Below are 113,225 nucleotides of genomic sequence, written 5' to 3'. Positions count from 1 at the left end.
AATGGCCACCTCGACCACCTTGCGGATCCGGCCGGGGCGGGGGCTCAGCACGATCACCCGGTCGGCGAGCAGCACCGCCTCGTCGATCGAGTGGGTGACGAAGACGATGCTGGGCTTGTTCTCCATGTGCACGCGCTGGAGTTCGCCGGAGAGCTCCTCGCGGGTGAGCGCGTCGAGCGCGGAGAACGGCTCGTCCATCAGCATCACCCGGGGTTCGCCGATCAGCGACCGGCACAGCGACACCCGTTGCTGCATGCCGCCGGAGAGTTCGTGCGGCAGCCGCTTCTCGAATCCGGCCAGGCCGGCCACGTCGAGCAGTTCCCGGGCCCGTTCGCGGTACTTGGCGCGACTCCAGCCGAAGATCTCCACGGGCAGCAGGACGTTGTCCAGCACGCTGCGCCAGGGCAGCAGCGCCGGCTTCTGGAACAGCATGGCGATGTCGCGGCGGGGTCGGGTGATGGGCGTACCGGCAACGGTGATCTCGCCGGAGGTCAGCGGGAGCAGCCCGGCGATCAGCCGCAGCAGGGTGGACTTGCCGCAGCCCGAGCGCCCGAGGATGGCGACGAACTCGCCCTCGGCGACGTCGAGGTCGATGCCGCGTAGGGCTTCGACCTGGCCGGACCGGCCCTCGAAGGTACGCGACACCCCGGACAGTCGGATCATCTGCGGCGGACCTCCGCTGAGTGGACGGTCAGGAATCCGACAAAGGCTAGCCGTCCTGTTGACATGTCGCACCGTCCGGGGTCGTCGTCAGGTTGTTTCCGATCCGCAACCCGATACGCCTGGCGTCGCAACTGTGGGTTTCTCGTACGCTGTGCCCGCGAAGAGTCCCCTCACGATGGCGGTGCCCGGCTTGCCCCTCCCGCCGGTGCCGCCGCGACAACCCCCTCCGGTGGCCTCCGGCCCCGGTCGGAAAGGACATGGTGCTACTGATGAGAAGGCTGACCCGTACGGTCGCTACGGCCGCGCTGGCCACCGCCCTCGCCCTCGTCTCCGCCTGCAGCAGCGGGTCGGACTCGTCCGACGACGCCAAGGGCGGCAAAGACGGTGCGCTGGAGAAGGTGACCTACCTCACCTCCTTCGGCAACTTCGGCCGTGACTCCTACGCCTGGGTGGCGAAGGACAAGGGCTTCTTCAAGGAGGCCGGCTTCGACGTCGAGATCAAGGCCGGCCAGGGCACCGGCGGCGTGATCCAGACGGTCGTCGGCGGTCAGGCGGACTTCGGGCCGATCGACCTCACCGGTGGTCTGCTCCAGCTCGGCAACGGCCAGGCGAAGGACTTCACCGCCGTGGCCGCGATCCAGCAGCGCACGATGGCCGGCATCGCCACCGTCGAGGGCAAGAACATCAACTCGCCCAAGGACCTCGAGGGCAAGAAGCTCGCCGACACCCCCGGCTCCGTGGTGCGCAACCTGTTCCCGACGTACGCCCGGCTCGCCGGTGTGGACGCCAGCAAGGTGACCTGGGTCAACGGTGAGGCGCAGGCGCTGATCGGCACGCTCGCCTCCGGCTCGGTGGACGGCATCGGCCAGTTCGTCGTCGGCCAGCCGACGATCGAGGCGGTGTCCAAGAAGAAGGCCGTCATGCTGCCGTACAGCAACGTGATGCAGGACCTCTACGGCAACGTGCTGATCACCTCCAGCAAGATCGCCAAGGAGAAGCCCGAGATGGTGAAGAAGTTCACCGCGGCGCTGCTCAAGGGCCTTGAGTACAGCCTGGCGAACTCCAAGGAGGCCGGCGAGATCCTGAAGAAGAACGTCGACGCCGCCAACCCGGTGGCCGCCGCCGCCGAGCTGGACCTGATGGCCGCGTACGTGCGCTCCGGCAACTCCGGCACCGCGATCGGCACGCTGGACAGCGGCCGGGTGGCGAAGAGCATCGCGATCCTGCAGGGCGCGGGCGCGCTCAAGCAGAACATCACCCCCGAGCAGATCATCGACTTCAGCCTCGCGCCGAAGGCCTGATCGTCCGGTCGTCACCAGGGGGTACGTTCCACCGGTCTCCGGTGGGGCGTACCCCCGTCGCTTGTCGGTCCTTCGGGGCCGGCGAATCTTGTCGGCCCGCAAAGGCCGGCGAATCTTGTCGGCTCGCAAAGGCCGGCGAATCTTGTCGGCTCGAACGGGCCGGCGGACAACGAGGAGGACAAGATGACCGACGTCCGCTCAGCCGAGCCGGCGGTGACGGTGCCCCCACCCCCGGGCGTCGGCCGCCAGGCGCGTCGGGCGGGTCGGGGCGCCGGCCTGCGCGCGGGCACCGGGGCGACGCTGCTGCCCGCGGCCGGTCTCGTGGTCGCCCTGGCCGTGTGGTGGCTGGTGGCCCGGCTGGAGTTGATCCCGCCGGCCGCCCTGCCCCCGCCCGGAGGTGTGTTCAGCGCGTTCGTCGACAAGCCCGCCCAGATGTTGGAGCACACCTGGGCGACCCTGCTGGAGATCCTCATCGGCTTCGCCCTGTCGGCCGCCGCCGGGGTCCTGATCGGACTCTCCCTGGCCAGCTCCCGAGCGGTGGAGCGGATGTTTACCCCCCTGCTCGTCGCGGTGAACGCCGTGCCGAAGATCACCCTGGGTCCACTGCTTGTGGTGGCGTTGGGCTGGGGTCAGAAGCCAATCCTGACCATGGTGTTCCTGCTCTGCTTCTTTCCCATCGTGCTGTCCACCGCGACGGGGTTGACCACCACGCCGGCCGACCTGGCCGAGCTGGTCCGTTCGTGGAACGCCTCGCGTTGGCAGGCGTTCCGCAAGGTGCGGTTCCCGGCGGCGCTGCCGCAGATCTTCGTGGGACTCAAGGTGGCCATGCCGCTGGCGGCGATCGGCGCCGTGATCGGCGAGTTCCAGGCCGGTGAGAAGGGTCTGGGTTACGTCATCCTCCAGTACGCCGGCGTCGGCGACTACGCGACCGCCTGGGCAGCGATCCTGCTGGTGGCGCTGGTCAGCATCCTGCTCTACTCCGCGCTGGTGCTCGTCGAGCGGATCGCGCTGCCCTGGGTACGGGAAACCACCAGCAGCCGCTGACGGCGGCGATTGCCTACGAAGTCTTCCCGGCGGTCAGTGCGGTGGTTCGCGCGGTGGTCTGTCCGGTGCGCGCGCCGTAAGCCGGGCCAGCGGCTTGCGGCTTGCGAGATCTTGGACAGTTACCGTCGCCAGGTGACGGTAACTGTCCAAGATTGCCAGCGATGGCCGGTGAATCGGCCGTCTCGCGTCCCGCCGCTGTCCTGGCCTGCGGTAGGCCAGCACCCCCAACCCGAGCTACCCCGCCAACCGCCAACGGCCGTTGCGGGCGACCAGCGTGGTGAGCGCCTGCGGCATGAGGCCGGAGTGGTTGTCGGGCGTCATGCGGATCGGGCCGGAGAGGCCGTCGATCTGGGACGTCTCCAACACGTCGCGGATACCGTCCCGGTCGACCTTCCCCGCCGGGCCGCCGGCCCGCAGTTCGGCGTCGGCGATCAGCTGGATCGCGTCGGCGGCGAAGGAGGACGAGCCGTTGTAGCCCCCGAAGCGGGCCGTGTAGTCCTGGAACCACTGCCGCCGGGCCGCCTTCGCCGGCGTGGTGGCGATCACGTCGTCGATGACCATGGTCTGGGTGAAGACCATGGTGGCCTTCTCGGTGGCCCGGGCCGCCGCGCCGAGGAAGAGGTCGCCGGCCGCGCCCGCGTCGAAGAAGAGCGACCCGCGGAACGCGGCCTGCTGGGCGCTGGTCGCGGCGAGCGTGGCCTGCTCCGGCGGGGTCCAGACGACCAGCGCGTCGGGCTTGAGCTTGACCAGCTTGCCGACCTGCTGGCCGACCTCGGTGTCGGTGGTCTTCACCGACTCCTCGCCAGCCACCTTGATGGTGGTCTTGCCAAGTTCCCGGCGCAGCGCGAGGACGCCCTCGCGGCCGTAGTCGTCGTTGCTGGCGAGCAGGGCGACCTTGCGGACGTTCTTGCGACGCAGTTCGGTGGTGAGCGCGGAGGCGCTGTCGGCCGCGTTCGGGCCCAGCTTGAACACGTAGCGCCGGTCGGCGACCGGGCTCGAGATCGCCCCGGAAGCGGCCAGCGCAATGGTGGGAATCCGCTTCTCGTTGATGACGCCGACCGCGCCGACCGCGCATTCGCTACAACCGCCCATGACGATCGCGCTGACCCGGGAATCGCTGCTGAAGTCCGCGATGTTGCGCAGTGACTCGGCAGCGTCGGAACGGTTGTCCTTGATCCTAAGGTCGATCTTCCGGCCGTTCAGTGCTCCGGAGGAGTTCAACTGGTCTCGCTTGAGTTCCAGCGCGCGCTGGTATGCCCGGCCCATTGGTGCGGCGGCACCGGACAGCTCAAGGTCGGCGGCGATCACGATCGGACTCGTGTCCTGCTCCGCTTCGCCGAACTGGCAGCCGGTGAGCGTGGTGGCCACGAGGGCCGATGCGAGCGCCGCGATGGTCGCGGAGCGGATGGGGCTCAACTCAGTCCTCCAGGTGCGGGCGCGGGCGCTGCCCGGTCACCGCCGCTAATCCGTCCTCAGTGGAGGACGGGATCTCCTCTGCCGTACGGTGTGTGCGCGAAGCCTGCAAAACCTTGCCAATGGCCGGCGCTGTGGTCAAGCGCGGACCCCGGTTGCATTTTCGGGACGGCCATCCCACATGCTGGGGTAACGCAATGTTTGCAAAACCTCACTTTGCATACACGCGTGACCACTCTGGAGTTACATGCCCTGATCAGGGGCTTGCGGAAATGAAGGTATCAGTTGACCGGATCAAGGGTTCCGCGCCGTCCGACCGTTTCCTACCTCACTGCGGCTTCCCAAACACGATCTTCTCTGATGAAATCGCGGCCGTGCCGCGCGTGGTCCCCTCCGCTCCCGGCATGGCTAGGCGGGTCAGGCGGGGAAGAAACGACGGAGGCGATGTCGTGAGCACCGGACCGACGACCCTGCCCGCGATCGGCGGCGACACCGGACGTACGCGCCGGCGCCTGCCGAGGCTGCGGGACGCCCGGATCCGGTCCAAACTGGCGCTGATCCTGGTCGTTCCGGTGGCCGCCGTGATCGCGCTCGCCACCGTCCGACTCATCTCGATCGGCGAGGGCGCCTACGACGCGACCCGGGCCCGGTCGCTCACCGCGCTCGCCATCGACGTCAGCGCGCTGACCCAGGATCTGCAGGCCGAGCGGATGGCGGCGGCCGCCTACCTGGCCACCCCACAGCAGCCGGCCGACGCGTACAACCTGCGGGTACGCCAGACGCAGCAGCGGGTGGACGAGTATCGCGCCGAGCGTGACCGGATCGGCGAGGTGCCGGCGGCGGTGCGGGACCGGCTGACGGCGATCGACGACCACCTGGCCACCCTGGACGGCACCCGCCAGGAGGTGCTGGACCGCCGACAGATGGCGGTCGCCGAGGCGGTGCTGCGCTACGGCGTCATCCTCACCGACCTGATCAGCTACGGCGACGGGCTGGCCCAGCTGCCCGGCGACGAGAGCCTGGCGGACAGCCGCCGTGCGGTCGCCGCCTTCGCCCGCGCCAAGGCGTCCGTCGCCGAGGAGGAGGCGGTCGCCTTCACCGCGCTGACCGCCGGCCAGCTCGACCCGGAACAGTTCTCCTCCTTCGTGGCCACGCTGACCAGCCAGCAGGAGGCGCTGGTCTCCTTCTCGCTCGCCGCCGACCCCGTGCAGCGGGCCCTGGTCGACAGCACCGTCTCCGGTGACGCCGTCGGCCTCTCTGACCGGGTCGCCACCGACATCAGCCGGTCCGTCGGGCAGCGCCCGCTGGTGAGCGCGCAGGACGCCACCGCGGCCATCGGCGCGGTCAACGACCTGATGCGGTGGGCCGAGATCCAACTGCAGGACCGGCTGCTCGCCCAGGCCGACGACGCGCGTTCGGATGTCATCCGGCAGGCCGTGGTCGAGTCGATCCTGGTGCTGCTCACCCTGATCATCGCCGTGTCGCTGGCCGTGGTGCTGGCCCGGTCGCTGAACGACTCGCTGCGTCGCCTGCGCGAGGGTGCCCTCGCGGTGGCCAACCACGACCTGCCCGACGCCGTGCAGCGGCTCCAGAACATGGGCAGCGTCGGTGACGGCGGCGTGGACGAGATCGTCCGCCAGGTGCGGGACCCGATCCAGCTCAACAACCGCGACGAGGTCGGCCAGGTGGCGTCGGCCTTCAACGTCGTCCACCGGGAGGCGGTACGGGTCGCGGCCGAACAGGCCGCGCTGCGCACCAGCGTCTCGGCGATGTTCCTCAACCTGGCCCGCCGTAGTCAGACCCTGGTCGACCGGATGATCGGCGAGCTGGACGCGATCGAGCGTGGCGAGGAGGACCCGAAGCGGCTGGCTCAGCTCTTCGAGTTGGACCACCTGGCCACCCGAATGCGCCGCAACGACGAGAACCTGCTGGTCCTGGCCGGCGCCGACTCGGCCGTACCGCGCCGCGAAGACGCGCTCGTCGTCGACGTGCTGCGCGCCGCCCAGTCCGAGGTCGAGCTGTACAACCGCATCGAGTTCGGCACCGTCGACACCGACATCTCGGTGGCCGCGCACGCGGTCAACGACGTCGTACGCCTCGTCGCCGAACTGCTCGACAACGCCACCCGGTTCTCGCCGCCGAACACGACGGTCGTCGCCGACGGTCGCCGCATCCGCGACTACGTGCTGATTCAGATCGAGGACCGCGGCCTCGGCCTCACCGACGAGCAACTCGACTCGCTCAACCGTCGACTGGCCGCCCCGCCGAGCGTGGACGTCGCCGCGTTCCGGCTGATGGGTCTGGCCGTGGTGAGCCGGCTCGCGTCCCGCTACGGCATCCGGGTGGAGCTGCGCCGCAACGTCGAGGGCGGCACGGTCGCCCAGGTGACGCTGCCCGCCGCCACCGTGATCCTGCCCAGCAGCCGGGGACGCGAGCAGGCGCTCACCCGTTCGCGTCAGCCGATGGCCGTCGAGCAGACGCCGCTCACCCCGGTCAACCACGCCGAGTCGTACGCCGGCGCGACCACTGCGGCGGCGACGCTGCCGGACCAGTGGCGGAGCAACGCCCCGGCGCCGGCGCAGTGGCAGTCCCCACTGGACGCGCGGGACACCACTGCGGCCGTGCAGGCCGGTGGCTACCCCGGGGCACGTCCGACGGCGCCCCCCGCCGCCGCACCGGCAGCGCCGGCCACTCCGGCGCCGCCCGCGCAACCGTCGTACGGCAACGGCAACGGCAACGGCACCTCGGCGGGCAGCCCCACCGTGGCGTACCCGACCATCGACGCGCTGCCCCGGCGGGGCGCGGCGGCCGACACCACGGCCGCCCGGAGCGCGCCGCTGCTGCCGGTCGGGCCGGTCGCCGGGCCGGGAGCGGTCGCCCCGCCGGCGCCGCCCGCGACGCCGCTCCCGCCCGTGCAGCCCCCCGCGCCGGTCGCGTCGCCGACGCCGCCCGCACCGGTCAGCACCCGGCCGGAGTTCCCCGCCGAAGCGCCGATCTTCCGGGAGATGGAGGCGGTCTGGTTCCGGTCGCACGGCGACGACGCCACCGCCATCTTCACCCGGCCGCAGTTCGACGGGCCGCCCCCAGCTGCCGACGCCGGCACGCGGGTGACCAACGGTGCTCCGTCGAGCGCCGCGACCACGCCGGCCCGACCGCCGCTGCCCACCCGGACCCCGGGCAGTTCCGAGGGCACCGGAGCACAGAGCGTGGGAAGCATGGATGGATTCGGCACCGCGAAGACCGGCGGTCGTACCGCTTCGGCACCGACGCCGCCACCGTCCTACGCCCCACCGCAGGCTCCCGCGCCGGCCGCGCCGGCGCCTCCCACTCCGGCGGCTCCCGCGCCGGCCGCCGCGCCGCCGGCCCCGGACCCGGACGCCTGGCGGACGGCGGCCGACGAGGGGTGGACGCTGGCCAGTCGGGCCGCCGAGCCGGCCCCCGCCGGCACCACCCGCTCGGGTCTGCCGAAGCGGGTGCCACAGGCGCAGCTCGTGCCGGGTGGTATCGAACCGAAGGCTGGCCGGGACCGCAGCCGGCGGACGCCCGACGAAGTACGCGGCCTGTTGTCGGCCTACCACCGTGGCGTGCAACGCGGTAGGTCGGCTGGTACGGACCTGAACAGCACCTCGACCAAGGAGAGCCGATGAACAGGCCAGCTGCCATGCAGGACATGGGTTGGCTGCTCACCAACTTCGCCGACAGCGTGGCCGGTATCGCCCACGTGGTGGCGGTGTCCGCCGACGGGCTGCTGCTCGCGTCCTCCCGGGACCTGCCGGCGGACCGGGCAGATCAGCTCGCCGCGATCACCTCCGGCGTGGTGAGCCTGACCGAGGGCGCGGCCCGGATGTTCAGCGCCGGCGGTGTGTTGCAGACCGTCATCGAGATGGACAGCGGTTACCTGTTCCTCATGTCGATCAGCGACGGCTCGTCGATGGCCGTGCTGGCCGCGCGGAGCTGCGACGTGGGCCAGGTGGGCTACGAGATGGCGCTGCTGGTGGAACGGGTGGGCGCCGCGCTGGTGCCGCTGCCCCGGGACGCGGTGCGCTCCTAGTGCCACAGTCCGGCACGCGGACCGCGCGCCGGAGCAGGGAGGGGGAGGCGGCGTGTACCGGCTCCACGGGAGACGAGGAGGTGATCGGGGATGGACCAACGACGTGTTGACCCGCGGGGCGCGTTGGTGCGTCCGTACGCGGTCACCCGTGGTCGTACCGAACCCCGGCAGGACATCGCTCTCGAGGCGGTCCTCACCTCCTCTCCCACCCAGGTTGCCGAGTCCCGTTTCGCGGGGCACGACAAGCACCGAATCGCCACGGTCTGCGAAGGCCGTGCACAGTCGCTGGCGGAGATCGCCGCGTACACCCGGATGCCGCTGGGCGTCGCCCGGGTGCTGGTCGCCGACATGGTGGCCGAGAGCCTGCTGACGTTACACACTGCTGCTCCCGCCGAGGGGTTCGAGGAGCGGATGGAACTGCTTGGAAGGGTGCTAAGTGGACTTCGCAGGCTATGACCCCGCTGGGGGGCGGCAGCCGAGCCGGGGAATCGTCTCCGCGAAGATCGTTGTCGCGGGCGGTTTCGGCGTCGGCAAGACGACCCTGGTCGGCTCGATCTCCGAGATCACGCCGTTGACGACCGAGGCGGTGATGACCGCTGCCGGCGTCGGCATCGACGACCCGTCCAAGGTGCCCGGCAAGGAGACCACCACGGTCGCCATGGACTTCGGCCGTATCACCATGGCCCAGGACCTGATCCTGTACCTGTTCGGTACGCCGGGTCAGACCCGCTTCTGGTTCATGTGGGACGAGATCATCCGAGGGGCGGTGGGCGCCGCCGTGCTGGTGGACACCCGCCGGATCACGGACGCGTTCGCCCCGCTGGACTACTTCGAGAACCGGAACCTGCCGTACGTGGTGGCGCTGAACAACTTCGACGGCGCTCCCCAGTACGAGGTGGAGGAAATCCGCGAGGCGCTGGCCATCTCGCCGCAGGTGCCGCTGGTGATGACCGACGCCCGGCAGCGGGATTCGGTCAAGCAGGTGCTGGTGACGGTCGTCGAGCACGCCATGCTCCGCCTCCAGGCCGAGCACGGCCGGGGCTTCCCCACGCCGGTCGGCTGAACCGTACGGGTCACGGCCGGCTGGCGACAGCCGGCCGTGGCGCGTTTCAGTCGACCCGGAGCCGGTAGCCGCGCTTCACCACGGTCTGCACCACCCGGGGCGCGTGCAGACCGGCACGCAGCCGGGCCACCGCCATCTCCACGGCGTGCTCGTCGGCGCCCCGCGGCAGGGTCCGCAGCAGGGCGGTACGCGACAGCACCCGGCCCGGGGACTGCGCTAGCGCCCGCAGTACCGCCATCGGCGCGGGGGCGAGGGGCCGCAACTCGCCGTCGATCACCGCGGCGTGCCCGCGCAACGTGAGCAGGTGGCCGCCGGCCTTGAACGTCACGGTCCGCCGGGGCAGCTCGTCGACGATGGTGCGGACCAGGGCGCCCAGCCGGGCGCGGCCGGGCGCGCTCACCGGCACCCCGAGCCGGAGCAGCGGCTCGGCGGTCACCGCGCCGACGCAGCTGGCCAGCACGTCGGTGCGGAACGCGGACACCACCGCGTCGGTACGGTCGCCGGCGGCCCGCAGCAGCGCCTCGACCGCCGGCGCGGAGGTGAACGTCACCGCGTCCACCAGCCGGCCGGCGATCAGGTCGATCAGCCGGTGCAGCGGCGCCGGGTCCGTCGGTGGCGCCCAGCGGTAGACCGGCACCTCGATCACCGTGGCGCCGGCCGCCTCCAGCGCGAGGGTGCACTCGGGCTGGCGCTCACCGTGCAGCTGCATGGCGATCACCTGCCCGGCCACCCCCCGTCGACGCAGGTGGTCGACCACCTCGTCGCAGCTCTCCGACGCCGGTGACCACTGGTCGTGCAGGCCGGCCGCCCGGATCGCGCCGCGCGCCTTCGGACCCCGGGCGACGACGTACGAGCTGGCGAGCACCGAACGCAGCGGCTCGGCCAGCCCCCAGCCCTCGGCCGCCTCCAGCCACCCGCGCATCCCGATGCCGGTGTTGGCCATCAGGATGTCGGGTGGCTGGTCGAGGCAGGCGCGGGTCGCTTCGCGCAGTTCGCTGTCGTCGGACAGCGGCACGATCCGCAGCGCCGGGGCGAGCACCACACGTGCGCCCCGGCGTTCGAGCAGCGCGGCCAACTCGTCGCGCCGCCGGTCGGCGGTCACCCCGATGGTGAAGCCGGCCAGTTCTTCCCGCATCAGCCCTCCCGTCGCAACCGCACTTCGACGACCCCGTCATGGCAGCGCGTGTCGTGCCGGGCCACCGTCACCCCGGGCAGGTCGAGGCACTCGCCGGTGCGCAGGTCGTACACCTGCTTGTGCAGCGGCGACGCGACCGTCGGCACGCCGCCACGGCTGCCCACGATGCCCCGGGACAGCACGTACGCGCCGGTCACCGGGTCACGGTTGTCGATCGCGAACAGCCCGTCCACGGTGTGGAAGAGAGCCACCTGCACACCGTCGACCAGGGCGGCGACACCCCGCTCCGGTTCCAGCCGGTCGAGGGGGCAGACCGCCGTCCAGCCGAGGGTGGTCATGGTGGTCATCGTGATGCTCATCGCCGTACCTCCGGAAGGCCGAGCGTGACGGGACGACGGCCGTGGCCGCCGGATGGGGTGTCGCCGCGCGCCGGCACCGGCTGGCCGCGCTCCACGGCGAAGGTGATCGACGGGTCGGGCACGTCGGGGGCGTTGACGAAGGAGGTGTAGCGGCGCAACCGCTCCGGGTCGTCCAGCACGTCGCGCCACTCGTCCGAGTACGACGCCACGTGCCGAGCCATGGCCGCGTCGAGGTCGGCGCAGATGCCCAGCGAGTCGTCCACGATCACGGCCCGCAGGTGGTCCAGCCCGCCGTCCATGGCCTCGATCCAGCCGGCCGTGCGTTGCAGCCGGTCGGCGGTGCGGATGTAGTAGATGAGGAAGCGGTCGATGAGGGTGACCAGTTCGTCGGTGGACAAATCAGTGGCGAACAGGTCGGCGTGCCGGGGCCGGAAGCCGCCGTTGCCGCCGACGTAGAGGTTCCAACCCGTCTCGGTGGCGATGATGCCGAAGTCCTTGCTGCGGGCCTCGGCGCACTCGCGGGCGCAGCCGGAGACCGCCGACTTGAGCTTGTGCGGTGCGCGCAGCCCGCGGTAGCGCAGCTCCAGCGCCACGGCCAACCCCACCGAGTCCTGTACGCCGTAGCGGCACCAGGTCTCGCCGACGCAGGACTTCACCGTGCGCAGCGCCTTGCCGTACGCGTGCCCGGATTCGAAGCCGGCATCGACCAGGCGCCGCCAGATCTGCGGTAGCTGCTCCACCCGCGCCCCGAACAGGTCGATCCGCTGCCCGCCGGTGATCTTCGTGTAGAGCTGGAAGTCCCGGGCCACCTCGCCGATCACGATCAGCTTCTCCGGGGTGATCTCACCGCCGGGGATGCGGGGCACCACCGAGTAGCTGCCGTCACGTTGCAGGTTGGCCAGGAAGTGGTCGTTGGTGTCCTGCAACGACGCCTGCTCGCCGTCCAGCACGTGCCCGTTGCCCAGCGAGGCGAGGATCGAGGCCACCACGGGCTTGCAGATGTCGCAGCCGCGTCCCCGGCCGTGCTCGGCGACCAGCCGGGAGAAGGTGCGGATGCCGCGTACGCGCACGATCTCGAACAGCTCGCGGCGGCTCACGTCGAAGTGTTCGCACAGCGCCGTGGACTGGGCCACCCCGGCCGCGTCCAGGAGCTGCTTGAGCATCGGCACGCAGGAGCCGCAGCTCGTGCCGGCCCTGGTGCACGCCTTCAACGACGGCACGTCCGAGCAGCCACCGGCGATGGCGGCGTCCACGTCGCCACGGGTCACCGCGTTGCAGGAGCAGACCTGCGCGCTTTCGGGCAGCGTCCCGGCGTCCGCGCCGCCACCATCCGGAGCGAGCAGAGCCAGCGGTGCGGCCGGCAGCGGACCACCCACGCTGGCCCGCAGCGTCGGGTACGCGCTGGCGTCGCCCACCAGCACCCCACCGAGCAGGGTGCGCGCGTCGTCGGAGAGGACCAGCTTGGCATACACCCGGGTGGCCGGGTCGGTGAACGTGACGTCCAGGCAGCCCTCGGTGGTGCCGTGCGCGTCGCCGAACGACGCCACGTCCACCCCGAGCAGCTTCAGCTTCGTGGCGGTGTCCGCGCCCGGGAACGTCGCCGCGCCGCCGACCAGCCGGTCGGCGACCACCTCGGCCGTCGCGTAGCCCGGGGCCACCAGACCGTGGCAGATGCCGTCGACCGCCGCGCACTCGCCGACGGCCCACACCCGCTCGTCGGCGGTGCGGCAGGTCTCGTCGACCAGCACCCCACCGCGCGGACCCATCGGCAGGCCGGCGGCCCGCGCCAGCTCGTCGCGAGGCCGGATACCGGCGGCCACCACGACCAGTTCGGCGTCGACCACCCGGCCGTCGGACAGCTCCAACGCGGTCACCGCGCCGTCGGCCCCCGCGCGGATCGCCGTGGTGGCGACCCCAAGATGGGTACGCACCCCAAGGTCCTGGACGTAGCGGCGCAGCATCGCGCCACCGGCCTGGTCCACCTGCACCGGCATCAGCCGAGGCGCGAACTCGATCACGTCGGTGCTCAGGCCGAGCAGGCGCAGGGCGTTCGCCGCCTCCAGCCCGAGCAGCCCGCCGCCGATCACCGCGCCGACCCGCCGGCCGGCGGCGTACGCCCGGATCGCCGCCAGGTCGTCGAGCGTCCGGTAGACGAAGACGCCGGGCAGGTCGGCCCCGGGCACCGGCGGCACGAACGGGTACGAACCGGTGGCCAGCACCAGCGCGTCGTAGTGGTACTCGCCCTCGGCGGTGCGCACCACCCGCCGGTTTCGGTCGATGGCGGTGGCCGGCTCACCGAGGCGCAGCCGCACCCCGTCGTCCGGGGTGTGCACGTTCAGTTCCTCTTCGCTCACCCCGTCGAAGTACGCCGAGAGACGCACCCGGTCGTACGCCGGACGCCTCTCCTCGGCCAGGACCGTCACCCGCCAGTGACCCTGCGGGTCGCGGGCGCGCAGCGCGTCGACGAAGCGCTGCCCCACCATGCCGTTGCCGACGACGACCAGGTCTGCGCCGCTCATCGCGTCACCTCCACCGATTCCGCTTCGGACAGCCAGTCGACGATGCCGCCGACCGCGTCGCGGCATCCGCCGCATCCCGTGCCGGCCCGGGTGCCCGCCACCACCGCGTCGACCGTCCGCGCGCCGGAGCGCCAGCAGCGCACCAGCGCGCCCTTGGTCACGGTGTTGCACTGGCAGACGACGGCCGCATCCGGCATCAGCGCCGGTGACGCGCTCGGCGTCGAGACGGCCCCGCCGAGCGCCCGGCCGAGGAGCAGGGCCCGCCGGTCGGCCGGTACCGGGTGGCCCCGGTCGAACAGTTGGATCACCGTGCCGATCGCCGGGTTGTCGCCGAGCAGGATCGCGCCGATCAACCGCTCGTCCCGGATGCGCAGCCGGGCGTACGTGCCCCGGGTCGGGTCGGTGAACGTCAGCTCCTCGCCCGGCGCGCCGCCGACCGCCTCGCCCATCGCGGCCAGGTCGATCCCGGACGCCTTGAGCCGGGTCACCACCGGGCGGGGCCGGTACCGGGCCAGCGGGTCGGTGCCGGTCAACACGTCGGCGAGCACCCGGGCCTGGGCCCATGCGGGCGCGACCAGTCCGGTGAGCGTCCCGTCGTGCTCGGCGCAGTCGCCGAGCGCCGAGATGGACCGGTCGCTGGTGCGCAGCCGGTCGTCCACCACCACGCCACGGCGCACGTTCAGCCCGGCGGCCTGCGCGAGGGCGACGTCCGGGCGTACCCCGCAGGAGAGCACCAGCAGGTCGGCGTGCAGCGACCGGCCGTCGGCCAGGTCGAGTCGGACGCCGCTGTCGTCCGCCGCCACTGCGGTGGCGGGCACCCCGAGCTGGATCGCGACGCCGAGCCCGGCGAGCGTGCCGGCCAGCACCGTGCCGGCCGCCGGATCGAGCTGCCGTTCCATGAGGTGGTTGGTCGGGTGCACCACGGTGGTGGCCAGTCCGCGCGTGGCCAGGCCCCGGGCGGCCTCCAACCCGAGCAGCCCGCCGCCGAGCACGATCGCGCTGCGTGCGTCGCGCGCCACGGCCAGGATGCGGCGGCAGTCGTCCAGGGTGCGGAAGGGGACGACCCGCCGGGGCAGGTCGGCCGGGTCGAGGCCGGGCAGGGGCGGCACCACCGCCCGCGCGCCGGTGGCCAGCACCAGGTGGTCGTAGCCGATCCGCTCACCGTCGGCGGTACGGACCTCACGGGCCGCGGCGTCCACCGCGGCGACCGTGACGCCGGAGCGCAGGTCGATGCCGTGCCCGGCGGCCTCGGTCAGCTCCACGTCCGGTTCGTCGATGCGGCCCGCCAGCAGGGTGGACAGCATGATCCGGTTGTACGCGCGGTGCGGTTCCGCCCCGAGGACGGTGACCTTGCGCTCGTCCCCGCGGGCGTGCAGCTCGGCCGCGAGCCGGGCACCGGCCATGCCGTTACCGACGATCACCACCCGGGCGGTCATGCCTTCTCCACCCGGACCGCGCAGATCTTGAATTCGGGCATCCCGGAGATCGGGTCCACCGCGTCGTTGGTCACCGAGTTGGCCCGCCCGGCGCCCGGCCAGTGAAACGGCGCGAAGACCGTGTCCGGCCGGATACCCGCGCTGAGCCGGGCCGGGGCACGTAGCTCACCACGGCGGGACGTGACCCGCACCGGGTCGCCGTCGTCGATGCCCAGGCGGGCGGCCAGGTCGGGGTGCAGCTCGACGAACGCCTCGGCCGCGGCGCGACGCAGCGCCGGCACGCGGCGGGTCTGCGTGCCGGACTGGTACTGGGCCAGCACCCGCCCGGTGGTGAAGTGCAGCGGGTACGTGGCGCACACCTCCTCGGCGGCGGGCCGGTGATCGACGGCGTGGAACCGGGCCCGGCCGTCCGGCGTGGCGAACCGGTCGGCGAAGAGCCGTGGTGTGTCCGGACCTTCCTCCGTCGGGCAGGGCCAGTAGACGCCGTCGTGGGCGTCGATCCGTTGCCAACTGATGCCGGCGTAGTCGGCGGCCCCACCGGCGGAGGCGCGGCGCAGCTCGGCGAAGACGGTGCCCGGGTCGGCCGGAAACCGGGCCGCCGCAACGGCTTCCGGTCGCGCGGCGGCCGGTGCGGTGCCGGCCGGTGCGGTGCCGGCCGGTGCGGTGCTTGTTGGTGCGGTGCCGGCCGGTTCTGCGCCGGGTGCTTCGGCGGCTGCCAGCCTCGCGGCCAGGTCGGCGAGGATGGCCAGGTCGGTGCGGACGTCCGGCGGCGGTGGGCGCAGCGCGCGCCGACGCAGCACCCGCCCCTCCAGGTTGGTCATCGTGCCGTCCTCCTCGGCCCACTGCGCGGTGGGCAGCACCACGTCGGCCAGCGCTGCCGTCTCGGAGAGCAACAGGTCGGCGACGACCAGCAGGTCGAGGTCGCGCAGCCGGCCCTCGATCCGCGCGGCCCGGGGAGCGGAGACCACCGGGTTCGAGCCGAACACCAGCAGCGCCCGGGGACCGTCGGCGGTGCCGAGCGAGTCGAGTAGCTGGTACGCCGGCACGCCGGGGCCGGGCAGCTCGTCGGCCCGTACGCCCCAGACGCCCGCGACGTGCTCCCGGGCCGCCGGATCGTCGATCTTGCGATAGCCGGGCAGCTGGTCGGCCTTCTGTCCGTGCTCCCGCCCGCCCTGACCGTTGCCCTGGCCGGTGAGGCAGCCGTACCCGGAGCCGGGGCGGCCCGGCAGGCCCAGGGCGAGGGCCAGGTTGACGTACGCGGTGACGGTGTCGACGCCCTTGGCGTGCTGCTCGGCTCCCCGCGCGGTCAGGATGATCACCCGGCCACCGGTGCCCAGCGCGCGGGCGGTCGCCTCGAGATCGGCCACCGGCACCCCGGAGAGCTGTTCCGCGCGGGCCGGCCACCAGGCGGCGACGCTGCGGCGGACCGCGTCGAAGCCGGTGGTGCGCTCGGCCACGTACGCCTGATCGACCCAGCCCTCGGTGAGCGCGATGTGCAGCAGCGCGTTCGCCACCGCGAGGTCGGTGCCGGGCAGCGGTTGCAGGTGCAGGTCGGCCTGGCGGGCGGTGGCGGTGACGCGGGGGTCGACGACGATGAGCTTCCCGCCGCCCTGGCGTTGCTCGGTGAGCCAACGCACCAGCGGCGGCATGGTCTCCGCCGGGTTGGCGCCGACCAGCAGCAGCGTGTCGGCCCGGCCCAGGTCGGCCAGGGGGAACGGAAGCCCCCGGTCGATGCCGAAGGCGCGCATCCCGGCGGCGGCCGCCGAGGACATGCAGAACCGTCCGTTGTAGTCGATGTTGCGGGTACGCAGCGCGATGCGGGCGAACTTCCCCAGCGCGTACGCCTTCTCGTTGGTCAGCCCGCCGCCGCCGAAGACGGCGACCGCGTCCCGACCGGAGCTGTCCTGGATGGCGCGTACGCCGGTGGCGACCCGGTCCAGCGCGGCGTCCCACGTCGCCGGGCGCAGCTCGCCGCTGGCCGGGTCACGTACGAGCGGGGTGGTCAGCCGGTCCGGGTGGTCGAGCAGTTCGGCGGAGGTCCAACCCTTCTGGCACAGCCCACCCCGGTTGGTGGGGAACTGGCGGGGAAGCACGCTCACCCCGGCGTCGTCCTCGCGCAGGGTCATGCCGCACTGGAGGGCGCAGTACGGGCAGTGCGTCGCCACCTCCCGGAGCGTCCGCCCCGGTCGAGTTGCCGGCCGTGCACCGTCTGTCATGTCGGCAAAGCGTGCCGCCGGGCAGTTTCCAGTCCGGGTCCCTTCTGTTTCGGTCCTGTCAAGTGGGCCTCACACCGCACCAAAGCAACGGGCGTGACGGGTAGGTGCCGGCGGTGACCGACAATCACCCGTCCAGGTCGGCGCGGTTCGGTCGGCGGGACAGCGACAGCCAGCCCGGAAACCGGGCGTGAAGTGCCCCCAGGTCAGGACGGAGGCCCAGGGCGTACAGGTCGTCAAGCGCGTCGTGCAGGTTCGCTGCCAGGTAGAACGCCAGGGCGATCGAATGGTGCGGGCGAGGTCGGAGGGTCATCGAACACGCACCGGACCGCGCCTGACGGGAGTGCGGGCGGTCGAGTGCCGGGCCGCCGGAGCGGACGTGTCCACCCAGATCAGGCCCCCGGGCATCACGAACAGGGACCGACGCGCGACCGCGTCGCCATTCCGGGCCAGCTGGTAAGCGTCGATCCACAGCCACCCGTGGTACGTCGGCCAGTCGCGCACGCGTATCACGCTGACGAAGATCGGGCGCAGGAACTGCACACTCGCGGCACGCGTCAGGTGCAGGACGTCGCCCGCGTGCGGCTTCCGCGGTGTGGGTCTCTGATCCGGCGGCCTGTCCGGCACGGTGCTCTCCCCCTGATCATCACGGTGGAAAGGGGCCGCCCCGCAATGCCTACCCGTTCAGATCTTGGACAGTTATCGTCCCCTGAGGACGGTAACTGTCCAAGATCTGAACAGGCCAGGGCGACTCCCGATGCGAACGCGCCCGCCGGGTTCGGGTCCCTACCGGCCGCGCCGCCTGGTCTCACCTTGCGGGCGGTGATGGGACAAGAACAGCCCGTAGCGATATGGTCACGAGACATTCCGCGCATCCGGTGAGGGAAGTCGTGAACGATGCGCTACGCGCCGCGCTAGCAGAGACGGGGCATTCCATTGAGTCCCTGGCAGGGCTGGTCGGGGTCGATCGGAAGACGGTCGCGCGCTGGCTGAACCACGACCACATTCCTCATCCCCGACACCGGACAGCGGCGGCGAGTGCGCTCCGACGGCCCATAGGGGACATCTGGCCGGACACTTCAAGACGCCGCGAGCCAATTTGGTTCCGACCATGGCAAGAGATTGAGCGCGAGGCGATCTCGCTGCGGTCGTTTCAGTCGACAGTTCTCCCCGGCCTGCTCCAGACCGAGGCATATGCCCGCGCCGTGCTCGCCGGAGCCGACGTCATCGCCCGCAGTGACGTCGAGCGACACCTGGCCTCACGGCTCGCCCGGCAGAGCATCCTGACCCGTGAAGACCCGCCACACTTCACCGCCGTTGTCGACGAAGCCGTGTTGCGGCGGCCAGTCGGTGGACGCGCCACCATGCGTGAGCAGGTACGGGCCCTCGTCACCGCGTGCGAGGCCCCGCACGTCCGTGTGCACATCGTCCCCTCTACCGTCGGCGCGTACGCTGGCCTGAACGGTCCCTTCGTGATCGCTGTGGGGCCCGAGCATCGGATTGCCGGCTACCTCGACAATCAGCTTCAGGGGCAGGTCGTTACCGGTGCCGAAGACATCGCGGCGATGCTGGCCGCGTGGGAGAACGTGCGCGGTGAGGCGTTGTCCCACTGGCAATCCGTCGACCTACTCACGGAGATGGCGAAGACATGGAACTGACCGGTGCGCAGTGGCGCAAGAGCACCCGCAGCAGCGGCAATGGCGGCGACTGCGTCGAGGTTGCGGACAACCTGCCCGGCATCGTCGGTGTGCGGGACTCCAAGGACCCGGCGGGGCCGGTGTTGGTCTTCGGACCCGCGGCTTGGCGGGCGTTCGTCGGAATGGCGAAGGCACACGACCCGGCCTGAACGGCTACAGCACGACGGCCCCCGGCTCGCCGGGGGCTGTCGCGTGTCCGGGGTCGGCGGCGTCGACCCATCGGCGCTTATAATGTGGGAAAATCGTCTCACTAAATGGGAGTGCGCGATGAGTGTGGTGGACGTTTTCGACGCGGTGGCCGGCACCTACGACGAGGCGCGACGGCGGCTGGTGCCCTGCTTCGACAGCTTCTACGGCACCGCCGTCGAGGTGGCCACGCCACCGCTGCGCGCCGCGCTGGCGGCTGGTCGTACCCCCGAGGTGTTGGATCTGGGCGCGGGCACCGGGCTGCTCTCGCTCCTGCTGGCCGCGGCGGTGCCCGGGGTCCGGCTGACCCTTGTGGACGCCGCGCCGGCGATGCTGGCCCGCGCCACCGACGAGCTGTCGGCGCGGTCGGTGCCGCACCGGACCGTCCGGGCGGACCTGTCCGACGAGCTGCCCCCCGGTCGGTACGACGCGGTGGTCAGCGCGCTCGCCATCCACCACCTGGACGACGACGGCAAGCGGGCGCTCTACCGGCGGGCCGCAGCCGCCCTGACGCCCGGTGGGGTGTTCGTCAACGCCGAGCAGGTCGCGGGTCCGACCCCGGCGCTGGACCGGCGCTACGACGAGGTGTGGACGGCGCGTATCACCGAGCTGGGGTCGTCGCCGCAGGAGATCGCCGCCTCCCGGGAGCGGATGCGCTACGACCGTCCGGCGACCGTCGCCGACCAGTGCCGATGGCTCGACGAGGCCGGTCTGGTCGACGTCGACTGCTACTTCAAGGAGTGGCGTTTCGCGGTGTTCGGTGGACGGGCCGCTGACGATATGCACGTTTGAACACCGGGGAGCGAGCCGGCCCACGCGTGGATGACTGGCGGTCATACCGATGGGTAGTCTCACCGGCATGACTGCCAAGGTGACGCTGTCGTTCACGGACGAGACGATCGAGGAGGCCCGACGCTTCGCCAAGCGCGAAGGGCTGTCCCTCTCGGCGTGGATGGACCAGGCCGCCCGGGAGAAGGCGCTGCGCGAGGTCTTCACCGCGCACGCCGCCGCCGTGGGGCGCGCCGGCCTCGACCTGGAGTCCGCCGCCCTCGCCGACGCCCGCGAGGTGGGCATGGTCAACGACCTCTTCTCGGGTGAACCGCCGCGTGCTGCGTAGGGGTGAGGTCTGGCGCATCGAGGGCGCCCGGGAACGCCTCGGCCTGGTGATCAGCTCGGACGTCTACAACTCCACCGACGTACCCATCGTGATCGTCGTCGAGGTGGTCGAGGAGTCGCTGCTGCGCGACTCGCCCCTGGCCGTGCCGATGGGCGCGTACGTGGTGATGCCCGACCGGATCTCCTCGCCCATGAAGAAGTGGTTCACCGAGTGCGTGGACGTCGCCGACACCGACACGATGCTCCGGGTCGGTCGCGCGCTGCGCATCCTCCAACAGCTCTGAATCGAGGGACCTCACCAACGCCCCCGGCCCGTGGTGCGGCAGGCGTTTCCGGCCCGACCCACGACAGGCACTGCCAGGTAACTCCGCCTTCCTAGCGTTTTTCCTCGTCAGATCGACGAGGAGGAGCCGCCGTGAGCACGCTCACCAGCACCGCAGTCACCGCCGACCCACCTGCCGTCCTCGGGCGTCGACGCCCGTTGGACGACTGGCGGCCCGAGGACCCCGACTTCTGGCGTACGACGGGCGCTCCGATCGCCCGCCGCAACCTCTGGGTGTCCATCTTCGCCGAGCACGTCGGCTTCTCGGTGTGGAGTCTCTGGTCGGTGACCGTGCTCTTCCTCGGCCCCGCGTACGGCATCGACCCGGCCGGAAAGTTCCTGCTCACCGCCGTGCCGGCCGCTCTGGGCGCGGTGCTGCGGCTGCCGTACACCCTGGCGGTGGCCCGCTTCGGCGGGCGACGCTGGACGATGATCAGCGCGCTCCTGCTGCTGCTCCCGACGGTGCCGATGACGATCCTGCTGGAACCCGGGGTGTCCTACTCCACCCTCATGGTGCTCGCGTGCCTCACCGGCGTCGGCGGCGGCAACTTCGCCTCCTCGATGGCGAACATCAACCTCTTCTACCCCCAGCACCTCAAGGGCCGCGCCCTCGGGCTCAACGCGGGTGGTGGCAACCTGGGCGTACCGGCCGTGCAACTGGTCGGGCTGGCGGTGCTCGCCACCGCCGGCGCCGCGTACCCCCGGCTCGTCCCCGCGGTCTACCTGCCGCTGATCGTGCTCGCCGCGCTGGCGGCGGCCCGCTGGCTGGACACCGTGCCCGGGGCGCGCAACGAGCCGGGAGCGCTGCGCGAGGCGGCCCGCGATCCGCACACCTGGTTCATGTCGCTGCTCTACATCGGCACCTTCGGCTCGTTCATCGGGTTCGGTTTCGCCTTCGGCCAGGTGCTCCAGCTCCAGTTCGCCGACCGGTTCCCCACCCCCGTCGACGCTGCCTGGCTGACCTTCCTCGGACCGCTGATCGGCTCGCTGATCCGCCCGGTGGGCGGGCACTTCGCCGACCGGCTCGGCGGGGCCCGAGTGACCTTCTGGAACTTCGTGGCGATGGCGATCGGCGCCGCGACGGTGCTGTACGCGGCGCGCGAGCGCTCGTTCGGGCTCTACCTGACCGGGTTCCTGGCGCTCTTCGTCTTCTCCGGGATCGGCAACGGCTCCACGTACAAGATGATCCCGGCGATCTTCCGGGCCCGGGCGGCGGAGGCCGTCGCCAACGGCACGCGCGACCCGGAGGCCGCCGCACGGTGGGCGCGACGCATGACCGGCGCGTTGATCGGGATCGCCGGCGCGATCGGCGCGTCCGGCGGAGTGTTGGTCAACATCGCCTTCCGCCAGTCGTTCCTCAGCTCCGGCAACGCGGACGCCGCCTACCTGGCGTTCATTGGTTGGTACGCGCTGTGCTTCGCGGTGACCTGGGTCGTCTACCGTCGTCCGGGGTCGTTCCAGCGCCTCGCTGGGGTGTGAGCCGGGTCACGGTCGCCGCGCCCTTACGCGGCGGACCACCCCCGTTTTGACCTGCCGATGGGGCGCCGGGTATCGTTGCCTGCTGTTGTACGACATCCAGAGGCGTGCCCTATCAGGTACGCTTGGTCGTTCGTGCGCGCTGGTCCGGCCTGCTAGCTCTGGTCACCTCGGCGCGCGACCCCAGACCGACGACGAGACAAGGTAGACCTGTGCGTACGTACAGCCCGAAGCCGGGTGAGATCGAGCGTCAGTGGCACGTCATCGACGCCTCTGATGTCGTGCTGGGCCGCCTGGCCACCCACGCCGCCACGTTGCTGCGTGGTAAGCACAAGCCGACTTTCGCGCCGCACGTCGACACGGGCGACTTCGTCGTCATCGTGAACGCGGGCAAGGTCGCGCTGACCGGCAACAAGCGCCAGACCAAGGTCGCTTACCGCCACTCGGGTTACCCGGGTGGTCTGAAGCAGGTTGGCTACGACGAGCTGCTGACCAAGCGCCCCGAGCGGGCCATCGAGCTGGCTGTGAAGGGGATGCTCCCGCACAACAAGCTCGGCCGTCAGCTGATCAAGAAGCTGAAGGTCTACGCCGGTGCCGAGCACCCGCACCTGGCCCAGCAGCCGGTGCCGTTCGAGATCAAGCAGATCGCGCAGTGAGCGCGGGCGAAGGAAGCAGCATGACCGACATCACCGAGACCGAGGTTGCCCCCGAGGCCACCGAGGCGCCGGCGCCCGTCGCCCGCGCGCCGCGTGGTGACCGCCCGATCCAGACCGTGGGTCGGCGCAAGGAGGCCATCGTCCGGGTCCGTATCGTTCCGGGCACCGGCAAGATCACCTGCAACGGCCGCGACCTCGAGGCCTACTTCCCGAGCAAGGTGCACCAGCAGCTCATCAAGGACCCGCTGGTCACCGCCGAGAAGCCCGAGGCGTTCGACGTCATCGCCAACCTGCGTGGCGGCGGCACCACCGGCCAGGCCGGTGCGCTGCGGCTGGCCATCGCCCGCGCGCTGATCGTCAGCGAGCCGGACGACCGCCCGGCCCTCAAGAAGGCCGGCTTCCTCACCCGGGACGCCCGGGTCAAGGAGAGCAAGAAGTACGGCCTCAAGAAGGCCCGTAAGGCTCCCCAGTACTCGAAGCGCTGATCTTTCCCAGCGCGTTGTACTTCTGACGGACGGCCGGTCCGCCTCCCCCGACCGGGGAGGTGGGCCGGCCGTTCCGCTTTCTCCTCATCGGCAGTTGCTCATCGGAGGTTGGCGGGTATGGGTCGGTTGTTCGGCACGGACGGCGTACGCGGGCGCGCGAACGCGGATCTCACGCCCGAGTTGGCGCTCGCGCTGGCCGTGGCCGCCGCGCACACACTCGCCGAGACGGACCGCAGTCACCCGCCGCTCGCCGTGGTCGGCCGGGACACCCGGGCCAGCGGCGAGATGCTGGAGGCCGCCGTCGTGGCCGGGCTGACCAGTGCCGGGGCCAACGTCGTCCGCGTCGGCGTGCTGCCCACCCCGGCCGTGGCCTTCCTCACCGCCGAGGCCAAGGCCGACCTCGGCGTGATGCTCTCCGCGTCACACAACCCCATGCCGGACAACGGCATCAAGCTCTTCGCCGCCGGTGGCCACAAGCTGCCCGACGAGATCGAGATGCGCATCGAGGCGGCCGTCGAGACGAACGCCACCACCGCCTGGGACCGGCCGATCGGTGCCGGTGTCGGCCGGGTGCACGACCTGCTCGACGGCGCGGACCACTACGTCCAGCACCTCGTCGGCACCGTCCCGCACCGGCTCGACGGGATCAAGGTCGTGGTCGACTGCGCGAACGGCGCCGCCGCCGAGGTCGCCCCCGTCGCCTACCGGGAGGCCGGGGCCGAGGTCATCGCGATCCACGCCGAGCCCGACGGGCTGAACATCAACGACGACTGCGGCTCCAACCACATCGAGGCGCTCCGCGCGGCCGTCGTCGAGCACGGCGCCCACCTCGGCATCGCCCACGACGGCGACGCCGACCGATGCCTGGCGGTCACCGCCGACGGCGACGAGGTCGACGGCGACCAGGTCATGGCGATCCTCGCGCTGGCCATGCGGGAGGCCGGGACCCTCACCCAGGACACCCTGGTGGCGACCGTGATGAGCAACCTCGGTCTGCGGTTGGCGATGTCCGCGCAGGGCATCCGGCTGGTCGAGACCAAGGTCGGCGACCGGTACGTGCTGGAGGAGTTGCGCGCGTCCGGCCTCGCGCTCGGCGGCGAGCAGAGCGGCCACATCGTCATGCCGGCCCACGCCACCACCGGCGACGGGGTGCTCACCGGTCTGCACCTGATGGCCCGGATGGCCGCCACCGGCCAGTCCCTCGCCGAGCTGGCCTCGGTGGTCACCAAGCTGCCGCAGGTGCTGATCAACGTGCCGGTCGGCGACCGGACCGTCGGGGCCAACGCGCCGGCTGTCCGCGCCGAGGTCGAGCGAGCCGAGGCGGAGCTGGGGGAGACCGGTCGGGTGCTGCTGCGCCCGTCGGGCACGGAGCCGCTGGTCCGGGTGATGGTCGAGGCCGCCACCGAGGCGATCGCCCGCGAGGTCGCCGAGCGGATCGCCGCCCTGGTGCGTACGGCCAGCCCGGCCGCCTCGTAACCGGCCGCCGCCGGGCCGCCGGGCTCGACCCGGCGTCCCGGCTCAGCGGGTCAGCGCGCGCAGCCGGGTGACCGCCTCGGCCAGCACCTCCGGACGTTTGCAGAACGCGAACCGGACCAGCCGCCGGCCGGCCTCGACGTCGTCGTAGAAGACCTGGGTGGGCACCGCCACCACGCCGCAGCGCCCCGGCAGCGACCGGCAGAACTCCATCCCGTCGGTGCCGCCGAGGGCGGTGACATCGGCGGTCACGAAGTACGTGCCCTCCGGGGTCAGCACGTCGAACCCGGCGTCGGTGAGGCCGCCGATGAGCTGGTCGCGGCGCTGCTGGAGCCCGTCGCGGAAGCCCGTGTAGTAGTCGTCGGGCAGGGCCAGCGCCACGGCGACCGCCGGTTGCAGCGGCGCGGCGTTGACATAGGTGAGGAACTGCTTCACCCGCAGCACCGCCGAGACCAGTGCCGCCGGGCCGCTCACCCAGCCGATCTTCCAGCCCGTGCAGGAGAACGTCTTGCCGGCCGACGAGATCCGCAGCGTCCGCTCCCACATCCCGGGCAGCGTGGCCAGCGGCACGTGCGCGCTGGACGCGTCCGTGAACACCAGGTGCTCGTACACCTCGTCGGTGACCGCGTACACGTCGAACTCCTGGCACAACTGGGCCACCAGCGCCAGCTCGGCCGGCGTGAACACCTTGCCGGTCGGGTTGTGCGGCGAGTTGAGCAGCACCAGCCGCGTGCGCGGCCCGAACGCCGCCCGCAGCGCCTCCGGGTCGAAGGCGTACCGGCCGTCCGCGCCCGGACGCAACGTGACCGGGCGCCGGACCGCGCCGGCCAGCGCGATCGAAGCGGCGTACGAGTCGTAGTACGGCTCGAAGCACACCACCTCGTCACCCGGTTCGCAGAGCGCGAGGATGCTGGCCGCCACCGCCTCGGTCGCGCCCGCCGTGATCACGATCTCGCCGTCCGGGTCGTACGCCAGGTCGTAGAACCGGCGCTGGTGCGCCGCGACCGCCGCGCGCAGGGCGGGGATTCCCGGACCGGGCGGGTACTGGTTCTGCCCGCCGCCCAGCGCCTCGGCGGCGGCGGCCAGCATCTCCGGCGGACCGTCCGTGTCCGGGAAGCCCTGGCCGAGGTTGACCGCCCCGGTCCGTACGGCGAGGGCGGACATCTCGGCGAAGATCGTCGTGCCGAAGGGCCGCATCCGGGCCACCAGCGGGTCGACATCGGTGCTCGTCGTCACCTGCGCCAGCCTACGGTCACGCGCCGACCCGACTCCAGCCTCACTCGGGCTCGCAGCTGGTTGCCCAGGTCCCCTGGGCCTTGTACGTCGCGGGCTTTCCGAAGCCGGTGACCGTGACGGAGCAGTCGAGCGGTCTCTCACCGTCGTCGGACCACCGGGCCTCCACCATGACCCGACTCTGGCCGTTGGTGCGGATGGTCATGCGCCAGGGCAGTTTCGCGCCGTCGGCGTGGATGAGGTCGCTCTCGGCGTCGAAGTACGCGATGTCCGCCCGGCCCACCCCGGTGACCTCGTAGACCACCGTCACCGGAGCCGGGCCCGACGTCGGACGCGTGATCGGCTTCTTGGTGGGCGCTGCGGTGGGGGTGTCCGGAACCACGGGAGGGCTCGGCTCCGCAGGCCAGCTCGGCGGCCAGGTGTCGTCGCCGAAGGGGTCGCTGTCGTACGGATCCTCGGCGACCGAGTCCGGGACCAGCTGGCCGAGCAGTGACCCGGACACGCAGAAGCACCCGCACCCGAGGACGGCGAGTACCGCGACGACCGCGGCGACGATCCCGACCACCCGGCCGGCACCGCCGCCGGGGCGGCCGGGCGGCGGATAGCCGGGATGGAGGTACGGCGGCGGGTAGCCGGGCGGTGGATAGCCCGGTGCCGGGTAACCCGGCGGGTAGCCGGCCGAGGGCTGCCCCGGCGGCGCGGGTGGTGGCCAGGCGCCCGGCGGCGCAGGTGGTGGCCAGGCGCCCGGCGGCGCAGGTGGTGACCAGGTGCCTGGTCCGGCGGGATCGGGCGTACCCGGAACGGCGGTGGGATCGGGCGGCCACGGGGTGCCGGTGCCCTCGGGTGTCCACGCGGACGTGGGCGGGGGTGCCCAGGGCGCCGGGGGTGCCCAGGGCTGGCCCGGCGTCAGCGGACCCGGCGTCGGGAAGGCGTGCGGCGCGGCCCAGCCGGGTGTCGGCTCCACGGGCGTCTGCCCAGGTGGCGGCTCCGGCGACGATTGCCCGGCCGTCGGGTCCGGCGGCGTCGGGGTGGGGTCCGGAGGTGGCGTCGGGGACGACTCGGGCGGCGGCGCGTCGGACATGGCTGCTCCGGGCGGGAGTGGGTAAGGGGTCAAGGCGCCAGCGGAGCGCACGCCGAGCCCGCCGGAAGACTGTCGTACGCGCCGGCCGTCCCGCAACCCCGTCCGCTATCGGAAACCGGCGGCCCGGCTCGTGACGCTCGTCCCATTGCGGCCCACAACCGCAGATCGCTCAAATTCGGTGCTTGTTTAGCCGTCTTTCGAGCACCCATGATGAGCGAAACTGGGTTAGGCTGCGGGCCATGTGTGGAATCGTGGGATACGCCGGCTCGCGCCCGGCGCTGAGCATCGTGCTCGACGGGCTGCGGCGGCTGGAATACCGGGGCTACGACTCGGCGGGCGTCGCGATCGTCTGCGACGGCCAGTTGCTGACCGAGAAGAAGGCCGGCAAGCTCGCCAACCTCGAGAAGGTGCTCTCCGAGCGGGCCGCCGACGACCCAACCTCCTGCGCGGCCAGCCCGATCGGCATCGGTGACGGCACCACCGGCATCGGGCACACCCGGTGGGCCACCCACGGCGGGCCGACCGACCGTAACGCCCACCCCCACCTCGCCCCCGACGGCCGCGTCGCGGTCATCCACAACGGCATCATCGAGAACTTCGCCAAGCTCCGCGCCGAGCTGGAGGCCGACGGCGTCCAGTTCAGCAGCGACACCGACACCGAGTGCGCCGCGCACCTGCTCTCCGCCGCGCTGGCCGACCTGCGCGCCGCCGGCCAGCCGGACGGCCCGCAACTGCTCGCCGCCGGCATGCGCGTCGTCTGCCAGCGACTGGAGGGCGCGTTCACGCTGCTCGCGGTCGACGCTGCGGTGCCCGGCGCGGTGGTCGGCGCCCGGCGCAACTCGCCGCTTGTCGTCGGCCGGGGCGACGGCGAGAACTACCTGGCCAGCGACGTGGCTGCGTTCATCGAGCACACCCGCGAGGCGGTGGAGCTGGGTCAGGACCAGATCGTCCTGATCACCGCCGACAGCATCGAGATCACCGACTTCGACGGTCAGCCGGCCAGCGGCAAGGACTTCCACATCGACTGGGACTCGTCGGCCGCCGAGAAGGGCGGTTACGACTGGTTCATGCTCAAGGAGATCGAGGAGCAGCCGCAGGCCATCGCCGACACCCTGCTCGGCCGGCTCACCGAGAGCGGCGAGATCGCCCTGGACGAGGTCCGCCTCAGCGACCAGGATCTGCGCGACGTCGACAAGATCTTCATCGTGGCCTGCGGTACGGCGTACCACGCCGGCCTGGTCGCCAAGTACGCCATCGAGCACTGGACCCGGATCCCGTGCGAGGTGGAGCTGGCCAGCGAGTTCCGCTACCGCGACCCGGTGCTCGACCGGTCCACGCTCATCGTGGTGATCTCGCAGTCCGGCGAGACGATGGACACCCTGATGGCCCTGCGGCATGCCAAGGAGCAGAAGGCCCGGGTGCTGGCCATCTGCAACACCAACGGCTCGACCATCCCCCGCGAGTCCGACGCCGTGCTCTACACCCACGGCGGGCCGGAGATCGCCGTCGCCTCCACCAAGGCGTTCCTCACCCAGGTCGTCGCCTGCTACCTGATCGGCCTGCACCTGGCCCAGGTTCGCGGCATCAAGTTCGCCGACGAGGTCGGCGCGGTCGTGGCCCAGCTCCAGGACATGCCGGGCAAGCTGCGCGAGCTGCTGGACCGCATCGAACCGGTCCGCGAGCTGGCCCGCGAGCTGAAGTCCGAGCCGACCGTGCTGTTCATCGGCCGGCACGTCGGCTACCCGGTGGCCCTGGAAGGCGCGCTCAAGCTCAAGGAGCTGGCGTACATGCACGCCGAGGGCTTCGCGGCCGGCGAGCTGAAGCACGGCCCCATCGCCCTGATCGACAAGGGCACCCCGGTGATCTGCGTGGTGCCCTCCCCGGTGGGGCGCGGCATGCTGCACGACAAGGTCGTCTCCAACATCCAGGAGGTACGGGCGCGTGGCGCACGGACCATCGTGATCGCGGAGGAGGGCGACGAGGCCGTCGTCCGGTACGCCGACCACCTGATCTACGTGCCGCGTACGCCCACCCTGCTCGCCCCGCTCGTCACCACGGTGCCGCTGCAGGTGTTCGCCGCCGAGATCGCCAACGCCCGGGGACACGACGTGGACCAGCCCCGCAACCTGGCCAAGTCGGTCACCGTCGAGTAGTCGACAGCCACGCCCCCGGGAGCCCCGGCCGCGCCGCACCCGCGGTGGCCGGGGCTCCGTCGTCGACGCCGCGTCGGGTGCCCCGGATCCCGTCGCCCGCAGTCCGGTCCGTCGCCGCCCAGGCGACGCTGCCGACAACGGCCCGGGCGGCCCCTTTCCGTCACCGGCCCAGTACGACGCGGGCCATCGCGTCCAGCGCCGGGTTGTCCGGCTCCCAGTAGCCGGCGTGCCCACCGCGGCCGCTGCGGAACACCCGGCCGCCGAACCCGGCGTCCGCCGGATCGTGACCGAACCACAGCTCGTGGCCGGTGTGACCCGGCCACCCCACCACCGCGGCGAGTGGAGCGGCGCCCAGCAGGGCCGGGCGGCCCAGCTCGTCCACCGGCCGGGCCAGGCGGATCACGTCGTCGGGTGCCCTGCTGGCCCACACCTGCCCGGCCGGGACGCCCAGTTCGTCGGCGTGTGCCACGCCCACCCCGGGCGAGCCGACGAACATCAGCGCGTCGGCGGCCAGCCCGTGCTCCCGGGCGGCCACCCCCACCACCAGCGACCCGTAGCTGTGCCCGAGCACCGTCTGCCGGGCCGGCGACCCCTCGTGGGTGGCACGCAGCCCTTCCTGGAAACGGTGCAGCGCCGGCCCGGCGTCCCGGGCCTGACCGGACGACGCCGCCTCGGTCAGGAAGTCCGGCGCGTCGTAATCCAGCCACAGCACCGCCGCGCTGCGCTCACCCGGCGCGAGCGCCGCGCAGCGCTCCAGCACCCGGGCGGCCCGACCCAGCTCGCCGGGAGCGTCGTCCAGCCCGGCGGTCATCCCCGGCACGTATGTCAGCACCCGATCGGCGTGGTCCGGGTCGTCGAGCGCCACCATGACCCGCCCCTCACCGGTTGGGTCCAACCCCAGCAGGTACGCCCGCGGCGCCCCGCCGGCCAGCCGCTCGGTGAGCGCGTCCAGGCCGGCCAACCGCGCCCCCTGCGCGCGCAGTCGCACCGACGCCAGCGGCCCCGGCGGAACCCGGGCCAGCAACCGCCGCCGCTCGGCCAGCAACTCCGCACGCCGCGCGCCGAGCAGCAGGCGGTTGGCCTGGTCGCGGGCCGCCACCGGCACCCCGTCCAGGGCGCCGACCAGTGCCGGTTCGTGCCCGACCAGCCAGCGCCGCTGGGCCGGGGTCAGCCCGGACCACCAGGCGCGTACCACCGGTGGCGAGGCCCCGACCGCCGGCCGGCCGGGCGGCGCCGGGGACGCCCAGCCGGTGCCGGCGGCACTGGCCAGTTCGGTCAACCGGTCGGCGGCCACCCGATCCGCCGTGTCGGCCCGCTCGATCGCCGCGCGCACCGCCGCCGCCGCGCCCGCCACGGCGATCGCGGCTGCCGACGCGGGTTGCGTCGGATCGGCCCGCACACCACCGGCCCGCACAGCGCCGGTCCGGTCCACCGTCAGGCCGGCCGCCTCGGCCCGGCTGACCGCATCGGCGAGTCGGGCCTTCGCCACGGCGAGCTGCCCGGCCAACTCGGCAAGCGTCTGTTCGGCCTCGATCAGCGCTGGCGCCACCGACGTCAGCTCGTCGCGGAGACCGGCGAGCCGGGCGTCGGCCGCCGTGGCCGCCGCACCGGACCAGCCACCGCGCAGCCGTCCCGCCGTGCCGGCCAGCTCGTCGGCGTGCCGGTCGACCGGGCCGGTCAACGCGGCCCAGGCCGACCCGGCCGCCCGCCAGCCGGCTGGATCGGCCGCCCACAGCTGCCGGTAGCCGACCCCGCTCACCGGGGTACGGTGACGAACCGGTCGGCGGCCCGGTCGTCCACCGTCTCGTACGCCTCGGCCGCCACACGGACGCCATCGGCGGTCACCGCCACGGCCGCGCCCAGCCGGCAGAACCAGGCGTGCCCGGCCGCCTCCAACCTGGCCAGCGCCGCGGCCGTCCGCCAGCCCGGCGCCGGCACCAGCAGCCCGGACACCCGCGCCAGACCCCACGCCAACTGGTACGCCTCGTCGTCGAGCGCGCCGGCCTCCGTGCGTAGCTCCCGCGGCCGGACGGCGAACGGCTCCTCGGTCATAGATCCCACCCCCGTGCTGGATCGGCATCGACGCGGTGAACGCTAGGCAGCGCCGGACCGTGTCGGAGTGCCCTGTGGACAGCGGGCTGCGGTCGTACCCCCGGGTGTCCACAGGCGTTGCCCACGGCGGGCCCGACGGCTAATCTGCCGCCTCCGCCGCCGGTAGGGTGGTCTGGTGATCGTCGCTGTCGGCCTCGACGTCGTCCTGGTGGACCGGTTCACCCGGTCCCTGGCGCGGACGCCGCTGCTCGCCGACCGGCTCTTCACCGCGCCGGAGCGGGTCACCCGTTCCGGCGGTCCCCGCTCGCCGGAGTCGTTGGCCGCCCGCTTCGCCGCGAAGGAGGCCGTCGCCAAGGCCCTCGGCGCTCCCGCCGGCCTGCGGTGGCACGACTGCGAGATCGTGCCCGACACCGATGGCCGGCCGTGGCTGAACGTCTCGGGGACCGTCGCGGCGGTGGCCGCCGAACGTGGGATCAACCACTGGCACCTGTCGCTCTCGCACGACGGTGGGATCGCCTCGGCGATGGTGGTCGCGGAACGGTGACGTCGGCCGGGTGGGCCGTGCCGGCCAGCCCGCGGAACGGATGGGACACGGTGACATGAGACCGGTGTGGCGGGTGGCCGACGTACGGGCCGCCGAGGCGGGGCTGATGGGCACGCTGCCGGAGGGCACGCTGATGCAGCGCGCCGCCGCCGGGCTGGCCCGCCGGGCCGCCCTGGTGCTCGCCGAGCGCGGCGGCGTGTACGGCGGCCGGGTGCTGCTGCTCGTGGGCTCCGGCGACAACGGCGGTGACGCGCTCTTCGCCGGTGAGCGGCTGGCCCGGCGGGGCGTCGAGGTCTCCGCCCTGCTGCTCACTCCGGGCCGGGCGCACGTCGCCGGGTTGGCCGCGCTGCGGGCCGCCGGTGGCCGGTTGGTCGACCGCCCCACCGGCCCCGTCGATCTGGTCCTCGACGGCATCGTCGGGATCGGCGGCACGGGCGGGTTGCGGGCGAACGCGGACGAGGTCGTCCAGCGGCTGGGCGATCTGTGCGGGCGCGACGGTCAGCGGGCCACCGTGCTGGCCGTGGACGTGCCGAGCGGGGTCGCGGTGGACACCGGGCACGTGCCGCTGTCCGCGTCCGGTCGGCCCACCGCCGTCCGCGCCGACGTGACCGTCGCCTTCGGCGCGCTCAAGCCCGCCCTGGTGGTCGGGCCGGCCGCTGCCCTGGCCGGGCAGGTGGAACTGGTCGACATCGGGCTGCGGCCCTGGCTGCGGGGCACCCCCGCGCTGACCGTCACCGAGTGGTCCGACCTTCAGCGATGGTGGCCGGAGCTGGGCGCGGCGTCGGAGAAGTACACCCGGGGTGTGGTGGGGGTGGCGACCGGCTCGGCGACGTACCCCGGCGCGGCGGTGCTCTCCGTCGGCGGTGCGCTCGCCGGGCCGACCGGCCTGGTCCGGTACGCCGGTGGGGCCCGCGCCGAGGTGCTGCACCAGCACCCCTCGGTGATCGCCACGCCCCGGGTGGCCGACGCCGGCCGCGTGCAGGCGTGGGTGTGCGGCTCGGGGCTGGGCACCAGCGACGACGCGGCGGCCGAGCTGCGGGCCGTCCTGGCGACGTCGGTGCCGGTGGTGCTCGACGCGGACGCCTTGACGCTGCTGGTCGACGGCTCGCTCGCCGACCGGCTGCGCGGCCGGGACGCCCCGATCGTGGTCACCCCGCACGACCGGGAGTTCACCCGGCTGTGCGGGGAGGAGCCGGGCGCCGACCGCGTCGGGTCCGCGCTGCGCCTGGCCGCCTGGATGAACGCGGTGGTGCTGCTCAAGGGGGACCGCACCGTGATCGGCACGCCGGACGGCCGGGCGTACGTGAATCCGACCGGCACCCCGGCGCTGGCCACCGGCGGCACGGGCGACGTGCTGGCCGGGCTGCTCGGCTCGCTGCTGGCGGCCGGGGTGCCGGCGGACCGGGCGGCCGCCGGGGCCGCGTACCTGCACGGGCTGGCCGGTCGGGAAGCGGCCCGGAGTGGCCCGGTGACCGCGCCCGACGTGGTGACCGCGTTGCGTCCGGTCGTCGCCCGGCTGGGCTGATCGTCCCGTACCGACCGGATCGGCGCGGTGGGCCGTGCGTCGCCGCCCACGGTGATCAGGCTGGAAAGTAGGCTGGGCGCATGTGGCAGGCCGAGGTACGCGTCGATCTTGACGCGATCCGTGAGAACGTGAGCCGGCTCCGCTCCGGCACCACCGCCGAGCTGATGGCGGTGGTGAAGGCCGACGGGTACGGCCACGGCATGCTCCCGGCCGCCCGCGCGGCGCTGGACGCCGGGGCCGACTGGCTCGGCGTCTGCACCCTCGACGAGGCGCTCACGCTGCGCCGGAACGGGATCACCGCGCCCGTGCTGGCGTGGCTGCTCGCGCCCGGGCTGCCGCTGCACGAGGGCGTCAGCGCCGGGGTCGACCTCGGCGCCGCCAGCCTGCCGCAGCTCGACGAGATGATCGAGGCGAGCCGGCGGGCCGAGCGCCCCGCCCGCCTGCACCTGAAGATCGACACCGGGTTGTCGCGGGGCGGCGCCACCGTCGCCGACTGGCCGGCCCTGCTCGACGCCGCCGCGAAGGCCCAGGCCGACGGCCTGGTCGAGGTGGTCGGGGTGTGGAGCCACTTCGTCTACGCCGACATGCCCGGCCATCCGACCACCGACCGGCAGCTCGCCGTCTTCCACGAGGGACTGGCCATGGTCGAGCGGGCCGGGCTGCGCCCCCGGTGGCGGCACCTGGCCAACTCGGCGGCCACCCTGACCCGCCCCGACACGCACTTCGACCTGGTCCGTCCCGGGCTGGCCATCTACGGGCTGTCCCCGGTGGCCGGCGAGACGTACGGGCTGCGTCCGGCGATGTCCGCCCGGGCCCGGGTGATGCTGACCAAGCGGGTGCCCGCCGGGACCGGCGTCTCCTACGGGCACACCTACACCACCGAGTCGGACGCGAACCTGGCCGTGGTGCCGCTCGGCTACGCCGACGGGGTGCCCCGGCACGCGTCCAACACCGGGCCGGTGCAGCTCGCCGGCGCACGGCGGACGATTTCCGGGCGCGTCTGCATGGACCAGTTCGTACTCGACTGCGGTGACGACCCGGTGGCCGACGGTGACGTGGCCACCCTGTTCGGCAGCGGCGCCGACGGCGAGCCAACGGCCGACGACTGGGCCGAGGCGGTCGGCACGATCAACTACGAGATCGTCACCCGCTTCGGCAGCACCCGGGTACCGCGCGTCTACGACGGCGAGCGCCCCTGATGGCGTACCGCATCCCGCGTCCGCGGACCGCGGCCGGCCGCGTGGCCGGCCTGGTCGGTGCCGCGGTCGGGGTGGCGGCGGCCGGCCTGGCGGCCGGCGTCGCGACCGAACGCACCCTGGTCCGCCGGCTCAAGGCCGATCCGACCGACCGCTACGCCGAGGAGACGTTCGGCGAGCAGCGGTACGACGAGGCGTTCCGGCTGGAGCTGCCGGACGGCACCGACATCCACGTCGAGGTGGTCGAGCCGACCCGCCCGGTGCCGGGCCACCCGACGGTGGTGTTGGTGCACGGGTTCTGCCTGGACATGGGCACCTTCCACTTCCAGCGCCAGATGCTCGCCGCGCGCGGCGACTACCGGATCGTGGCGTACGACCAGCCCGGTCACGGCCGTTCCGGCCGGCTGGAGACCGGCGAGTACGACCTGGCCGTGCTCGGCCGGACACTGCGCCGGGTGATCGACCGGGTCGCCCCGGAAGGGCCGCTGGTGCTGGTCGGGCACTCGATGGGCGGCATGACCATCATGGCGTTCGCCGAGCTGTTCCCGGAGCTGTTCGGTGACCGGGTGGTGGGCACGGTGCTGATGGCCACGTCGGGCGGTCTGGTGGCGGAGACCAAGCTGGTCGCCCCGGCGCTGCTGGGCCGGGTCGGTGGTCCGGTGCTCTACATGGTCAGCAACGCCACCCGGTACGGCGGCCCCGTGATCGACAGAGCCCGCAAGTCGACCTCGAACGTGGCCTGGTTGCTGACCCGCAAGTACGGCTTCGGCACCCGCAAGCCCAGCCCTCGGCTGGTGTCCTACGTGGAGACCATGAACTCCCGGACCTCGGCCGACACGGTGACCCGCTACCTGCGGACCCTCGCCACGCACTCGCGCTTCCCGGCGCTGGCGGCGTTGGCGAACGCGCCGGTGCTGGTGGTCGTCGGCGACAAGGACATGATCACGCCGGTGACCCACTCCGAGGAGATCGTCCGGCGGCTGCCGCACGCCGAGTTCATCAAGATCAAAGACAGTGGTCACGTGGTGATGCTGGAGCACGCCGACGAGGTCAACGCCGCGCTGGCGCGGTTCCTCGAAGCACTGGAGAACATGGAGGACCGGTGAGTTTCGTCGTCAAACTGCCGACCGTGGAGGACACTCGGGAGTTCGGCCGCCGACTGGCCGGGGTGCTGCGGGCCGGTGACCTGGTGCTGTTGACCGGCCCGCTGGGCGCCGGCAAGACCGCGCTCACCCAGGGCATCGGCACCGGGCTCAACGTCCTCGGGGACGTGACCTCGCCGACGTTCGTGATCGCCCGGGTGCACCGGCCCGATCCGGCCCGGGGCGGTCGGGTGGCCCTCGTACACGCCGACGCGTACCGGCTGGGCGCCGCCAACGACCCGCGCGCCGAGATCGACGACCTGGACCTCGACGCCTCGGTGGACGCGTCGGTGACGGTCGTGGAGTGGGGCGAGGGCCTGGTGGAGCAGTTGGTCGACGCGCACCTGCGGGTCCGTATCGACCGCCGCGACGACGACACCCGGGTCGTCGAGCTGGATCCGGTCGGTGGTGACTGGGCCCGGCGGTTGGCCGAGCTGGGTTAGGGCGCGACGCTGTCGGACCGGGTGCCTAGAGTGCGGGGGACCGACCCGCGCTGGAAGAGGTTCCCGATGTCCGACGATGCCCCCGCCCTGGATCTGCTGGCGCTGCTGCCGGAGCAGTGGCGTGCCGTGCTCACCCCGCACCTCGATCCGGCCCGCACGGCCGCGCTGGGCGAGTTCGTCGCCCGGGAGTACGCGACGCAGACCGTCTTCCCGCCGGTGGAGGATCTCTTCTCGGCGTACCGGCTCTGCCCGCCGGAGGCGACCCGGGTACTGATCCTCGGGCAGGACCCCTACCACCGGGCCGGGCAGGCGCACGGGCTGAGCTTCAGCGTCCGCGAGGGCGTGTCGGTGCCGCCGTCACTGCGCAACGTCTTCAAGGAGCTGAGCGAGGACGTGGGCGTGCCCAAGCCGCGCAGCGGCAACCTCGACGGCTGGGCGGCGCAGGGCGTGCTGCTGCTCAACGCGGTGCTGACCGTCCGTCAGGCCACCCCCGGCTCGCATGCGAACGCTGGCTGGGAGGAGTTCACCGACGCCACCATCCGGGCGCTGGACGCGCTGCCGGACCGGGTGGTCTTCCTGCTCTGGGGCGGCTACGCCCGCAAGAAGGCGGGCCTGGTCACCAACTCCCGGCACGTCGTGCTGGAGGCCGGTCACCCCAGCCCGATGAACCCGCGCGGCTTCCTGGGCAGCCGCCCGTTCAGCGCGGCCAACAAGGCCCTCGCCGACGCCGGCCGTCCCACCATCGACTGGGAGCGCACCGCCGGCTGACCTCAGCCGTGTGGCTGGCTGGCCTCGCCCGCGTCGACAGTGGGCGTCGCCGGCTGGCCTGGCCTTGGCCCTGGCCCTGGCCCTGGCCCTGGCCCTGGCCTTGGCCCTGGTCCGGGGTCGCTCAGCTTTCCGGAGCGCTGCGCCGCGCCCGGTAGCGGCGCAGCAGGTCGGCGGCCCGCGGCTCGGTCAGCTCCAACTCGACCAGCGGCACCACCCGGTAGTCGCGGCCACCGTGACGCACCTCGATCGTCTCCGGCAGCTCGTCGCACATGGTCGCCCTGATCTCGCCGTACCGGGTCGACCAGCGATGCTCGCCCGGCTCCTCCGGCTCCAACCACACCCCGCCGAACTCCTCCCAGCGGGCGTTCCACCGCTGCCCGTAGTTTGCCTCCAGCCAGGCGGTGAACCGCTTCGAGTCCTCCCAGCGCAGGGCGATCTCCACGGCGTCGACCGGCACCGGCGCGCCCTGCAACAGCGCCGCCGTGCCGCCGGTGAGCACCTGCGGTAGATCGGGGAGTCGGTCGAGCACCTCATCCAAGCCCAGCTCGTCGATGCGCTCGCCGATCGGCCGGGCGGCCAGTTCGTCGATGCGGGCGTCGAGGTGCGCGTCCAGCGGCTCGACCGCGACCACCAACTGCACGTCCATCGCCGCGAACAGCCGCTCCAGCGCCGGGATGCCCGGCGACCGCTCGCCGCGCTCGATCCGGGCCACCGCCGCCTGGCTGACCTCGGCGAGCCCGGCGAGCTGACGCTGGCTCAGCTCGCGTCGTTGACGTTGTTGCCGTAGCGCGGTGCCGAGGAGGTTGCCGAGGCGAGTCGATGACATCCCGGCATGCTGGCCCGGATCGAGGCGGTCCCGACAGCCCTGCGGCGGATTGACGACTCCGTGCGGTTGCCCACCGGGATCGGCGTGGGTTCCGGCCGCTGGCTGAAATGGCGGCGGTCACCCCGGTGAGCGCGATGCCTCTCCGTCATCTAGATGACTCACCGGCATCACGCTCACCGGGGTTGTCGCCGTCGTCGTCGCCGTCGCCGTCGTCGTCGTCGTCGTCGTCGTCGTCGCCGTCGCCGTCGTCGTCGTCGTCGTCGTCGTCGCCTCGCCGTCGTCGTCGCCTCGCCGTCGTCGTCGTCGCCTCGCCGCCTCGCTGCCTGGTCGCCTCGCCGCCTGGTCGCTTCGTCGCTGGTCGCCCGGGTGTGCCGAGGCGTGTGGCACGAGGGGTCCGGATCGCCCGTCGCCCGTCGCTCCTCGCGGTGCCGGTCAAGGGTGCTCAGCGGCGGTCCGCCGGCACGCCGTGCGGTCACGGGGCGGGGCGTGCCCGGGGGCGGCGGCGGGGCCGCTAGGCTGGCTAACCGTGCTCGTACTCGTGGTGGACAGCTCGACCCCCGCGGTGACCGCAGCGTTGGTGGAGATCTCGGCGGACGGTGTCACGTCCCGGGCGCACCGGTGCACGGTCGATGCCCGCGCGCACGGTGAACTGCTCGCGCCGCAGGTCGACGCGGTCCTCGCCGACGCCGGCGCGCGCCCGCGTGACCTGGGCGCGATCGTCGCCGGGCTCGGCCCCGGACCGTTCACCGGGCTGCGGGTCGGCCTGGTCACCGCCGCCACGATGGGGCAGGTGCTCGGCGTTCCGACGTACGGCGTCTGCTCCCTGGACGCCATCGGCCACCCGGCGGCCGTCGGCGAGCCGGTGCTGGCCGCCAGCGACGCCCGCCGCAAGGAGCTGTACTGGGCCGTCTACGACGGCGCCGGTCAGCGGATCGTCGGCCCCGAGGTGTCCGCGCCGGCGGTGGCCGCCGCCCGCGCCCGTGAGCTGGGCGCGACGGTCGCGGTCGGCGATGGAGCACACCGGTACGCCGACGCTCTGGACCTGCCGGTCCGGGTCGAGCCGCGCTACCCGGAGGCCACCGTGCTGGCGTTGCTCGCCGCCGAGCGGATCCGGGCCGGCGCGCCCGGCGAGCGACTCACCCCGCTCTACCTGCGCCGTCCGGACGCCGTGGCGGCCACCGGTCGCAAACCGGTCCTCCCGTGACGTCGGTACGGCTGGAACCGTTCCGCTGGTGGCACGTCGAGCAGGCGATGCCGCTCGAGGCGGACCTGTTCGGCGCCGGCCAGTGGTCGCCGGCCATGTTCTGGAACGAGCTGGCCAACGCGCACCACTACCGGGTCGCCGTCGACGACGACGGGGCGGTGCTCGGCTACGCCGGGCTCGCCGGCGCCCCACCGGACGAGGTGTGGGTGCAGGTCATCGCCGTCCGGCGGGACGTCCAGCGGCGTGGCATCGGTCGCGTCCTGCTGGAGGAACTGCTCGCCGAGGCGAACCGTCGGGGCGCCCGCAGCACCCTGCTGGAGGTGGCCGTGGACAACGCCGCCGCCCAGCGCCTCTACGCGACGTACGGGTTCGAGCCGATCGGAGTGCGTCGCGGCTACTACCAACCGAGCAACACCGACGCGCTGGTCATGCGGCGCGACGCCGAGCCGACCGGGGACGGACCACACGACCATGGCTGACGAACCGCTGATCCTGGGCATCGAGACCTCGTGCGACGAGACCGGCGTCGGCATCGTACGCGGGCACACCCTGCTGGCCGACGCGCTCGCGTCCAGCGTCGAGGAGCACGCCCGTTTCGGGGGCGTGGTGCCGGAGGTGGCCAGCCGGGCCCACCTGGAGGCCATCGTGCCGACCATGCAGCGGGCGCTGACCGACGCCGGCGTCACCCTGGCCGACATCGACGCCATCGCGGTCACCTCCGGGCCCGGTCTGGCCGGCGCGCTGCTCGTCGGCGTCGCCGCCGCCAAGGGATACGCCCTGGCCGCCGAGAAGCCGGTGTACGGCGTCAACCACCTCGCCGCGCACGTGGCGGTGGACACCCTGGAACACGGCCCGCTCCCCGAGCCCGCCATCGCGCTGCTGGTCTCCGGCGGGCACTCGTCCCTGCTGCTGGTCGACGACCTGGCCCGGGGCGTCACCCCGCTGGGCGCGACCATCGACGATGCCGCCGGTGAGGCGTTCGACAAGGTCGCCCGGCTGCTCGGGCTGCCGTTCCCGGGCGGTCCGCCCATCGACCGCGAGGCCCGCGCGGGTGACGCCGCCTCCATCGCCTTCCCGCGAGGGCTGACCGCCGCGAAGGACCTGGCGGCCCACCGGTACGACTTCTCGTTCTCCGGGCTGAAGACGGCGGTGGCCCGCTGGGTGGAGGCGCGGCAGCGCGCCGGCGAGCCGGTGCCGGTCGCCGACGTGGCCGCGTCGTTCCAGGAGGCGGTCTGTGACGTGCTGACCAACAAGGCCATCGCAGCCTGCCGGGCACAGGGCATCGAGACGCTGGTGATCGGCGGGGGAGTGGCCGCGAACTCCCGGCTGCGGGCGTTGGCCGAGGAGCGGGCCGAGAAGTACGGCATCCGGGTCCGGGTGCCGAGGCCGAAGCTGTGCACCGACAACGGGGCGATGGTGGCCGCGCTCGGATCGCACCTGGTCGCCGCCGGGGTCGCGCCGAGCCGACTGGACCTGCCGGCCGACTCGGCGCTGCCGTTGACCACGGTCAGCGTGTGACGGGGACGCCGGAGATGATCGTGCGGATGTGGGAGGCGCGCGCCGAGGCGTACGGCGTCGCCGACCTGATCACCTGGGTCTGCGACACCGCCCTGCCCGAGCTGGAGCACGATCCGCTGCACGTGTCCAGCGAGGTCTTCTCGTCCACCGACCACCGGGTCGTGGTCATCTCCAAGTGGCGCAGCAACCCTCGCCCGCTGCCCGATCCGCCCGCCCTGCTGGTGGCCCGTGCCCCGCACTCCTGGGACTTCACCCAGGTCGACCGCTGACTGCGGGCCACCTCGACGATCGGTCAGCTACGGCGCAGCATCCGGTAGGTGGCGATCCCGCCGGTACCGAGCGCGGCGAGGAAAACCAGCCAGACGACGGTGCTGCTCACCCCGACCTGCGGCCCCGCGTTCGCACCGGCGGCGGCGAGCAGGCCATCCTTGCCGGGGGCGGGAAGCGCGGCCGGCGGCAGTTCGGGCCAGCGGACCAGTCCGGTGGACTCCAGCATCTGCATGTGGTGCTGCACGAAGGCGTTGGCGTCCTCGCAGAGCTTGCGGACGGTGGCGTCGCGGGTGCTGGCCCGTACCGCGCCGATCACCGGGAAGATCTTGCCGTGAGCGACCCGGAGGCGGGTCACGAAGATCTGGTCGAACCGGGCCCCGGAGGCGTTCTGCATCTCCGACAGCCAGCCCTTCTGTTCCGCCGTCGGCTCGCTCGGGATGGTCGCGCCCAGCTTGTTGGCCGCGTCGACGACGAGCTGGTCGAGCTTCTGGTGCTCACCGGCGATGCCGGCGCCGATCTCGCGTACCTTGGCCGACTGTCCCTTCTCGGCGGCCATCTGACCGGCCGGCATCTCCCACAGGCCGGCCAGGCGCACCCCGTTGAGCAGCGTCATGTCGGCGGCGTTGAGCTGCTGCCCACCGGCGGGGGCGGCGATGGCCACGCCGGGCAGGACACCGACCCCCGCGATGATCGCGATGAGCAACATCGCCGCGCGGTGCATCCGGTTCCCCGGCCGACGACGGACGGTCTTGAGCGGTGCCATGTCTGCGGTGCCTCCTCGGTCCGGACCGAAACGCGTCTGGACCGGGCAGTCGCACTCCGCCGACCGCCCGTCCGCCCACTGGTACGGACTGAGCGTCCGATCAGTTCATCCGCGCGTGCCGCAAAATGCGGTGCCCGTCGAACGTGCCATCGGGCACGCCACGCGGATCAGCGGGTGACGGCGAGGAAGCCACCGAGCAGCAGCAGGGTGAGAGCGGCGACGGCGAAGAGCACCAGCAGCTCCCGGCGGCCGTGCCCGATCCCGCCGTCGCCCTTCGCCGCGGCCGTGGGATCGGGCAGGGCCGGCAGGTCCCGGGTCAGTGCGGCGAGGTCGCCGAGGGTGCGGGAGGTCCACACCGCGCCGACCCGCTCGGAGAACTCGTCCAGGGTGAGGCGGCCCACGGTGGTGTGCCGGTGCAGCTCGGCGACCACCCGGTGACGGTCGTCGTCGGAGGCGCGCAGCTCGACGTCCACGCCGGACAGCGTACGCGGATCAGCCCACGTCGAGGGGGTCGGCGAGCAGTCGTTCGAAGGCCAGCTCGGCGGCCCCGATCAGGGGTGCGTCCTCGCCCAGCGTCGGCGTACGCAGCCGGACGTGCTCCAGACACGCGCCGAGTGCGTTGGAGTTGAGCCGGCTGCGGATCTGGGCGGCCGCCGCGAGGTAGAGGTCGCGCATGGTGCCGCCGAAGATGACCATCTCGGGGTTGAAGACGTTCACCAGGTTGGCGACCCCGAAGCCGAGCCAGTCACCCGCCTGCCGTACCGCCGTCTGGGCGCGGGCGTCCCCCCGGTCGGCGGCGTCGAAGACGGCCAGCAGGGCGTCGCGTCCCCGCGCGTCGGAGCGTCCGGCCGCGCGCAGCAGGCCGTGTTCGCCGATCTCGGTCTCCCAGCAGCCCCGGGCGCCGCACTCGCAGGGCATGCCGTCGCGGACCACCTTCATGTGCCCGACCTCGCCGCTGTACCCGCCGTGTCCGGTGAGTCGACGCCCGCCCGCGATGATGCCCGCGCCGACGCCGACGTCGCCGTACAGGTAGATGACGTTGTCGCAGCCGGCCGCGACGCCCCTGGTGTGCTCGGCGAAGGCCGCCACGTCGGCCACGTTGCCGACCGTGACCGGCACGTCCAGGCCCATCTCGGCCCCGAGTGCCGCGCCGATCGGCTCGTCCACCCAGCCGGTGGTGGGGCCGAGCCGCACCAGGCCGTCCTCCCGGCGGACCATGCCGCAGACCGCGACGCCGGTGCCGACGCAGATCGCGCCGCCCGGGACCGCCTGCTGCATCTCCTTGACCGCGCCGGCCAGCAACGGCGCGGCCTCCGCGGCGAGCAGGCCGCGTGGGCGGTCCAGCTCCCGGCGGTCCAGCACCGCGCCGCCCAGACCGACCCGCGCGGCCCGCAGTCGGTCCACCTCGACGGAGTACGCGTACGCGTACACCCGGGCCGACTCGGGCCGGACGACGATCGACGGTCGTCCGGCCCGGCCGGTCTCCTTCGGCGTTCCCTCGCTGACCAGCCCGACTCCGGCCAGGTCGGCGGTGAGCGCGCCGATCGTGCTCCGGTTCAACCCCAGGGCCGTGGTGAGTTCGGCGCGGGTGGTCGCCCCGTGGACGTGCACGTACCGCAGCAGGGCCCCGAGGTTCTGCCGGCGGACCTCTTCCTGGCTGGGCGCCGGGCGCATGCTGGTGCTACCTCCCGCGCGGTCAGCGGGTGCCGGTGGCTGCCGCGCGACGGCGGGAGAGCGCGTCGACGCTGGCGGCGAGCAGGAGCACGATGCCGGTGACCACGTACTTGACTCCCGCGGTGTATCCCATCAGGCCCATCCCGTTCTCGATGACCGCGACCACGGCGCCGCCGAGTACGGCGTCCAGGACGCGACCCTTGCCACCGAAGAGGCTGGTGCCACCGATGACGGCCGCGCCCACGGCGTAGAGCAGTACGTTACTGCCACCCGTGTTCGGGTCGACCGAGTTGGCCCGGCTGGCTGCCACGATGCCGCCGACGGCGGCCATCGACGAGCAGATCATGAACACCGAGATCCGGATGCGGTCGACGCCGATGCCGGCCCGGCGGGCCGCTTCCCGGTTGCCGCCCACGGCGTAGATGTGCCGGCCGTAGCTGGTGCGTTGCAGGACGAACGTCCACACGACCAGCAGCACCGCGATGATCGGCACCACGATCGGCACACCCTTGAGCGAGACGATCAGGACGTTGCGGCTGCGCTCCAGGTTGAGCACGTACACGGCGGTGCCGAGGATGACGGCTAGCCCGCCGATCCGCAGCGCCACCACCGCGATCGGGTCGGTGATCAGACCACGGGCCGCCCGGTTGCGGTGGCGTAGCAGTTGCACCGCCGCGTAGCCGACGACGGCGACGGCGGTCAGCGCCCAGCCCAGCGCGGGGGCGAGGTTGCGGTTGGCGATGGCGACCAGCACCTCGTCGCGGACAGAGATGTTGGTGCCCTCCTGCACGAGCAGCAACACGACACCCTGGAAGGCGAGGAAGCCGGCGAGAGTGACCACGAAGGACGGAATGCCGATCTTCGCGACGAGCATGCCGAGCGTGGTGCCGATGATGACACCGGTGGCGACCGCGGCGAGGACGGCGACCCACCAGGGGTAGCCGAGCACCGTGACCACGTTGGCCAGTACGGCCGCGCAGACACCGCTGGCGAAGCCGGCGGAGAGGTCGATCTCGCCGAGCAGCAGCACGAAGACCAGGCCCATCGCGATCAGCGTGACCGCCGCGCCCTGGGTGAAGAGGTTCGCGAAGTTGCCGGCCGACAGGAACGAGGACGGCCGCATGACCGCGAAGACGGTGCAGAGCACGATCAGGCCGAGCACGGCCGGCAGCGCGCCGACGTCGCCACCGCGTACCCGGCTTACGTAGTTGCGGACGTGGCTCCCGACGGTCGGTGGCGGTGTAACGGCCGCCGGGCCGTCCTTCCGCACGGCGGTGGTGGTCATCGGACGCCTCCTGAGATCGAGTCGGCCGGCTGCGGGCCGTCGCCGTTGCCGCCCGGGTCGGTGGCGAGGCCGAGGCCGCCCGAGCGCCCGGCGGTGATCAGCTCAACCACCTGGGCGTGAGTGATGTCGGTGGTCTTCACCTGGGCGACCATCTGGCCGAGGTACAGCGCGGCGATCCGGTCGGAGACGGCGAAGACGTCGTTCATGTTGTGCGAGATGAGCACCACGGCCAGGCCGTTGTCGGCGAGGCGACGGACCAGTTCGAGCACCTGGGCGGTCTGTGCCACGCCGAGCGCCGCGGTCGGCTCGTCCAGGATGACCAGCTTGCTGTTCCAGAGCACCGCCTTGGCGATGGCTACGGTCTGGCGTTGACCGCCGGAGAGGCTGGACACGTGCTGGCGCAGCGAGGTGACGGTGCGGATGGAGAGGCCGGCCAGGGTTTCGGCGGCGAGCTGTTCCATGGTCGGCTCGTCGAGGACGATGCCGCTGCGCTTCTCCCGGCCGAGGAACATGTTCTGCACGATGTCCAGGTTGTCGCAGAGCGCGAGGTCCTGGTAGACGACCTCGATGCCGAGCGCGGCCGCGTCACGGGGGCTGCCGATGTGCACCGGTTCACCGTTGAACAGGAACTCGCCGGAGTCGGTGGGGTGGATGCCGCTGATGCACTTCACCAGGGTCGACTTGCCGGCGCCGTTGTCGCCGACAAGTGCGGTCACTTCGCCTGGGTGGACGCTCAGGGCGACGTCGCGGAGCACCTGGACGGGACCGAAGCTCTTGTCGATCCCGCGGAGCTCCAGCAGGGGGGTCGCGGACACGGGGTCTCCTTCTTAAGGGAGGGTCGGGGCCCGTCCGGCGGGCGCCGCCCGGCACGGGAGGGTGCTCCCGTGCCGGGCGGCGATGGTCGTCCCGGCGGGTACTGCGGCGTCGGTCAGCTGATGCCGGCGTCGGCGCAGAACTTGGCGTACGCCGCGGTGCAGATCTGCTCCTTGGTCACGTAGCCGTCGGCGACGACGTCCTTGACGTTGTCCTTGTAGATGGCCTTCGGGGTGAGCAGCACGGAGGGGACGTCCCGGTTGCCCTCCGGGTCCTTCACCGTCTGGCCGGTGTCCTTCTTCTCCCCCTTGGCCACTGCGATTGCCAGGTCGGACGCGGCCTTCGCCTCTTCCCGGACGGCCTTGTAGACGGTCATGCACTGGTCACCGGCGAGGATGTTCTGCAGGCCCTCCACGCTGGCGTCCTGGCCGGTCACCGGCACCTTGCCGTTGATTTTGTTCTTCTTCAGGATCGAGATGGCGGCGTTGCCGAGAGTGTCGTTGGCGGCCAGCACGCCGTCGATCTTGCCCTTGGTTGCGGTGAGCTGCTGCTCGAAGATGGTCGCGGCGGTGGGGCCGTCCCAGCCCGGCACGGCGTCGTCCGGGCCCTTGGTGTATTCCTTGGAGTCGAACTTCGGCTTGAGTACCGAGTCGTAGCCGGCCTTGAACAGGGTGGCGTTGTTGTCGGTGGGCGAGCCGTTCAGGTACGACACGACGGGGTTCTTGGCGCCCTTCTCGGTCAGGCACTTCGCCAGACCCTCGCCCTGGAGCTTGCCGACGACCTCGTTGTCGAAGCTGACGTAGTACTGGGCCGAGCCGCCGAGGGTGAGCCGGTCGTAGTCGATGGTGGCGACGCCCTGCGACTTGGCCTTGTCGAGCACGGCCTTGCCGGTGCCGGAGTCCAAGTTGACGATCATCAGAACGGTGACGCCGCCGGTGATCATCTGGTCGGCGATGGTCTGGAAGGCGGCCTTGTCGTTCTGGGCGTTCTGGATGTCGGACTGGACGCCGGCGGCCTTGAAGGCCTCCTCCAAGAAGCGACGGTCTGCCGTCTCCCAGCGGGGGGAGGACTTGCTGTCCGGAAGGATCACGCCGATCTTGGGAGTTTTCTTGGAGTCGGCCGAGCCGGTGCCGGAGTCGTCGCTGCACGCGGTCAAACCGCCGGTCGCGAGCAGGCCCACGGCGGCGATGGTGAGGATCCCCTTACGCATGTGCAGGGTCCTTTCGGAGGTGGGGGAGGTGTTTTGTTGTGCCCGGCAACGTATTCCGCGTTGCAGCGGCACCACAAGACCGCGCAGGCCCCAAGTTTGTTGGAAGCGATAACAATTCAGCAACGCAACTGTTACTCGCCGAACATCCCACGAAAGGGCGATGTAACGACAGGTCAGCGGGCCTGCAACGGCGCGGTACGGGCCTCGGTGAGCGCCACCAGATCCGCCGCCGCCAGTTCGAGTTGCAGCCCGCGCCGACCGGCGGAGACGTAGATCGTGGGCAGGTCCAGCGCGGAGTCGTCGAGCACGGTGGGCAGCCGTCGACGCTGCCCGAGCGGGCTGATCCCGCCCCGCACGTAGCCGGTGGCCCGCTCGGCGACCGTCCGCTCGGCGAGCGCCGCCCGCTTGCCGCCGACCGCCGCCGCGAGCGCCTTGAGGTCCAGCTCACCGGTCACCGGTACGACCGCCACGGTGAGGGCACCGTCCACCTCGGTCACCAGCGACTTGAAGACCCGCTCCGGTGCCACACCGAGGGCCGCCGCCACCAGGGCGCCGTAGTTCGGCGCGTCCGGTGCCACCCGGTACGGGTGGGTGCGATGCGCGATCCCGCGCTTGACCAGTAGTGCCGTTGCCGGAGTGCCCTGTCCCGCCACGCCACCGAACCTAATCGACAGGCTGGCCGATCAGCACGGTCGGCGCTCCGGCCACCCGGGTCAGCACCAGGCTCGCCGCCTGGTCGCCGGCCAGGCGCAGGTCCCGCCGCAGCTGCTCCGGCGTCAGCGCCGAACCCCGCTTGAGGATCTCCACCCGGCCCACCCGGCGCTCCCGCAGCAACGCCCGCAGGCGCTTGAGCGAGAACGGCAGCACGTCGGTGACCTCCAGACAGCGCGCGTACGGGGTGCGGGTCGGGTGGTCGGCGTAGAGGTAGGCGATTTTCTCATCGGCCAGGGTGGCGTCGAGCTCCGTGGCCAGCTCGGCGACGAGGTGCGCGCGGACCACCGCGGGGTCCGGGTCGTACAGGTAGCGGCGCGGGGGCCCGACCGGCGCCTCGGTGTCGCCCGAGCCGGTGAGCTGGTGGATCTCCTGCCGGTACACGCTGGCGCGGCGGGGCACCTCGGCCAGTTCGCCGCACCAGAGCGCGGCCTCGACCAGGTCGCCGTCCACGCCGACCCACTCCGCCTCGGCGCCGGCCGGGATGAGCGCGTGATCCAGGCCCGGGGCCACCTTCACCACCGTGCGCGGCACCCGCTCGGCCAGGCCGGTCACGAAGTCCCAGGGCGGCGAGTAGGCACGCGGGTCGAAGATCCGTCGTCCGGTGCCGGTGGCCCGTCGGGCCGGGTCGCAGAAGACGCCGTCCACCCGCGAGACGTCGAACGCGGTCGCGTCGCCGCACTCGACCGTGAACAGGTCCGCCAGCCCGGCCGCGGCGGCGTTGGCGGCGGCCATCGCCGCGGTCACCGGGTCGGCCTCCACCCCGTACACCCGGATGCCGGCACGGGCGGCGGCCAGCGCGTCCGCGCCGAGGCCGCACCCGAGATCGGCCAGGGTGCGCACGCCGGCCGCGTGCAGCCGGGCGGCCCGCCGGTCGGCGACCACCCGGCGGGTGGCCTGCTCCAGGCCCGGGCGGGTGAGGAACATCCCGGCGGCGGCCGGCCCGAACTTGCCCGTCGCCCGGTGGCGCAGCTCGGCCTGGGTGAGCGCCGCCGCCGCCAGCGTGGGGGGCACCCCGGCCGCGCGGAGCGCCGACGCCGCGCTCAGTGGATCGCCGCCGGCCAGCTCGGCCGCCGCCGCGAGGGCGGCCGACCCCTCGGGGGTACGCAGTGCCGCCAACTGATCGAGATCCACCTGCCCATTCTCCCGGCCGAGCGGAAAATCCCGCTGGCGGGGCGCGACGCGCTGGCACTCTCCTTGACGGAGTGCTAGCCACGGAATAACCTGCGATTAGCACTCTCACCCTGAGGGTGCCAGCTTCCGGGTCTCGCGACCCGGGTGCGCACGCCAGGCGGACCGGCACCCGCGACGACGGTCCCGCCCGGTGGCATGAGGCAGATTGACGCTGGTCAGCCCCGCTGGCCGGCAACGAAACCAGTACCCCAGGAGGGTATGCCCGTGACTACCGCGACCAAGGTTGCGATCAAGCCGCTCGAGGACCGCATCGTGGTCCAGGCGAACGAGGCTGAGACCACCACGGCGTCGGGCATCGTGATCCCCGACACCGCCAAGGAGAAGCCGCAGGAGGGCACCGTCCTCGCTGTCGGTCCGGGGCGCGTCGACGACAACGGCAACCGGGTCCCGGTTGACGTGCAGGTCGGCGACACCGTCCTCTACTCGAAGTACGGCGGCACCGAGGTCAAGTACGCCGGCGAGGAGTACCTGGTGCTCTCCGCCCGCGACGTCCTCGCGGTCATCGAGAAGTAAGCAACCGATCAGTGTCGCTGCCCCGGTCCGGCTCGCCGGGCCGGGGCAGCGGCGCTTCGAAGGGACATTCATGGCGAAGATCCTCAGCTTCTCGGACGACGCCCGACACCTGCTGGAGCACGGTGTCAACGCCCTCGCTGACGCGGTCAAGGTCACCCTCGGCCCGCGCGGGCGCAACGTCGTCCTGGACAAGAAGTTCGGTGCGCCGACGATCACCAACGATGGCGTGACCATCGCGAAGGAGATCGAGCTCACCAACCCCTACGAGAACCTCGGCGCGCAGCTGGTCAAGGAGGTGGCGACCAAGACCAACGACGTCGCCGGCGACGGGACCACCACCGCGACCGTGCTGGCGCAGGCGATGGTCCGTGAGGGCCTGCGCAACGTGACCGCCGGGAGCAACCCGGCCGGCCTCAAGCGGGGCATCGACGCGGCGGCCGCCAAGGTCTCCGAGGCGCTGCTCGGCAAGGCCGTCGAGGTCGCCGGCAAGGAGTCGATCGCGAACGTGGCGACGATCTCCGCGCAGGACGCCACCATCGGCGAGCTGATCGCCGAGGCGATGGAGCGGGTCGGCCGCGACGGTGTCATCACCGTCGAGGAGGGCTCGATGCTCACCACCGAGCTGGACGTGACCGAGGGTCTCCAGTTCGACAAGGGCTTCATCTCGCCGAACTTCGTCACCGACCTGGAGGGTCAGGAGTCCGTCCTGGAGGACGCGTACATCCTGGTCACCACCCAGAAGATCTCGGCGATCGAGGAGCTGCTGCCGCTGCTGGAGAAGGTCCTGCAGAACAGCAAGCCCCTGCTGATCATCGCCGAGGACGTGGACGGTCAGGCGCTCTCCACCCTGGTCGTCAACTCGCTGCGCAAGACCCTCAAGGTCTGCGCGGTCAAGGCCCCGGGCTTCGGCGACCGGCGCAAGGCCATGCTCCAGGACATCGCGATCTCCACGGGCGCCGAGCTGGTCGCCCCGGAGCTGGGCTACAAGCTCGACCAGGTCGGCCTGGAGGTGCTCGGCACCGCCCGGCGCGTCGTGGTCGACAAGGAGAACACCACGATCGTCGACGGCGGCGGCCAGAAGACCGAGGTCGACGACCGGGTGGCCCAGATCCGCAAGGAGATCGAGGCCTCCGACTCCGACTGGGACCGGGAGAAGCTGGCCGAGCGGCTGGCGAAGCTCTCCGGCGGTGTCGCCGTGATCAAGGTGGGCGCGGCGACCGAGGTCGAGATGAAGGAGCGCAAGCACCGCATCGAGGACGCCATCGCGGCGACCAAGGCCGCGGTCGAGGAGGGCACCGTGCCCGGCGGCGGGGCCGCCCTGGTGCAGATCCTCCCCGTGCTCGACGACGACCTGGGCTTCACCGGCGAGGAGAAGGTCGGCGTCTCGATCGTGCGCAAGGCGCTGGTCGAGCCGCTGCGCTGGATCGCGCAGAACGCCGGCCACGACGGCTACGTCGTGACCCAGAAGGTCGCCGGCATGTCGTGGGGCAGCGGCCTCGACGCGGCCACCGGCGAGTACGGCGACCTGGTCAAGTCCGGCATCATCGACCCGGTCAAGGTGACCCGCAACGCCGTCACCAACGCTGCGTCGATCGCCGGCCTGCTGCTCACCACGGAGAGCCTCGTGGTGGACAAGCCGGAGCAGCCCGAGCCGGCCGCCGCCGGTGGCGGGCACGGCCACGGCCACGGCCACCAGCACGGCCCGGGTTTCTAGGGTCTGTTTTATAAGGGCGGTCGAGCCGAGGCGGAGTCCGGGCGGCGATCGGGCAAGGCGCGGTTGAGTCCGGATACCGGTGTTGTATCCGGACTCAACCGCAACGCCGCCGGTCGTCGTCCGGGCCCGCCGCAGGGCGGCCAGTTCTTATGAAACAGACCCTTTATCCGGTAGCGACACCCTTTGCGGGGCACACCGCCGTACGGCGGTGTGCCCCGGTTTCGTCGGCGGGATCATTACCAACCGCTGACGTCGTTGGCGACCGGCCGAGATGATCGCGCACACTGGGCCGATGAGCACGACGTCACGGCGGTACGCCGCGCTGGCCGGAGTCACCGCCGCAGCCGTCGCGATCGGCACCGCGGAGCCGGTGGCGGTGCTGACCGGCCCCCGATCGGCGCCCCTGGTCGCGGTCGGCGGGGTGGTCGTCGACGCCGTTCCCGAGCCGCTCAAGCAGTTCGCCATCGACGTCTTCGGCACCGCCGACAAGATCGCCCTGCTGACCGGAACGGCCCTGCTGCTGGCTGGGTTCGCGGCCCTGCTCGGCATGCTGGCGATCCGCTGGCTGGCCCTGGGCCTGGGCGGTATCGCGGCGTTCGGCGTCGTCGGTGTGGCCGCCGCGCTGACCCGGCCCGGCGCGGACGTCTTCGACGCGCTGCCGTCACTTGTCGGCGGCGGGCTCGGCGCCCTGGTGCTCTGGCTGTTCATCGCCGGCCCGTTCGAGCTGGAGCCCTGGCCGTGGGCCTCACCCGCGCCGGTGTCGCCGGCCGGGCCGCCGGTGCCGGTGACACCGGCCGCGCCGGTCGAGGGCGTCGACCCGGAGTCGCGCCGACGGTTCCTGACCGGCACCGGGGTGCTGCTCGGTACGGCGGCCGTGGCCGGTCTCGGCGGGCGTTGGCTGGCCGGACGGCGGGGCGTCTCAGCCGCCCGGGACGCGATCCGGCTGCCGGCCCCGGCCGTACCCGCACCGGCCGTGCCGGCGGGCGCGGACCTGTCACTGGCTCAGCTCGCGCCGTACGTCACCCCGAACTCGGGGTTCTACCGGATCGACACCGCCCTGGTGGTGCCGCAGGTGAACCCGGACACCTGGCGGCTGCGCATCCACGGCCGGGTGGGTACCGAGCGCACCTACACCTACGCGGATCTGCTGGCCCGGCCATTGGTCGAGCGGTACGTCACGCTCGCCTGCGTCTCCAACGAGGTCGGTGGGGACCTGATCGGCAACGCGCGCTGGCTCGGCGTACCGCTGCGGGAACTGCTCGACGAGGCCCAGCCGGACGCGGACGCCGACCAGGTCGTCGGCCGGTCGGTCGACGGCTGGACCTGCGGGACCCCCACCGCGGCCCTGCGCGACGGGCGGGACGCGCTGCTGGCGATCGGCATGAACGGCGAGCCGCTGCCGGTGGAGCACGGCTTCCCGGTGCGGATGGTGGTGCCCGGCCTCTACGGTTACGTGTCGGCCTGCAAGTGGGTGACCGAGCTGGAGTTGACGCGCTTCGCGGACTTCGACGCGTACTGGGTGCCGCGCGGGTGGTCCGCCCAGGGGCCGATCAAGACCCAGTCGCGGATCGATGCGCCCCGACGGCGCAACCGGCTGACCGCGGGCCCGGTGACGGTGGCCGGTGTGGCCTGGGCGCAGCACCGGGGCATCAGCCGGGTCGAGGTACGCGTCGACGACGGCCCCTGGCAGGAGGCGGAGCTGGCCCCGACGGTGTCGGTGGACACCTGGGTCCAATGGTCCTGGCGCTGGGACGCCACGCCGGGCGAGCACCGCCTCCAGGTCCGGGCAACGGACTCGACCGGCGAGACGCAGACCGAGCGCACCCAGAGCGTCGCCCCCAACGGCGCCACCGGCTGGCACACCGTCCCGGTCAACGTCCGCTAATCCCACCCCACCCCACCCACCCCACACCCCCCGCTCAGCCCCGATGATCATGAAGTTATTGCCTGCGACACGCCGCGCGCGCGGCAATAACTTCATGATCACCGAGGTGGGGCCGGCGGGGTTGGGGGTCGGCGGATGGGGGGCGGGCGGGTGGGGGCGGCGGGGTTGGTGGTGGGTACGGCCAAACCGCGCTCCCGCTGGGCGGGAGCGCGGTTCGTGAGGTCGGGGTGATGGGTCGGGTCAGGCGACGTTGCGCTGGGCCGGAACCGTCGACTTGTGCGGGCGGCCCAGGCGGGCCTCCAGGCGGGCCACGTCGACCCGGAGTTGCCGGCGGTCCGCCAGGTCCTCCCAGCCGACGGCGAGCAGGCGCAGCCGCTCCGACTCGCTGAAGCCGCCCCACACGCCGTACGGCTCGCGGACCGACAGCGCGTGCGCGGCGCACTCGGCGCGGACCGGGCAGGCGCGGCAGACCGACTTGGCCTGGGACTCCCGCCGCAGCCGCGACGACCCGCGCTCTCCGTCCGGGTGGAAGAACTGCGCGCTGTCCCGGCCTCGGCAGGCGCCGAGCCGCTGCCAGTCCCAGAGGTCGACGATGGGTCCGGGCAGTCTACGTACGTTCGACATCAGCACCCCTCCTCCCGCGCGGCACCGCGAGAATGCTTGTGGCCGGCTTCCGGGCGGCGGGCCGCGCAGGCGCACCGTTCCCGGCCTGGACCCCCCGGTACCCGGGTCGTCGTCGGCTCACACGTCTGTGATCCAAAACGCTTGGCAACTTGCGGCTTTTGCCCCATCTGTCGGAAAAGTTCAGATGATTGCCGGGAACCTCCTCCCCAGCCGACGCCGTCATGGTCTGCTCGTGTGCGGAGAGGAGACCATCACAGTGCGTACCGTTCTTGTGTGCGTTCGGACACCGCTCGCGGCTCAGCACCTCACTTCTGCTGCCGCGCGGCTGGGTTTGTCCGCGATCGTTCGTACCGCCGTCTCCGATCCCGAGGTGATGCTGCGACTGGCCGAACGACCGGCCGACGTGGTCCTGGCCGACACGGCCCTCACCCGGCCGGACAGCGCGGGCTTCGTCCGCCGGGTGCTGGCCCGCGCACCGCAGGCCGCGGTCGTGCTGCTCGGCACCGAGGAATCCGAGGCGGCGGCCGCCACCATCAGCGCCGGTGCCCGTGGGTTGATCCAGAACGCCGACCACGACCTCACCAGCGCGGTGGCGAAGGCCCTGCTCCTGCTGACCGCGCCCGGCCGGGCCTCCCGGCAGCGGGTCACCGACCCGGCGCGGGACGCGGCGGCGGTCGGCGGCTCGACCCGCTCGACCCCGTCGGTACGCGGCGCCGCCGAGCCCGGCTGGACCGCCGCGACCGGCGACGGGCCGGCGGGCGTGGCCTCGGTACCCGTGCAGCGGGGTGACGACGAGGTCGAGCCGGCCACCGACGGGACCGCCACCGGGCAGTCCGACGCCATCCGGCCCGGTCCGGGCGCGCGCGGCAGCCGATCCTCGATCGGGCTCACCGAACGGGAACTCCAGGTGCTGCTGGGCATGGCCGAGGGCAAGAGCAACGCGGAGATCGGCCGGGAACTGTTCGTGTCGGAGGACACCGTCAAGACACACGCGCGCCGGCTGTTCCGCAAGCTCGGCGCCCGGGACCGCGCCCACGCGGTCGCCGCCGGCTTCCGAGCCGGCCTGGTCTCCTGACCGGCCGCGCCGCGCCACGGCGAGCCGCGCCCCGCCCTTGATCGTGCTCGAACCTGGCAGTAGTGGTCTCTCCGCGCGGCGAGGCCACTACTTCCCGGTTCCAGCACGATCTTGAGCGCCCCGGGCAGCGGGACGTCAGTCGGCGGTGGTGGCGGTGCCCGGTTCGTCCTCGGTGCCCTCGGTCAGGGTGTCGTGCACCCCGTCGGCGTAACCACGGGCGTAGTCCCAGGTCACGTAGTGGTCCGGGTCCGGGTCGTACGCCGGCTCGTGCACGCGGGGCCGCCCGGAGTTGAGCAGGTGCCGCAGGTTGCCCCGCAGCAGGTCCCAGTCGAAGTAGTGCGGCTCCCGGCAGTCCTCGCATTCGATGACCAGCCCGCGCACCCCGATGGGCGCCAGCAGGGCCTGGTAGATCTCCAGGTCGGCGAGATCCTCTAGCACGTCCTGCCGCTCGACGTCGGTCAGCGGATCCGGCGTCGTGTCGTCGCCCGGATCGTCCAGCCCGGCGGTCGGGTCGGCCGGGTCGCCGTTGAACGGGTCGATGGGCTCGTCGTGCACCCCCTCACCGTAGACCCAACGCGGCGGCAACGTCCGCCCCCGGGCACCGCGCCGAGGCAACCGCCGCCGATCCAGGTCGCGCAGCTCACTGGGTACGATGAGACGACGTGCCGGCACCGTGGCGTGTTCCGGTGCCCGCCCGCGCCACCTCGCTGAAGCCCATCCGAGCAGCTCAGGGGAGCAATCGTGGAAAATTCGCCCAGTACCGATCTTCCGGCCGGCGTCGAGCACGCCGACCTGGGCGGCCACCTGCCCGAGCTGCCCGCCGGCTCGGCCCGGGTCGTTCCGCTCGGGCTCACCTTCGACGACGTGCTGCTCCAGCCGGGCGAGTCGGACGTGGTGCCCAGCCGGGTCAACACCCGGACGAAGCTCACCCGCAACGTCGAACTGACCGTACCGCTGCTGTCCAGCGCCATGGACACGGTCACCGAGGCGCGGATGGCGATCGCCATGGCCCGCCAGGGTGGCATCGGTGTGCTGCACCGCAACCTGTCCCTGGAGGACCAGGCGCTCCAGGTCGACCTGGTGAAGCGCTCCGAGTCCGGCATGATCACCAACCCGGTGACCGCCAGCCCGGACGACACGCTGCGCGAGGTCGACGAGCTGTGTGGGCGGTACCGCATCTCCGGCGTGCCGGTGGTGGACGGCAACGGCCAGTTGGTCGGCATCGTCACCAACCGCGACATGCGCTTCGTTTCCGAGCCGGACACTCCGGTCCGCGAGATCATGACCCGGACGCCGCTGGTCACCGCCCCGGTCGGGGTGAGCAAGGACGACGCGCTGGCGCTGCTGCGCCAGCACAAGGTCGAGAAGCTGCCGATCGTGGACGACTCCGGCCGGCTGCGCGGGCTGATCACCGTGAAGGACTTCACCAAGAGCGAGCAGTACCCGAACGCCACCAAGGACGACGCCGGCCGGCTGCGGGTGGCCGCCGCCGTGGGTGTGGGCGAGGACGCGTACAAGCGGGCCCGCACGCTGGTCGACGCGGGCGTCGACGTGCTGATCGTGGACACGGCGCACGGGCACCAGCGGGCCGTGCTGGACATGGTCCGCCGGCTCAAGAAGGACGTCACGATCGACATCGTGGGCGGCAACGTGGCCACGTACGCCGGCGCGAAGGCGCTGGTCGAGGCCGGCGCCGACGGCATCAAGGTGGGTGTGGGCCCGGGCGCGATCTGCACGACCCGGATCGTCGCCGGCGTCGGTGTCCCGCAGATCACCGCGATCATGGAGGCGGCCCGGGCCGCCCGCCCGGCCGGCGTGCCGGTGATCGGTGACGGTGGCATCCAGTACTCGGGCGACATCGCCAAGGCCCTGGTCGCCGGTGCGGACACCGTGATGCTCGGCAGCCTGCTGGCCGGCTGCGAGGAGAGCCCCGGCGAGCTGATCTTCATCAACGGCAAGCAGTACAAGGCGTACCGCGGAATGGGCTCGCTCGGCGCGATGCAGTCCCGGGGGCAGGCCAAGTCGTACTCCAAGGACCGGTACTTCCAGCAGGATGTGCTCGCCGAGGACAAGCTGGTCCCCGAGGGCGTCGAGGGTCAGGTGCCCTACCGGGGCCCGCTGTCCGCGGTCGCCCACCAGCTCATCGGCGGGTTGCGGGCCGCCATGGGGTACGTCGGCGCGGAGAGCATCCCCGAGCTGCACCGGCGTGGCCAGCTGATCCGGATCACCGCGGCCGGGCTCAAGGAGAGCCACCCGCACGACATCCAGATGACCGTCGAGGCGCCGAACTACCACTCCCGCTGACCATCCCCCAACAATCTGGAGTCCCCCATGCGTGACGTGGTCGAGATCGGGCTGGGCAAGACCGCGCAGCGCGGTTACCACCTGGACGACATCGCCATCGTGCCGAGCCGCCGGACCCGGGACGTCGACGACGTCTCGACCGCGTGGCAGCTCGACGCGTACCCGTTCGGCATCCCCTGCGTCGGGCACCCCTCGGACGCCACCATGAGCCCGTCGTCGGCGGTCCGGCTGGGCCAGCTCGGCGGTCTCGGCGTGCTCAACGTCGAGGGGCTCTGGACCCGCTACGAGAACCCGACCAAGGTGCTGGACGAGCTGGCCGGCCTCGACGAGGATGCCCGTGCCACCAAGCGACTCCAGGAGGTCTACGCGGAGCCGATCCGTCCCGACCTGATCGCCGAGCGGGTGCGCGAGCTGCGCGCCGGCGGCGGCACGGTGGCGGTGCGGGTCTCCCCGCAGCACACCCTCGCGCTGGCGCCGGTGATCCTGGACGCCGGGGTGGACATCCTGGTCATCCAGGGCACCATCGTCTCGGCCGAGCACGTGTCGACGACCGACGAGCCGCTGAACCTCAAGGAGTTCATCGCCGACCTCGACCTGCCGGTGATCGTCGGCGGCTGCACCGACTACAAGACCGCGCTGCACCTGATGCGGACCGGCGCGGCCGGTGTGATCGTGGGCATCGGTGGCGACGAGTGGTCGACGACCGAGTCGGTGCTGGGCATCCGGGTGCCGATGGCCACCGCCATCGCGGACGCCGCGGCGGCCCGCCGGGACTACCTCGACGAGACGGGTGGCCGGTACGTGCACCTGATCGCCGACGGTGACATCCAGACCTCCGGTGACATCGCCAAGGCCCTCGGCTGCGGCGCGGACGCGGTGATGCTCGGCGAGCCGCTGTCGCTCTGCGACGAGGCGCCGGCCGGTGGTGCCTGGTGGCACTCGGCGGCCAGCCACCCGTCGCTGCCCCGGGGCGCCTTCGAGGTGTCCGGTGAGCCGCTGGGCTCGATGGAGCAGCTGCTCTTCGGTCCGGCGGACGAGGCCGACGGCCAGCTCAACCTGTTCGGTGGGCTGCGTCGGGCCATGGCCAAGTGCGGCTACCGCGACCTCAAGGAGTTCCAGAAGGTCGGCCTGGTCCTCGACCGCTGACGCGCTCCTCGTACCAACGAAGGCCGGCCCCGCGACGCTGCGGGGCCGGCCTTCGCGTTACTTCTTGAGGTAGATGGTCAGGTCGGACATGTTGCGGTAGCTGAGCGCCGCGAAGTCCAGCGACTGCCCCCGGTTCGTGGTGCCGCCGGGCGCGGTGTCCATCTCCCAGTTGGCGTGGTGGAAGTCCCGCTCACCGATGGTCTGGAAGAACTGCTGGAAGTTGATGTCGCCCTCGCCGAGCGGGACCATCTGGTGGCCGTTCGGCACGCTGGTGTCCCGGTCGCCGTCCTTGGCGTGAAAGAGCGGGAACCGGGTGGTCCGGTCGGCCACGTTGAGGATCGGGTCGAACAGGTCGGTCTGCTCCCGACCGGCCGGGTCGACGTACTTCTGGTGCTTGTACCGGGCCACGTAGCCCCAGTAGATGTCGAACTCGAAGAAGACGTACCGGGGATCGGTCCGGCCGAAGAAGTACTCCAGCCGCCGGATGCCCGACGAGCGGGTGGGGCGGCCCTGCGCGTCCAGCGGCCCGGAGTCGAGCAGGAAGCTGTACGCCACGTCGTGGTTGTGCGTGTAGAGCCGCATGCCCCGGGCGTGGGCCTGGCGACCCAGCTCGTTCCAGGTGTCGGCGGCGGCGTCCCAGTCGGCCTGGTACGCGCTGTTGGTCGGGTCGCTTCCGGTGCCGATGTTCTTCATGCCGAGTTCCTCGGCGATGTCCAGCTGCTGCTGGAAGGTGGCCGCCTGGATCGAGGCGTGCGTGCCGTTGGCGACGAGGCCGTTGTCGTCCAGGATCTTGCGGATCTCGCGGGGGGTGATCTGCCGGCCGAGGATCTCCGTGCTCTGGGTGTAGCCGGCGAACTCGATCTCCTTGTAGCCGATCTCGGCGAGGCGGGCGAGGACCCGTTCGAAGCCGTACGGCACGCCGCTGTCGTCCGGCCCGGCGGTGATCCGGTCCCGGACGCTGTAGAGGATGATGCCGCGGTTCTGCGCCGGGATCAGCGGTTCGACCCGCAGCTTGCTCTTGCCCTTGTCCTTCGGGTGGGCGAGCGCGGGGGTGCCGGTGGCGAGGACCGGCAGGCCGGCGGCACCGAGCGCGGCGGCCGCGCCGGCCGAGGCGGCGAGCAGGGAGCGGCGGCTGAGCCGACCGGTTAAGGGGGTGTTGGGGGCGGTGTGGTCTGGCATCGTTCCACCTTTCGCGACGGCGATTGCCATCGGTGACGATCAGCAGAGGCGCGACGAGGGTCGGGTCGCGGAGGCGCCGCCGAGCGCCTGTTCGGCGTTCCCGGCGAGGCCAGGGACGGTGATGTTCCGAACGCGTTACATCTTGGGGACCGACACTAACGTCGGTCGAAGCCAAAAGAAAGCATCGATTCTCGCGAACTTTTGCTTGTATCAACGAAAGTAACTGATGATCGTCGATACCGGCCTCCGGCCCGACGCCGCTGGCTACGCTCGTCCTGACCGGGAGTCGGCACCGAGGGAGTCGTGCATGGTCCGGAGCGGACGGAGACCGTACGGCCGTCGGCTGACCGTCGTGGTGGCGGCGCTGGGCTGCGTCCTCGCGCTGACCCCGGCCGGCTGCACGGGCGACGACGACGGCTTCCGGCCCGGTGCGGCGGACGCCGGTGACCCGTACGTGCCGGGCCGCGGCAACGGCGGCTACGACGTCACGCACTACGGGCTGGACGTCCGCTACGACCCGAGGACCGACCGGCTCACCGGGCGGGCCACCATCACGGCGACCGCGACCCAGCAGCTGTCCCGGTTCAACCTGGACCTGGTCGGCCTGAGCGTCGACGAGGTGACCGTGGCCGGCAAGCGCGCCCAGCACCGCCGCGACGACGGCGAGCTGGTGGTGACCCCGCGCGACGGGCTCGCCCGCGGCCGGTCGTTCACGGTGACCGTCGACTACGCGGGAGTGCCCACTCCCGTCGACGACGGCGCGCTGGGCAGCGGCGGTTTCCTGCACACCGCCGACGGGGCCATCGCCCTCGGCCAGCCCGAATCGGCGGCCACCTGGTTCCCGGTCAACGACCACCCGTCGGACAAGGCCAGCTACGACATCGCGGTGACCGTCCCGGACGGACTGTCCGCGTTGAGCAACGGGGTGCCCGGTCCCCGCAGCAGCGCCGACGGGTGGACGACCTGGCGCTGGTCGGAGCGCACCCCGATGGCGAGCTACCTGAGCACCCTCGTGATCGGGAACTACCGGGTGGTCACCGGCACCCACGCCGGAAGGCCGATGGTCACCGCGGTCGCCGCGAGCCTGCCGGCGAACGGTGGCGCGGCCGGCTCGGTGGCCCGCACCGGGGAGATCGTCGACTTCCTGGCCAGCCGCTTCGGTCCGTACCCCTTCGACTCGTACGGCGGGATCGTGGTCGCCGACGAGCGGATCGGGTACGCGTTGGAGACGCAGTCCCGGCCGGTCTACGGGCCTGCCTTCTTCACCGGGGACCGCCCGAACCCCGGGGTGGTGGCGCACGAGCTGGCCCACCAGTGGTTCGGCGACAGCGTGTCCCTGCGCAGGTGGAGCGACATCTGGCTCAACGAGGGCTTCGCCAGTTACGCCGAGTGGCTGTGGGAGGAGCACGACGGCGGCCGGACCGCGCAGCGCAACTTCGAGCTCCAGTACGCGTCGACCGACTGGTCGGAGCCGTCGGTCGAGCCGGGCCGGGAGCGGATGTTCGGCACCGCCGTCTACAAGCGCGGCGCGCTCGCCGTGCACGCGCTGCGCCGGACGGTCGGCGATGACACCTTCTTCCGCATCCTGCGCACCTGGACGTCCGAGCGGGCGACCGGAAACGCCACCACCTCCGACTTCGTGGCGCTGGCCGAGCGGGTGGCCGACCGACCGCTCCGTCCGCTCCTCGACGCCTGGCTGGCGGGCGGAGCGGCACCGACCCTGCCGTGACGACCCCGTGATCATCTATCGATAGGCTGCCGCCTGCGATCGGGCAGGAGCGCCGGTCGCGCGGGGTGGCGCGGCCCTCCGCACCGGACGTACGGGGAGGTTCGTGATGCGGGGTAAGCGGCACAGGCTGCGGGCGGGGATCGGTCTGCTGGTGACCGGGGCGCTCGTGTTGTCCGGATGCGACTCGTCCACTCCGGAGGCGGCACCGCCGTCGCCGAGCGCGTCCCCGACGCCGTCGCGGACCTTCACCGCCGGTGCGGCCGGAGTCGGCGACGCGTACTTCCCCAGCTACGGCAACGGCGGGTACGACGTCGGGAAGTACGTCGTCAAGGTGCGCTACGACCCGGCCAAGGACCGGTTGACGGGTACGACCACCGTGCAGGCGACCGCGACGGCCGACCTGTCGTCCTTCAACCTCGACCTGGCGGGCCTCACCGTCAAGACGGTCACCGTGGACGCCGCGCCGGCCACCCACACCCGGAACAAGAACGAGCTGGTCATCACTCCGGCGGCCGGCCTCATCACGGGCAACGGATTCGTGGTGGAGATCGCGTACGAGGGTGTGCCGAAGCCGCTGAAGAACGAGGCGCTCGGCGAGGGCGGGTTCCTGCACACCGCCGACGGTGCTATCGCCCTGGGCCAGCCCGAGTCGGCGAGCACCTGGTTCCCGGTCAACGACCACCCGTCGGACAAGGCCGCGTACGACTTCGAGATCACCGTCCCGCAGGGCCTGACCGCCGTCAGCAACGGTGTGCCGGGCGGCAGCACCACCACGGACGGCTGGACCACCTGGAAGTGGTCGGAGAAGTCGCCGATGGCCAGCTACCTGAGCAACGTGGTGATCGGCAAGTTCCGGATCACCACGGGCCAGCACAAGGGGAAGCCGGTGTACAGCGCGGTCACCACCAAGGTGGCCAAGGGCGCCTCCGACTCGTCGATCGCGCAGACCGTCAAGGTGGCCGACTACCTGGAGACCGTCTTCGGGCCGTATCCGTTCGACGCGTACGGCGGTGTGGTGGTCTCGGACAGCCGGATCTCGTACGCGCTGGAGACGCAGAGCCGCCCGGTCTACTCGGCCGGTTTCTTCCGGCGGGGCGAGAACACCGAGGTGGTCGCCCACGAGCTGGCCCACCAGTGGTTCGGCGACAGCGTGGCGCTGGCCAAGTGGGAGGACATCTGGCTCAACGAGGGCTTCGCGACGTACGCGGAGTGGCTGTGGGCCGAGCACACCAAGGAGTACACCGCCAAGCAGGCCTTCGACATCCGGTACGAGCGGGTGCCCGCCAGGGTGTGGAAGACCCCGCCGGGCAAGCCGGGCATGAAGGAACTGTTCAGCGAGTCGGTCTACCAGCGCGGCGGGATGACCCTGCACGCGCTGCGGGTGGCCGTCGGTGACAAGGCGTTCTTCGAGATCGTCAAGACCTGGGCGGCGGAGAAGCGCAACGGCACCGCCACCACCGCCGAGTTCGTGGCCCTCGCCGAGCGGATCTCCGGCAAGCAGCTCGACGCCCTCTTCGACGCGTGGCTGTACGGCACCAAGAAGCCCGCCCAGCCCAAGAAGCTCTGACCCCCACTCCCCACTCCCCGCGATCTTGCACTTTCTGCGCCGGCAAAAGGGGCGAGTACGGCCCAATCGGCAACCGAAAGTGCAAGATCTGTGAGGGTTGCTGTCAAGCGGTGGCTTCGAGGATGCGCCAGATTTGGCGGGCTATGTAGCGTTTGAGGCTGCGGGTGATCTCGGCTGGGGTGTGGCCTTGGGTGGTGCGGCGGTTGACGTAGTCCTTGGTGGGTTGGTGGCAGCGTTGTCGGGCTTTGGCGATGGTGTGCAGGGCGGCGTTGAGGGTGCGGTCGCCGCCTCGGTTGAGGCGGTGGCGGACGGTGCGGCCGGAGCTGGCGGGGACGGGGCTGACGCCGGCGAGTGAGGCGAATGCGGCTTCGCTGCGGAACCGGCCGGGGTGTGACCAGGCGGTCAGGGTGATCGCGGCGGTGACGGGGCCGATGCCGGGTTGGTCGAGCAGGGTCGGGCAGAGTTTGTCGACCAGGGTGCGGATCTCGGTGAGGTTGGCTTTCAGGAGCCGGTCGAGGGTCAGGATCTGCTCGGCGAGGGCTGCTAGTTGACTGCGGCGTAGGTGGTCGCCGCTGTTGTCGTTGGTGAGGGTGGTGGCGTGCTGGACCTGCCGCAGGGTGCTCAGGCCACGTAGTTGGGTGCGTAGGTCGTCGTCGGCGGTGAGGATCACCGATTTGAACAGGTTGATGGTGGCGGTACGGGTGTCGCTGTAGTGGCGGCGGCAGACGTGCAGCAGGCGCAGGGATTCCCGGTCGCCGTCGATGCGGGGCACGGCGACGTGATCGGCGGCCAGCACGGCACGAGCGGCGTGCACGGCGTCCAGCGCGTCGGACTTGCCGCCTCGCCGGCGGCGGCCGGTCGCGGGTTTGGGTGCTTCCAGGACATCTTCACCCGCGGCACGCAGGACCCGTAGCAGGCCGACACCGTGACAGCGGGCACCGTCCAGGGCCCAGGCCCGCCGGCCCGTTCCCAGCACGCTCGTCTGCTGCCGGGCCCAGGCCAGCAGAACAGCGGCACCGTCGGCGGTGGCCGGCACGGTGATCTCGGCCAACACGGTCCCGACCGGGGTGCTGACCACAGCGGTGTGCGTATCGGTATGGGTATCCACACCGATAACCGCGTCGACACGGTCGGCCAGGCGATCTGTCAGGATGCAAGACACGGACGCTTCTCCCTTGCACGGGACGACGTTCGGACGGCGTCGGCCCGGGAGACGATCACCCGGCGGCATATCTGTGATGAGTCACGCGATACCAGTCGCGGACAGGCTTCTGATCAGGCCAGCAAGGTGGGCCGGGCCGACGCCGGTAACCCACGAGGACAAGTCGCACTCCACGGCACACCCTCTGACGGCGGCCAGATCTTGCATGAGTCACTCGTCGATCACCGACGTCGAACCCTACCGATGCCAGCCTCCCGGAACCGGCCCACCTATAGAAGCGTCGCGGGGGTTCAGGGGGGTCGGCGGTCAATTCTTGACGACCAGGTTGGGGTGGGTTTTCAGGTACGCGTCGGCGCGGCCGGCGCGGAGTTCGGTAATGAACTTCCGGCCCTCGCTGGTGAGCTGTTCGCCGCGGTAGGCGCTGCCCTTGCCGACGCCGGAGCCGGGCAGGCCGACCAGGGTGAACTGGTTCTCCGGCACCCCGCTGAGCGCGTACGCCAGGTCGACGATGCGGTCGCCGCCGACGTACACCAGGGTGTTGCCCAGGGCGGCGACCACCTGGTCGACGCGCTCGGGCTGCCGGGCCAGACCCTCGTCGAGGATCTTGCGGGTCAAGGCCTTGATCAGTTGCTGCTGGTGACGCTGGCGGGCGTAGTCGCCGCCGGTGATGTAGCGCTGCCGGGCGTAGTCAAGCGCCTGCCAGCCGTTGAGGTGCTGTTCGCCCTTCTCGTACACCTTCTGCGGTCCGGTGTAGCCACCGGGCGCGCTGTCCCGGTACGTGCCGTCCGGCTTGCGGTGCAGGGACGCGACCCGCTGGTCGACGTAGATGTCCACCCCGCCGAGGGCGTTCACCAGCTTGTCGAACCCGCCGAAGGTGAGCACGGCGCCCGCGTCGATCCGCAGCCCGGTGTAGCCGCTCACCGTGCTGCGCAGCAGTTCGTACCCCTGGGCCGTGCTCGGCTGCTTGGGCTTGCCCGGCACCCGACTGCCGTAGCTCATCGAGTGGGTGAGCTTGGTCTTGCCGCCCTTGTAGCCGGCCTTGGGGAACGGCGGGATGTCCACCAGTAGGTCACGGGGGAGCGAGAAGAGGTACGCCCGGCCCAGGCCCTTCGGCACGTGCAGCACCAGGACGGCGTCGGAGTGCGGCTCCCAGCCCGGCACGCTGACCCGAGTGTCCACGCCGACCAGCAGCAGGGTCAACGGGCCGGTGATGTTCGCGCCCGGCGGCGGGCCGGTCGGGCTCGGGCTGGGCGTGGCGACCGGCGACGGGCTCGGCGAGCCTGCCAGGGGGGTGCTGGCGGGCTTGTCGTCGCCGCTCAGTCGCGTGATCACCGCCGCTCCGCCGACGACCAACGCGACGACGGCGAGCGCCGCGAGCCCGAGCAGCAGCCAGCGTCGGCGCGGCTCCATCGACTCCAGGATCATCGTGTGCTTCCCTCCACCCGTATCCGGAACAACGCTCCGACGGGTGCTCCGGGTTGCGGCCGGGAGGCGACGGGTCGGTCGGCCGGTGCATGATCGCGCGAAAACGGGCGCTGGCGCGAGCGCTACTCGCGAGTAATGATGCGTCCATGCGGTACGACGTGGTCGTCATCGGGTCCGGCTTCGGCGGCGGCGTCACCGCGCTGCGGCTGGCCGAGAAGGGCTATTCGGTCGGTGTCGTCGAGGCCGGCCGTCGCTTCGCCGACGACGAGTTCCCGCAGACGTCGTGGCGTCTGCGCCGGTTCCTCTGGGCGCCGAAGCTGGGCTGCTACGGGATCCAGCGGCTCACCCTGCTCCGCTCGGCCGCCGGCCGGTCCGGCGGTGTGCTGGTGCTCTCCGGGGCCGGGGTGGGCGGCGGGTCGCTGGTCTACGCGAACACCCTCTACGAGCCGCTGGACGCCTTCTACGCCGATCCGCAGTGGCGCGACGTCACGGACTGGCGGGACGAGTTGGCCCGCCACTACGACCAGGCGAAACGGATGCTCGGCGTCACCACGTACCCGATCGAGACGGGCGCGGACCGCGCGATGCGGGCGGTGGCCGACCGGATGGGGGTGGGGCACACCTTCCACGCCACCCCGGTCGGTGTGCACATCGGCCGTCCGGGTGAACGCGTCGCCGACCCCTACTTCGGTGGTGTCGGCCCGCAGCGCACCGGCTGCCTGCACTGCGGCTCGTGCATGACCGGCTGCCGGCACGGCGCCAAGAACACGCTGGCCAAGAACTACCTCTGGCTCGCCGAGCGGCTGGGTGCCACAGTCCACCCGCTGACCACGGTGACGGCCGTCCGGCCGGCCAGCGGCGGCGGGTACGAGGTGCACACCGAGCGCACCGGGGCGTGGTTGCGCCGACGGCGGCAGGTCATCCACGCCGACCAGGTGGTCTTCGCGGCCGGGGCGCTCGGCACCCAGCGGCTGCTGCACGAGATGAAGGCCACCGGGGCGTTGCCGCGCCTGTCCGACCGGCTGGGCGCGCTGACCCGCACCAACTCCGAGGCGATCCTCGGCGCGTCGATCCCCCGGCAACGGGCCCGGCAGCAGAGGACCGACTTCACCGAGGGGGTGGCGATCACCAGTTCGTTCCACCCCGATCCGCAGACCCACATCGAGCCGGTCCGCTACGGTCGCGGCTCGAACGCCATGGGCCTGCTCCAGTCGCTGCTGGTCGACGGCGGGCCGCACCGGGTCCGGCGCTGGCTGGGCAGCATCGTCCGGCAGCCGGGCCTGGCCGCGCGGATGCTGACCGTGCGCGGCTGGTCGGAGCGGACGGTGATCGCCCTGGTGATGCAGTCGGTCGACAACTCGTTGACCACCCGCTGGCGGCGCGGTCTGTGGGGTCGCCGCCTGGTCGCGGGGCCAGGGCACGGCACCCCGAGTCCGACGTGGATCCCGGCCGGCAACACCGCCACCCGACTGCTCGCCGAGGAGATCGGCGGTACGCCCGGCGGCTCGCTGACCGAGCCGTTCGACATCCCGGTCACCGCACACATCCTGGGCGGGGCGGTGATCGGCGCCACCCCCGCCGACGGCGTGGTCGACCCCTGGCACCGGGTGTACGGCCATCCGGGGCTGCACGTGGTCGATGGCGCGGCGGTCTCCGCCAACCTCGGGGTCAACCCGTCGCTGACGATCACCGCGCAGGCGGAGCGGGCGATGTCCTTCTGGCCCAACAAGGGCGAAGCAGACCCCCGCCCCCCGCTCGGAGATCCGTACCGACGGCTACCGCCGGTCCCCCCACACACGCCAGCAGTCCCCGCACACGCCCCCGCCGCCCTACACCCCTGACACCCCGCCGCCCCTCGCGCGCCCCCGCCCCGCCCCCGCCCCTCCCTCGTCGATCATGGAGTTGTGGTGCCCCGCAAACGGCGCACGTCACCCCCTATCTGCCCACCACAGCTCCATGATCGACCCGGGCTGGCCCCACGGCTCGCGCGATCTTGCGGTTTGTGTTGTTGTTTCGGGGGGCTTCGTGACTTTTGTCGGGACAGTAAGTGCAAGATCGCGGGACGTGGGGCAGGAGGGGCGGGGGGAGGGACGGGGTGGGGGTGACACTCGGTAGGCTTTGTGCACATGAGCCTGCCTCGCCCCGTCCTCGTGGTGGACTTCGGAGCCCAGTACGCCCAGCTCATCGCGCGCCGGGTTCGCGAGGCGAAGGTCTACTCCGAGATCGTGCCGCACTCCATGCCGGTCGCCGAGATGCTGGCGAAGAACCCGGCCGCGATCATCCTCTCCGGCGGTCCCGCCAGCGTGTACGCGCCGGACGCCCCGCAGGTCGACGCCGGCCTGTTCACGGCGGACGTGCCGGTCTTCGGCATCTGCTACGGCTTCCAGGCGATGGCCCAGGCGCTCGGCGGCACCGTCGCGCACACGGGCAACCGTGAGTACGGCGGCACTCCACTGCGGCCCCGCCTCACCGAGCCGGGCGTGCTGCTCCGCGACCTGCCGGCGGACCTGCCCGTCTGGATGAGCCACGGCGACTGCGTCACCGAGGCCCCCGAGGGCTTCACGGTGACCGCCGAGTCGGCGGGCGCGCCCGTGGCCGCCTTCGAGGACGTCGCCGGCCGTCGGGCCGGCGTGCAGTTCCACCCGGAGGTCGGGCACACCGCGCACGGCCAGGAGATGCTCACCCGCTTCCTGTACGACATCGCCGGCATCGAGCCGACCTGGACGCCCGAGAACATCATCGACGAGCAGGTGGCCCGGATCCGGGCGCAGGTCGGCGACAAGGAGGTCATCTGCGGCCTCTCCGGCGGGGTGGACTCGGCGGTCGCCGCCGCGCTGGTGCACCGGGCGGTCGGTGACCAGCTCACCTGCGTCTTCGTCGACCACGGCCTGCTGCGCGCGGGGGAGGCCGAGCAGGTCGAGAAGGACTACGTCGCGGCCACCGGCATCAGGCTCAAGGTGGTCGACGCGGCCGAGCGGTTCCTCGGCGCGCTGTCCGGGGTGACGGACCCCGAGCAGAAGCGCAAGATCATCGGCCGGGAGTTCATCCGGGTCTTCGAGGCCGCCGCCCGGGAGATCGCCTCGCACGGTGACGTGGAGTTCCTCGTCCAGGGCACCCTCTACCCGGACGTCGTCGAGTCCGGTGGCGGCACCGGCACCGCCAACATCAAGAGTCACCACAACGTCGGTGGCCTGCCGGAGGACCTGAAGTTCGCGCTCGTCGAGCCGCTGCGCACGCTCTTCAAGGACGAGGTCCGGGCGCTCGGCCTCCAGCTCGGCCTGCCCGAGGCGATGGTCTGGCGGCACCCGTTCCCGGGCCCTGGCCTCGCCATCCGGATCATCGGCGCCGTCGACCGGGAGCGCCTCGACCTGCTGCGTCAGGCCGACCTGATCGCGCGTGAGGAGCTGACGGCCGCCGGCCTGGACCGGGGCGTCTGGCAGTTCCCCGTGGTGCTGCTCGCCGACGTGCGCAGTGTCGGGGTGCAGGGTGACGGGCGCAGCTACGGGCATCCCGTGGTGCTGCGCCCGGTCTCCAGCGAGGACGCGATGACCGCCGACTGGTCCCGGCTGCCCTACGAGGTCGTCGCCCGGATCTCCACCCGGATCACCAACGAGGTCGCCGAGGTCAACCGGGTGGTGCTGGACGTGACCAGCAAGCCGCCGGGCACCATCGAGTGGGAGTGAACCGGCCTCACGCGGCCGGCGGGGTCGTCGGCGGGTAGGGCGGCGTCGGGGCGTACCCCGGCGGTGGACCGTCGGGCGCGGACCCGGCGGTCGGCGCGACGCCCGCCGGGTGCGGCCAGGCGGGCGCGCCGGTGGGCTCCTCGGGCATCAGGAACCACATGATCGGGTACGCGAGCAGCGCGAGCCCGCCGGTGAGCAGTCCGGTGACCGCGAAGGCCACCCGGACCAGTGTGGGGTCGACGTCGAAGTAGCGGCCGAGGCCACTGGCGACCCCCGCCACCATGCGGTCGGTGGTGGGTCGCCGGAGCTGCTTGTACGGGGCCTGGGGAGCGGCGGTAGGTGTCATGCCTCCACGGTCCGCGCCGACGCCGGGCCTGCCCTCGGTGACCGCCCGGATCCCTACCCTGATCGATCCCTGAGCGGGAAGCGAGAAGTCAGGAATCCGACTCTTTTCCGTTCCGGTAACCCGGCCCGGGGAGAATTTGGACCCGTGACCACCATGCTGGAGCCGCTTCGCAAAATCGCGGCATACGCAGTTTGTGCTGATTCAGACGGCCGAGTGTTGCTGGTCCGCGCATCGGAGCGCTCCGGCACACCCGGCACATGGTCCCTGCCCGGCGGGGCGGTCGACCACGGCGAGGACCCCCACCACACGGTGGTCCGCGAGACCGCCGCCGAGACGGGCCTCTCGGTCGCCGTCTCCGGCCTGTCCGACGTGCTCGCCGACATGCGGGCGTTGCCCGAGCGCGGCATCACGATCCACACCGATCGCCTGATCTACCGGGTGGCGGTGCGCGGCGGCACGCTGGCCGACCGGGCCGGCGAGCGTCCCACCGACCTGGCCCGGTGGTACACGCTGGACGAGGCGCGTCAGTTGCCGCTGCGCTCCTTCACCGCCCGCGCGCTCGGCCTCCCCGCCTCCTCGGCCGACGTGGTGCCCGAGGAGGCCCCCGAGTTCCCCTCCTTCTACGCGGTCCCCGGCCCGGACGGGCTGCACCGTGCGCAGCGCTTCGCCGCGTACGCGGTGTGCACCGACCCGGCCGGACGGGTGCTGCTCACCCGCATCTCCGACGGCTATCCGGGCGCCGGCTGCTGGCACCTGCCCGGCGGTGGCACCGACTACGGCGAGCAGCCGGGCGCGGCGCTCATCCGGGAGCTGGTCGAGGAGACCGGCCAGGCCGGCCGCCTCGTCGAGCTGCTCGGTGTGGCGAGCCACCGCGACGCCGCCTCGCTCGGCCCGGAGGGTTACCCCATCGACTGGCACGGCGTACGCGCCTTCTACCGGGTGGTGGTCGACCAGCCCAACCCGCTGATCATCGGCGACGTCGGCGGCTCCACCTGCGAAGCCCGCTGGTTCGCCCGCGAGGAACTCGGCGCCCTTCCCACCGACCACCTCACCGAGGTAACCGCCGAAGCAGTCCAAGCAGCCCAACTAACCTGACCCCCACCCCCACCCCCACCCCCACCCCCCCCACCTCGCGGTGATCATGAAGTTATTGTCAGGACACGCCGAGATGGACGGCGATAACTTCATGATCACCGGGTGCTGCGGGGGACGGGGGACTGGGCGTGGGGCGGGTGGAGTTGGTGCGGCGGGTTGGTTCTTATGGGCTGTTGGGGGATGTGGGGCGGTTTCTGGTTGTGCGTGAGAGCGGGGCGCGGGTCTGGTCGCTGCCCGGAGGGCTCCTTGCGCACGCCGAGCACCCGGAGCGGGCCGTGACGCGCGCGTTCACCGAGCAGACCGGATCGACCGTGTCGGTGGGCCGGTTGCGGGCCGCCGTCGCGGACGTGCACACCGGCGCGGGTGACGGTGTGTCGGTGCACACCGACCGGCTGCTGTTCGACGTGGCCGTAGATGACGGTGTGCCCGACGTCACCGACGGTGGCATCGAGACCCGTTGGGTCGCCCCCGAGGCCGTGGCCGAGCTGCCGTTGACGCCGTTCAGCGCCGAACTGCTCGGCCTGCCCGTCGTTCCGCTCGCGGCCGACGCGTACCCGTCCACCGAGCCGCCCACGCCGTCGCATCCGGATCGCCGGTTGCGCTTCGGGGCGTACGGGATGGTCACCGACCCGGCGGGGCGGATCCTGCTGACCCAGATCGCCGACGGCTACCCCGGGGCCGGCAAGTGGCACCTGCCCGGCGGCGGCACCGATCACGGCGAGCAGCCGACCACCGGGCTGCTCCGGGAACTGGTGGAGGAGGGTGGTCAGGTGGGCCGTGTGGTGGAGCTGCTCGGCGTGGACAACCTGCACAACCCGGCCGCGCTCGGCCCGGAGGGCCGTCCGTTGGACTGGCACGGCGTCCGGGTGGTCTACCGGGTCCTGGTGGACGTACCCACCGACGCCGTGGTGACCGAGTCGGCCGGTGGCTCGACCGCGCGGGCGGGCTGGTTCACCGTCGCCGAGACCGCTGAGCTGCCGCTGACCGGCATCGCTGCCTCGGCAATCGGACAGCTGGCCGCATAGCACTCGGCTCAGCGAGCCGAGTTGGCTACCCTCCGGTAGAGTCAGAGGCGGGAATGGTGGAGGAAACGGGCGATGAAGCCCGCGATGGGAATTAAAAGGCGGATCGCGCGGTTTGCACTAGATGAGTACCGCCGGCAGCTATCGCCAAGCCCCGTTCCCCTGTGCGATGGTGTACTCCGCCAAAACGGCTGCCGGGCCACGCAAGGTCCGGCACGAGACAGCCGGACACCCGCCCGCCGAGGGCGGCAAGCCGATCCGGTGATGGAGGAAACGTGCCGAGAGCCCTTTGGCGCCGGCGTCGTACGACTGACAGTCCGCGCCCCGCAGGGCGTCGCTGGGCGGGCCAGTTGCGCCGCAGCAGCACGTTCGCCCGCCAGGTGTTGCTGGTCCGGGTGGGCCGCCGTGACGGTGACCTGCGGACCACCGACCTGACACTCCCCGAGCACCGGTACGCCGACCGCCAGCGCCGTCGCTACGGTCTGGACCGGCTCAGCCGACCCGCCGGCGTCACCCGCGCCGACATCGAGGCCGTCATGCCGGTCAGCCCGGCGTTGCCGATGGCGCACACCGACGAGGCCACCGCCGGGTCGATCCCCCTGCTCCCCGGCGAGCGCACGATGGCCCGCCGGATGAAGTTCGCCGTGGTCAACGCCTGCACCCTGGCTAGCCTGATGCTTGGCATGCTGGCGATCTTCCTGGCCATGCAGAACGAGGTGCGCATCGCCGCCCTCTGCCTGATCGCCTGCGTCGTCTTTGACGGCCTGGACGGCGCGTTGGCACGTCGACTCGGCGTCGCCAGCCCGTTCGGCGCGCAGATGGACTCGCTGGCCGACATGTGCTCGTTCGGCCTCGCCGCGCCCGTGGTGGTCTACGCCTCGCTCGCCGGCTCCGTGTCGACGGCCGCTGCCGCGGTGGCCTGTGCGCTGGTCGCGGCGTGCGCGGCGATCCGGCTGGCCCGCTTCAACGTCTCGCCGAAGGACGGCCGCTTCTTCTGCGGTGTCCCCACCACCATGGCCGCCGCGGTGCTCGCCGTGACCGTGGCGATCGGTCTGCCGGTGCCCGGTCCGGTGCTCGTGGCCGGCGTGGCGCTGCTCGCCTTCGCGATGGTGTCGAGCTTCCCGTACGCCAAGCTCGCGCGCCTGGTGAAGCTGCCGCCGTGGCTCTGGCTCGCTCCGGTGCTCGGCGCGCTCGTCGACATCCGGCTCACGTTCGCCCTGATCGTGGTCGGTTACCTGGTCAGCGGGCCGGTGCTCTGGCTGCGCCAGCGTCGTACCGCCTGATCCGAGACACGAGAACGGGGCGCCGGGAACAGCGGCGCCCCGTTCTTCGTATCCGTCTCAGCGCCAGCGGGCGATGACCGTGGCACCGCCGATCACTTTGTCGCCCGGCCCCACCAGCGGTTCCGCGGCGTCGGCCGGCAGGTAGACGTCGGTCCGCGAGCCGAACCGGATGAGCCCGAACCGCTCGCCCTTGGCCAGCAGCGCGCCGATCGGCGCGCGCTGCACAATGCGGCGGGCGATCAGACCGGTCCGCTGCGCGACCACCACCGTGCCACGGCTGGTGTCCAGCACCGTGTACGCGGCGACGTTGTGCTCGGCGTCCGGCTTCATGGCGTTGACGAAACCACCGTCGGCGACGAAGTAGTCGACCACCTTGCCGGCGACCGGGGCCCGGTTGACGTGCACGTCCAGCACGGACAGGAAGACCGCGATCCGCAGCCACTCGCCGTCACCGAACCGCTCGTCGTACAGCCGCTGCACCGACAGGACCTTGCCGTCCGCACTGGCCACCACGGCATTCTTGTCCACCGGAACGTCCCGCTGCGGATCCCGGAAGAACGCGGCGACCGGGCCGGCCGCCAGCGCCGGCAGCAGCCACAGCTTGGACGACGGACGCGCTACCCGGGCCAGCACCGCCAGCGAAAGCGTGATGCCCGCCGCTGCCACCCCGTTGGAGTCGATGTGCATGCCCCTGGTCAGCGGCACGCTGGACGGCCGGTACGCCGGGGCCAGCTGGTCGGCCGCCGCCGGGCTGGCCGGCGTGAACCGCAGTCGGTGGACCCGTACCGGCGGCGAGTTGCGCAGCACCAGGTCGCTGCCGACGCCGTACAGGGCGTCCTGGCGGCCCAGTTCGCCGGCCGCGCCGGTGGTCCGGCCCGGCGTCGCGGTGGTGGCGATGCTCAGCACCGCGCCGTCGGCGAGGTACTTCGACAGCCCCTGGATGTCGTGCCGGGCCTCCTCGGCGGTGCCGACGAACGCCTCCGAGGCGACGACCACCGCCGAGGGCTCGGCGTCGGCGAGCGAGTCGACCACGCGTACCCGGTCGGCGACCCACCGACCCTGGGCGGTGACGTGCTCACGGAGCGCGGCGGCGGTGGACGACTCGGCGGGCACCACGGTGAGCCGGTCGCCGGGGAGCAACGCCTCGATCGCCGCGGCCAGCACCGCGGACTCCGGGCTCGCGCCGACCAGCAGCGCGGCCTTCGGGTCGTTCATCCGGGCCAGCTCGGAGACGAGCGTACGGGCGGCTCGCTCGCCGATGCGGACCGGACCGGATCGGCCGGTGGTACGCACGGCGGGGGACTGCGTCATGACGGGCGGGCTCCTGACGGGGTAGAGACGGGAATCGCGGCGGGGGCGCCATGGCGGGACGGGCCGGCCGGCGGAGGCGAGATCTCCACCGGCCAGCATATGCGCCTGTCCGTCCCTGCCGCACCGGCGAGCCCTACGGGCCGGACCGACCGCCGGGGTCAGGAAACCTCTCGCCGCCCCGTCTGCTCGTCGGTGCCTGTCGGATCGTCGCCGGTGACCTGGTCGTCGCTGGCCGCCGGGTCCTTGTCGGCTGCCGACTTCTCGGCCGGCGGATCGGCCGCCCGGTGCGCGTCGGCCGTAGTGACCGGATGGTGGTCGACCCGGGTCGTGTCGGCGGGCCGCGCCGTGACCGGCGCGGTCTCCGACTCTGCCGGGGCGTGAGCCAGCCAGGCCGGATGAACCGTGCCGTCCGTCGACGCGTCCGGTGTCCGCAGCTCCGCCGTGGGCGGTCCGGTTGCGGCGGTCCACGACGTGCCCGGTTGGGCCGCGCCCGGTTCGGTTGCGGCGGTCCACGACGTGCCCGGTTGGGCCGCGCCCGGTTCGGTTGCGGCGGTCCACGACGCGCCCGGCTCGGGCGTGACCGTGGCGGCGGAGGCCGTCGCCGCCGGCCCGGTGAACCCGTTCGGCTCCGGGCCGCCGGACCGGCCAGAGCGCAGCGCGCCGACCAGACCGAAGACCCCGATCAGGATCAGCGCGCCGGCCAGGAACCAGCCGACCGGCGGCAGCGCGAGCCCGAGCAGTTGGGCGAGCAGCCACCAGGCCGACAGCGCCAGGAACACCAGCCCGAAGGCGAACGAGAGCAGGTCCGTGCGGTGAACCTTCACCGGGTCACCTCCAGGTTGCCGGCATTGACGTGGATGTAGAGCCGCAGCTTCCCGCCGCCGGGGCCGTCGGCGCCCAGGTCGGTGGACTCCCGCAGCCGGCCGTCGATGCCGCCGGATCGGTTGCCGAAGACGGTGGCGTCGCCGGCGTTGACGTCGGCCACCGTGGTGACGTCCACGTTCGGCGGTACGACCACGGTCGCCTGACCGAAGTTGATCGCAACGGTCACCTGGGTGTCCTGCTTCGTGAAGTCGATGCCGCGCAGGTCGAGGACGGCGTCACCGAAGCTGTTCTCGTACCGGTCGGCGAGGTCGCGGTAGTCGGTGGGCGCCCAGGTGACCGCGCCGTCCACGCCCCGGATCCGGTCGTAGGACTCGGCGACGGTGGCCGTGCCCAGCGCGGCGGCCGTCACCAGCCCCAGCGCGATCAACCAGCGCGCCCGGCCGAACCAGGTGCCGACCAGCAGTCCCAGCCCGATGGTGGCCAACGCGGCGGCGAAGTACGCCGAGGCGCCGACGTCGAAGACGTCCAATAGGTCGAGCAGGGCGACCACGCCGAGCGCCAGGAAGATCAGCGAGAAGGTCACCGGACCGAGCGGCGAACGCTCCCGGGGTCGCTTGGCTGGCTTCGGTGGCTTGGGCGGTGGGTACGCGGCCGGAGCCGGTGCGGCGTACGGGCCGTGCGGCGCGAACGGAGGGCGGTATCCGCCCGGCGTCGCCGCCCCGGGATGGGTGGACGGGCCGGCGGCCGGCACGGCGGTCACCGGCGCGGACGGCCAGCCGCTGGTGGGCGGGCCGCTGGCCGGCCAGCCGGTGCCCTGCGAGGTGGCCGTCGCGGCGGCCGGCTGCCCGGACACCGGACCTACGCCGGGCACCATCGCCGCCGGGGACGCCGGCTGCGCGCCGATGGGTGGCTGACCACTCGGGACGGACGGGTACGCGCTCTGTGGCGCGGTGGCGTACGCGTCGCCCGCCAGCGGCGCGGTCGCCACCGGACCACCGGGCGGCACCGTGCCGTACGTGGGAGCGGGCCAGGCGACCGGCGGGACCGGCCCGGGTGGCGTGCCCGCCGGGCCGGGCGGCACCGGCCCACCCTGGGGCTGTGGCCCACGGTTGTCCCGGTTGAGGAGCAACGCGCCACCGATCAGGATGGCCGCGCCGAGCAGGACCGCGCGAAAGGCGTCGGTGACGATGTAGCCGAAGCTCGCGGCCACCAGGATGCCCAGGATGATCACGGTTACCGGGGACATGCTGGAACGGCCCCGCCCCAGCATCGACTCCACCGGGGAGGCCGTGTCGCCCTCGTTGGGGATGATCAGCCAGGCGGCGACGTACACCAGGATGCCGATGCCGCCGAAGAACCCGAGCACCGCGAGGAGCACCCGCCACAGCACCGGGTCGGTGTTGGTGGCCCGTCCGATCGCCGCGCAGACCCCGGCGAGGTAACGGCCGTCGCGGGGCCGGACCAGCCCGTACCGCGAGGTGAAGCCGGCGCCGCCCAGCGGGCCCCCGGACGCTCCGGCCGTGCCGGGCCCGCCAGGCGTACCCGCACCACCGCCGGGCCCGTAGCCCGTGCCGGACGTACCCCCGCCGGGGCCGTAGCCGGTACCGGCCGCGAAGCCGGCGCCCGGCGCGTAGCCGGCGCCCGGCGGCTCGTCGGTCGTCGGAGCGGCGGGCGGGCCGAACGTGGTCGGCTCGGTCCAGCCGGCGGGTGTCGTGGGCGGTGGGGGCGGTGCTGAACCGCCCGACTGTGCCGACCCGGGTCGGGGCGGCGGGGCAGCTTCCTCGGTCATGCCTCGATCCTGCTGCCCACCTCGCCCGAACGACCTCAGGACCCGACCCTGACGCCACCCTGAGATCCGGCAGGCCGGAATGTCGGGGGCGTCCCCGTGGTCGTCGGAGGCCGCAGCGTGTGACGATCGGACTCATCGACCCGCACCCAGCCCACCGCCGTGACCAGGGAGCCTGCGATCAGCACCGTGACCCCGCCTCCGCGCCTGTACCGGGCCCCCGAGCATCGGATGGCCGCTGGCGTCGCCGCCGGTATCGCCGACCACCTCGGCATCTCGGTGCTGCGCGTGCGCGTCGCGTTCATGGTGCTGCTCGGGCTCAGTGGGCTCGGGCTGCTGCTGTACGCGGCGTTCTGGGCGGTGGTGCCGCTGCGGCCCGGTGACACGGCCGTGCCGCCCCGGCGGGACGTGGCCCAACTCCTGCCGTTCGTCGGGATCGGGCTCGGTGTCCTGTTGATCCAGGTGATGGTCTTCGACTCGGTCGGCGCGGCGGGTACCGCCGGTTGGCTGGTGGCCATCATCGCGGTCGGCGCGGGCGTGATCTGGCACCAGTCGGCGCCCGAGCGGCGGCGTCGTTGGGGCGAGACGATGCCGGTCCCGTGGCTCGGTGCGGTCGTGGAGGAGAGCGACCGGCGGGCCTTCGTGCTCCGGTTCATCGGCGGCGGGGTGCTGGTCGCGGTCGGCATCATCGGTGTCGCGGCGGTCTACTCGCCGGCACAGAACTTCGACGCGGTGATCAACGGGGTGATCTTCGCCCTGGTCGGGCTGGCCGGGGTCGGCGTGGTCGCCGCGCCGGTGCTCTGGCGGACGTACAACCAGCTCCGCGCGGAGCGGGAGGGCCGCATCCGGGAGCAGGAGCGGGCTGAGCTGGCCGCGATGGTGCACGACCAGGTGCTGCACACCCTGGCGCTGATCCAGCGCAACGCGGGCGACGTCAAGACGGTGCAGCGGTTGGCGCGGGGGCAGGAGCGCTCGCTGCGCAACTGGCTCTACAAGCCCACAGCCTCGCCGAACGAGCGCTTCGCGGCCGCTCTGGAGCAGGCTGCCGCCGAGGTCGAGGACACGTTCGCGATCACCGTGGAGGCGGTGGTGGTGGGTGACCGCGAGACCGACGAGAAGGTCGGCGCGCTGGTCGCCGCGGCCCGGGAGGCGCTGGTGAACGCGGCGCGGCACGCCGGCGTGCAGACCGTGTCGCTCTACGCCGAGGTGGAACCGGAACAGGTAAGTGTCTTCGTCCGGGACCGGGGCAAGGGCTTCGATCCGGATACGGTGGAGGACCACCGGCACGGCGTACGCGGTTCGATCATCGGACGGATGAAGCGGCACGGCGGACGGGCCGAGATCCGGTCCGGCCCGGGGGAGGGGACCGAGGTCCGGTTGATCCTGCCGATCTCCCGGGACTCGTCCGCGGCGGAGAGGAACAGATGACCATGGCCGAGCAGCCGACGGAGCACCCGGCGGAGAACCGTCCGGAGCGCCTGCGGGTCTTCCTGGTGGACGACCACGCCATGTTCCGCGCCGGGGTACGCGCCGAGTTGGGCGCGCACGTCGAGGTGGTGGGCGAGGCGAGCACGGTGGCCGAGGCGGTCGCCCGGATCGCCGTCACGGTGCCCGACGTGGTGCTGCTCGACGTGCACATGCCCGACGGCGGTGGCCGCGCGGTGCTGGAGGCGATGCGGCGCAGTCACCCGCAGGTCAAGTTCCTGGCCCTGAGCGTCTCCGACGCGGCCGAGGACGTGATCGGGCTGATCCGGGCCGGCGCCCGGGGGTACGTCACCAAGACCATCTCTCCGGACGAGTTGGCCGCGGCGATCCGCCGGGTTGCCGACGGTGACGCCGTGTTCAGCCCACGGCTGGCCGGGTTCGTGCTGGACGCGTTCGCGGCCCGGCCGGACGCGCCGGTGGCCGACCCGGAGTTGGACCAGCTCACCAACCGTGAGCGGGAGGTGTTGCGCCTGCTCGCCCGGGGGTACGCGTACAAGGAGATCGCCAAGGAGCTGTTCATCTCCATCAAGACCGTGGAGACGCACGTGTCGAACGTGCTGCGCAAGCTCCAGATGTCCAACCGGTACGAGCTTTCCCGCTGGGCGGCGGACCGCCGGCTCGTGTGATCAATTCCTCCGCCCCGGCAATTCGGGCAGATGCCACGGATGCCGCTGGGCGGGGCTGACAAAAGATCAATCGTGGTTCCATACTGCCCCGGTCCCGTTTCCGCGCGTGGGTGTCGCATCCCGCGGAGACGGCGGCTCACGCGCGTGCCCGCCACGGCGGGTCACCCCTGGGGAAGAGGTACCACTTCTGATGTTCGGACAACGAGGACGACACTGGGCGCGGGTCGCGCTGGCGGCTGTCGCCGGCGGCGCCCTGGCGCTCGGCGTGGCGGGTGCGGCCGCCGCCGCTCCGGCCACCGGCGTGGCCAAGGCGGTCAAGGACAGCCAGGTCACCCTGAAGCTCGACGGCAAGCAGGTCACCACGTCCGCGCTCGCCCTGAAGATCGACGGCAAGCTGGTGCCGGCGTTCTGCATCGACTACCACACCAACGTCAAGCTCGACGGCAAGTACGACGAGGGAACCTGGGACGAGTCCCAGGTGAAGAACCTCGGCAAGGTGCAGTGGGTGCTCACCCACGGCTACCCGAACGCCGACTCGACCAAGCTCCTCGCCGCCGCCGGCGTGGACACCAAGATCGGCAAGAAGCAGCTCGACAACCTGCTCTACTTCGGCACCCAGACCGCCGTCTGGCACTTCAGCGACGGCATCGAGCTGGGCGCGTGGGAGAAGGGTCTGCTCGAGAAGAAGCAGTACGAGGTGATCACGAAGGTCCGTGACTATCTGGTCAAGAACGCCACCGACCAGCCGGAGCCGCGGGCCGAGCTGTCCGTCGACCCGGCCAGCGCCACCGCGACGGTCGGCGGCAAGGCCGGTCCGTTCACGGTGAAGGGCCCGGCGGGCGTCATCACCGTCGCGGCCACCGGCGGCACCGTCGTCGACGCCGAGGGCAAGCCGGTCACCACGACCACCAACGGCGGGCAGTTCTGGCTGGCCGCCGAGGCCGCCGGCGCGGTCAACGTGACCCTGACCGCGCAGGACTCGGTCTCCTTCGGCCGGGTGTTCCTGTTCACCGGCCCGAAGAAGGCGCAGAAGCTGATCCTCGGTGGCAGCACCGGCGCGACCGTCACCGCCCGGGCGGCGGCCACCTTCACCGCCGTACCCACCACCCCGCCGGCCACCCCGTCGGCGACCCCGAGCGCGTCGGCCTCCCCGACCACCCCGTCGGCCACGCCGTCGGACTCGGCGCAGCCGGCCAGCCCGGCCCCGTCCACCTCGCCGGCGAGCAACGGTGGCGGCCTGCCGCTGACCGGTTCGCCGATCGCGGCGGCGGCGACCGCGGGTCTGCTGCTGCTCGCCGCGGGCGCGGTGGCTGTCCTGGTGGTGCGTCGCCGCAAGGTCCGCTTCACCGCCTGATCCATCTCGCCGCACCATCGGCCCCGGAACCGCGCGAGCGGTGCCGGGGCCGATGTCATTTCGGCGGCGGGTGGTGGGCAGAAGTCCGTCCGCGACGCCCTCGTCCACCCAGTCGGCGCTGGTGCCCGTCTAGCGGACGAGGACATCGTCCGGACGGGCAAAGAACAGTGGGTGCGCGTTCGGCTACGGATCGACGGCCCCGGGCGCGGGGCGACTCACGAAGGTCGGGTCTGAGCGCGCTCGGGTCGCCTAGCAGGTCGAAGCGTCGAGGTCGGGGAGGTGCACAGCGACCGTTTTATGATCATTTTTCAAGTATCGGCTACGTGGCGGGCAACTAACGGCTTGATAACGGCACCTTCACGGAAGAGGCCGGTGGGTGTCACAGTGGCAGCACCTCACCCTCGGTGTGTGGCACTCCGTACGGCCCACGACCATGATCTCCGCTGCTTCCCGGCGGGTTCGTGGTCGCGACGCCTGCGTAGGGTCGTGCCCTGTCGGGTGGGGAGCCCGGCGGATCGGAACATCAGGGGTGTCTCCAAACTTCCCTGTGGTCCCGGCGACCTCCGCCCCGAGGTAGCCGGGCGGTGTCACCCCCAAACGTGCGTGAAACCCACGACGGAACCAGGTTAGAAAGAGGAGGCCCCTCGGAATGAGAGTCTCGAAGCGGGCGACGAGCGCGATCGCGCTCAGCGCGGCCGCCGCGCTTGTCGCGAGCGGTTGCTCGAGCGGTGACGGTGACGGCGACGCTGCCGCCAGCAAGGATGGCGCCATCGTCATCCACGGCGTCCAGCCGGAGAACCCGCTGGTTCCGTCGAACACCACGGAGACCGGCGGTGGCAAGGTCATCGACTGGCTGTTCACCGGCCTGGTCGAGTACCCGAACGACGGTGGGGCCCCGCGCAACGCGCTGGCCGAGTCCATCGACACCAAGGACTCCAAGGTCTTCACGATCAAGATCAAGAAGGGTACCAAGTTCCACGACGGTACCGAGGTGAAGGCGAAGAACTTCGTCGACGCCTGGAACTGGGCCGCGTACTCGCCGAACGGCGCGCAGAATGGCTCCTTCTTCGCGGACATCGAGGGCTTCGACAAGACCTACACCGAGGACCCGGACGGCCCGGAGGGCCCGCAGAAGGCCCCGACCCCGACGGCCGACAAGCTCTCCGGCCTGAAGGTCATCGACGAGCAGACCTTCGAGGTCACCCTCGCCGCCCCGACCGCGGTCTTCCCGACCAAGCTCGGCTACAGCGCCTTCATGCCGCTGCCGGACAAGTTCTTCACCATGAAGCCCGAGGAGTTCGGTAAGAACCCGATCGGCAACGGCCCGGTGAAGTTCGTCTCGTGGCAGGACAACGTCCTCATCAAGCTCACGCGCTTCGACGACTACAACCTGCGTGACAAGATGAAGATCAAGGACGTCGACGTCAAGCTGTACCAGGACGAGACGGCCGCCTACGCCGACCTGCTGAGCAACAACCTCGACTTCATGGAGGTTGTCCCCACCTCGGCGCTCGCCGGCGACAAGTGGAAGGCCGACCTCGGTGACCGGGGTCTGAACACGGTCACCCCGTCGACCGCGTTCATCGCGTTCCCGATCTACGACAAGCGCTTCCAGAACCCGAAGCTGCGTCGCGCGGTCTCGCTGTCGATCAACCGGCAGGAGATCTCGGACAAGATCTTCTTCGGTACCCGCAAGCCGGCCGACAGCTGGGCGAACCCGCTGACCCCGGGCGCCAAGCCGGGCAACTGCACCGCCTGCAAGTTCGACCCGACCACGGCCAAGCAGCTGCTGACCGAGGCCGGCGGCTTCACCGGTGAGATGGTGTTCTACTACAACGCCGACTCCAGCCACAAGGACTGGATGGACGCCGTTGCGCAGCAGGTCAAGACCAACCTCGGCATCGAGGCTCGCGCCGAGGGCGTTCCGACCTTCGCGGTCTTCCGCCAGAACATCAACGCGCACAAGATGACCGGCCCGTACCGTGCCGCCTGGCAGCAGGACTACCCGGACGTGGAGAACTGGGTCAACCCGCTCTACGTCAAGGGTGGCTCCTCCAACGACGGTCTGTACAGCAACCCGCAGGTCGACACCCTGGCCAAGCAGGCCAGCGCCGCGCCGAGCCTGGAGGCCTCGCACGAGGCGTTCGCCAAGGCCGTCGAGGTTGTCGACCAGGACGTCCCGAGCATCCCGATCTACTTCTACGGCCAGCAGTCCGGCCACTCGGAGAAGATCAAGAAGCTCGAGCTGAACAACGTCGGCGAACTCGACATCACCTCGGTCGAGCTCTGATCCGTACGGTCTGACCCCGGGTCGGGCTCGCCACATCCGGTGAGCCCGACCCGGGGCCGTTCCGCGAGTGGGTGCTACAACATGCCACTCGCCACGTTGTCACCACCGTGTCGGCCGTCCGACGCGCCCCCTGTCTGGAGGACCACCCCATGGGCCGTTATCTGTTGAGACGGCTGCTCCAACTCGTGCCGGTCTTCATCGGCTCGACTTTCCTGATCTACTGGCTCGTCTGGTCGGTCCCGGGCGACCCGTTCGCCGGCAAGTGCGGCGAGCGGCGCTGCCCGGATCAGTACATCGCGTACATGACCGAGAAGTACCACCTGGACCAGAACGTCTTCGTGCAGTACGGCAACTACATGAAGAACCTCCTTCAGGGCGACTTCGGGCAGACGTTCTCGCAGCGCGAGATCGGCGACATCATCGCCACGGCGTACCCGAACACGCTGAAGCTGGCCCTGGTCGCGCTCGCCATCGAGGCCGTCATCGGCCTCGGCGCCGGCATCCTGACCGGTCTGCGTCGCAACGGCTTCCTGGACAACCTGGTCCTGGTCTCGACCCTCTTCCTGCTCGCGCTGCCGGTGTTCGTCGTCGGCTTCGTGCTGCAGTGGCTGCTGGGCGTGCAGTGGAAGATCGTCCACCCGACGGTCTCGTCCGAGATGCGGTTCTCCGAACTGATCGTCCCGGGCTTCGTGCTCGGTAGCGCGTCGGTGGCGTACATCGCCCGGGTGGCTCGCACGAGCATCGCGGAGAACCGCCGCGCCGACTACGTGCGCACGGCCATCGCCAAGGGCCTGCCGATGCGCCGGGTGGTCGGTGTGCACCTGCTGCGCAACTCGCTCATCCCGGTGGTCACCCTGCTCGGCACCGACCTTGGCGCGCTGATGGGCGGCGCGATCGTCACCGAGGGCATCTTCGGCATCAACGGCATCGGCCGCGAGGTCTACCGCGCGATCATCACCAAGGAGAGCGCTACGGTGGTTGGCATCGTGGTCGTACTGGTGGTCGTCTATCTGTTGATGAACCTGTTGGTCGACCTGCTCTACGCCGCCCTGGACCCGAGGATCCGTTATGAGTGACCCAAGCACCGCATCGATCGTCAGCACCCCTACCCCGCAGGCGACCGACACGCCGGCCGCACCCGGCCCGCAGAGCAACGAGAAGCCGCGCGGTCTGCTCGGTGACGCCTGGCGCGACCTGCGCCGCAAGCCACTGTTCTGGATCTCGGCGACGGTCATCGTCATCTTCCTGTTGATGGCGGCCTTCCCGTCGCTGTTCGCCCCGGGAGACGCGGTCAACGGATCGCTGTCGCGGAGCCTCGACAAGGCCTCCGGAAGCGCCTGGTTCGGGTACGACCTGCAGGGCCGGGACGTCTACGCCCGGGTCATCTACGGCGCGCGTGCCTCCGTCGTGGTCGCCGTGCTCTCCGTGATCGGCACCCTGCTGGTCGGCGGCACCATGGGCATCATCTCCGGCTACCTCGGTGGTTGGGTCGACACGCTGCTCAGCCGGATCGCCGACGTGTTCTTCGGTATCCCGTTCGTGCTCGGCGCGATCGTCATCCTGACCACGTTCAACGGTTCGGGCGCCAGCAACAGCAAGGCCGAGATCATGGGCCTGGTGACCATCTCGCTGATCGTGCTGAGCTGGCCGGTCGTGATGCGGCTGATGCGCTCCTCGGTGCTCGCCACCAAGGAGGCCGACTACATCGTCGCGGCCCGCGCGTTGGGTGCCGGTAGCGGTCGGATCATCCTCAAGCACCTGCTGCCGAACTGCCTGGCCCCGCTGCTGGTCTACGGCACGATCATGGTCGGCTCGTTCATCGGCGCCGAGGCCACCCTGTCGTTCCTGGGTGTCGGCCTGAAGTCGCCGGTGGTGTCCTGGGGCATCATGATCAGCGACGGCAAGGATTTCATCCGGGTCGCGCCGGGGCTGGTGTTCTTCCCCGCCGCCTTCCTCGTCGCCGCAGTGCTGAGCTTCGTGATGCTCGGTGAGGCGGTCCGCGAGGCCCTCGATCCGAAACTCCGCTAGGGGAGATCCAGTGTCCGACATTCTCGTGTCCGAGCAGTCCGCGCCGGGATCCGGCGGGTCCGGGCGTCCCTCCGGCCGGCTGCTCGAGGTCGACGACCTGCGGGTGGAGTTCCGTACCCGGGACGGCGTCGCAAAGGTCATCAACGGGGTCACGTACCACGTCAACGCGGGGGAGACCCTCGCCGTGCTTGGCGAGTCCGGCTCCGGCAAGAGCGTCACGGCGCAGACCATCATGGGCATCCTCGACATGCCTCCCGGCTTCATCACCGGTGGGCAGGTCCGCTTCCACGGCAAGGACATGCTCCGTATGTCCGCCGAGGAGCGTCGTCGCATCCGCGGCGAGGGCATCGCGATGATCTTCCAGGACGCGCTCTCCGCCCTGAACCCGGTCTTCACCGTCGGGTTCCAGATCGCCGAGCAGTTCCGGGTCCGGCGGGGCATGGGTCGCGCCGAAGCCAAGAAGCGCGCGATCGAAATGCTCGACCAGGTCAAGATTCCGAACGCCAAGGGCCGGTTCAACAACTATCCGCACCAGTTCTCCGGCGGTATGCGGCAGCGCGCGATGATCGCGATGTCGCTGGCGCTCGACCCCGAGGTGCTGATCGCCGACGAGCCGACCACCGCGCTCGACGTGACCGTGCAGGCCCAGATCATGGACCTGCTCGCGGAGCTTCAGCGTGAGCGGCAGATGGGCATGATCCTGATCACCCACGACCTCGGCGTGGTCGCCGACGTCGCGGACCGGATCGCCGTCATGTACGCGGGCCGCATCGTCGAGGAAGCCGACGTGTACGACCTGTACGCCAAGCCGGCGCACCCGTACACGTTGGGTCTGATCGACTCGATCCCGCGGCTCGACGAGAAGGGGCAGCAGCTCCGGACGATCAAGGGTCTCCCGCCGAACCTGATGAACATCCCGCCGGGCTGCCCGTTCAACCCGCGCTGCCCCATGGCTCAGCCGGTGTGCCGGGAGAAGGTCCCCCCGCTGCTTCAGGTGGGCCACTCCCGGGCCAGCGCCTGCCACTTCGCCGAGGAGCTGGTGAACCGTGTCTGAGAACATCCTCGAGGTCCGTGACCTGGTCAAGCACTACCCCGTCACGCAGGGTGTGGTGTTCAAGAAGACCGTCGGTCAGGTCAAGGCCGTCGACGGGGTCTCCTTCGGTCTGGGGGCCGGCGAGACGCTCGGTGTCGTCGGCGAGTCCGGCTGTGGCAAGTCGACCCTCGCCCGGGTTCTGATGAACCTGGAGAAGCCGACCGCCGGTGGGGTGATCTACAAGGGCCAGGACATCTCCAAGCTCTCCGGCGGCGCGCTGCGTCGTTTGCGTCGGCAGATCCAGCTGGTCATGCAGGACCCGTACACCTCGCTCAACCCGCGGATGACGGTCGGCGACCTGATCGGTGAGCCGTTCGAGATCCACCCGGAGGTGGCGCCCCGGGGCAGCCGTCGGGCCAAGGTTCGCGAACTGCTCGACCTGGTCGGGCTGAACCCGGAGCACATCAACCGGTACCCGCACCAGTTCTCCGGCGGTCAGCGCCAGCGCATCGGCATCGCCCGTGCGCTCGCGCTGCGGCCCGAGGTGATCGTCTGCGACGAGCCCGTCTCGGCGCTCGACGTCTCCATCCAGGCCCAGGTGATGAACCTGCTGGAGAAGCTCCAGGGCGAGCTGGGGCTCTCGTACATCTTCATCGCCCACGACCTGTCGGTGGTCCGCCACCTGTCGGACCGCGTGGCGGTGATGTACCTCGGCAAGATCGTCGAGATCGGCACCGAGGACGAGATCTACGAGCGGCCGACCCACCCGTACACCCAGGCGCTGCTCTCGGCGGTGCCGGTGCCGGACCCGACCCAGCGGAACAACAAGACGATCATCCGGCTCACGGGTGACGTGCCGTCGCCGATCAGCCCGCCCTCGGGCTGCCGGTTCCGGACCCGCTGCTGGAAGGCGCAGGATGTCTGCGCCGAGCAGGTCCCGCTGCTGGAGATCCGCCGCGACTCGGACCACCCGAGCGCCTGCCACTTCGCAGAGCGGCGCGAGATCGTCGCCACCCACGAGGCGTGATTCACCGGAACCGCCTGCCGACGTCACCACGACGACGGCAGGCGGTTCCGTCTGTCCAGGCTCGCCCTACAGCGGACCGCGGCCCGCTCGCAGCAGCAACAGCGCCAGTTGCGTACCGTCGGCACCGAGCGCGAGCCGGAAGCGTTCCAGGATGTCGCGTTCCCGGGAGAGCACCAGCCGCGTGCCGCCGGAGGCCATCCGGGTCGCGCCGACCTCCCGCGACAGCGCGGCCCGCTCCTGCCAGAGCGTGATCAGGGCATGGTCGATCTCGTCGATCCGTTCCCTGATCTGCACGATCCGCGCGGCGGCGGTCGGCTCCACGGTGCCGGTCGGCGCGTCGGCCGTTTCGCCGGATTCCACCGGAAGGGCCGCCGCCTCCGGCGTGCTCCCGTCCGCCGGGGCCTGTACCGGGTCCGGCCGTGCCGGGCCGCCGTTCTGCTCCACCACGTCTGTCATCATCGGGTACCTCTCGCGCTCTGGTGCCCCGTGCCCGCAACCCGGGACGAAAAAGCCCCGGACTCCAGGAGCCCGGGGCTTTTCGCAGGTCTGATCGATCAGGCGCGACCTACGGCAGCCGGACTCCCGGTGCCGTAGTAAAAGTAGTAGCGCGCTCCGATCACGCCGTCGAGTATGCCCACGCGGACGGCCGGTGCGCAAGGATTCGACGCGGTTCGTGACGCCGTGTCCGGCTGACGGACAGGCCCCGCACCGGTCGGGAAGTGTCCGGCTGGCGGCATAGACTTGTCGCGCGATGCATCCTCTCTTCGACATCCCCGCGTCCCCGCCCGCGCCGGAGTCCGCGCCGGCCCGTCCGCACCGGCCCGGGTCCGCCTCCGCCCGCCTCGATCCGGGTCAACTGCTCGACGGGTTGAACGGGCCGCAGCGCGATGCGGTCAGCCACGCTGGTTCCCCGTTGCTGATCGTGGCCGGCGCCGGTTCCGGCAAGACCCGGGTGCTCACCCACCGGATCGCCTACCTACTCGCCGCACGGGACGTCCATCCCGGCGAGATCATCGCCATCACGTTCACCAACAAGGCGGCGGGCGAGATGAAGGAGCGCGTCGCCGCGCTTGTCGGTCCCCGGGCCCGGCTGATGTGGGTGTCGACGTTCCACTCCGCGTGCGTCCGCATCCTGCGCGCCGAGCACGAGCACGCCGGCCTCAAGTCGACGTTCTCGATCTACGACGCGGACGATTCCCGCCGCCTGATGCAGCTGGTCGCCCGGGAGCTGGATCTCGACCCGAAGCGCTACCCGGCGCGTGGGCTGGCCGCCCAGGTCTCCAACCTCAAGAACGAGCTGGTCGACCCGGAGCAGTTCGCCGCGCGGGCCAGCGGGCCCAACGAGCGGGCGCTCGCCGAGGCGTACACGCTCTACCAGCGCCGGCTGCGCGAGGCGCACGCGCTGGACTTCGACGACCTGATCATGACGACGGTGCACCTGCTCCAGTCCCACCCGCACGTGGCCGAGAGCTACCGGCGGCGGTTCCGGCACGTGCTAGTCGACGAATACCAGGACACCAACCACGCCCAGTACGTCCTGATCAAGGAGCTGGTCTCCGGCACCGACGGGTTGGCGCCGGCCGAGCTGTGCGTGGTCGGTGACGCCGACCAGTCGATCTACGCGTTCCGGGGCGCGACGATCCGCAACATCCTGGAGTTCGAGCGGGACTTCACCGACGCGCGGACGATCCTGCTGGAACAGAACTACCGCTCCACGCAGACCATCCTCAACGCGGCCAACGCGGTGATCGACCGGAACACCTCCCGCAAGCCGAAGCGGCTGTGGAGCGAGGCCGGCGACGGCGAGCGGATCGTCGGCTACGTGGCGGACACCGAGCACGCCGAGGCCGACTGGGTGGGCCGGGAGATCGACCGGCTGGTCGACGCCGACGAGACCCGCCCCGGTGACGTCGCCGTCTTCTACCGCACCAACGCCCAGTCCCGCGTCTTCGAGGAGGTGTTCATCCGGGTCGGCCTGCCGTACAAGGTGGTCGGCGGGGTGCGCTTCTACGAGCGCAAGGAGGTCCGTGACGCGCTGGCGTACCTGCGTTCGGTGGTCAACGACGACGACACCGTGAGCCTGCGGCGGGTGCTGAACACCCCGCGCCGGGGGATCGGCGACCGTGCGGAGGCGTGCGTCGAGGCGCTGTCCAGCCGCGACCGGATCTCGTTCGGCGCGGCGCTGCGGCGTGCCAAGGACGCCCCGGGCATCTCCACCCGGGCGGCGAACGGCATCGCCGACTTCGTGGCGCTGCTCGACGGCGCGCGGGAGCTGGCCGAGACCGGCACCCCGGAGGAGGTGCTGGAGGCCCTGCTGACCCGCTCGGGCTACCTCACCGAGCTGGAGGAGAGCCTCGACCCGCAGGACGCCGGCCGGGTGGACAACCTCCAGGAGCTGGTCAGCGTCGCCCGGGAGTACACCGAGCGGATCGAGGCCCTGGGCGAGGACGGGGAACGGGCCACCCTGGCCGGGTTCCTGGAGCAGGTCGCCTTGGTGGCCGACGCGGACCAGATCCCCTCCGACGACCCCGACCACCAGGGCGTCGTCACCCTGATGACGTTGCACACCGCCAAGGGCCTGGAATTCCCGGTGGTCTTCCTGACCGGCCTGGAGGACGGCGTCTTCCCGCACCTGCGCTCGCTGGGCGACACCCGCGAGTTGGAGGAGGAGCGCCGACTGGCGTACGTGGGGATCACCCGGGCCCGACAGCGGCTCTACCTGTCCCGTGCGGTCACCCGCTCGGCGTGGGGGCAGCCGTCCTACAACCCGCCGTCGCGCTTCCTGGAGGAGCTGCCGCCGGAGCTGGTGCGCTGGGAGCGCACCGAGGGGTCGTACACCTCGTGGGCCGGCGGGGGCGGCGGCGTCGGTGGCCGCGCGGACCGCGCGCCCGGCGGGCGCGGTACCTTCACCGGGGGTACGCCCAAGGCGGCCCAGCTCGCCCAGCGGCTCGGCGTGGACGGCAGTCGCCTGACCACGGCCAGCGAGCTGCCGCAGGGGCCGAAGGTGGCGGCCGGCGACCGGGTCAACCACCAGCGCTACGGCCTGGGGCGGGTGCTCGCCGTCGAGGGTCACGGCCCCGGCGCCCGAGCGCAGATCGACTTCGGCGACCAGACCATGTGGCTGGTCCTGCGCCACGCCCCGGTCGACAAGCTCTGAACCCGCGCCGACGCTTCTATAGGTGGGCCGGTTCCGGGAGGCTGGCATCGGTAGGGTTCGACGTCGGTGATCGACGAGTGACTCATGCAAGATCTGGCCGCCGTCAGAGGGTGTGCCGTGGAGTGCGACTTGTCCTCGTGGGTTACCGGCGTCGGCCCGGCCCACCTTGCTGGCCTGATCAGAAGCCTGTCCGCGACTGGTATCGCGTGACTCATCACAGATATGCCGCCGGGTGATCGTCTCCCGGGCCGACGCCGTCCGAACGTCGTCCCGTGCAAGGGAGAAGCGTCCGTGTCTTGCATCCTGACAGATCGCCTGGCCGACCGTGTCGACGCGGTTATCGGTGTGGATACCCATACCGATACGCACACCGCTGTGGTCAGCACCCCGGTCGGGACCGTGTTGGCCGAGATCACCGTGCCGGCCACCGCCGACGGTGCCGCTGTTCTGCTGGCCTGGGCCCGGCAGCAGACGAGCGTGCTGGGAACGGGCCGGCGGGCCTGGGCCCTGGACGGTGCCCGCTGTCACGGTGTCGGCCTGCTACGGGTCCTGCGTGCCGCGGGTGAAGATGTCCTGGAAGCACCCAAACCCGCGACCGGCCGCCGCCGGCGAGGCGGCAAGTCCGACGCGCTGGACGCCGTGCACGCCGCTCGTGCCGTGCTGGCCGCCGATCACGTCGCCGTGCCCCGCATCGACGGCGACCGGGAATCCCTGCGCCTGCTGCACGTCTGCCGCCGCCACTACAGCGACACCCGTACCGCCACCATCAACCTGTTCAAATCGGTGATCCTCACCGCCGACGACGACCTACGCACCCAACTACGTGGCCTGAGCACCCTGCGGCAGGTCCAGCACGCCACCACCCTCACCAACGACAACAGCGGCGACCACCTACGCCGCAGTCAACTAGCAGCCCTCGCCGAGCAGATCCTGACCCTCGACCGGCTCCTGAAAGCCAACCTCACCGAGATCCGCACCCTGGTCGACAAACTCTGCCCGACCCTGCTCGACCAACCCGGCATCGGCCCCGTCACCGCCGCGATCACCCTGACCGCCTGGTCACACCCCGGCCGGTTCCGCAGCGAAGCCGCATTCGCCTCACTCGCCGGCGTCAGCCCCGTCCCCGCCAGCTCCGGCCGCACCGTCCGCCACCGCCTCAACCGAGGCGGCGACCGCACCCTCAACGCCGCCCTGCACACCATCGCCAAAGCCCGACAACGCTGCCACCAACCCACCAAGGACTACGTCAACCGCCGCACCACCCAAGGCCACACCCCAGCCGAGATCACCCGCAGCCTCAAACGCTACATAGCCCGCCAAATCTGGCGCATCCTCGAAGCCACCGCTTGACAGCAACCCTCACAGATCTTGCACTTTCGGTTGCCGACTTGAGGGCTCGTGCCCCTTATGTGTCCGCAGAAAGTGCAAGATCGGCGCAGGGGTACGGGGTCAGCAGCCCAGGTCTACGCCTCGGGCGCGCATGAAGGGGGCCGGGTCGATCTGGTTCCACATGCCCTGGTGCACCTCGAAGTGCAGGTGCGGGCCGGTGGCGTCGCCGGTGGCGCCCTCGTAGCCGATCACCTGGCCGGCTTTGACCTTCTCGCCGACGGTGACCGCGATGCGGCTCTGGTGGGCGTAGTGGGTCAGGTAGCCGTTGCCGTGGTCGATGAAGACCGAGTTGCCGTACCCGTCGGCGGCGTCACCGGCCTGGGTGACGGTGCCGGCCGCTGCGGCGCGGATGGGGGTGCCCGACGGCAGCGCCAGGTCGATCCCGGCGTGCAGGGTGCCCCAGCGCTGGCCGTAGCAGGAGGTCACCGCGGCCCCGGGCATCGGGTCGACCCAGGCGGCCGTCGGCTTGGTGGTCTTCTTCGGCTTCGGCTTGGCGGAGGGCTTCTTCGTGGGCGACGGGCTGGCGGTGACCGTCGAGGGGCTGGCGGTCGGGCTGGCCGACGGGGAGGCGGGCGCGCTCGACTCGCGGGCCGAACGGTCGGCCCGGCTGGCCGCCCCGGCCCGGGACTGCGCGTCGAGGGAGAGGGCGGTGGGCGCGGGCCGGTCGGGTCCGGTGGTGGCGACGGCGACCCCGCCCAGGCCGAGGGCGACCAGGCCGGCCGCGCCGAGCACGATGAGGCGGTTTCGTCGGCGGGCACGCCGAGGCTGCTCACCGGTGGTGTCGGGGGTGTTCTCGTTCTGGACGGGGCTGTCTTCCTGCACGGCGGACCTTCACAGTCGAGGGGCACTTGACCTCGAAATACTGGTGCCGGGTCGAGTGGGATGAGCGCGTGGTCCGGCCGCCGCGCACGCGGACGGCGGGCGAACCGGCCCGTTATGAGGCGCTCTTGAGCCCTGCGTCCGGAAAAATGATCATGTGTGCCGTGTGCTGGGTCACAGTCGCCGATGTGACCCAGGAAACATCAGCACATGCAGAACCACCCGGATCGACAGATCCGGGCGGTCAACGGTCAGTACGCAGCGTCAGGACGCGGCTACCTCGCTGTAGATTGCCTCGACTTGCAGCTTGATGTCCACTCCGCGCTCCTGCAGGTACGGAACGGGGTCGATCGGCGCGCCCTTGACATGGAGTTCGAGGTGCAGGTGGGTGCCGTAGGCGTGGCCGGTCTGGCCCACCAGGCCGAGCTGGTCGCCCGCCTTGACCTGCTGGCCCTCCTTGACGCTGAGTGCCGAGGAGTGGCCGTAGATGGCCTCGCTGCCGTCGGGGTGCTGCACGATCACCGTGTAGCCGTAGCCACCGAACCAGCCGGCCTTGGTGACCAGTCCGTCGTGGATCGCCACGTACGGAGTGCCCTCGGGGACCACCAGGTCGGCGCCGGTGTGCAGCTTGCCCCACCGCATCCCGTACGGGGAGTTGAAGTCGTAGCCCTGGAGCGGCAGCATCCAGACGTCGGGCTCGGCCGCTTCCTTGCCGCGACTGTCTCGGGAGGCGCGGTCGGCGTTGTCCGCCCGGGCCGCAGCGTCCTGGCTGGTGATCGACGCCTGCTTGAGCTCGTCGAGCACCGAGGGGCTGACGTCCTTGGCGTCCGGCATGGCCGAGGCGCCCAGCGCCACGAGGCCCGCACCGACGAACGCGGTGGTGACGACCGCCGCGTAACGGCTACGCGGGGGGGTGGGTACGCGGCGGCGGCCGCGATATCTATCGGGCTCAGACGACAGGCGCTGGCGCACGCACACCCTCCGTTGTCGGGGTTCCGAGGCGACCGGTGGACGTCCGTGAAGCTCAGGTGAACGTCTGCCGACCGCGTCGTCACCCGTCCATGGACCTGATGACAACCGTGGACACGTTAGCCAACCACCAGGCGAGTCACAAGCCAGACCGTCGAATTGGCGTGTCGACTTGTCCGTTTGCGTCCGTGATTGTCATGCATCGCGTCGTCGAACGGTGCCCCCGTAACCACCCGTTCGTCGCCGAGCGTGACCGATCCGGCGGAGTAGTCCGGCTTGACGCCGCCGTCGCGCGAGGACGGGTGTCGCCGAGCGTGTCGGGAACACGGCCGGTGTCCCCACGACTACGTGGCCCGGATTTCCCGGCCTCGGCCGGGCGGGTTACCGTTCGTTTAGGTGAAGGCCGTGAAGCCGGTGAAAGGTGTGCGCTGATGAGCTCTCGTATTCGGGTCGTCGTCGCCAAGCCAGGTCTGGACGGCCACGACCGCGGCGCGAAGGTCGTCGCCCGCGCCCTGCGGGACGCCGGGATGGAGGTCGTCTACACCGGCCTGCACCAGACGCCCGAGCAGATCGTGGAGACGGCCATCCAGGAGGACGCCGACGCGGTCGGACTCTCCGTGCTCTCCGGCGCGCACATGACGCTGTTCCGTCGGGTGCTGGAGCTGCTCAGCGAGCGCGACGCGCGGGACATCGTCGTCTTCGGTGGCGGCATCATCCCGAACGACGACATCCCGGAGCTGGAGAAGCTGGGCGTCGCGAAGATCTTCACGCCGGGCGCCACCACCCAGGCGATCGTCGAGTGGGTCCGCGAGAACGTGGCGCAGCCGGTCTCCTGAACGGAGGCGCTGTATCCGGGCACGGGGGAGGGGCCGGACGCACCCCTCACACGTCCGGCCCCTCTATGCACGATGCCCCGCCGCCACCCCTCGACCGACAGGGCATCGGCCGTCTCCCGTCATCGCGCTGTGCAGCGCTCCGACACCTGACTCAACGACGACCCCACGGCCGGGTTACGCACCCCTGCCAACATCGCCCGGACGGCTGACACCAGCCCTGGCCTGGCCGGAACCGGTCGTGTCCCGAGCGCCACTGTGCATTACCGCACACCGCGCACCCGCTCGGTTGCCGGCCGTGCCCACCTCGCTAGGCTGCCGCCAATGGCCTGTTTCAACTGATGACAGGCGTCAAACTGTTTTTTGAACGCTGGTGGCGGCGCGACGGCGCGCCGCGGAGACGGGACGGGACGCGCAATCGTGGACCTGTACGAGTACCAGGGGCGGGACCTGTTCGAGCGGCACGGCTTGCCCGTGCTGGCCGGCGGCGTCGCCACGACCCCGGAAGAGGCCCGCGCGATCGCCGAACGCCTCGGCGGTCGAGTGGTCGTCAAGGCGCAGGTGAAGGTCGGCGGCCGAGGCAAGGCCGGTGGCGTCAAGCTCGCCGAGGGCCCGGATGAGGCGGTCGCCAGGGCCACCGACATCCTGGGCATGGACATCAAGGGTCACACCGTCCACAAGGTCATGATCACGGTGACGGCGGACGTGGCCGAGGAGTACTACTTCTCGTACCTGCTCGACCGGGCGAACCGCACCTTCCTCTGCATCGCCAGCGTGGCCGGCGGTATGGACATCGAGCAGGTCGCCGCCGAGACCCCGGACCGCGTGGTGAAGGCGCCGATCGACGCCAACACCGGTGTCGACGAGGCCAAGGCGCGGGAGATCGTCACCGCGGCCGGCTTCCCGGCCGAGGTCGCCGACCAGGTCGTCGAGGTGGCCGTCGGCCTGTGGCAGGCGTTCGTCGCCGAGGACGCCACCCTGGTCGAGGTGAACCCGCTCGCCAAGAACGGCGACGGGCGGCTGCTGCTGCTCGACGCCAAGATCACTCTGGACGAGAACGCCGCGTTCCGGCACCCGGACCACGAGGCCCTGGTCGACCAGGCCAGCGTGGACCCGCTGGAGCAGGCGGCCAAGGAGAAGGACCTCAACTACGTCAAGCTCGACGGTGAGGTCGGCATCATCGGCAACGGCGCGGGTCTGGTCATGTCGACCCTCGACGTGGTCGCGTACGCCGGTGAGCGGCACGGCAACGTCAAGCCGGCCAACTTCCTCGACATCGGCGGCGGCGCGAGCGCCGCGGTGATGGCGAACGGGCTGGAGATCGTGCTCTCCGACCCGGCCGTGAAGAGCGTCTTCGTCAACGTCTTCGGCGGCATCACCGCCTGCGACGAGGTCGCCAACGGCATCATCCAGGCGCTGGCCCTGCTCGAGCAGCGCGGCGAGCAGGTCACCAAGCCGCTCGTCGTCCGTCTCGACGGCAACAACGCCGAGGCTGGCCGGGCGATCCTGGACGGCGCGAACAACCCGCTCGTGCAGCGGGTGGACACCATGGACGGTGCGGCCGAGCGGGCCGCTGAGCTGGCAGCTGCGGGGGTCTGATCATGGCTATCTGGCTGACCAAGGACTCGAAGGTCATCGTCCAGGGGATGACCGGATCCGAGGGCTCCAAGCACACCCGGCGGATGCTCGCCGCCGGCACCAACGTGGTGGGCGGCGTCAACCCGCGCAAGGCGGGCCAGAAGGTCGACTTCGACGGCACCGAGCTGCCGGTCTTCGCGTCCGTGGCGGACGCCATGGCCGAGACCGGGGCCGACGTCACCGTCATCTTCGTGCCGCCGCAGTTCACCAAGGCCGCCGTGGTCGAGGCGATCGACGCCGCGATTCCGCTGGCCGTGGTGATCACCGAGGGTGTGCCGGTGCACGACACCGCCGCGTTCTGGGCGTACAACCTCGCGCAGGGCGAGCGCACCCGCATCATCGGGCCGAACTGCCCGGGCATCGCCTCGCCGGGCGCGTCCAACGCCGGCATCATCCCGGCCGACATCACCGGCTCCGGCCGGATCGGCCTGGTCAGCAAGAGCGGCACGCTGACCTACCAGATGATGTACGAGCTGCGCGACATCGGCTTCTCCACCTGCGTCGGCATCGGTGGCGACCCGATCATCGGCACCACGCACATCGACGCCCTCAAGGCGTTCGAGGCCGACCCGGAGACCGACGCCATCGTGATGATCGGTGAGATCGGCGGCGACGCCGAGGAGCGGGCCGCCGAGTTCATCAAGGCCAACGTCACCAAGCCGGTGGTCGGCTACATCGCCGGCTTCACCGCGCCGCCCGGCAAGACCATGGGCCACGCCGGGGCGATCATCTCCGGCTCGGCCGGCACCGCCGAGGCGAAGCAGGCGGCACTGGAGGCCGTCGGAGTGAAGGTCGGCAAGACGCCGACCGAGACCGCGAAGCTGATGCGGGAGATCATGTCCGGCAACTGAGCCGGCAGGGCAACAGCGAAGGGGTCGACCGGAACCGGTCGGCCCCTTCGTCGTACCGCCGGCTCAGTCGTTGTTCCAGAACGGGTAGTTGCCGGTGAGCCGCAGGATCGAACCGCCGATGATGTTGATCACGCCGAAGGCGATGGCGAGGTAGCCGAGGACCGGCGACTGCCCGTTACGCCGCGCGTCGCGCAGTGACAGGTAGCCGAAGATGATGCCGAGGATGCCGCAACAGATCAGGCCGAGGACGATGCCCAGCACGCCCCAGAGCGTGGTGCGGTCCCGGCCCCTGGCCGGCGGTGGCGGCGGGTATGCGGTCGTCACGACTACCTCCGGTGGGTCGTGGGCGGCCGACCGACCCGGGTCGCGACCCGGCGGGTGGGACCCGACGGCGGCGACGGCCAGCCCCTCAGGGCCGACGCTAGACCCGGCCGGGTCGCCCGGACCCCGGTTCGCCCAACTCGCCGCCCTCCGGGGCGGGTTATCGGACTGCCACAGCCCGCCCGACGTGCCAGAGTAGAGCGGATGTCCCCCGTCACCCCTGACCGTCCCAGCCGTGCCGGCGGCGTCCGCGCCGACGACCGGCCGGTCGACCGCGCCGCGCCGCGCCGACGGGTGCCCGCGCCCCGCGCCGGCGGGTCGCCACGCGGTCGGGCGCCGCTGCCCGTCGCCGCCGGGGTGGCCGCCGGCGGGGCCGCCCTCACCTCGTACCTGCCGGTGGCCATCGTGCTCGGCCTGGTGCAGCTCGGTACGGACTCCAGCACGCTGGGCGGCACCCTGCGCACCGCGTTGGCCGGTTGGCTGGTGGGGCACGGCGTTCCGCTGCACACCGAGGCGGGCCCGTTCGGGCTCGCCCCGCTGGCGCTGACCGTGCTCGCGCTGTGGCGACTCAGCCGGGCCGGTGTGCACGTGAGCCGCGCGATCGGCGCCCGCGACAGCCGCTCACCGCGCCGCGCGCTGATCGCGGCCGGAGCGGTCGGTCTGGCGTACGCGCTGCTCGGCGCCCTCGCCGCGGTGCTGATCGGCGCGCACGGTCCGCAGGCGTCGCCGGTGCGGGCGGCGGCCACGTTCGCGGTGGTCGGTGCGCTCGGCGCGCTGGTCGGCGCAATCCGGATCACCGCCGTGACCCGGCTGCTCGTCACCCGGCTACCCGGCCCGCTGCGCGACGGCGTCCGCACCGGACTGGTGGCCGCGCTCCTGCTCCTCGGGGCGGGGGCCGGTGCGGCCGGCCTGGCCGTGGCCACCGGCGGCGGCGACGCGGCGGACATGATCGGCGCGTACCGGACCGGGGTGGCCGGGCAGGCCGGGATCACCCTGGTCAGCATGGCGTACGCGCCGAACGCGGCGGTCTGGTCGACGAGCTATCTGCTCGGCCCGGGCTTCGCGGTCGGCGTCGACACGGCCGTCCGTACCAGTGAGGTGTCCGTCGGCGCGTTGCCGGCCGTACCCCTGCTCGCCGGCCTGCCGCGCGGCCCGGTGGACGGCCTCGGTGCCCTGCTGCTCGCGGTGCCGGTGCTGGCCGGGATGGTGGCCGGCTGGCTGCTCGCCCGTCGGCTGGCCCGCGTCGCCGGGCCGGAGCGCGCCCCGCGACGCTGGGCGGAGTTGCTGGCGCCGGCGGCGCTGGCCGGGCCGGTGGCCGGCGTGCTGCTGGGTGTCGCCGCCGCGGCCTCCGGCGGTCCGCTCGGCGCGGGGCGGCTGGCGCAGCTCGGGCCGGTGGCCTGGCAGGTCGGTGCCGTGGCGGCCGGTGTCGTCGCGGTCGGCGCGCTGCTCGGCGCCGCCGCCACCCGGGTGCTCGCCCGCGCCCCCCGTCCCACCCCACCAACGCGCCCCACCACCTGACCTCTCGGCCGGAAAGGGCGCGGGGCGCCCCGGAGGAGATCCGGAGCGCCCCGATACGAGCCGAGCCGATCAGGGCTCGGTGGGCAGGCTGAAGCTCCCGATGATGTTCAGAAGGAGCAGCAGGATGCCGAGGCCGACGCCGACCGCGCCGCAGATCAGACCGGCCTTGGCCTGGCCCGCGTTGTTGGCCTGGCCCTGGGCGACCTTCTGCTTGGCGAGGTAGCCGGTCACCACGGCGGCGATGCCCACCGGGATACCCAGGTAGACGCAGCAGACCAGCGGGATCGACGCGATGCCGAGGATCATCGACACCAGACCGAGGGTGTTGTTCTGCCCCTGGGCCTGCGGGTACCCGGCGTTCGGGTACGTCGGAGCGCCGTAGGGCTGCTGCTGCCCGTACGGCGCCTGCGGAGCGCCGTACGGGTCCTGCGGCGGCTGGCCGTAGGGCGGCTGCCCCGGGGCGGGCTGGCCGTACGGCTGACCCGAGGTGGGCTGCTGCCCGTACGGGGCGGCCGGCGGCGGGGCGTACGGGTCGTGCGGCGGCTGGGGTGCGGTCGGGTCGTTCGGCTGCTGGCCGTACGGGTCCTGACCGGGATTACCGGGCTGCATTCGAGAGAACTCCTTGGTCGGTTCCGTCAGTTGGTGCTGCTGTCCCCACTCATGATCGCGCCCAGACCACCCAACGCACAGCACAGCAGCACGATGACGAGCCACGCGATGCCCACGATGAGGGCCCACTTGGACCACTTGCGCGACTCCGCGGCGGCGGCCTGCGCGCCGGCGTAGTCGCCCTGCTGCAGCAGCGGGTTGACCTTCGACGCGTTGATGATTGCCGGGATGGCCAGGGGCCAGAACAGGAAGATGGCGACGATCGACATCGTCATGTTGTTGTTGATCGGCGGCTGCTGCTGGGGGTGGGCGCCGGGATGCATGGGGGTGCTCCTCATTCGATCGGCACGCTCGCCGTGCCGGATTACTGACAGGGGTGCGGGCCGGCGCGGTGTCCGGCCCGAGCGACCGGCAGCGTACCGGTTCGATGCTCGTCCGCACCGGCACAGACGCGGCGCGCCGCCCGGTCGAAGGGCGTTCGTGACCTGCCCGATAGGGTGTTGCGGTGACCGAGCCTGCTTCCGTCGCCCGTATCGTCGTCCTCGTCTCCGGCTCGGGGAGCAACCTCCAGGCCCTGCTGGACGCCGCCGTCGATCCCGCGTACGGCGCCCAGGTGGTGGCGGTCGGCGCGGACCGTGACGGCATCGCGGGCCTGGACCGGGCCGAGGCCGCCGGGGTGCCGACCTTCGTCGAGCGGGTCCGGGACCACGACAGCCGGGAGGACTGGGACCGGGCGCTCACCGCGCACGTCGCCAAGCACCAGCCCGACCTGGTCATCTCCGCCGGGTTCCTCAAACTGGTCGGCCCGCACTTCCTCGCCGCCTTCGGCGACCGCTACCTGAACACGCACAACACCCTGCTGCCGGCGTTTCCCGGCATCCACGGCCCGCGCGACGCCCTCGCCTACGGCGTGAAGCTCACCGGGGCCACGCTGTTCTTCGTCGACGCCGGCATGGACACCGGGCCGATCGTGGCGCAGGTCGCGGTGCCGGTGCTCGACGACGACGACGTGGACACCCTCACCGAACGCATCAAGGAAGCCGAGCGTCGCCAGCTCGTCGAGCAGGTCGGTCGGCTGGTCCGCGAAGGCTGGACCATCACCGGAAGGAAGGTCACGGTTCCGTGAGTCCCACTCAGGACGGGCGTCGCCCGATTCGGCGGGCGCTGGTCAGCGTCTACGACAAGACCGGTCTGGTCGAGCTGGCCCAGGCCCTGCACGCGGCCGGCGTCGAGATCGTGTCCACCGGCAGCACGGCGGGCGCCATCGCCGCAGCCGGCGTGCCGGTGACGCCGGTGGAGACGGTGACCGGCTTTCCCGAGGTGCTCGACGGGCGGGTGAAGACCCTGCACCCGAAGGTGCACGCGGGCCTCCTCGCCGACCTGCGCAAGGACACGCACGTGGCGCAGCTCGACGAGCTGGGGGTGGCCGCGTTCGACCTGTTGGTCTCCAACCTCTACCCGTTCCAGGCGACGGTCGCCTCCGGGGCCGGCGTCGAGGAGTGCGTGGAGCAGATCGACATCGGCGGCCCGGCCATGGTGCGTGCCGCCGCCAAGAACCACGCCTCGGTCGCCGTGCTCACCGACCCGGCCGGCTATCCGGCGCTGCTCGGCGCGCTCGACGAGGGCGGCTTCACGCTGGCCCAGCGTCGGGCGCTGGCGGCTCGCGCGTTCGCCGACATCGCCGAGTACGACGTGGCGGTGGCCCAGTGGTGTGCCCGTGAGCTGGCCCCCGCCGACGACACCTGGCCGGCGTTCGCCGGTTCGGCGCTGCGCAAGTCGACGGTGCTGCGGTACGGCGAGAACCCGCACCAGCCGGCCGCGCTCTACACCGACCCGGACGCCCCGGCGGGGTTGGCCCAGGCCGAGCAGCTGCACGGCAAGGAGATGTCGTACAACAACTACGTCGACGCGGACGCCGCCTGGCGGGCCGCCAACGACTTCGCCGACCAGCCGGCGGTGGCGATCATCAAGCACGCCAACCCGTGTGGCATCGCGGTCGGCGTCGACGTGGCCGAGGCGCACCGCCGGGCGCACGCCTGTGACCCGGTGTCGGCGTTCGGTGGCGTCATCGCCGTCAACCGGCCGGTCTCGGTCGAGATGGCCCGGCAGGTGGCCGACATCTTCACCGAGGTGGTGGTCGCCCCCGGCTTCGACGAGGGCGCGGTCGAGGTGTTGCAGGGCAAGAAGAACATCCGGCTGCTGCGTGCGCCTGCCTGGACCCCGGCGAAGATCGAGTGGCGGCCGGTGACCGGTGGCGTGCTGACCCAGGTCGCCGACCGGGTGGACGCCCCCGGCGACGACCCGGCGACCTGGCAGTTGGCGACCGGCGAGGCCGCCGACGAGGAGCTGCTGCGCGACCTGGCGTTCGCCTGGCGGGCGGTGCGCGCGGTGAAGAGCAACGCGATCCTGCTCGCCAAGGACGGCGCGACCGTCGGGGTGGGCATGGGTCAGGTCAACCGGGTCGACTCGGCCCAGCTCGCGGTCAGCCGTGCCGGCGCCGACCGGGCCCGTGGCTCGGTGGCCGCCTCGGACGCGTTCTTCCCGTTCGCCGACGGCCCGCAGATCCTCATCGACGCAGGCGTCCGCGCCATCGTCCAGCCCGGCGGCTCCATCCGCGACGAAGAGGTCGTCGAAGCGGCGAAGAAGGCCAACGTAACGATGTACCTGACCGGAACCCGCCACTTCTTCCACTGACCCCCCTCGCCCCCGGTTCTCGTTGATCATGAAGTTGTTGCCCTGACACGCCGATGTGCAGGGCAACAACTTCATGATCAGCCGGGGAAAGGGCCTGGCGAGGGGCCGGGGGTCAGGCCGTGGTGGGGGAGCGGAGTTCGGCGAAGTGGCAGGCGGACGGGTGCGGGTCTGCCGCTCTCGGCACGGTCTGCGGGTCCTCGATCGCGCAGATCTCCTGCGCCTTCCAGCAGCGGGTCCGGAAGTGGCAGCCGCTGGGCGGGTCGGCCGGGCTCGGCACGTCGCCGACCAGCCGGATCATGGTGCGCTGGTCGCGTACCTCCGGGTCCGGCACCGGCACGGCCGAGAGCAGAGCCTGGGTGTACGGGTGGGTGGCGCGCTCGTAGATCTCGTCCTCGGTGCCGATCTCGACGATCCGCCCGAGGTACATGACCGCGACCCGGTCGGCGATGTGCCGCACCACGGACAGGTCGTGGGCGATGAAGATGTACGAGAGCCCCAGCTCGTCCTGGAGCTGCTCCAGCAGGTTGATCACCTGGGCCTGGATGGAGACGTCGAGCGCCGAGACGGGCTCGTCGCAGACGATCACCTCGGGCCGCAGCGCGAGCGCACGGGCGATGCCGATGCGCTGGCGCTGACCGCCGGAGAACTGGTGCGGGTACCGGTTGATGTGCTCCGGGTTCAGCCCGACGACGTCCAGTAGCTCCTGGACCCGCTTGGCCTTGCTGCCCTTGGGTGCGGCGTCCGGGTGGATCTCGAACGGCTCGCCGATGATGTCGCCGACCGTCATCCGCGGGTTCAACGACGTGTACGGGTCCTGCATGACCATCTGCATGTTGCGGCGCAGCCGGCGCAGTTCGGAACCGGAGGCCTTGAACAGGTTCCGACCTTCCAGGGTGGCACTTCCGGAGGTCGGCGTCTCCAGACGCATGAGCAGCCGGGCGAGGGTGGACTTGCCGCACCCGGACTCGCCGACCACGCCCAGCGTCTCGCCCCGGCGCAGCTCGAAGCTCACGCCGTCGACGGCCTTGACCGCACCGATCTGCCGCTGGAACAGCACACCCTGAGTGATCGGGAAGTGCTTCACCAGGTTGTCGACGGAGAGGATGGTCTCGCCCCGGACCTTGCTGGAGCTAGCGGGCGCTGTCATCACGGACCTCCTGCGCGAAGTGGCAAGCGCTGGTCCGGCCGTCGCCGAGGACCAGGTCGTGCGGCACCTCGTCCACGCAGACCTGCTGCGCGTACGGGCACCGGGGGTGGAAGGGGCATCCGGAGGGGATGCGCATGAGGTTCGGGGGCAAACCCTTGATCGTCGCCAGTTCCTGGCCGCGGACGTCCAGGCGGGGGATCGATTCCAACAACCCCTTGGTGTACGGGTGGGCCGGCGCCTTGTACAGCGAGCGGACGTCGGCGTGCTCGACGATCCGACCGGCGTACATGACCGCGATCCGGTCCGCGACGCCGGCGACCACGCCCAGGTCGTGGGTGATCAGGATCATCGCCATGTTGAGGTCCCGGCGCAGGTCGGCGAGCAGGTCCATGATCTGGGCCTGGACCGTGACGTCGAGCGCCGTGGTGGGCTCGTCGGCGATGAGCACCTTCGGGTCCAGCGCCAACGCCATCGCGATCATGACGCGCTGCCGCATGCCGCCGGAGAACTGGTGCGGGTAGTCACCGATCCGCTTGGCGGCACCGGGGATCTTGACCAGGTCCATCAGCTCGATCGCGCGACGGCGTGCGTCACTCCGGGACATGCCGGCGCGCTGGCGCAACGTCTCGCCGATCTGCCACCCGACCGGGAAGACCGGGTTCAGGGCGGACAGCGCGTCCTGGAAGATCATCGCGATCTCCTTGCCGCGGACCTGCCGGTGCTGCTCCTCGGAGATGCCGAGCAGGTCCTGACCCTGGTAGAGGATCTGCCCGGAGCGGACGAACGCGGGCGGGGTGTCCAGGATGCCCATGATCGCCTGCGCGGTGACCGACTTGCCGGAGCCGGACTCACCGAGCACGGCGAGGGTCTCCCCGGCGTCCAGGTGGTACGACACGCCGTTGATCACCCGGGCCACACCCTCGTTGGTCCGGAACTCGACGTGCAGGTCCCGCAGCTCCAACAGGTGACCGCCCTCGGGCGTGGCGGAGGCGGGCGTGGGTTCGACGGTTGCGTGGGTCATGGGATGTCACCGCAGCTTCGGGTCGAAGGCGTCACGGATCGCGTCGCCGAGCATGATGAACGCCAGCACGGTCAGCGCGAGGAATGCCGACGGGACGAGCAGCGGCGTCGCCGCCTCCCGCATGTGGATCCGGCCGGTGTCGATGTCCTGGCCCCACGAGATGGTCGGCGCCTTCAGTCCGATGCCCAGGAAGGAGAGCGTGGCCTCGGCGGCGATGAACGAACCGAGCGCGATGGTCAGCACGACGATGGCCGGGGCCAACGAGTTCGGCAGGATGTGTCGCCACATGATCCGGCCGTTGCCGGCGCCCAGCATCCGGGCCGCCGCGACGTAGTCCTGCTCCTTGGCCGTGATCACGGAGGAGCGGACCACCCGGGCGGCGGTGGTCCAGCCGAGCAGGGCCAGCACGAAGATCACCGCACCGATCCGAGCCCACTGGCTGTCACTGGACACCCGCTTGAGCAGCACAATCGCGGCCAGCAGCAGCGGGATGCCGAGCACCACGTCGATCACCCGGGAGAGCACCGCGTCGACCCACCGGCCGAAGTAACCGGCCAGCATGCCGACGACCAGCGCGATGATCCCGGTGCCGACCGCGGCGAGCGCGCCGACCAGCAGCGAGGCCCGGGTGCCGTAGACCGCCCTGGCGTACGTGTCGCAGCCCTGAAAGTCGTACCCGAAGATGGCCCCGCCGGACGGCCCGGCGTGCTGGCGGGAGAGCAGGCAGTCGTTCGGGCTGTTGGCGGTGAAGACGCCGGGGGCGATCGCCATCAGGGTGAAGATCACGACGAGCGCCAACGAGATCCAGAAGATCGGGTTCCGGCGCAGGTCGCGCCACGCGTCCCCGGCCAGGCTGCGCGGCTTCTGCGGCGCACCGACCTGGTTCGGGGTGCCCGGCTCGCCCGAGGGGCCACGCCGGGCGGCCTGGTTCTCGGTGGCCGCCACAGTCTCAAAGTCACTCATAGCGGATCCTCGGGTCGAGTACGGCGTACAGGACGTCCACCACCAGGTTCGAGACCAGGTAGACCACGACGAGCACACTGACGATGCCCACCACCAGCGGGCCGTCCTCGGTGCGGATGCCGCGGAAGAGGTTGAAGCCCACGCCGGGGATGTTGAAGACGCCCTCGGTGATGATCGCGCCGCTCATCAGGTTGCCCAGTTCCACACCGAGGAAGGTGACCACCGGGATGAGCGAGTTGCGCAGCACGTGGACGGTGATGATGCGGCGCTTGACCAGACCCTTGGACCGGGCGGTCCGGACGTAGTCGGCGCGGAGGTTCTCGGCCACCGAGGTACGGGTCAGCCGCAGCGCGGTGGCCAGCGACAGCGAGCCGAGCACGATGCCCGGCAGCAGGAGCGCGTAGAACGACGGGTCCGAGCCGGCGGTGGGTGGGAAGAGCTGCCACTTGACGCCCAGGAAGTACTGCGCCAGCGGGGCCAGCACGATGGTCGGGATGCCCAGCACCAGCAGGGTCAGTACCAGCGTCGAGTTGTCGAAGATGCTGGCCCGGCGGACGCCGGCGAGCACCCCGGCGGTGACGCCGAAGATGATCGCCACAGCGAGCGCGATGAGCGCGAGCCGCACGGTGACCGGCCAGGCCTGCTGGAGGATGTCACCGATGTTCCGACCGGTGAGCGACTCGCCCAGATTGCCCTGGAGCAGGTTCTTCACGTAGTCGAAGTAGCGGTAGAAGAAGCCGCCGACGCCGGTGGCGTCCAGGTGGTACTTCTCGGTCAGGTAGGCCCGTTGCGCTGGCGTCACCGGCCGTTCGCCGGCGAGCGCCTGGATCGGGTCGCCCTGCCCGGCGAATGTCAGCGCGTAGACGATCAGGGTGGTCCCGAAGAAGGCCAGGACCATCTGCAGTAGGCGCCGCAGGATGTAGCGGAACATGCTTAGCAGTCTCTCCGGAAATGTGCGAAAGGGTCGCAGTACGGCATCTCTGGTCGTACCCGAAATATCTCCAGACGTGCCGTTCGGCCCGGGGAAGCCGGCGTCACCGACGCCGGGTCCGCTGCTGCGGCCCGGCCCCGGTGGTGCGGATCGGGCCACCCAGGCTTCGTCGCCCGGGTGGCCCGCACCATGCTCAGCTCAGTTGGCTGCTTCGATCTTGACGAGGTTGACCCGCTGGAACAGGTCCATCTCGACGTTCTTGACCTTGGACGAGTGGCCGAACACGTTCTCGCCGAAGCGGAGCGGGATCACCGGCATGTCCTTGGCCAGGATGTCCTCCGCCTGCTGGTACTTGGCGATCGCCTCGTCCTGCGTCTTGGCGGCGGAACCCTCCTTGACCAGCTTGTCGAACTCCGGGTTGCTGTAGCCGTAGTAGTTCGACGAGCCGTTCGTGCTGTACAGCGGGCCGAGGTAGTCCTCCATGGTCGGGTAGTCCATGACCCAACCCATCCGGAAGGCACCCACCGGCGTCTTGTTCTCGACCTTGGTGAGCAGGTCGGCGAACTTCGGCTCGGCCGAGCCCACGGCGTCCACGCCCAGGTTGGCCTTGAGCTGGTTGACCGTGGCGTCGACCCAGTCCTTGTGACCACCGTCGCCGTTGTACGAGATGACGATCTTCGACGGGCCACCGGCGGCCTGGTAGAGCTTCTTGGCCTCGGTCGGGTTGAACTCGCCAAACTTGCCGGTGGTGTCGTCCCGGTAGCCCGGCAGGACCGGCGAGACGAAGGAGCGCGCCGGCGTCTGCGAGCCCTTGAAGACCGACTTGGTGATCTCGTCACGGTCGATCGCCATCGAGATGGCCTTACGGACGTCCGGGTTGCTGTAGTCCTTGTCGAACGTCGGGAACGCCAGGAACTGGAACGACGACATCGGGCTGGTCTTGTACCGGTCACCCAGGTCGCTCGGCGCGGTGCTCAGGCTCTCGGTCGGGATCGTGGGCAGCACGTCCAGGTTGTCCGCCAGGACGTCCGCGTAGGCCGCGGTCAGCTGCTGGTAGATCCGGAACTCGACGTTCTTCACCTTGGGCTTCTCGCCCGGGAAGGCGTCGTACCGCTCGACGTCGATCTTGCTGTCGTGCTGCCAGGTGCCCTTCATCTTGAAGGGGCCCTGCCCGATCGGCGCCTGCTCGTAGGAGTCCTTGAGCACGCCCGGGGCCGAGAACGCGGCGTCCGGCATCGGGAAGAACGCGTTGTAGCCCAGCGTGGTCTTGAAGTCGATGTACGGCTCGGAGAGCGTCACGGTGAAGGTGAGGTCGTCGACCTTCTTCAGGCCGGACATCTCCTTGGCCTTCGGCGCCTTGCCCTGCAGGTCCGCGTAACCGGCGATCTTCTCGAAGAACGGGTTGGTGTCCTGGCCGTTCGGGGCGTACGCGCCGTAGTTCCACGCGTTGATGTAGTTCTGGGACGTGACCTTCTCACCGTTGTGGAAGGTGTAGCCGTCCTTGAGCTTGATCGTCCAGACCTTGTTGTCCGTCGAGGTGACCGAGTCGGCCGCGACCTCGTACGGCTTGTTCTGGGCGTCGTAGTCGACGAGCGGGCTGAACAGGCCGGCGATGACCTGCGAGCCGGACGTCTCGGTGGTGTTGGTGGGAACCAGGTGCTTCGGCTCGGCGATCTGGATGCTGACCACCGAACTGTCGCTGCCGCCGGATCCACCGTCTCCGCCGCTGCCGCAGGCCGCGAGGCCCAGCGTCACCGCGAGCGGGAGGGCGGTCCAGGCGGCGAGTCTACGAACTCGCATTGAGCCTCCTCATCTCCTCACGCTGCGCAGTCATGCCCGACGCTGGGTTTACGCTGCGCAACAAGCGGTAACGGTAGGTCGCCTTACCGCCTGTCGACAACGGCTGGGTCGCGGGCGGGTAACGGTTCCAGGTGCACCTGCTTGCGGGTGGTCTCAACGCGTGCTACCCCAAACCGGATAGGCGGTGCTGACCTCGGCGTTCGGCCGGGATGTTGGCGATCCTGAGTGCGCTGCTGGGGCGATTTCGGTTGCCCTCCGGCGATTCGACCGGTGCCGGCCAGTCCTGCGGCCGCTGACCGTTTCAGCGGTGACCAGTTACACAAACAGTCACTGATAGTGATGAAGAGCACGTGACTCATCGTCACCAGCGGGCGTGTGATCAGAGCCCCTACGGTCGACCGGAGCGAGGTCCCGGGAACGGCAGGTGCCGGACATGAGACGATCTGGTCGTGACGGCGACGCTTCTGGACGGCAAGGCGACCGCAGCGGAGATCAAGGACGAGCTGCGGACACGGGTGAAGGCTCTCGCGGAGCGCGGCATCATCCCCGGGCTCGGCACGGTCCTGGTCGGGGCCGACCCGGGAAGCCAGGCGTACGTCAACGGCAAGCACCGCGACTGCGCCGAGGTGGGCATCGCCTCGATCCGCCGGGAGCTGCCGGCCGACGCCACCCAGCAGCAGGTCGACGACGTGATCGCCGAGCTGAACGCCGACCCGGCGTGCCACGGCTACATCGTCCAACTGCCGCTGCCCGCCCACCTGGACACCCAGCGGGTGCTGGAGCTGATCGACCCCGACAAGGACGCGGACGGCCTGCACCCGGTCAACCTCGGCCGTCTGGTCCTCGGCTACGACGGTCCGCTGCCCTGCACCCCGCGCGGCATCGTCGAGCTGCTCCGCCGCCACGACGTGGCGCTGCGGGGCGCCACCGTGGCAGTCGTGGGCCGGGGCAACACCGTCGGCCGCCCGCTCGGCCTGCTGCTCACCCGTCGCAGCGAGAACGCCACGGTGACCCTCTGCCACACCGGCACCCTCGACCTCGCCTCGCACACCCGTGCCGCCGACATCGTCATCGTCGCGGCCGGCGTACCCGGGCTGCTGACCGCTGACATGATCAATCCCGGCGCGGTGGTGGTGGACGTCGGCATCACGCGGGTGATCGGTCCCGACGGCAAGGGCCGCTACACCGGGGACGTCGACCCGGAGGTGGCCGAGACGGCCGGCGCGCTCGTCCCGATGCCCGGCGGTGTCGGCCCGATGACCCGCGCGATGTTGCTGACCAACGTGGTGGAGCGCGCCGAACGCGGCTGACCCCGTGCGCCGGGGGACACCGGTGACGTTCACCCCATCCCGGGGAAGGCCGCCGCCCCTGGCCCGATCGGTGTCAGGATGGCTGATACGGTCCGGAAAACCGACTGGTATCAGGGAGTGGGACGACCATGGGTAAGAAGGTCACTGTCGTCGGGGCTGGGTTCTACGGCTCCACCACCGCACAGCGCCTGGCCGAGTACGACGTCTTCGACACTGTAGTGATCACCGACATCGTGGAGGGCAAGCCCGCGGGCCTCGCGCTCGACCTCAACCAGTCGCGGGCCATCGAGGGCTTCGAGACCAAGGTGGTCGGCGTGACCACCGGCCCGAACGGCGAGGGCTACGAGGCCATCGAGGGCTCCGACGTCGTGGTCATCACCGCCGGTCTGCCCCGCAAGCCGGGCATGAGCCGGATGGACCTCCTCGAGACCAACGCCAAGATCGTCCGCCAGGTCGCCGAGAACGTCGCCAAGTACGCCCCGAGCGCCGTCGTCATCGTCGTCTCCAACCCGCTGGACGAGATGACCGCCCTGGCGCAGATCGCCACCCAGTTCCCCAAGAACCGGGTCCTCGGCCAGGCCGGCATGCTCGACACCGCGCGGTTCAGCAACTTCGTCGCCGAGGCGCTGAACGTGCCCGTGGCGTCCGTACGCACCCTGACCCTCGGCTCGCACGGCGACACCATGGTCCCGGTGCCGTCGCAGAGCACCGTCAACGGCAAGCCGCTGCGCGACGCCATGCCGGCCGAGCAGATCGAAGAGCTGGTCGTCAAGACCCGTAACGGTGGCGCCGAGGTCGTCGCGCTGCTCAAGACCGGTTCGGCGTACTACGCCCCGTCCGCCGCCGCCGCCCGGATGGCGAAGGCCGTGGCCGAGGACTCCGGCGACGTCATGCCGGTCTGCGCCTGGGTCGACGGTGAGTACGGCATCTCCGGCGTCTACCTGGGCGTCGAGGCCGAGATCGGCGCCGAGGGCGTCCGTCGGGTCGTCGAGACCGACCTGGACGCCGACGAGCGTGCCAGCCTCCTGGAGGCCGCCGAGGCCGTCCGCGCCAAGCAGAGCGACATCTCCAGCATGTAGTACCCACGAACGCAGAAAAGGGCGCGCCGGCTCCGCCGACGCGCCCTTTTCACGCCCCACCCACCCCCCCACCCACCCCCCCACCCACCCCCCCACCCACCCCCCCACCCACCCCCCCACCCACCCCCCACCCACCCCGGCCCCCGGCCCCGATCCGGGCGGTGATCATGAAGTTGTTGTCCCGACGCGCCGTGCGGGCGGGCAATAACTTCATGATCATCCGGTGGACCGGCGCGGGCCGGAGGGGTGGCGCGGGAGCGGGGGGCGGGGGGTGGGGGGATTTCGGTGGATCTGGGGGTGTGGGTCGGTGGCATCGCGCGGCCGTGTCGGGGAACTGCTGTGCCGGGCAGCCTGGTTTCAGTGGTCGGCCGAGGCCGGCTGGGGGCTGCCGGGCCAATTGCAGTACGCTCGTACTGCTTGAGCACGTGTCCCCCGAGAGGAGCGCCGGCCGATGGCGAAGATCAAGGTAAACAACCCGGTCGTGGAGCTCGACGGCGACGAGATGACCCGGATCATCTGGAAGCAGATCCGGGAGCAGCTGATCCTGCCCTACCTCGACGTCGACCTGCACTACTACGACCTGTCGATCCAGTACCGCGACGAGACCGACGACCAGGTCACCATTGACGCCGCCAACGCCATCAAGGAGCACGGCGTCGGCGTCAAGTGCGCCACCATCACCCCGGACGAGGCCCGGGTCGAGGAGTTCGGCCTGAAGAAGATGTGGCGGTCGCCCAACGGCACCATCCGCAACATCCTCGGCGGCGTCGTCTTCCGTGAGCCGATCATCATGTCCAACGTGCCGCGCCTGGTCCCCGGCTGGACCAAGCCGATCATCATCGGCCGGCACGCCCACGGTGACCAGTACAAGGCCACCGACTTCGTCGTCCCCGGCCCGGGCACGGTGACCATCACCTACACCCCGGCCGACGGCGGCACGCCGATGGAGATGGAGGTCGCCAACTTCCCCGGCGGCGGCATCGCCATGGGCATGTACAACTACGACGAGTCGATCCGGGACTTCGCCCGCGCCTCGTTCCGGTACGGCCTGGACCGCAACTACCCGGTCTACATGTCGACCAAGAACACCATCCTCAAGGCGTACGACGGCCGGTTCAAGGACATCTTCGCCGAGGTGTTCGAGGCGGAGTTCAAGGCCGAGTTCGACGCCGCTGGCCTGACCTACGAGCACCGGCTCATCGACGACATGGTCGCCGCCGCGCTCAAGTGGGAGGGCGGGTACGTCTGGGCCTGCAAGAACTACGACGGTGACGTGCAGTCCGACACCGTCGCGCAGGGCTTCGGCTCGCTGGGCCTGATGACCTCGGTGCTGCTCTCCCCGGACGGTCGTACCGTCGAGGCCGAGGCGGCGCACGGCACGGTCACCCGGCACTACCGGCAGTACCAGAAGGGCGAGAAGACCTCGACCAACCCGATCGCGTCGATCTACGCCTGGACCCGGGGCCTGGCCCACCGGGGCAAGCTGGATGGCACCCCGGCGGTCACCGAGTTCGCCAACACCCTGGAGCAGGTCATCGTCGACACCGTCGAGGGCGGTCAGATGACCAAGGACCTCGCGCTGCTCATCTCGCGCGACGCCCCGTGGCTGACCACCGACGAGTTCATGAACGCGCTCGACGAGAACCTGGCCCGCCGGCTCGCCGCCTGACCAGAGCCTCACCACCGGAGCCCGTCGGCAGCCGCCGGCGGGCTCCGCTGTGTCCGGCGGGCGACACGCGGGCGGCGTCACCGGCCTCGGGGCGCCTCGTTGACCAGGGTGGACGAGATGCCAGTCGCGTCCGAGAAGGTTGACCGAGGTCGACCGCGGTGTGTGTGCCGATCAGCCAGCCTTCCCGGCTGTGTCGCGCACAGCCAGCCGTCCCTTCCCTGCGGGGGGCCCTGTCCCGGGCCCCCCGCGCCCTGTTCCCCGACGCTCACTGGCGCTCGCCGCCGGGGTTCACGGCGACGTGCCGCACTCGGGGGAACGGTCAGGCGGCGCGCAGCAGTTCGGCGGCGCGTTCGGGGGAGATGTCGTTGATGAAGACACCCATGCCCGACTCGGAACCGGCCAGGTACTTCAGCTTGTCCTTGGCCCGTCGGATGCTGAAGAGCTGAAGGTGCAGGTGGCCCAGCTCGCGGTCGATCCGCACCGGCGCCTGCTGCCACGACGCGATGTAGGGCATCGGCATGTCGAACAGGCTGTCGAAGCGGCGCAGCAGGTCCAGGTAGAGCGGCCCGAAGGCGTCCCGCTCGCTGTCGTTCAGGGCCGGGATGTCCGGTACCACGCGCCGCGGCGCGAGGTGCACCTCGAACGGCCAGCGGGCTGCCGCCGGCACGAACGCCGTCCAGTGCTCGTTCTCGGTGACGACCCGGTCGCCGGTGGCGCGCTCGGCGGCCAGCACGTCCGCGTACAGGTTGCCCCCGCCGGTGCGCTCGGCGTGCCGGCGTGCCGCGGCGAGCAACGCCCGGGTGCGCGGCGTCACGAAGGGGTACGCGTAGATCTGCCCGTGCGGGTGGTGCAGTGTGACACCGATCTCGACACCCCGGTTCTCGAAGCAGAAGATCTGCTCCACCCCGGGCAGTTCGCCGAGCACCTCGGTCCGGTCGGCGAGCGCGTCCAGCACGGTGCGCACCCGGCGCGGCGGGAGGCTGGCGAAGGAGGCGTTGTGGTCGGAGGTGAAGCAGACCACCTCGCACCGTCCCTGGCCCGGTCGCACCTGCGTGAAGGGGGTGATTTCGCCGGGCTCGTCGACGACCCGGCCGCTGAACGAGGGAAACCGGTTCTCGAAGACCACGACGTCGTATTCCGGTGCGGGGATCTCGGTCAGCCGGTCGCCCTCGGACGGGTCGAGCGGGCACTCGTTCGCCGGCGGGAGGAACGTACGGGTCTGCCGGTGCACGGCCACCGCCACCCACTCGTCGGTCAACGGGTCGTAGCGCAGTTGCGACGCGGGTGGCGGCGGCGGCAGGTCACGGCGGTCCGGCTGGTCGCGGACGGCGTCCTCGTTCTCGTCGAAGTAGATCAGTTCCCGGCCGTCGGCCAGGTTGATCGCGGTGCGCTTCACGGCGCCGTCCCCTCACTCGTCGGCGTGCGCGTCGCGCGGCCCGCCGTCGTCGCCTTAACCATGATCAATTGGCCCACCTGTTCGCCGAGTACCCGTCGCGCGGTCGGAGGCAACGCCTCGTCGCTGACCAGTACGTGGGCTGCCGTCAGCTCGACGATCGAGGAGATGCCGACCGTGCCCCACTTCGTGTGGTCGGCGAGCACCACCAGTTGGTCCGCCGCGGCGACCAGCGCCCGGTTGATCTCGGCTTCCATCAGGTTCGGGGTGGTGAAGCCGGCCCGCTCGGTGATGCCGTGGACACCCAGGAAGAGCAGATCGAGGTGCAGCCGGCGGACGGCCCCGACCGCGAGCGGGCCGACCAGCGCGTCCGACGGCGTCCGGACGCCGCCGGTGAGCACCACCGTCTGGTCGGACCGACCCCCGGCGTGCAGGATCTCGGCCACCGGCAGCGAGTTGGTCACCACGGTCAGACCGGGAACCTCCACCAGCCTGCGGGCCAGTTCGGCGGTGGTGGTGCCGGCGGAGAGGGCGACCGCCGCGCCGGGCCGGACCAGTGCCGCCGCCCGGTCCGCGATGGCGGCCTTCTCCGGCAGTTGCCGGACGGACTTGGCGTGGAAGCCGGGCTCGTCGGTCGAGCTGGTGCCGGCCGCGGTCGCCCCGCCGTGCACCTTGGCCAGCAGGCCGCGCTCGTGCAGCGTCTCCAGATCACGCCGGATGGTCATGTCGGAGACGCCGAACTCGGTCGCCAGGTCGGTCACCCGGACACCGCCGGTGGCGCGGACCCGATCGAGGATGGCTGACTGCCGCTGCCGTGCGAGCATCCGCCGTGCCTCCCAGGGGTCCACGTACTCTCACGCGGTCGAACGTGTTCCAACAAAGATGAACACTAGCGCGTGCCCGGAACCGGCGGAAGGAAAGGGGCGGAGCGACGGTCAGGCGGACTGGATCTTCAACTCCACCCAGCCGGTCTCGGTCAGGTGATCGAGTACGGCCTGCACCGCCTCCGCGATGCTCATGCGGGAGGTGTCCAGCACCAGGTCCGCGTCCGTCGGCTCCTCGTACGGGTCGTCGATGCCGGTCATCCCGGTCAGCAGACCAGCGCGGGCCCGCGCGTACAGGCCCTTGCGGTCCCGTTGCTCGCACACCTCGAGCGGTGTGGCGACGTGCACCAGCACGAAGCCCGCCCCGGCGGCCAGGGCCATCTCCCGTGCCGTCGCACGGGCCGCGGCGTACGGAGCGATCGGGCAGCAGATGCCCATACCGTGATGCCGGGCGATCTCGGCCGCCACCCACCCGATCCGGCGGACGTTGAGATCCCGGTCGGTCTTGCTGAAGGTCAACCCGGCGGAGAGTTCCCGGCGCACCACGTCGCCGTCGAGGA

General features: G+C 71.5%; 103 protein-coding genes and 1 pseudogene (2 of these 104 cut by a window edge). 58 read left to right on the top strand and 46 right to left on the bottom strand.

The window, feature by feature from the left end; all coding sequences use genetic code 11:
* Nucleotides 1-663: the 5' portion of an ABC transporter ATP-binding protein gene (locus ACN269_RS15975; protein WP_421473195.1), read on the bottom strand. The gene continues 123 nt to the left of window position 1, outside the view; only the first 663 of its 786 coding nucleotides appear in the window; the start codon lies at nt 661-663; its stop codon lies off the left edge, out of view.
* A 269-nt stretch (nt 664-932) separates the two neighbouring features.
* On the opposite strand from ACN269_RS15975, the gene ACN269_RS15970 reads away from it, so the two are divergent.
* Both ACN269_RS15970 and ACN269_RS15965 read left to right on the top strand, forming a co-directional pair.
* The gene (locus ACN269_RS15970; protein WP_421473194.1) at nt 933-1,964 is read left to right on the top strand and encodes an ABC transporter substrate-binding protein; all 1,032 of its coding nucleotides are present in this window, start codon (nt 933-935) and stop codon (nt 1,962-1,964) included.
* Nucleotides 1,965-2,147: 183 nt separating this feature from the next.
* Complete coding sequence (locus ACN269_RS15965; RefSeq protein WP_421473193.1) at nt 2,148-3,008, top strand: ABC transporter permease; 861 nt, start codon at nt 2,148-2,150, stop codon at nt 3,006-3,008.
* Between the two features lie 234 nt (nt 3,009-3,242).
* Here the strand turns inward: ACN269_RS15965 and ACN269_RS15960 are convergent, their stop codons facing one another.
* Entirely contained in the window at nt 3,243-4,424 is a 1,182-nt protein-coding gene (locus ACN269_RS15960) for an ABC transporter substrate-binding protein (protein ID WP_421473192.1), read from the bottom strand.
* Between the two features lie 446 nt (nt 4,425-4,870).
* Here ACN269_RS15960 and ACN269_RS15955 point away from each other — a divergent pair, with 446 nt between their 5' ends.
* The 4 genes from ACN269_RS15955 (at nt 4,871) to ACN269_RS15940 (ending at nt 9,535) form a co-directional block, all read left to right on the top strand.
* A complete protein-coding gene (locus tag ACN269_RS15955; protein WP_421473191.1) occupies nt 4,871-8,068 on the top strand; it encodes a nitrate- and nitrite sensing domain-containing protein in 3,198 nt (1,065 codons plus the stop codon).
* Nucleotides 8,065-8,472, top strand: coding sequence for a roadblock/LC7 domain-containing protein (locus ACN269_RS15950; RefSeq protein WP_030329975.1), 408 nt, complete (start codon nt 8,065-8,067; stop codon nt 8,470-8,472). Before ACN269_RS15955 ends, ACN269_RS15950 begins: the two co-directional genes overlap by 4 nt.
* Nucleotides 8,473-8,562: 90 nt before the next feature.
* Complete coding sequence (locus ACN269_RS15945) at nt 8,563-8,928, top strand: DUF742 domain-containing protein (protein ID WP_282305307.1); 366 nt, start codon at nt 8,563-8,565, stop codon at nt 8,926-8,928.
* Complete coding sequence (locus ACN269_RS15940; RefSeq protein WP_421473190.1) at nt 8,909-9,535, top strand: GTP-binding protein; 627 nt, start codon at nt 8,909-8,911, stop codon at nt 9,533-9,535. The genes ACN269_RS15945 and ACN269_RS15940 overlap by 20 nt, the downstream gene beginning before the upstream one ends.
* A 46-nt stretch (nt 9,536-9,581) precedes the next feature.
* Here ACN269_RS15940 and ACN269_RS15935 read toward each other — a convergent pair whose 3' ends face one another.
* The 7 genes from ACN269_RS15935 to ACN269_RS15905 all read right to left on the bottom strand — a co-directional run bounded on the left by ACN269_RS15935 (nt 9,582) and on the right by ACN269_RS15905 (nt 17,824).
* Nucleotides 9,582-10,670 carry a uroporphyrinogen-III synthase gene (locus ACN269_RS15935; protein ID WP_421473189.1) on the bottom strand — a complete coding sequence of 363 codons (1,089 nt, stop codon included), beginning with the start codon at nt 10,668-10,670 and terminating at the stop codon, nt 9,582-9,584.
* On the bottom strand, nt 10,670-11,017 hold the full coding sequence (nirD, locus tag ACN269_RS15930; protein ID WP_421476369.1) for a nitrite reductase small subunit NirD: 348 nt from the start codon (nt 11,015-11,017) through the stop codon (nt 10,670-10,672). The genes ACN269_RS15935 and nirD overlap by 1 nt, the downstream gene beginning before the upstream one ends.
* 8 nt (nt 11,018-11,025) lie before the next feature.
* Entirely contained in the window at nt 11,026-13,548 is a 2,523-nt protein-coding gene (gene nirB, locus ACN269_RS15925) for a nitrite reductase large subunit NirB (RefSeq protein ID WP_421473188.1), read from the bottom strand.
* Nucleotides 13,545-14,984 (bottom strand): FAD-dependent oxidoreductase, encoded by a 1,440-nt coding sequence (locus tag ACN269_RS15920; protein WP_421473187.1) that lies wholly within the window; start codon nt 14,982-14,984, stop codon nt 13,545-13,547. The genes nirB and ACN269_RS15920 overlap by 4 nt, the downstream gene beginning before the upstream one ends.
* Nucleotides 14,981-17,110 carry a molybdopterin oxidoreductase family protein gene (locus ACN269_RS15915; RefSeq protein WP_421476367.1) on the bottom strand — a complete coding sequence of 710 codons (2,130 nt, stop codon included), beginning with the start codon at nt 17,108-17,110 and terminating at the stop codon, nt 14,981-14,983. Before ACN269_RS15915 ends, ACN269_RS15920 begins: the two co-directional genes overlap by 4 nt.
* A 214-nt stretch (nt 17,111-17,324) precedes the next feature.
* A complete protein-coding gene (locus tag ACN269_RS15910; protein ID WP_421473186.1) occupies nt 17,325-17,510 on the bottom strand; it encodes a hypothetical protein in 186 nt (61 codons plus the stop codon).
* Nucleotides 17,507-17,824 carry a hypothetical protein gene (locus ACN269_RS15905; RefSeq protein ID WP_421473185.1) on the bottom strand — a complete coding sequence of 106 codons (318 nt, stop codon included), beginning with the start codon at nt 17,822-17,824 and terminating at the stop codon, nt 17,507-17,509. Before ACN269_RS15905 ends, ACN269_RS15910 begins: the two co-directional genes overlap by 4 nt.
* A gap of 263 nt (nt 17,825-18,087) precedes the next feature.
* Here ACN269_RS15905 and ACN269_RS15900 point away from each other — a divergent pair, with 263 nt between their 5' ends.
* The 9 genes from ACN269_RS15900 (at nt 18,088) to glmM (ending at nt 24,611) form a co-directional block, all read left to right on the top strand.
* A complete protein-coding gene (locus ACN269_RS15900; RefSeq protein ID WP_421473184.1) occupies nt 18,088-18,855 on the top strand; it encodes a helix-turn-helix domain-containing protein in 768 nt (255 codons plus the stop codon).
* On the top strand, nt 18,846-19,043 hold the full coding sequence (locus ACN269_RS15895; protein ID WP_421473183.1) for a DUF397 domain-containing protein: 198 nt from the start codon (nt 18,846-18,848) through the stop codon (nt 19,041-19,043). Before ACN269_RS15900 ends, ACN269_RS15895 begins: the two co-directional genes overlap by 10 nt.
* A 118-nt stretch (nt 19,044-19,161) precedes the next feature.
* Entirely contained in the window at nt 19,162-19,872 is a 711-nt protein-coding gene (locus ACN269_RS15890) for a class I SAM-dependent methyltransferase (protein WP_421473182.1), read from the top strand.
* Nucleotides 19,873-19,939: 67 nt separating this feature from the next.
* Nucleotides 19,940-20,197: a DUF6364 family protein gene (locus tag ACN269_RS15885; RefSeq protein ID WP_421473181.1), complete on the top strand. Its 258-nt coding sequence runs from the start codon at nt 19,940-19,942 to the stop codon at nt 20,195-20,197.
* Nucleotides 20,187-20,480 carry a hypothetical protein gene (locus ACN269_RS15880; protein WP_396832848.1) on the top strand — a complete coding sequence of 98 codons (294 nt, stop codon included), beginning with the start codon at nt 20,187-20,189 and terminating at the stop codon, nt 20,478-20,480. The genes ACN269_RS15885 and ACN269_RS15880 overlap by 11 nt, the downstream gene beginning before the upstream one ends.
* A gap of 131 nt (nt 20,481-20,611) precedes the next feature.
* Nucleotides 20,612-21,997: an MFS transporter gene (locus ACN269_RS15875; RefSeq protein WP_421473180.1), complete on the top strand. Its 1,386-nt coding sequence runs from the start codon at nt 20,612-20,614 to the stop codon at nt 21,995-21,997.
* A 209-nt stretch (nt 21,998-22,206) separates the two neighbouring features.
* On the top strand, nt 22,207-22,650 hold the full coding sequence (gene rplM, locus ACN269_RS15870) for a 50S ribosomal protein L13 (protein ID WP_007465158.1): 444 nt from the start codon (nt 22,207-22,209) through the stop codon (nt 22,648-22,650).
* 20 nt (nt 22,651-22,670) lie between these two features.
* A complete protein-coding gene (gene rpsI / locus ACN269_RS15865) occupies nt 22,671-23,135 on the top strand; it encodes a 30S ribosomal protein S9 (RefSeq protein WP_139582597.1) in 465 nt (154 codons plus the stop codon).
* Nucleotides 23,136-23,252: 117 nt separating this feature from the next.
* Nucleotides 23,253-24,611 carry a phosphoglucosamine mutase gene (glmM, locus tag ACN269_RS15860; RefSeq protein WP_421473179.1) on the top strand — a complete coding sequence of 453 codons (1,359 nt, stop codon included), beginning with the start codon at nt 23,253-23,255 and terminating at the stop codon, nt 24,609-24,611.
* Nucleotides 24,612-24,653: 42 nt separating this feature from the next.
* Here the strand turns inward: glmM and ACN269_RS15855 are convergent, their stop codons facing one another.
* The gene (locus tag ACN269_RS15855; protein WP_421473178.1) at nt 24,654-25,844 is read right to left on the bottom strand and encodes a pyridoxal phosphate-dependent aminotransferase; all 1,191 of its coding nucleotides are present in this window, start codon (nt 25,842-25,844) and stop codon (nt 24,654-24,656) included.
* 40 nt (nt 25,845-25,884) lie between these two features.
* The gene (locus ACN269_RS15850) at nt 25,885-26,922 is read right to left on the bottom strand and encodes an MmpS family transport accessory protein (protein WP_421473177.1); all 1,038 of its coding nucleotides are present in this window, start codon (nt 26,920-26,922) and stop codon (nt 25,885-25,887) included.
* Between the two features lie 239 nt (nt 26,923-27,161).
* Here ACN269_RS15850 and glmS point away from each other — a divergent pair, with 239 nt between their 5' ends.
* The gene (gene glmS, locus ACN269_RS15845; protein WP_421473176.1) at nt 27,162-29,075 is read left to right on the top strand and encodes a glutamine--fructose-6-phosphate transaminase (isomerizing); all 1,914 of its coding nucleotides are present in this window, start codon (nt 27,162-27,164) and stop codon (nt 29,073-29,075) included.
* A 160-nt stretch (nt 29,076-29,235) separates the two neighbouring features.
* On the opposite strand, the gene ACN269_RS15840 is transcribed toward glmS, so the two are convergent.
* Entirely contained in the window at nt 29,236-30,834 is a 1,599-nt protein-coding gene (locus ACN269_RS15840) for an alpha/beta hydrolase (protein ID WP_421473175.1), read from the bottom strand.
* Nucleotides 30,831-31,127 (bottom strand): hypothetical protein, encoded by a 297-nt coding sequence (locus ACN269_RS15835; RefSeq protein WP_421473174.1) that lies wholly within the window; start codon nt 31,125-31,127, stop codon nt 30,831-30,833. The genes ACN269_RS15840 and ACN269_RS15835 overlap by 4 nt, the downstream gene beginning before the upstream one ends.
* A 175-nt stretch (nt 31,128-31,302) precedes the next feature.
* Here ACN269_RS15835 and ACN269_RS15830 point away from each other — a divergent pair, with 175 nt between their 5' ends.
* The 6 genes from ACN269_RS15830 (at nt 31,303) to ung (ending at nt 36,745) form a co-directional block, all read left to right on the top strand.
* On the top strand, nt 31,303-31,671 hold the full coding sequence (locus ACN269_RS15830; RefSeq protein WP_421473173.1) for a holo-ACP synthase: 369 nt from the start codon (nt 31,303-31,305) through the stop codon (nt 31,669-31,671).
* Between the two features lie 55 nt (nt 31,672-31,726).
* Complete coding sequence (locus ACN269_RS15825) at nt 31,727-33,196, top strand: NAD(P)H-hydrate dehydratase (RefSeq protein ID WP_421473172.1); 1,470 nt, start codon at nt 31,727-31,729, stop codon at nt 33,194-33,196.
* Nucleotides 33,197-33,276: 80 nt separating this feature from the next.
* Nucleotides 33,277-34,395, top strand: a complete 1,119-nt coding sequence (gene alr / locus ACN269_RS15820) for an alanine racemase (protein WP_421473171.1) — start codon at nt 33,277-33,279, stop codon at nt 34,393-34,395.
* Nucleotides 34,395-35,498 carry an alpha/beta fold hydrolase gene (locus ACN269_RS15815; RefSeq protein ID WP_421473170.1) on the top strand — a complete coding sequence of 368 codons (1,104 nt, stop codon included), beginning with the start codon at nt 34,395-34,397 and terminating at the stop codon, nt 35,496-35,498. Before alr ends, ACN269_RS15815 begins: the two co-directional genes overlap by 1 nt.
* Nucleotides 35,495-35,977: a tRNA (adenosine(37)-N6)-threonylcarbamoyltransferase complex ATPase subunit type 1 TsaE gene (gene tsaE / locus ACN269_RS15810; protein ID WP_421473169.1), complete on the top strand. Its 483-nt coding sequence runs from the start codon at nt 35,495-35,497 to the stop codon at nt 35,975-35,977. The genes ACN269_RS15815 and tsaE overlap by 4 nt, the downstream gene beginning before the upstream one ends.
* 66 nt (nt 35,978-36,043) lie before the next feature.
* Entirely contained in the window at nt 36,044-36,745 is a 702-nt protein-coding gene (gene ung, locus ACN269_RS15805; RefSeq protein WP_421473168.1) for a uracil-DNA glycosylase, read from the top strand.
* 121 nt (nt 36,746-36,866) lie between these two features.
* Here ung and ACN269_RS15800 read toward each other — a convergent pair whose 3' ends face one another.
* Both ACN269_RS15800 and ACN269_RS15795 read right to left on the bottom strand, forming a co-directional pair.
* Nucleotides 36,867-37,571 carry a helix-turn-helix domain-containing protein gene (locus tag ACN269_RS15800; protein ID WP_421473167.1) on the bottom strand — a complete coding sequence of 235 codons (705 nt, stop codon included), beginning with the start codon at nt 37,569-37,571 and terminating at the stop codon, nt 36,867-36,869.
* Nucleotides 37,572-37,716: 145 nt separating this feature from the next.
* Complete coding sequence (locus ACN269_RS15795) at nt 37,717-38,007, bottom strand: hypothetical protein (protein ID WP_421473166.1); 291 nt, start codon at nt 38,005-38,007, stop codon at nt 37,717-37,719.
* Between the two features lie 90 nt (nt 38,008-38,097).
* On the opposite strand from ACN269_RS15795, the gene tsaB reads away from it, so the two are divergent.
* The 4 genes from tsaB to ACN269_RS15775 are packed head-to-tail and all read left to right on the top strand — an operon-like array spanning nt 38,098 to nt 40,562.
* Nucleotides 38,098-38,775 (top strand): tRNA (adenosine(37)-N6)-threonylcarbamoyltransferase complex dimerization subunit type 1 TsaB, encoded by a 678-nt coding sequence (gene tsaB, locus ACN269_RS15790; RefSeq protein WP_421473165.1) that lies wholly within the window; start codon nt 38,098-38,100, stop codon nt 38,773-38,775.
* Nucleotides 38,772-39,254 carry a ribosomal protein S18-alanine N-acetyltransferase gene (gene rimI, locus ACN269_RS15785; RefSeq protein WP_421473164.1) on the top strand — a complete coding sequence of 161 codons (483 nt, stop codon included), beginning with the start codon at nt 38,772-38,774 and terminating at the stop codon, nt 39,252-39,254. The genes tsaB and rimI overlap by 4 nt, the downstream gene beginning before the upstream one ends.
* Nucleotides 39,247-40,293, top strand: a complete 1,047-nt coding sequence (gene tsaD / locus ACN269_RS15780; protein ID WP_421473163.1) for a tRNA (adenosine(37)-N6)-threonylcarbamoyltransferase complex transferase subunit TsaD — start codon at nt 39,247-39,249, stop codon at nt 40,291-40,293. Before rimI ends, tsaD begins: the two co-directional genes overlap by 8 nt.
* A 14-nt stretch (nt 40,294-40,307) precedes the next feature.
* Entirely contained in the window at nt 40,308-40,562 is a 255-nt protein-coding gene (locus tag ACN269_RS15775; RefSeq protein ID WP_053660576.1) for a hypothetical protein, read from the top strand.
* Nucleotides 40,563-40,585: 23 nt separating this feature from the next.
* Here ACN269_RS15775 and ACN269_RS15770 read toward each other — a convergent pair whose 3' ends face one another.
* The 8 genes from ACN269_RS15770 to ACN269_RS15735 form a co-directional block, all read right to left on the bottom strand.
* Nucleotides 40,586-41,326, bottom strand: coding sequence for a DUF4142 domain-containing protein (locus tag ACN269_RS15770; protein WP_421473162.1), 741 nt, complete (start codon nt 41,324-41,326; stop codon nt 40,586-40,588).
* Between the two features lie 167 nt (nt 41,327-41,493).
* The gene (locus ACN269_RS15765) at nt 41,494-41,799 is read right to left on the bottom strand and encodes a DUF1707 SHOCT-like domain-containing protein (protein WP_421473161.1); all 306 of its coding nucleotides are present in this window, start codon (nt 41,797-41,799) and stop codon (nt 41,494-41,496) included.
* 19 nt (nt 41,800-41,818) lie between these two features.
* Nucleotides 41,819-43,000 (bottom strand): ROK family protein, encoded by a 1,182-nt coding sequence (locus ACN269_RS15760; RefSeq protein ID WP_421473160.1) that lies wholly within the window; start codon nt 42,998-43,000, stop codon nt 41,819-41,821.
* A gap of 22 nt (nt 43,001-43,022) precedes the next feature.
* Nucleotides 43,023-44,285 (bottom strand): sugar ABC transporter permease, encoded by a 1,263-nt coding sequence (locus ACN269_RS15755; protein WP_421473159.1) that lies wholly within the window; start codon nt 44,283-44,285, stop codon nt 43,023-43,025.
* Nucleotides 44,282-45,100 (bottom strand): ATP-binding cassette domain-containing protein, encoded by an 819-nt coding sequence (locus ACN269_RS15750; RefSeq protein WP_421473158.1) that lies wholly within the window; start codon nt 45,098-45,100, stop codon nt 44,282-44,284. Before ACN269_RS15750 ends, ACN269_RS15755 begins: the two co-directional genes overlap by 4 nt.
* 113 nt (nt 45,101-45,213) lie before the next feature.
* Nucleotides 45,214-46,308: a sugar ABC transporter substrate-binding protein gene (locus ACN269_RS15745; protein WP_421473157.1), complete on the bottom strand. Its 1,095-nt coding sequence runs from the start codon at nt 46,306-46,308 to the stop codon at nt 45,214-45,216.
* A 173-nt stretch (nt 46,309-46,481) separates the two neighbouring features.
* Nucleotides 46,482-46,961 (bottom strand): Cys-tRNA(Pro) deacylase, encoded by a 480-nt coding sequence (gene ybaK, locus ACN269_RS15740; protein WP_421473156.1) that lies wholly within the window; start codon nt 46,959-46,961, stop codon nt 46,482-46,484.
* 10 nt (nt 46,962-46,971) lie between these two features.
* Nucleotides 46,972-48,153, bottom strand: a complete 1,182-nt coding sequence (locus ACN269_RS15735) for a THUMP-like domain-containing protein (RefSeq protein WP_421473155.1) — start codon at nt 48,151-48,153, stop codon at nt 46,972-46,974.
* Between the two features lie 258 nt (nt 48,154-48,411).
* Here ACN269_RS15735 and groES point away from each other — a divergent pair, with 258 nt between their 5' ends.
* From groES to ACN269_RS15720, 3 genes are all read left to right on the top strand, one after another.
* Nucleotides 48,412-48,726, top strand: a complete 315-nt coding sequence (gene groES / locus ACN269_RS15730) for a co-chaperone GroES (protein ID WP_030330046.1) — start codon at nt 48,412-48,414, stop codon at nt 48,724-48,726.
* Nucleotides 48,727-48,796: 70 nt separating this feature from the next.
* Nucleotides 48,797-50,440, top strand: coding sequence for a chaperonin GroEL (groL, locus tag ACN269_RS15725; RefSeq protein WP_421473154.1), 1,644 nt, complete (start codon nt 48,797-48,799; stop codon nt 50,438-50,440).
* Between the two features lie 292 nt (nt 50,441-50,732).
* Nucleotides 50,733-52,325: a molybdopterin-dependent oxidoreductase gene (locus ACN269_RS15720; RefSeq protein ID WP_421473153.1), complete on the top strand. Its 1,593-nt coding sequence runs from the start codon at nt 50,733-50,735 to the stop codon at nt 52,323-52,325.
* Nucleotides 52,326-52,565: 240 nt separating this feature from the next.
* Here the strand turns inward: ACN269_RS15720 and ACN269_RS15715 are convergent, their stop codons facing one another.
* On the bottom strand, nt 52,566-52,949 hold the full coding sequence (locus ACN269_RS15715; protein ID WP_421473152.1) for a WhiB family transcriptional regulator: 384 nt from the start codon (nt 52,947-52,949) through the stop codon (nt 52,566-52,568).
* A gap of 256 nt (nt 52,950-53,205) precedes the next feature.
* On the opposite strand from ACN269_RS15715, the gene ACN269_RS15710 reads away from it, so the two are divergent.
* Entirely contained in the window at nt 53,206-54,024 is an 819-nt protein-coding gene (locus ACN269_RS15710; protein ID WP_421473151.1) for a response regulator transcription factor, read from the top strand.
* 135 nt (nt 54,025-54,159) lie between these two features.
* Here the strand turns inward: ACN269_RS15710 and ACN269_RS15705 are convergent, their stop codons facing one another.
* Nucleotides 54,160-54,579 (bottom strand): DUF5319 domain-containing protein, encoded by a 420-nt coding sequence (locus ACN269_RS15705; RefSeq protein WP_421473150.1) that lies wholly within the window; start codon nt 54,577-54,579, stop codon nt 54,160-54,162.
* A gap of 186 nt (nt 54,580-54,765) precedes the next feature.
* Here ACN269_RS15705 and guaB point away from each other — a divergent pair, with 186 nt between their 5' ends.
* Nucleotides 54,766-56,328: an IMP dehydrogenase gene (guaB, locus tag ACN269_RS15700; protein ID WP_421473149.1), complete on the top strand. Its 1,563-nt coding sequence runs from the start codon at nt 54,766-54,768 to the stop codon at nt 56,326-56,328.
* A 27-nt stretch (nt 56,329-56,355) separates the two neighbouring features.
* The gene (locus ACN269_RS15695; RefSeq protein ID WP_421473148.1) at nt 56,356-57,474 is read left to right on the top strand and encodes a GuaB3 family IMP dehydrogenase-related protein; all 1,119 of its coding nucleotides are present in this window, start codon (nt 56,356-56,358) and stop codon (nt 57,472-57,474) included.
* A 57-nt stretch (nt 57,475-57,531) separates the two neighbouring features.
* Here the strand turns inward: ACN269_RS15695 and ACN269_RS15690 are convergent, their stop codons facing one another.
* Nucleotides 57,532-58,653, bottom strand: a complete 1,122-nt coding sequence (locus ACN269_RS15690; protein ID WP_421473147.1) for a sugar phosphate isomerase/epimerase family protein — start codon at nt 58,651-58,653, stop codon at nt 57,532-57,534.
* A gap of 307 nt (nt 58,654-58,960) precedes the next feature.
* Between ACN269_RS15690 and ACN269_RS15685 the strand changes: the two genes are divergently transcribed.
* Complete coding sequence (locus ACN269_RS15685; RefSeq protein ID WP_421473146.1) at nt 58,961-60,382, top strand: M1 family metallopeptidase; 1,422 nt, start codon at nt 58,961-58,963, stop codon at nt 60,380-60,382.
* A gap of 106 nt (nt 60,383-60,488) precedes the next feature.
* The gene (locus tag ACN269_RS15680; protein WP_421473145.1) at nt 60,489-61,949 is read left to right on the top strand and encodes a M1 family metallopeptidase; all 1,461 of its coding nucleotides are present in this window, start codon (nt 60,489-60,491) and stop codon (nt 61,947-61,949) included.
* 103 nt (nt 61,950-62,052) lie between these two features.
* On the opposite strand, the gene ACN269_RS15675 is transcribed toward ACN269_RS15680, so the two are convergent.
* Complete coding sequence (locus ACN269_RS15675) at nt 62,053-63,027, bottom strand: IS110 family transposase (RefSeq protein ID WP_421472077.1); 975 nt, start codon at nt 63,025-63,027, stop codon at nt 62,053-62,055.
* Nucleotides 63,028-63,417: 390 nt separating this feature from the next.
* Nucleotides 63,418-64,536 carry an LCP family protein gene (locus tag ACN269_RS15670; RefSeq protein WP_421473144.1) on the bottom strand — a complete coding sequence of 373 codons (1,119 nt, stop codon included), beginning with the start codon at nt 64,534-64,536 and terminating at the stop codon, nt 63,418-63,420.
* Nucleotides 64,537-64,682: 146 nt separating this feature from the next.
* On the opposite strand from ACN269_RS15670, the gene ACN269_RS15665 reads away from it, so the two are divergent.
* Together ACN269_RS15665 and guaA are read left to right on the top strand one after the other, a co-directional pair.
* The gene (locus tag ACN269_RS15665) at nt 64,683-66,377 is read left to right on the top strand and encodes an FAD-dependent oxidoreductase (protein ID WP_421473143.1); all 1,695 of its coding nucleotides are present in this window, start codon (nt 64,683-64,685) and stop codon (nt 66,375-66,377) included.
* 285 nt (nt 66,378-66,662) lie between these two features.
* Complete coding sequence (guaA, locus tag ACN269_RS15660; protein WP_421473142.1) at nt 66,663-68,219, top strand: glutamine-hydrolyzing GMP synthase; 1,557 nt, start codon at nt 66,663-66,665, stop codon at nt 68,217-68,219.
* Nucleotides 68,220-68,226: 7 nt separating this feature from the next.
* Here guaA and ACN269_RS15655 read toward each other — a convergent pair whose 3' ends face one another.
* Nucleotides 68,227-68,565 carry a PspC domain-containing protein gene (locus ACN269_RS15655; protein ID WP_421473141.1) on the bottom strand — a complete coding sequence of 113 codons (339 nt, stop codon included), beginning with the start codon at nt 68,563-68,565 and terminating at the stop codon, nt 68,227-68,229.
* Nucleotides 68,566-68,709: 144 nt separating this feature from the next.
* Here ACN269_RS15655 and ACN269_RS15650 point away from each other — a divergent pair, with 144 nt between their 5' ends.
* The 3 genes from ACN269_RS15650 (at nt 68,710) to ACN269_RS15640 (ending at nt 71,965) form a co-directional block, all read left to right on the top strand.
* Nucleotides 68,710-69,660 (top strand): NUDIX hydrolase, encoded by a 951-nt coding sequence (locus ACN269_RS15650; RefSeq protein WP_421473140.1) that lies wholly within the window; start codon nt 68,710-68,712, stop codon nt 69,658-69,660.
* A 137-nt stretch (nt 69,661-69,797) separates the two neighbouring features.
* Nucleotides 69,798-70,685, top strand: coding sequence for an NUDIX hydrolase (locus ACN269_RS15645; RefSeq protein ID WP_421476365.1), 888 nt, complete (start codon nt 69,798-69,800; stop codon nt 70,683-70,685).
* A 347-nt stretch (nt 70,686-71,032) separates the two neighbouring features.
* Nucleotides 71,033-71,965: a CDP-alcohol phosphatidyltransferase family protein gene (locus tag ACN269_RS15640; protein WP_421476363.1), complete on the top strand. Its 933-nt coding sequence runs from the start codon at nt 71,033-71,035 to the stop codon at nt 71,963-71,965.
* Nucleotides 71,966-72,022: 57 nt separating this feature from the next.
* Here ACN269_RS15640 and ACN269_RS15635 read toward each other — a convergent pair whose 3' ends face one another.
* The 3 genes and pseudogenes from ACN269_RS15635 to ACN269_RS15625 all read right to left on the bottom strand — a co-directional run bounded on the left by ACN269_RS15635 (nt 72,023) and on the right by ACN269_RS15625 (nt 75,890).
* Nucleotides 72,023-73,276, bottom strand: coding sequence for a phosphatidylserine decarboxylase (locus tag ACN269_RS15635; protein ID WP_421473139.1), 1,254 nt, complete (start codon nt 73,274-73,276; stop codon nt 72,023-72,025).
* A 629-nt stretch (nt 73,277-73,905) separates the two neighbouring features.
* Nucleotides 73,906-74,100: pseudogene (locus tag ACN269_RS15630) on the bottom strand (hypothetical protein); the annotation flags it as partial.
* The gene (locus ACN269_RS15625; RefSeq protein ID WP_421473138.1) at nt 74,097-75,890 is read right to left on the bottom strand and encodes a PspC domain-containing protein; all 1,794 of its coding nucleotides are present in this window, start codon (nt 75,888-75,890) and stop codon (nt 74,097-74,099) included. The gene ACN269_RS15625 and the pseudogene ACN269_RS15630, both read right to left, overlap by 4 nt.
* 159 nt (nt 75,891-76,049) lie before the next feature.
* On the opposite strand from ACN269_RS15625, the gene ACN269_RS15620 reads away from it, so the two are divergent.
* The 8 genes from ACN269_RS15620 to ACN269_RS15585 all read left to right on the top strand — a co-directional run bounded on the left by ACN269_RS15620 (nt 76,050) and on the right by ACN269_RS15585 (nt 85,730).
* Complete coding sequence (locus ACN269_RS15620) at nt 76,050-77,315, top strand: PspC domain-containing protein (protein WP_421473137.1); 1,266 nt, start codon at nt 76,050-76,052, stop codon at nt 77,313-77,315.
* A gap of 2 nt (nt 77,316-77,317) precedes the next feature.
* Nucleotides 77,318-77,998 (top strand): response regulator, encoded by a 681-nt coding sequence (locus ACN269_RS15615; RefSeq protein ID WP_421476361.1) that lies wholly within the window; start codon nt 77,318-77,320, stop codon nt 77,996-77,998.
* 190 nt (nt 77,999-78,188) lie between these two features.
* Entirely contained in the window at nt 78,189-79,352 is a 1,164-nt protein-coding gene (locus ACN269_RS15610) for a Cys-Gln thioester bond-forming surface protein (protein ID WP_421473136.1), read from the top strand.
* Between the two features lie 649 nt (nt 79,353-80,001).
* A complete protein-coding gene (locus ACN269_RS15605; protein ID WP_421473135.1) occupies nt 80,002-81,642 on the top strand; it encodes a peptide ABC transporter substrate-binding protein in 1,641 nt (546 codons plus the stop codon).
* Between the two features lie 149 nt (nt 81,643-81,791).
* Entirely contained in the window at nt 81,792-82,718 is a 927-nt protein-coding gene (locus ACN269_RS15600) for an ABC transporter permease (protein ID WP_421473134.1), read from the top strand.
* Nucleotides 82,711-83,670, top strand: a complete 960-nt coding sequence (locus ACN269_RS15595; protein WP_421473133.1) for an ABC transporter permease — start codon at nt 82,711-82,713, stop codon at nt 83,668-83,670. The genes ACN269_RS15600 and ACN269_RS15595 overlap by 8 nt, the downstream gene beginning before the upstream one ends.
* A 25-nt stretch (nt 83,671-83,695) precedes the next feature.
* On the top strand, nt 83,696-84,724 hold the full coding sequence (locus tag ACN269_RS15590) for an ABC transporter ATP-binding protein (protein WP_421476360.1): 1,029 nt from the start codon (nt 83,696-83,698) through the stop codon (nt 84,722-84,724).
* Nucleotides 84,717-85,730, top strand: coding sequence for an ABC transporter ATP-binding protein (locus ACN269_RS15585; protein WP_421473132.1), 1,014 nt, complete (start codon nt 84,717-84,719; stop codon nt 85,728-85,730). The genes ACN269_RS15590 and ACN269_RS15585 overlap by 8 nt, the downstream gene beginning before the upstream one ends.
* A gap of 66 nt (nt 85,731-85,796) precedes the next feature.
* Here ACN269_RS15585 and ACN269_RS15580 read toward each other — a convergent pair whose 3' ends face one another.
* Nucleotides 85,797-86,189, bottom strand: a complete 393-nt coding sequence (locus ACN269_RS15580) for a chorismate mutase (RefSeq protein ID WP_421473131.1) — start codon at nt 86,187-86,189, stop codon at nt 85,797-85,799.
* A gap of 292 nt (nt 86,190-86,481) precedes the next feature.
* Between ACN269_RS15580 and pcrA the strand changes: the two genes are divergently transcribed.
* Both pcrA and ACN269_RS15570 read left to right on the top strand, forming a co-directional pair.
* Nucleotides 86,482-88,887 carry a DNA helicase PcrA gene (gene pcrA / locus ACN269_RS15575; protein WP_421473130.1) on the top strand — a complete coding sequence of 802 codons (2,406 nt, stop codon included), beginning with the start codon at nt 86,482-86,484 and terminating at the stop codon, nt 88,885-88,887.
* Nucleotides 88,888-89,262: 375 nt separating this feature from the next.
* Nucleotides 89,263-90,237 carry an IS110 family transposase gene (locus ACN269_RS15570; RefSeq protein WP_421472077.1) on the top strand — a complete coding sequence of 325 codons (975 nt, stop codon included), beginning with the start codon at nt 89,263-89,265 and terminating at the stop codon, nt 90,235-90,237.
* 99 nt (nt 90,238-90,336) lie between these two features.
* Here the strand turns inward: ACN269_RS15570 and ACN269_RS15565 are convergent, their stop codons facing one another.
* Together ACN269_RS15565 and ACN269_RS15560 are read right to left on the bottom strand one after the other, a co-directional pair.
* Complete coding sequence (locus tag ACN269_RS15565) at nt 90,337-91,098, bottom strand: M23 family metallopeptidase (RefSeq protein ID WP_421473129.1); 762 nt, start codon at nt 91,096-91,098, stop codon at nt 90,337-90,339.
* Nucleotides 91,099-91,359: 261 nt separating this feature from the next.
* The gene (locus ACN269_RS15560; RefSeq protein WP_421473128.1) at nt 91,360-92,067 is read right to left on the bottom strand and encodes a M23 family metallopeptidase; all 708 of its coding nucleotides are present in this window, start codon (nt 92,065-92,067) and stop codon (nt 91,360-91,362) included.
* Between the two features lie 428 nt (nt 92,068-92,495).
* Here ACN269_RS15560 and ACN269_RS15555 point away from each other — a divergent pair, with 428 nt between their 5' ends.
* The 3 genes from ACN269_RS15555 to sucD all read left to right on the top strand — a co-directional run bounded on the left by ACN269_RS15555 (nt 92,496) and on the right by sucD (nt 95,386).
* A complete protein-coding gene (locus ACN269_RS15555; RefSeq protein ID WP_421473127.1) occupies nt 92,496-92,900 on the top strand; it encodes a cobalamin B12-binding domain-containing protein in 405 nt (134 codons plus the stop codon).
* A 417-nt stretch (nt 92,901-93,317) separates the two neighbouring features.
* On the top strand, nt 93,318-94,496 hold the full coding sequence (gene sucC / locus ACN269_RS15550) for an ADP-forming succinate--CoA ligase subunit beta (RefSeq protein ID WP_393213665.1): 1,179 nt from the start codon (nt 93,318-93,320) through the stop codon (nt 94,494-94,496).
* A 2-nt stretch (nt 94,497-94,498) separates the two neighbouring features.
* A complete protein-coding gene (gene sucD / locus ACN269_RS15545) occupies nt 94,499-95,386 on the top strand; it encodes a succinate--CoA ligase subunit alpha (RefSeq protein WP_121654418.1) in 888 nt (295 codons plus the stop codon).
* A 63-nt stretch (nt 95,387-95,449) separates the two neighbouring features.
* On the opposite strand, the gene ACN269_RS15540 is transcribed toward sucD, so the two are convergent.
* Nucleotides 95,450-95,710, bottom strand: coding sequence for a DUF4190 domain-containing protein (locus ACN269_RS15540; RefSeq protein WP_357174470.1), 261 nt, complete (start codon nt 95,708-95,710; stop codon nt 95,450-95,452).
* 201 nt (nt 95,711-95,911) lie between these two features.
* Here ACN269_RS15540 and ACN269_RS15535 point away from each other — a divergent pair, with 201 nt between their 5' ends.
* Nucleotides 95,912-97,225 (top strand): DUF6350 family protein, encoded by a 1,314-nt coding sequence (locus tag ACN269_RS15535; protein WP_421473126.1) that lies wholly within the window; start codon nt 95,912-95,914, stop codon nt 97,223-97,225.
* A 69-nt stretch (nt 97,226-97,294) separates the two neighbouring features.
* Here ACN269_RS15535 and ACN269_RS15530 read toward each other — a convergent pair whose 3' ends face one another.
* Together ACN269_RS15530 and ACN269_RS15525 are read right to left on the bottom strand one after the other, a co-directional pair.
* A complete protein-coding gene (locus ACN269_RS15530) occupies nt 97,295-97,834 on the bottom strand; it encodes a DUF4190 domain-containing protein (RefSeq protein ID WP_421473125.1) in 540 nt (179 codons plus the stop codon).
* Nucleotides 97,835-97,860: 26 nt separating this feature from the next.
* Entirely contained in the window at nt 97,861-98,157 is a 297-nt protein-coding gene (locus ACN269_RS15525; RefSeq protein WP_421473124.1) for a CD225/dispanin family protein, read from the bottom strand.
* 182 nt (nt 98,158-98,339) lie between these two features.
* On the opposite strand from ACN269_RS15525, the gene purN reads away from it, so the two are divergent.
* On the top strand, nt 98,340-98,960 hold the full coding sequence (purN, locus tag ACN269_RS15520; RefSeq protein ID WP_421473123.1) for a phosphoribosylglycinamide formyltransferase: 621 nt from the start codon (nt 98,340-98,342) through the stop codon (nt 98,958-98,960).
* Entirely contained in the window at nt 98,957-100,528 is a 1,572-nt protein-coding gene (gene purH / locus ACN269_RS15515; RefSeq protein ID WP_421473122.1) for a bifunctional phosphoribosylaminoimidazolecarboxamide formyltransferase/IMP cyclohydrolase, read from the top strand. The genes purN and purH overlap by 4 nt, the downstream gene beginning before the upstream one ends.
* Before the next feature lie 112 nt (nt 100,529-100,640).
* On the opposite strand, the gene ACN269_RS15510 is transcribed toward purH, so the two are convergent.
* From ACN269_RS15510 to ACN269_RS15490, 5 genes are all read right to left on the bottom strand, one after another.
* On the bottom strand, nt 100,641-101,675 hold the full coding sequence (locus tag ACN269_RS15510) for an ABC transporter ATP-binding protein (protein ID WP_421473121.1): 1,035 nt from the start codon (nt 101,673-101,675) through the stop codon (nt 100,641-100,643).
* Nucleotides 101,659-102,696: an ABC transporter ATP-binding protein gene (locus ACN269_RS15505; protein ID WP_421473120.1), complete on the bottom strand. Its 1,038-nt coding sequence runs from the start codon at nt 102,694-102,696 to the stop codon at nt 101,659-101,661. The genes ACN269_RS15510 and ACN269_RS15505 overlap by 17 nt, the downstream gene beginning before the upstream one ends.
* A gap of 6 nt (nt 102,697-102,702) precedes the next feature.
* Nucleotides 102,703-103,659 carry an ABC transporter permease gene (locus tag ACN269_RS15500; RefSeq protein WP_421473119.1) on the bottom strand — a complete coding sequence of 319 codons (957 nt, stop codon included), beginning with the start codon at nt 103,657-103,659 and terminating at the stop codon, nt 102,703-102,705.
* Nucleotides 103,652-104,590 (bottom strand): ABC transporter permease, encoded by a 939-nt coding sequence (locus ACN269_RS15495; RefSeq protein WP_421473118.1) that lies wholly within the window; start codon nt 104,588-104,590, stop codon nt 103,652-103,654. The genes ACN269_RS15500 and ACN269_RS15495 overlap by 8 nt, the downstream gene beginning before the upstream one ends.
* Nucleotides 104,591-104,788: 198 nt before the next feature.
* A complete protein-coding gene (locus ACN269_RS15490; RefSeq protein WP_421473117.1) occupies nt 104,789-106,390 on the bottom strand; it encodes a peptide ABC transporter substrate-binding protein in 1,602 nt (533 codons plus the stop codon).
* Nucleotides 106,391-106,839: 449 nt separating this feature from the next.
* Here ACN269_RS15490 and ACN269_RS15485 point away from each other — a divergent pair, with 449 nt between their 5' ends.
* The 3 genes from ACN269_RS15485 (at nt 106,840) to ACN269_RS15475 (ending at nt 110,448) form a co-directional block, all read left to right on the top strand.
* Complete coding sequence (locus ACN269_RS15485; protein ID WP_421473116.1) at nt 106,840-107,700, top strand: bifunctional methylenetetrahydrofolate dehydrogenase/methenyltetrahydrofolate cyclohydrolase; 861 nt, start codon at nt 106,840-106,842, stop codon at nt 107,698-107,700.
* Between the two features lie 128 nt (nt 107,701-107,828).
* A complete protein-coding gene (locus tag ACN269_RS15480; protein ID WP_421473115.1) occupies nt 107,829-108,779 on the top strand; it encodes a malate dehydrogenase in 951 nt (316 codons plus the stop codon).
* 451 nt (nt 108,780-109,230) lie between these two features.
* Nucleotides 109,231-110,448, top strand: a complete 1,218-nt coding sequence (locus tag ACN269_RS15475; RefSeq protein ID WP_421473114.1) for an NADP-dependent isocitrate dehydrogenase — start codon at nt 109,231-109,233, stop codon at nt 110,446-110,448.
* A gap of 319 nt (nt 110,449-110,767) precedes the next feature.
* Here the strand turns inward: ACN269_RS15475 and galT are convergent, their stop codons facing one another.
* From galT to cysC, 3 genes are all read right to left on the bottom strand, one after another.
* Nucleotides 110,768-111,844, bottom strand: coding sequence for a galactose-1-phosphate uridylyltransferase (galT, locus tag ACN269_RS15470; protein WP_421473113.1), 1,077 nt, complete (start codon nt 111,842-111,844; stop codon nt 110,768-110,770).
* Nucleotides 111,841-112,665: a DeoR/GlpR family DNA-binding transcription regulator gene (locus ACN269_RS15465; RefSeq protein ID WP_421473112.1), complete on the bottom strand. Its 825-nt coding sequence runs from the start codon at nt 112,663-112,665 to the stop codon at nt 111,841-111,843. The genes galT and ACN269_RS15465 overlap by 4 nt, the downstream gene beginning before the upstream one ends.
* Before the next feature lie 111 nt (nt 112,666-112,776).
* On the bottom strand, nt 112,777-113,225 hold the 3' end of the coding sequence (gene cysC / locus ACN269_RS15460) for an adenylyl-sulfate kinase (RefSeq protein WP_421473111.1). It continues 1,081 nt past the right edge of the window; only the last 449 of its 1,530 coding nucleotides appear in the window; its start codon lies beyond the right edge, outside the window; its stop codon occupies nt 112,777-112,779.

Source organism: Micromonospora sp. WMMD736 (assembly GCF_049179015.1).
Taxonomy (GTDB): domain Bacteria; phylum Actinomycetota; class Actinomycetes; order Mycobacteriales; family Micromonosporaceae; genus Micromonospora.
Note: the sequence above shows the minus strand (reverse complement) of the source record. Positions and strands in the feature narration are given on the sequence as shown.

Excerpts from the sequence above, each read along its gene's own strand:
- ACN269_RS15475 (WP_421473114.1), top strand. The coding sequence starts at position 109,231 with ATGGCGAAGATCAAGGTAAACAACCCGGTCGTGGAGCTCGACGGCGAC.
- ACN269_RS15530 (WP_421473125.1), bottom strand. The coding sequence starts at position 97,834 with ATGCAGCCCGGTAATCCCGGTCAGGACCCGTACGGCCAGCAGCCGAAC.
- ACN269_RS15935 (WP_421473189.1), bottom strand. The coding sequence starts at position 10,670 with ATGCGGGAAGAACTGGCCGGCTTCACCATCGGGGTGACCGCCGACCGG.
- ACN269_RS15720 (WP_421473153.1), top strand. The coding sequence starts at position 50,733 with ATGAGCACGACGTCACGGCGGTACGCCGCGCTGGCCGGAGTCACCGCC.
- ACN269_RS15670 (WP_421473144.1), bottom strand. The coding sequence starts at position 64,536 with ATGATCCTGGAGTCGATGGAGCCGCGCCGACGCTGGCTGCTGCTCGGG.
- ACN269_RS15770 (WP_421473162.1), bottom strand. The coding sequence starts at position 41,326 with ATGGCACCGCTCAAGACCGTCCGTCGTCGGCCGGGGAACCGGATGCAC.
- ACN269_RS15480 (WP_421473115.1), top strand. The coding sequence starts at position 107,829 with ATGGGTAAGAAGGTCACTGTCGTCGGGGCTGGGTTCTACGGCTCCACC.
- rpsI (WP_139582597.1), top strand. The coding sequence starts at position 22,671 with ATGACCGACATCACCGAGACCGAGGTTGCCCCCGAGGCCACCGAGGCG.
- ACN269_RS15775 (WP_053660576.1), top strand. The coding sequence starts at position 40,308 with ATGATCGTGCGGATGTGGGAGGCGCGCGCCGAGGCGTACGGCGTCGCC.
- ACN269_RS15800 (WP_421473167.1), bottom strand. The coding sequence starts at position 37,571 with ATGTCATCGACTCGCCTCGGCAACCTCCTCGGCACCGCGCTACGGCAA.
- ACN269_RS15605 (WP_421473135.1), top strand. The coding sequence starts at position 80,002 with ATGAGAGTCTCGAAGCGGGCGACGAGCGCGATCGCGCTCAGCGCGGCC.
- nirB (WP_421473188.1), bottom strand. The coding sequence starts at position 13,548 with ATGAGCGGCGCAGACCTGGTCGTCGTCGGCAACGGCATGGTGGGGCAG.
- groL (WP_421473154.1), top strand. The coding sequence starts at position 48,797 with ATGGCGAAGATCCTCAGCTTCTCGGACGACGCCCGACACCTGCTGGAG.
- ACN269_RS15835 (WP_421473174.1), bottom strand. The coding sequence starts at position 31,127 with ATGACCGAGGAGCCGTTCGCCGTCCGGCCGCGGGAGCTACGCACGGAG.
- ACN269_RS15655 (WP_421473141.1), bottom strand. The coding sequence starts at position 68,565 with ATGACACCTACCGCCGCTCCCCAGGCCCCGTACAAGCAGCTCCGGCGA.
- ACN269_RS15665 (WP_421473143.1), top strand. The coding sequence starts at position 64,683 with ATGCGGTACGACGTGGTCGTCATCGGGTCCGGCTTCGGCGGCGGCGTC.
- ACN269_RS15535 (WP_421473126.1), top strand. The coding sequence starts at position 95,912 with ATGTCCCCCGTCACCCCTGACCGTCCCAGCCGTGCCGGCGGCGTCCGC.
- ACN269_RS15615 (WP_421476361.1), top strand. The coding sequence starts at position 77,318 with ATGGCCGAGCAGCCGACGGAGCACCCGGCGGAGAACCGTCCGGAGCGC.
- ACN269_RS15970 (WP_421473194.1), top strand. The coding sequence starts at position 933 with ATGAGAAGGCTGACCCGTACGGTCGCTACGGCCGCGCTGGCCACCGCC.
- ACN269_RS15825 (WP_421473172.1), top strand. The coding sequence starts at position 31,727 with ATGAGACCGGTGTGGCGGGTGGCCGACGTACGGGCCGCCGAGGCGGGG.
- ACN269_RS15895 (WP_421473183.1), top strand. The coding sequence starts at position 18,846 with ATGGAACTGACCGGTGCGCAGTGGCGCAAGAGCACCCGCAGCAGCGGC.
- ACN269_RS15495 (WP_421473118.1), bottom strand. The coding sequence starts at position 104,590 with ATGTTCCGCTACATCCTGCGGCGCCTACTGCAGATGGTCCTGGCCTTC.
- ACN269_RS15680 (WP_421473145.1), top strand. The coding sequence starts at position 60,489 with ATGCGGGGTAAGCGGCACAGGCTGCGGGCGGGGATCGGTCTGCTGGTG.
- ACN269_RS15760 (WP_421473160.1), bottom strand. The coding sequence starts at position 43,000 with ATGCGCCCGGCGCCCAGCCAGGAAGAGGTCCGCCGGCAGAACCTCGGG.
- groES (WP_030330046.1), top strand. The coding sequence starts at position 48,412 with ATGCCCGTGACTACCGCGACCAAGGTTGCGATCAAGCCGCTCGAGGAC.
- ACN269_RS15625 (WP_421473138.1), bottom strand. The coding sequence starts at position 75,890 with ATGACCGAGGAAGCTGCCCCGCCGCCCCGACCCGGGTCGGCACAGTCG.
- ACN269_RS15490 (WP_421473117.1), bottom strand. The coding sequence starts at position 106,390 with ATGCGAGTTCGTAGACTCGCCGCCTGGACCGCCCTCCCGCTCGCGGTG.
- ACN269_RS15600 (WP_421473134.1), top strand. The coding sequence starts at position 81,792 with ATGGGCCGTTATCTGTTGAGACGGCTGCTCCAACTCGTGCCGGTCTTC.
- ACN269_RS15755 (WP_421473159.1), bottom strand. The coding sequence starts at position 44,285 with ATGACCACCACCGCCGTGCGGAAGGACGGCCCGGCGGCCGTTACACCG.
- alr (WP_421473171.1), top strand. The coding sequence starts at position 33,277 with ATGTGGCAGGCCGAGGTACGCGTCGATCTTGACGCGATCCGTGAGAAC.
- ACN269_RS15595 (WP_421473133.1), top strand. The coding sequence starts at position 82,711 with ATGAGTGACCCAAGCACCGCATCGATCGTCAGCACCCCTACCCCGCAG.
- ACN269_RS15505 (WP_421473120.1), bottom strand. The coding sequence starts at position 102,696 with ATGACCCACGCAACCGTCGAACCCACGCCCGCCTCCGCCACGCCCGAG.
- ACN269_RS15555 (WP_421473127.1), top strand. The coding sequence starts at position 92,496 with ATGAGCTCTCGTATTCGGGTCGTCGTCGCCAAGCCAGGTCTGGACGGC.
- glmS (WP_421473176.1), top strand. The coding sequence starts at position 27,162 with ATGTGTGGAATCGTGGGATACGCCGGCTCGCGCCCGGCGCTGAGCATC.
- ACN269_RS15685 (WP_421473146.1), top strand. The coding sequence starts at position 58,961 with ATGGTCCGGAGCGGACGGAGACCGTACGGCCGTCGGCTGACCGTCGTG.
- ACN269_RS15815 (WP_421473170.1), top strand. The coding sequence starts at position 34,395 with ATGGCGTACCGCATCCCGCGTCCGCGGACCGCGGCCGGCCGCGTGGCC.
- tsaD (WP_421473163.1), top strand. The coding sequence starts at position 39,247 with ATGGCTGACGAACCGCTGATCCTGGGCATCGAGACCTCGTGCGACGAG.
- ACN269_RS15465 (WP_421473112.1), bottom strand. The coding sequence starts at position 112,665 with ATGCTCGCACGGCAGCGGCAGTCAGCCATCCTCGATCGGGTCCGCGCC.
- ACN269_RS15525 (WP_421473124.1), bottom strand. The coding sequence starts at position 98,157 with ATGCATCCCGGCGCCCACCCCCAGCAGCAGCCGCCGATCAACAACAAC.
- ACN269_RS15920 (WP_421473187.1), bottom strand. The coding sequence starts at position 14,984 with ATGACCGCCCGGGTGGTGATCGTCGGTAACGGCATGGCCGGTGCCCGG.
- ACN269_RS15715 (WP_421473152.1), bottom strand. The coding sequence starts at position 52,949 with ATGTCGAACGTACGTAGACTGCCCGGACCCATCGTCGACCTCTGGGAC.
- ACN269_RS15510 (WP_421473121.1), bottom strand. The coding sequence starts at position 101,675 with ATGACAGCGCCCGCTAGCTCCAGCAAGGTCCGGGGCGAGACCATCCTC.
- sucD (WP_121654418.1), top strand. The coding sequence starts at position 94,499 with ATGGCTATCTGGCTGACCAAGGACTCGAAGGTCATCGTCCAGGGGATG.
- ACN269_RS15500 (WP_421473119.1), bottom strand. The coding sequence starts at position 103,659 with ATGAGTGACTTTGAGACTGTGGCGGCCACCGAGAACCAGGCCGCCCGG.
- pcrA (WP_421473130.1), top strand. The coding sequence starts at position 86,482 with ATGCATCCTCTCTTCGACATCCCCGCGTCCCCGCCCGCGCCGGAGTCC.
- ACN269_RS15945 (WP_282305307.1), top strand. The coding sequence starts at position 8,563 with ATGGACCAACGACGTGTTGACCCGCGGGGCGCGTTGGTGCGTCCGTAC.
- ACN269_RS15915 (WP_421476367.1), bottom strand. The coding sequence starts at position 17,110 with ATGACCCTGCGCGAGGACGACGCCGGGGTGAGCGTGCTTCCCCGCCAG.
- ACN269_RS15950 (WP_030329975.1), top strand. The coding sequence starts at position 8,065 with ATGAACAGGCCAGCTGCCATGCAGGACATGGGTTGGCTGCTCACCAAC.
- ACN269_RS15850 (WP_421473177.1), bottom strand. The coding sequence starts at position 26,922 with ATGTCCGACGCGCCGCCGCCCGAGTCGTCCCCGACGCCACCTCCGGAC.
- ACN269_RS15965 (WP_421473193.1), top strand. The coding sequence starts at position 2,148 with ATGACCGACGTCCGCTCAGCCGAGCCGGCGGTGACGGTGCCCCCACCC.
- ACN269_RS15695 (WP_421473148.1), top strand. The coding sequence starts at position 56,356 with ATGCGTGACGTGGTCGAGATCGGGCTGGGCAAGACCGCGCAGCGCGGT.
- ACN269_RS15690 (WP_421473147.1), bottom strand. The coding sequence starts at position 58,653 with ATGCCAGACCACACCGCCCCCAACACCCCCTTAACCGGTCGGCTCAGC.
- ACN269_RS15635 (WP_421473139.1), bottom strand. The coding sequence starts at position 73,276 with ATGACGCAGTCCCCCGCCGTGCGTACCACCGGCCGATCCGGTCCGGTC.
- ung (WP_421473168.1), top strand. The coding sequence starts at position 36,044 with ATGTCCGACGATGCCCCCGCCCTGGATCTGCTGGCGCTGCTGCCGGAG.
- ACN269_RS15610 (WP_421473136.1), top strand. The coding sequence starts at position 78,189 with ATGTTCGGACAACGAGGACGACACTGGGCGCGGGTCGCGCTGGCGGCT.
- guaA (WP_421473142.1), top strand. The coding sequence starts at position 66,663 with ATGAGCCTGCCTCGCCCCGTCCTCGTGGTGGACTTCGGAGCCCAGTAC.
- ACN269_RS15885 (WP_421473181.1), top strand. The coding sequence starts at position 19,940 with ATGACTGCCAAGGTGACGCTGTCGTTCACGGACGAGACGATCGAGGAG.
- ACN269_RS15890 (WP_421473182.1), top strand. The coding sequence starts at position 19,162 with ATGAGTGTGGTGGACGTTTTCGACGCGGTGGCCGGCACCTACGACGAG.
- nirD (WP_421476369.1), bottom strand. The coding sequence starts at position 11,017 with ATGACCACCATGACCACCCTCGGCTGGACGGCGGTCTGCCCCCTCGAC.
- ACN269_RS15580 (WP_421473131.1), bottom strand. The coding sequence starts at position 86,189 with ATGATGACAGACGTGGTGGAGCAGAACGGCGGCCCGGCACGGCCGGAC.
- ACN269_RS15745 (WP_421473157.1), bottom strand. The coding sequence starts at position 46,308 with ATGCGTAAGGGGATCCTCACCATCGCCGCCGTGGGCCTGCTCGCGACC.
- glmM (WP_421473179.1), top strand. The coding sequence starts at position 23,253 with ATGGGTCGGTTGTTCGGCACGGACGGCGTACGCGGGCGCGCGAACGCG.
- ACN269_RS15910 (WP_421473186.1), bottom strand. The coding sequence starts at position 17,510 with ATGACCCTCCGACCTCGCCCGCACCATTCGATCGCCCTGGCGTTCTAC.